Annotated in this window: 103 protein-coding genes, 1 tRNA gene and 1 riboswitch (2 of these 105 running past the window's edge); of the genes, 66 read left to right on the top strand and 38 right to left on the bottom strand. The window is 63.0% G+C overall.

The features are described 5' to 3' along the window. Positions 1–248, bottom strand: partial view of an HAD family hydrolase gene (locus VVR12_RS05395; protein ID WP_368550147.1) — the 5' end (the start) only. The gene continues 418 nt to the left of window position 1, outside the view; 248 of the gene's 666 nt are visible here — the first part of the coding sequence; its start codon is at positions 246–248; its stop codon lies off the left edge, out of view. 26 nt (positions 249–274) lie between these two features. On the opposite strand from VVR12_RS05395, the gene VVR12_RS05390 reads away from it, so the two are divergent. Together VVR12_RS05390 and clpB are read left to right on the top strand one after the other, a co-directional pair. After that, on the top strand, positions 275–829 hold the full coding sequence (locus tag VVR12_RS05390; RefSeq protein WP_368550146.1) for a hypothetical protein: 555 nt from the start codon (positions 275–277) through the stop codon (positions 827–829). Between the two features lie 162 nt (positions 830–991). Further along, on the top strand, positions 992–3,580 hold the full coding sequence (gene clpB / locus VVR12_RS05385; protein ID WP_368550145.1) for an ATP-dependent chaperone ClpB: 2,589 nt from the start codon (positions 992–994) through the stop codon (positions 3,578–3,580). 78 nt (positions 3,581–3,658) lie between these two features. On the opposite strand, the gene VVR12_RS05380 is transcribed toward clpB, so the two are convergent. Continuing rightward, positions 3,659–4,369 carry an SDR family oxidoreductase gene (locus tag VVR12_RS05380; RefSeq protein WP_368550144.1) on the bottom strand — a complete coding sequence of 237 codons (711 nt, stop codon included), beginning with the start codon at positions 4,367–4,369 and terminating at the stop codon, positions 3,659–3,661. Between VVR12_RS05380 and VVR12_RS05375 the strand changes: the two genes are divergently transcribed. Beyond that, positions 4,332–5,387 carry a Sir2 family NAD-dependent protein deacetylase gene (locus tag VVR12_RS05375; RefSeq protein WP_368550143.1) on the top strand — a complete coding sequence of 352 codons (1,056 nt, stop codon included), beginning with the start codon at positions 4,332–4,334 and terminating at the stop codon, positions 5,385–5,387. The two genes, VVR12_RS05380 and VVR12_RS05375, sit on opposite strands and share 38 nt — an antisense overlap. 183 nt (positions 5,388–5,570) lie before the next feature. Beyond that, on the top strand, positions 5,571–5,783 hold the full coding sequence (locus VVR12_RS05370) for a DUF3073 domain-containing protein (protein WP_368550142.1): 213 nt from the start codon (positions 5,571–5,573) through the stop codon (positions 5,781–5,783). An 82-nt stretch (positions 5,784–5,865) separates the two neighbouring features. On the opposite strand, the gene VVR12_RS05365 is transcribed toward VVR12_RS05370, so the two are convergent. From VVR12_RS05365 to VVR12_RS05340, 6 genes are all read right to left on the bottom strand, one after another. Beyond that, entirely contained in the window at positions 5,866–6,252 is a 387-nt protein-coding gene (locus tag VVR12_RS05365; RefSeq protein WP_368550141.1) for a hypothetical protein, read from the bottom strand. A 16-nt stretch (positions 6,253–6,268) separates the two neighbouring features. After that, positions 6,269–6,385: riboswitch (SAM riboswitch) on the bottom strand. 107 nt (positions 6,386–6,492) lie between these two features. After that, on the bottom strand, positions 6,493–7,638 hold the full coding sequence (purM, locus tag VVR12_RS05360; RefSeq protein ID WP_368550140.1) for a phosphoribosylformylglycinamidine cyclo-ligase: 1,146 nt from the start codon (positions 7,636–7,638) through the stop codon (positions 6,493–6,495). Further along, positions 7,635–9,416 carry an amidophosphoribosyltransferase gene (purF, locus tag VVR12_RS05355; RefSeq protein WP_368550139.1) on the bottom strand — a complete coding sequence of 594 codons (1,782 nt, stop codon included), beginning with the start codon at positions 9,414–9,416 and terminating at the stop codon, positions 7,635–7,637. The genes purM and purF overlap by 4 nt, the downstream gene beginning before the upstream one ends. A 94-nt stretch (positions 9,417–9,510) precedes the next feature. Next, positions 9,511–9,849, bottom strand: coding sequence for a hypothetical protein (locus VVR12_RS05350; RefSeq protein WP_368550138.1), 339 nt, complete (start codon positions 9,847–9,849; stop codon positions 9,511–9,513). A gap of 54 nt (positions 9,850–9,903) precedes the next feature. Then, the gene (locus VVR12_RS05345; RefSeq protein WP_368550137.1) at positions 9,904–10,335 is read right to left on the bottom strand and encodes a sterol carrier family protein; all 432 of its coding nucleotides are present in this window, start codon (positions 10,333–10,335) and stop codon (positions 9,904–9,906) included. A gap of 1 nt (position 10,336) precedes the next feature. Beyond that, the gene (locus VVR12_RS05340) at positions 10,337–11,383 is read right to left on the bottom strand and encodes an asparaginase (RefSeq protein WP_368550136.1); all 1,047 of its coding nucleotides are present in this window, start codon (positions 11,381–11,383) and stop codon (positions 10,337–10,339) included. Positions 11,384–11,499: 116 nt separating this feature from the next. On the opposite strand from VVR12_RS05340, the gene VVR12_RS05335 reads away from it, so the two are divergent. The 4 genes from VVR12_RS05335 (at position 11,500) to VVR12_RS05320 (ending at position 17,268) form a co-directional block, all read left to right on the top strand. Continuing rightward, a complete protein-coding gene (locus tag VVR12_RS05335; RefSeq protein ID WP_368550135.1) occupies positions 11,500–12,171 on the top strand; it encodes a TetR/AcrR family transcriptional regulator in 672 nt (223 codons plus the stop codon). 47 nt (positions 12,172–12,218) lie between these two features. After that, positions 12,219–14,861 carry an MMPL family transporter gene (locus VVR12_RS05330; protein WP_368550134.1) on the top strand — a complete coding sequence of 881 codons (2,643 nt, stop codon included), beginning with the start codon at positions 12,219–12,221 and terminating at the stop codon, positions 14,859–14,861. 94 nt (positions 14,862–14,955) lie between these two features. Beyond that, positions 14,956–16,239: a phosphoribosylamine--glycine ligase gene (gene purD / locus VVR12_RS05325; RefSeq protein WP_368550133.1), complete on the top strand. Its 1,284-nt coding sequence runs from the start codon at positions 14,956–14,958 to the stop codon at positions 16,237–16,239. Positions 16,240–16,335: 96 nt separating this feature from the next. Continuing rightward, a complete protein-coding gene (locus VVR12_RS05320; protein WP_368550132.1) occupies positions 16,336–17,268 on the top strand; it encodes a phosphoribosylaminoimidazolesuccinocarboxamide synthase in 933 nt (310 codons plus the stop codon). A 98-nt stretch (positions 17,269–17,366) separates the two neighbouring features. On the opposite strand, the gene VVR12_RS05315 is transcribed toward VVR12_RS05320, so the two are convergent. Together VVR12_RS05315 and VVR12_RS05310 are read right to left on the bottom strand one after the other, a co-directional pair. Beyond that, on the bottom strand, positions 17,367–18,068 hold the full coding sequence (locus VVR12_RS05315) for a FadR/GntR family transcriptional regulator (protein WP_368550131.1): 702 nt from the start codon (positions 18,066–18,068) through the stop codon (positions 17,367–17,369). Positions 18,069–18,169: 101 nt separating this feature from the next. Beyond that, complete coding sequence (locus VVR12_RS05310) at positions 18,170–19,852, bottom strand: L-lactate permease (protein WP_368550130.1); 1,683 nt, start codon at positions 19,850–19,852, stop codon at positions 18,170–18,172. Between the two features lie 477 nt (positions 19,853–20,329). Between VVR12_RS05310 and VVR12_RS05305 the strand changes: the two genes are divergently transcribed. The 3 genes from VVR12_RS05305 to VVR12_RS05295 are packed head-to-tail and all read left to right on the top strand — an operon-like array spanning position 20,330 to position 23,399. After that, positions 20,330–21,130 (top strand): (Fe-S)-binding protein, encoded by an 801-nt coding sequence (locus VVR12_RS05305; RefSeq protein WP_368550129.1) that lies wholly within the window; start codon positions 20,330–20,332, stop codon positions 21,128–21,130. A 2-nt stretch (positions 21,131–21,132) separates the two neighbouring features. Beyond that, positions 21,133–22,758, top strand: coding sequence for a LutB/LldF family L-lactate oxidation iron-sulfur protein (locus tag VVR12_RS05300; RefSeq protein ID WP_368550128.1), 1,626 nt, complete (start codon positions 21,133–21,135; stop codon positions 22,756–22,758). Beyond that, positions 22,758–23,399, top strand: coding sequence for a lactate utilization protein C (locus VVR12_RS05295; protein WP_368550127.1), 642 nt, complete (start codon positions 22,758–22,760; stop codon positions 23,397–23,399). Before VVR12_RS05300 ends, VVR12_RS05295 begins: the two co-directional genes overlap by 1 nt. A 180-nt stretch (positions 23,400–23,579) precedes the next feature. Here the strand turns inward: VVR12_RS05295 and VVR12_RS05290 are convergent, their stop codons facing one another. After that, on the bottom strand, positions 23,580–24,959 hold the full coding sequence (locus VVR12_RS05290; protein ID WP_368550126.1) for a cation:proton antiporter: 1,380 nt from the start codon (positions 24,957–24,959) through the stop codon (positions 23,580–23,582). A gap of 142 nt (positions 24,960–25,101) precedes the next feature. Here VVR12_RS05290 and VVR12_RS05285 point away from each other — a divergent pair, with 142 nt between their 5' ends. The 5 genes from VVR12_RS05285 (at position 25,102) to VVR12_RS05265 (ending at position 31,724) form a co-directional block, all read left to right on the top strand. After that, entirely contained in the window at positions 25,102–26,115 is a 1,014-nt protein-coding gene (locus tag VVR12_RS05285) for a hypothetical protein (protein WP_368550125.1), read from the top strand. 174 nt (positions 26,116–26,289) lie between these two features. Further along, positions 26,290–28,458 (top strand): MMPL family transporter, encoded by a 2,169-nt coding sequence (locus tag VVR12_RS05280; RefSeq protein WP_368550124.1) that lies wholly within the window; start codon positions 26,290–26,292, stop codon positions 28,456–28,458. A 102-nt stretch (positions 28,459–28,560) separates the two neighbouring features. Continuing rightward, positions 28,561–30,291 (top strand): hypothetical protein, encoded by a 1,731-nt coding sequence (locus VVR12_RS05275; protein ID WP_368550123.1) that lies wholly within the window; start codon positions 28,561–28,563, stop codon positions 30,289–30,291. A gap of 98 nt (positions 30,292–30,389) precedes the next feature. Next, positions 30,390–30,466 (top strand) — tRNA-Pro (locus tag VVR12_RS05270). 73 nt (positions 30,467–30,539) lie between these two features. Continuing rightward, positions 30,540–31,724 (top strand): class I SAM-dependent methyltransferase, encoded by a 1,185-nt coding sequence (locus VVR12_RS05265; RefSeq protein ID WP_368550122.1) that lies wholly within the window; start codon positions 30,540–30,542, stop codon positions 31,722–31,724. Between the two features lie 28 nt (positions 31,725–31,752). On the opposite strand, the gene VVR12_RS05260 is transcribed toward VVR12_RS05265, so the two are convergent. The 5 genes from VVR12_RS05260 to VVR12_RS05240 are packed head-to-tail and all read right to left on the bottom strand — an operon-like array spanning position 31,753 to position 41,511. Continuing rightward, positions 31,753–34,674, bottom strand: coding sequence for an FAD-binding and (Fe-S)-binding domain-containing protein (locus tag VVR12_RS05260; protein WP_368550121.1), 2,922 nt, complete (start codon positions 34,672–34,674; stop codon positions 31,753–31,755). Between the two features lie 41 nt (positions 34,675–34,715). After that, positions 34,716–36,542, bottom strand: a complete 1,827-nt coding sequence (locus tag VVR12_RS05255) for an ABC transporter ATP-binding protein (RefSeq protein WP_368550120.1) — start codon at positions 36,540–36,542, stop codon at positions 34,716–34,718. Beyond that, positions 36,539–38,395, bottom strand: a complete 1,857-nt coding sequence (locus tag VVR12_RS05250; protein ID WP_368550119.1) for an ABC transporter ATP-binding protein — start codon at positions 38,393–38,395, stop codon at positions 36,539–36,541. Before VVR12_RS05250 ends, VVR12_RS05255 begins: the two co-directional genes overlap by 4 nt. Positions 38,396–38,406: 11 nt before the next feature. Next, on the bottom strand, positions 38,407–39,357 hold the full coding sequence (locus tag VVR12_RS05245) for a metallophosphoesterase (protein ID WP_368550118.1): 951 nt from the start codon (positions 39,355–39,357) through the stop codon (positions 38,407–38,409). Positions 39,358–39,375: 18 nt separating this feature from the next. Next, a complete protein-coding gene (locus VVR12_RS05240; RefSeq protein ID WP_368550117.1) occupies positions 39,376–41,511 on the bottom strand; it encodes a transglycosylase domain-containing protein in 2,136 nt (711 codons plus the stop codon). Between the two features lie 100 nt (positions 41,512–41,611). Here VVR12_RS05240 and VVR12_RS05235 point away from each other — a divergent pair, with 100 nt between their 5' ends. Genes VVR12_RS05235 through VVR12_RS05225 form a run of 3 tightly spaced genes read left to right on the top strand, consistent with a single transcriptional unit; the run spans position 41,612 to position 43,305 of the window. Next, positions 41,612–41,812 (top strand): hypothetical protein, encoded by a 201-nt coding sequence (locus VVR12_RS05235; protein ID WP_368550116.1) that lies wholly within the window; start codon positions 41,612–41,614, stop codon positions 41,810–41,812. Positions 41,813–41,822: 10 nt separating this feature from the next. Further along, positions 41,823–42,311 carry a RidA family protein gene (locus VVR12_RS05230; RefSeq protein WP_368550115.1) on the top strand — a complete coding sequence of 163 codons (489 nt, stop codon included), beginning with the start codon at positions 41,823–41,825 and terminating at the stop codon, positions 42,309–42,311. 31 nt (positions 42,312–42,342) lie between these two features. Next, on the top strand, positions 42,343–43,305 hold the full coding sequence (locus tag VVR12_RS05225) for an NUDIX hydrolase (protein WP_368550114.1): 963 nt from the start codon (positions 42,343–42,345) through the stop codon (positions 43,303–43,305). Positions 43,306–43,436: 131 nt separating this feature from the next. Here VVR12_RS05225 and VVR12_RS05220 read toward each other — a convergent pair whose 3' ends face one another. Further along, on the bottom strand, positions 43,437–44,114 hold the full coding sequence (locus VVR12_RS05220; protein ID WP_368550113.1) for a Crp/Fnr family transcriptional regulator: 678 nt from the start codon (positions 44,112–44,114) through the stop codon (positions 43,437–43,439). Between the two features lie 319 nt (positions 44,115–44,433). Between VVR12_RS05220 and VVR12_RS05215 the strand changes: the two genes are divergently transcribed. Beyond that, a complete protein-coding gene (locus tag VVR12_RS05215; protein WP_368550112.1) occupies positions 44,434–45,597 on the top strand; it encodes a MarP family serine protease in 1,164 nt (387 codons plus the stop codon). A 10-nt stretch (positions 45,598–45,607) separates the two neighbouring features. On the opposite strand, the gene aroQ is transcribed toward VVR12_RS05215, so the two are convergent. Next, complete coding sequence (aroQ, locus tag VVR12_RS05210; protein ID WP_368550111.1) at positions 45,608–46,045, bottom strand: type II 3-dehydroquinate dehydratase; 438 nt, start codon at positions 46,043–46,045, stop codon at positions 45,608–45,610. A 236-nt stretch (positions 46,046–46,281) separates the two neighbouring features. After that, complete coding sequence (gene acs, locus VVR12_RS05205) at positions 46,282–48,216, bottom strand: acetate--CoA ligase (RefSeq protein ID WP_368550110.1); 1,935 nt, start codon at positions 48,214–48,216, stop codon at positions 46,282–46,284. Between the two features lie 166 nt (positions 48,217–48,382). On the opposite strand from acs, the gene nth reads away from it, so the two are divergent. Together nth and VVR12_RS05195 are read left to right on the top strand one after the other, a co-directional pair. Continuing rightward, positions 48,383–49,282, top strand: coding sequence for an endonuclease III (gene nth, locus VVR12_RS05200; protein ID WP_368550109.1), 900 nt, complete (start codon positions 48,383–48,385; stop codon positions 49,280–49,282). Next, positions 49,272–50,030 carry a CoA pyrophosphatase gene (locus tag VVR12_RS05195; protein WP_368550108.1) on the top strand — a complete coding sequence of 253 codons (759 nt, stop codon included), beginning with the start codon at positions 49,272–49,274 and terminating at the stop codon, positions 50,028–50,030. Before nth ends, VVR12_RS05195 begins: the two co-directional genes overlap by 11 nt. Positions 50,031–50,233: 203 nt before the next feature. Here VVR12_RS05195 and VVR12_RS05190 read toward each other — a convergent pair whose 3' ends face one another. Further along, positions 50,234–51,994: a bifunctional 3'-5' exonuclease/DNA polymerase gene (locus VVR12_RS05190; RefSeq protein ID WP_368550107.1), complete on the bottom strand. Its 1,761-nt coding sequence runs from the start codon at positions 51,992–51,994 to the stop codon at positions 50,234–50,236. Between the two features lie 228 nt (positions 51,995–52,222). Between VVR12_RS05190 and VVR12_RS05185 the strand changes: the two genes are divergently transcribed. The 6 genes from VVR12_RS05185 to VVR12_RS05160 are packed head-to-tail and all read left to right on the top strand — an operon-like array spanning position 52,223 to position 55,728. Next, entirely contained in the window at positions 52,223–53,536 is a 1,314-nt protein-coding gene (locus tag VVR12_RS05185; RefSeq protein ID WP_368550106.1) for a TadA family conjugal transfer-associated ATPase, read from the top strand. Next, positions 53,533–54,201, top strand: coding sequence for a type II secretion system F family protein (locus VVR12_RS05180; RefSeq protein ID WP_368550105.1), 669 nt, complete (start codon positions 53,533–53,535; stop codon positions 54,199–54,201). The genes VVR12_RS05185 and VVR12_RS05180 overlap by 4 nt, the downstream gene beginning before the upstream one ends. Next, on the top strand, positions 54,198–54,671 hold the full coding sequence (locus tag VVR12_RS05175; RefSeq protein ID WP_368550104.1) for a type II secretion system F family protein: 474 nt from the start codon (positions 54,198–54,200) through the stop codon (positions 54,669–54,671). Before VVR12_RS05180 ends, VVR12_RS05175 begins: the two co-directional genes overlap by 4 nt. A gap of 31 nt (positions 54,672–54,702) precedes the next feature. Next, positions 54,703–54,936 (top strand): DUF4244 domain-containing protein, encoded by a 234-nt coding sequence (locus VVR12_RS05170; protein ID WP_368550103.1) that lies wholly within the window; start codon positions 54,703–54,705, stop codon positions 54,934–54,936. Positions 54,937–54,940: 4 nt separating this feature from the next. Continuing rightward, the gene (locus VVR12_RS05165) at positions 54,941–55,345 is read left to right on the top strand and encodes a TadE family type IV pilus minor pilin (protein WP_368550102.1); all 405 of its coding nucleotides are present in this window, start codon (positions 54,941–54,943) and stop codon (positions 55,343–55,345) included. Then, positions 55,342–55,728 (top strand): Rv3654c family TadE-like protein, encoded by a 387-nt coding sequence (locus VVR12_RS05160; RefSeq protein ID WP_368550101.1) that lies wholly within the window; start codon positions 55,342–55,344, stop codon positions 55,726–55,728. The genes VVR12_RS05165 and VVR12_RS05160 overlap by 4 nt, the downstream gene beginning before the upstream one ends. Here VVR12_RS05160 and VVR12_RS05155 read toward each other — a convergent pair. Further along, on the bottom strand, positions 55,695–58,103 hold the full coding sequence (locus VVR12_RS05155) for a DEAD/DEAH box helicase (protein ID WP_368550479.1): 2,409 nt from the start codon (positions 58,101–58,103) through the stop codon (positions 55,695–55,697). The genes VVR12_RS05160 and VVR12_RS05155 overlap by 34 nt on opposite strands. A gap of 97 nt (positions 58,104–58,200) precedes the next feature. On the opposite strand from VVR12_RS05155, the gene VVR12_RS05150 reads away from it, so the two are divergent. Genes VVR12_RS05150 through VVR12_RS05135 form a run of 4 tightly spaced genes read left to right on the top strand, consistent with a single transcriptional unit; the run spans position 58,201 to position 61,205 of the window. After that, the gene (locus tag VVR12_RS05150) at positions 58,201–58,647 is read left to right on the top strand and encodes a pyridoxamine 5'-phosphate oxidase family protein (RefSeq protein WP_368550100.1); all 447 of its coding nucleotides are present in this window, start codon (positions 58,201–58,203) and stop codon (positions 58,645–58,647) included. A 51-nt stretch (positions 58,648–58,698) separates the two neighbouring features. Continuing rightward, positions 58,699–59,748, top strand: coding sequence for an NADP-dependent oxidoreductase (locus VVR12_RS05145; protein WP_368550099.1), 1,050 nt, complete (start codon positions 58,699–58,701; stop codon positions 59,746–59,748). A 47-nt stretch (positions 59,749–59,795) separates the two neighbouring features. Continuing rightward, positions 59,796–60,698: a rhodanese-related sulfurtransferase gene (locus VVR12_RS05140; protein WP_368550098.1), complete on the top strand. Its 903-nt coding sequence runs from the start codon at positions 59,796–59,798 to the stop codon at positions 60,696–60,698. Then, positions 60,699–61,205 (top strand): GyrI-like domain-containing protein, encoded by a 507-nt coding sequence (locus VVR12_RS05135; RefSeq protein ID WP_368550097.1) that lies wholly within the window; start codon positions 60,699–60,701, stop codon positions 61,203–61,205. Positions 61,206–61,718: 513 nt separating this feature from the next. Here VVR12_RS05135 and VVR12_RS05130 read toward each other — a convergent pair. Both VVR12_RS05130 and VVR12_RS05125 read right to left on the bottom strand, forming a co-directional pair. Continuing rightward, complete coding sequence (locus tag VVR12_RS05130; RefSeq protein WP_368550096.1) at positions 61,719–62,369, bottom strand: cation transporter; 651 nt, start codon at positions 62,367–62,369, stop codon at positions 61,719–61,721. After that, on the bottom strand, positions 62,366–62,800 hold the full coding sequence (locus VVR12_RS05125; protein WP_368550095.1) for a pyrimidine dimer DNA glycosylase/endonuclease V: 435 nt from the start codon (positions 62,798–62,800) through the stop codon (positions 62,366–62,368). The genes VVR12_RS05130 and VVR12_RS05125 overlap by 4 nt, the downstream gene beginning before the upstream one ends. 37 nt (positions 62,801–62,837) lie before the next feature. Here VVR12_RS05125 and VVR12_RS05120 point away from each other — a divergent pair, with 37 nt between their 5' ends. The 5 genes from VVR12_RS05120 (at position 62,838) to proC (ending at position 69,750) form a co-directional block, all read left to right on the top strand. After that, positions 62,838–64,520 carry a methyltransferase gene (locus tag VVR12_RS05120; RefSeq protein WP_368550094.1) on the top strand — a complete coding sequence of 561 codons (1,683 nt, stop codon included), beginning with the start codon at positions 62,838–62,840 and terminating at the stop codon, positions 64,518–64,520. After that, on the top strand, positions 64,521–64,952 hold the full coding sequence (locus VVR12_RS05115; protein ID WP_368550093.1) for a pyridoxamine 5'-phosphate oxidase family protein: 432 nt from the start codon (positions 64,521–64,523) through the stop codon (positions 64,950–64,952). It begins immediately after the preceding gene. A gap of 53 nt (positions 64,953–65,005) precedes the next feature. Next, entirely contained in the window at positions 65,006–67,798 is a 2,793-nt protein-coding gene (gene topA, locus VVR12_RS05110; RefSeq protein ID WP_368550092.1) for a type I DNA topoisomerase, read from the top strand. Positions 67,799–67,912: 114 nt separating this feature from the next. Continuing rightward, positions 67,913–68,704, top strand: coding sequence for a sugar phosphate isomerase/epimerase family protein (locus VVR12_RS05105; protein ID WP_368550091.1), 792 nt, complete (start codon positions 67,913–67,915; stop codon positions 68,702–68,704). 197 nt (positions 68,705–68,901) lie between these two features. Continuing rightward, on the top strand, positions 68,902–69,750 hold the full coding sequence (gene proC / locus VVR12_RS05100) for a pyrroline-5-carboxylate reductase (RefSeq protein WP_368550090.1): 849 nt from the start codon (positions 68,902–68,904) through the stop codon (positions 69,748–69,750). 465 nt (positions 69,751–70,215) lie between these two features. Here the strand turns inward: proC and VVR12_RS05095 are convergent, their stop codons facing one another. Together VVR12_RS05095 and VVR12_RS05090 are read right to left on the bottom strand one after the other, a co-directional pair. Next, positions 70,216–70,884, bottom strand: a complete 669-nt coding sequence (locus tag VVR12_RS05095; protein ID WP_368550089.1) for a TrkA family potassium uptake protein — start codon at positions 70,882–70,884, stop codon at positions 70,216–70,218. Continuing rightward, positions 70,877–72,271, bottom strand: coding sequence for a TrkH family potassium uptake protein (locus VVR12_RS05090; protein ID WP_368550088.1), 1,395 nt, complete (start codon positions 72,269–72,271; stop codon positions 70,877–70,879). Before VVR12_RS05090 ends, VVR12_RS05095 begins: the two co-directional genes overlap by 8 nt. Positions 72,272–72,427: 156 nt before the next feature. Between VVR12_RS05090 and VVR12_RS05085 the strand changes: the two genes are divergently transcribed. The 10 genes from VVR12_RS05085 (at position 72,428) to ccsB (ending at position 82,107) form a co-directional block, all read left to right on the top strand. Continuing rightward, entirely contained in the window at positions 72,428–73,636 is a 1,209-nt protein-coding gene (locus tag VVR12_RS05085; protein WP_368550087.1) for an acetoin utilization protein AcuC, read from the top strand. A gap of 137 nt (positions 73,637–73,773) precedes the next feature. After that, entirely contained in the window at positions 73,774–74,781 is a 1,008-nt protein-coding gene (locus VVR12_RS05080) for a metalloregulator ArsR/SmtB family transcription factor (protein ID WP_368550086.1), read from the top strand. Between the two features lie 45 nt (positions 74,782–74,826). Next, positions 74,827–76,530, top strand: a complete 1,704-nt coding sequence (locus VVR12_RS05075; protein WP_368550085.1) for an FCD domain-containing protein — start codon at positions 74,827–74,829, stop codon at positions 76,528–76,530. 229 nt (positions 76,531–76,759) lie between these two features. After that, positions 76,760–76,858, top strand: coding sequence for a 30S ribosomal protein bS22 (locus tag VVR12_RS05070; protein WP_005504750.1), 99 nt, complete (start codon positions 76,760–76,762; stop codon positions 76,856–76,858). A gap of 97 nt (positions 76,859–76,955) precedes the next feature. Further along, on the top strand, positions 76,956–77,210 hold the full coding sequence (locus tag VVR12_RS05065; protein WP_368550084.1) for a glutaredoxin family protein: 255 nt from the start codon (positions 76,956–76,958) through the stop codon (positions 77,208–77,210). A gap of 26 nt (positions 77,211–77,236) precedes the next feature. Further along, complete coding sequence (locus VVR12_RS05060; protein WP_368550083.1) at positions 77,237–77,920, top strand: histidine phosphatase family protein; 684 nt, start codon at positions 77,237–77,239, stop codon at positions 77,918–77,920. A 42-nt stretch (positions 77,921–77,962) separates the two neighbouring features. Further along, a complete protein-coding gene (locus VVR12_RS05055; RefSeq protein ID WP_368550082.1) occupies positions 77,963–78,586 on the top strand; it encodes a TlpA family protein disulfide reductase in 624 nt (207 codons plus the stop codon). A 28-nt stretch (positions 78,587–78,614) separates the two neighbouring features. Then, positions 78,615–79,325 (top strand): cytochrome c biogenesis CcdA family protein, encoded by a 711-nt coding sequence (locus VVR12_RS05050; RefSeq protein ID WP_368550478.1) that lies wholly within the window; start codon positions 78,615–78,617, stop codon positions 79,323–79,325. A gap of 13 nt (positions 79,326–79,338) precedes the next feature. Continuing rightward, positions 79,339–80,937 carry a cytochrome c biogenesis protein ResB gene (locus tag VVR12_RS05045; protein WP_368550081.1) on the top strand — a complete coding sequence of 533 codons (1,599 nt, stop codon included), beginning with the start codon at positions 79,339–79,341 and terminating at the stop codon, positions 80,935–80,937. 24 nt (positions 80,938–80,961) lie between these two features. Then, positions 80,962–82,107 carry a c-type cytochrome biogenesis protein CcsB gene (gene ccsB, locus VVR12_RS05040; RefSeq protein WP_368550080.1) on the top strand — a complete coding sequence of 382 codons (1,146 nt, stop codon included), beginning with the start codon at positions 80,962–80,964 and terminating at the stop codon, positions 82,105–82,107. A 104-nt stretch (positions 82,108–82,211) separates the two neighbouring features. On the opposite strand, the gene VVR12_RS05035 is transcribed toward ccsB, so the two are convergent. Continuing rightward, positions 82,212–82,577: a PLD nuclease N-terminal domain-containing protein gene (locus tag VVR12_RS05035; protein WP_368550079.1), complete on the bottom strand. Its 366-nt coding sequence runs from the start codon at positions 82,575–82,577 to the stop codon at positions 82,212–82,214. A gap of 56 nt (positions 82,578–82,633) precedes the next feature. On the opposite strand from VVR12_RS05035, the gene VVR12_RS05030 reads away from it, so the two are divergent. Next, the gene (locus VVR12_RS05030) at positions 82,634–82,924 is read left to right on the top strand and encodes a DUF4229 domain-containing protein (RefSeq protein ID WP_368550078.1); all 291 of its coding nucleotides are present in this window, start codon (positions 82,634–82,636) and stop codon (positions 82,922–82,924) included. On the opposite strand, the gene VVR12_RS05025 is transcribed toward VVR12_RS05030, so the two are convergent. From VVR12_RS05025 to gluQRS, 6 genes are all read right to left on the bottom strand, one after another. Then, on the bottom strand, positions 82,921–83,838 hold the full coding sequence (locus VVR12_RS05025; RefSeq protein WP_368550077.1) for a 1,4-dihydroxy-2-naphthoate polyprenyltransferase: 918 nt from the start codon (positions 83,836–83,838) through the stop codon (positions 82,921–82,923). The two genes, VVR12_RS05030 and VVR12_RS05025, sit on opposite strands and share 4 nt — an antisense overlap. Before the next feature lie 124 nt (positions 83,839–83,962). After that, entirely contained in the window at positions 83,963–85,180 is a 1,218-nt protein-coding gene (locus tag VVR12_RS05020; RefSeq protein WP_368550076.1) for an AMP-binding protein, read from the bottom strand. A 125-nt stretch (positions 85,181–85,305) separates the two neighbouring features. Continuing rightward, entirely contained in the window at positions 85,306–86,259 is a 954-nt protein-coding gene (locus VVR12_RS05015; protein WP_368550075.1) for a 1,4-dihydroxy-2-naphthoyl-CoA synthase, read from the bottom strand. A 50-nt stretch (positions 86,260–86,309) separates the two neighbouring features. After that, positions 86,310–87,794: a sodium/proline symporter PutP gene (putP, locus tag VVR12_RS05010; RefSeq protein ID WP_368550074.1), complete on the bottom strand. Its 1,485-nt coding sequence runs from the start codon at positions 87,792–87,794 to the stop codon at positions 86,310–86,312. Positions 87,795–87,906: 112 nt separating this feature from the next. Continuing rightward, positions 87,907–88,893: a DMT family transporter gene (locus VVR12_RS05005; RefSeq protein ID WP_368550073.1), complete on the bottom strand. Its 987-nt coding sequence runs from the start codon at positions 88,891–88,893 to the stop codon at positions 87,907–87,909. Beyond that, complete coding sequence (gene gluQRS, locus VVR12_RS05000; RefSeq protein ID WP_368550072.1) at positions 88,874–89,878, bottom strand: tRNA glutamyl-Q(34) synthetase GluQRS; 1,005 nt, start codon at positions 89,876–89,878, stop codon at positions 88,874–88,876. Before gluQRS ends, VVR12_RS05005 begins: the two co-directional genes overlap by 20 nt. Before the next feature lie 120 nt (positions 89,879–89,998). Here gluQRS and VVR12_RS04995 point away from each other — a divergent pair, with 120 nt between their 5' ends. Further along, positions 89,999–90,913, top strand: a complete 915-nt coding sequence (locus VVR12_RS04995; protein WP_368550071.1) for an MBL fold metallo-hydrolase — start codon at positions 89,999–90,001, stop codon at positions 90,911–90,913. A gap of 92 nt (positions 90,914–91,005) precedes the next feature. Here the strand turns inward: VVR12_RS04995 and VVR12_RS04990 are convergent, their stop codons facing one another. Further along, on the bottom strand, positions 91,006–92,043 hold the full coding sequence (locus VVR12_RS04990) for a phosphatase PAP2 family protein (protein ID WP_368550070.1): 1,038 nt from the start codon (positions 92,041–92,043) through the stop codon (positions 91,006–91,008). 155 nt (positions 92,044–92,198) lie between these two features. Here VVR12_RS04990 and VVR12_RS04985 point away from each other — a divergent pair, with 155 nt between their 5' ends. From VVR12_RS04985 to VVR12_RS04950, 8 genes are all read left to right on the top strand, one after another. Continuing rightward, positions 92,199–93,227: an o-succinylbenzoate synthase gene (locus tag VVR12_RS04985; protein WP_368550069.1), complete on the top strand. Its 1,029-nt coding sequence runs from the start codon at positions 92,199–92,201 to the stop codon at positions 93,225–93,227. 353 nt (positions 93,228–93,580) lie between these two features. Then, complete coding sequence (locus VVR12_RS04980; RefSeq protein WP_368550068.1) at positions 93,581–93,745, top strand: hypothetical protein; 165 nt, start codon at positions 93,581–93,583, stop codon at positions 93,743–93,745. A 74-nt stretch (positions 93,746–93,819) separates the two neighbouring features. Further along, the gene (menD, locus tag VVR12_RS04975; protein ID WP_368550067.1) at positions 93,820–95,496 is read left to right on the top strand and encodes a 2-succinyl-5-enolpyruvyl-6-hydroxy-3-cyclohexene-1-carboxylic-acid synthase; all 1,677 of its coding nucleotides are present in this window, start codon (positions 93,820–93,822) and stop codon (positions 95,494–95,496) included. Between the two features lie 37 nt (positions 95,497–95,533). Continuing rightward, positions 95,534–95,896, top strand: a complete 363-nt coding sequence (locus VVR12_RS04970; protein WP_368550066.1) for a cupin domain-containing protein — start codon at positions 95,534–95,536, stop codon at positions 95,894–95,896. A 49-nt stretch (positions 95,897–95,945) separates the two neighbouring features. Then, entirely contained in the window at positions 95,946–96,686 is a 741-nt protein-coding gene (locus VVR12_RS04965; RefSeq protein WP_368550065.1) for a demethylmenaquinone methyltransferase, read from the top strand. Between the two features lie 72 nt (positions 96,687–96,758). Further along, a complete protein-coding gene (locus VVR12_RS04960; RefSeq protein WP_368550477.1) occupies positions 96,759–97,793 on the top strand; it encodes a polyprenyl synthetase family protein in 1,035 nt (344 codons plus the stop codon). A gap of 147 nt (positions 97,794–97,940) precedes the next feature. Continuing rightward, positions 97,941–99,548: a sodium-dependent transporter gene (locus VVR12_RS04955; RefSeq protein WP_368550064.1), complete on the top strand. Its 1,608-nt coding sequence runs from the start codon at positions 97,941–97,943 to the stop codon at positions 99,546–99,548. A gap of 2 nt (positions 99,549–99,550) precedes the next feature. Beyond that, the gene (locus VVR12_RS04950) at positions 99,551–99,697 is read left to right on the top strand and encodes a methionine/alanine import family NSS transporter small subunit (RefSeq protein ID WP_368550063.1); all 147 of its coding nucleotides are present in this window, start codon (positions 99,551–99,553) and stop codon (positions 99,695–99,697) included. Positions 99,698–99,759: 62 nt separating this feature from the next. Here the strand turns inward: VVR12_RS04950 and VVR12_RS04945 are convergent, their stop codons facing one another. Further along, positions 99,760–100,518 (bottom strand): FadR/GntR family transcriptional regulator, encoded by a 759-nt coding sequence (locus VVR12_RS04945; RefSeq protein ID WP_368550062.1) that lies wholly within the window; start codon positions 100,516–100,518, stop codon positions 99,760–99,762. 210 nt (positions 100,519–100,728) lie between these two features. Between VVR12_RS04945 and VVR12_RS04940 the strand changes: the two genes are divergently transcribed. The 7 genes from VVR12_RS04940 to VVR12_RS04910 all read left to right on the top strand — a co-directional run bounded on the left by VVR12_RS04940 (position 100,729) and on the right by VVR12_RS04910 (position 109,163). Continuing rightward, positions 100,729–102,333 carry an ABC transporter substrate-binding protein gene (locus tag VVR12_RS04940; protein WP_368550061.1) on the top strand — a complete coding sequence of 535 codons (1,605 nt, stop codon included), beginning with the start codon at positions 100,729–100,731 and terminating at the stop codon, positions 102,331–102,333. Between the two features lie 210 nt (positions 102,334–102,543). Next, on the top strand, positions 102,544–103,497 hold the full coding sequence (locus VVR12_RS04935; protein ID WP_368550060.1) for an ABC transporter permease: 954 nt from the start codon (positions 102,544–102,546) through the stop codon (positions 103,495–103,497). 6 nt (positions 103,498–103,503) lie between these two features. After that, on the top strand, positions 103,504–105,612 hold the full coding sequence (locus VVR12_RS04930; RefSeq protein ID WP_368550476.1) for a dipeptide/oligopeptide/nickel ABC transporter permease/ATP-binding protein: 2,109 nt from the start codon (positions 103,504–103,506) through the stop codon (positions 105,610–105,612). Positions 105,613–105,662: 50 nt separating this feature from the next. Continuing rightward, positions 105,663–106,493 carry an ATP-binding cassette domain-containing protein gene (locus VVR12_RS04925; protein WP_368550475.1) on the top strand — a complete coding sequence of 277 codons (831 nt, stop codon included), beginning with the start codon at positions 105,663–105,665 and terminating at the stop codon, positions 106,491–106,493. A gap of 32 nt (positions 106,494–106,525) precedes the next feature. Then, positions 106,526–107,458, top strand: a complete 933-nt coding sequence (locus tag VVR12_RS04920) for a dihydrodipicolinate synthase family protein (protein WP_368550059.1) — start codon at positions 106,526–106,528, stop codon at positions 107,456–107,458. 76 nt (positions 107,459–107,534) lie between these two features. Next, a complete protein-coding gene (locus VVR12_RS04915) occupies positions 107,535–108,470 on the top strand; it encodes an ROK family protein (RefSeq protein ID WP_368550058.1) in 936 nt (311 codons plus the stop codon). Positions 108,471–108,476: 6 nt separating this feature from the next. Continuing rightward, positions 108,477–109,163 (top strand): N-acetylmannosamine-6-phosphate 2-epimerase, encoded by a 687-nt coding sequence (locus tag VVR12_RS04910; protein ID WP_368550057.1) that lies wholly within the window; start codon positions 108,477–108,479, stop codon positions 109,161–109,163. A 72-nt stretch (positions 109,164–109,235) separates the two neighbouring features. Here the strand turns inward: VVR12_RS04910 and VVR12_RS04905 are convergent, their stop codons facing one another. Continuing rightward, complete coding sequence (locus tag VVR12_RS04905; protein WP_368550056.1) at positions 109,236–110,258, bottom strand: alpha/beta hydrolase fold domain-containing protein; 1,023 nt, start codon at positions 110,256–110,258, stop codon at positions 109,236–109,238. A gap of 9 nt (positions 110,259–110,267) precedes the next feature. Beyond that, a complete protein-coding gene (gene nagB, locus VVR12_RS04900; RefSeq protein WP_368550055.1) occupies positions 110,268–111,068 on the bottom strand; it encodes a glucosamine-6-phosphate deaminase in 801 nt (266 codons plus the stop codon). A gap of 107 nt (positions 111,069–111,175) precedes the next feature. Between nagB and VVR12_RS04895 the strand changes: the two genes are divergently transcribed. After that, the gene (locus VVR12_RS04895) at positions 111,176–111,901 is read left to right on the top strand and encodes a GntR family transcriptional regulator (protein WP_368550054.1); all 726 of its coding nucleotides are present in this window, start codon (positions 111,176–111,178) and stop codon (positions 111,899–111,901) included. Then, complete coding sequence (gene nagA / locus VVR12_RS04890; RefSeq protein ID WP_368550053.1) at positions 111,891–113,015, top strand: N-acetylglucosamine-6-phosphate deacetylase; 1,125 nt, start codon at positions 111,891–111,893, stop codon at positions 113,013–113,015. Before VVR12_RS04895 ends, nagA begins: the two co-directional genes overlap by 11 nt. Here nagA and rarD read toward each other — a convergent pair. Beyond that, positions 113,012–113,980, bottom strand: a complete 969-nt coding sequence (gene rarD, locus VVR12_RS04885; protein ID WP_368550052.1) for an EamA family transporter RarD — start codon at positions 113,978–113,980, stop codon at positions 113,012–113,014. The genes nagA and rarD overlap by 4 nt on opposite strands. 179 nt (positions 113,981–114,159) lie before the next feature. Then, positions 114,160–115,343, bottom strand: the 3' portion of a protein-coding gene (locus VVR12_RS04880) for a DUF6882 domain-containing protein (protein ID WP_368550051.1). The gene runs 259 nt beyond the window's last position; only the last 1,184 of its 1,443 coding nucleotides appear in the window; its start codon lies beyond the right edge, outside the window; its stop codon occupies positions 114,160–114,162.

Genomic DNA, 115,343 nt, shown 5'->3' with positions numbered 1-115,343 from the left:
ATGTAGGTGATGAGGAGCTGCTCGATCTCCTCCAGCGGGCGATCCACACCTACCTCCTGCAGGCGTTCTAGGGTGGCCTGGATCGAGTAACCCAAGACTGCCTTGGTGTCCTCAGAGCTCCAGGTGGTGCCGTGTTCGGCGCAGATGCGTTGCTTGGCTTTCTCCCAGATCGGTTCGGTGTCAACGAGGGTGCCGTCATGGTCAAAAAGTACGGCCTGGGGCAAGGGTGAGGAGGTAGAAAAAGGCATGGTTTTAGCCTACTAGAATGAGGGGCATGAGCGCAGAAAACTCCGTCTTGCACCGCCCCTCCGGCCCGTGGCATCGCGCCGTACTCTGGGCCGCCGTTCCCGGCGCTATCGTGGCGGCCGCGTGGATCACCGCCGGTCGTGCGCTGTTTGGGGCCGGCGGTTGGCTCGTGCCGGTTTTCGCCGTCAGCTTCGGCCCCCTCCTGCTCGTGGTTTTGCTTGTTTCCGCCTGGTACGGCGTCAAGGACGCCCGCCGCCACTCACCCGGCACCGGTACCTCGACCGCGCTGGCGGTGTTGCACCCGGTTACCTGGTTGCTGGCCTTCATTTTCGGAATGCTCTGCCCCGACCGGATAGACGGCCGCACCGTCTCGGCGGCCTCGCAGTTGCTGGGGTACGAGTTCGTAGGGTTGTCGGCCGGTTTCGGCAACACCTTCGGCATTCTGACCTTCGTGGCCGCGTTTGCCACCCTCCTCGTGGCGATCTCGCAGGCGCGCCGCTCGGCGCGCCGTGCCGCCGGTATCACCGAGGCCGATGAAGAAGAGTTCGAGCGCTCGCAGAGTTCGTACGAGTTCTTGGACTAGCCGTTCTTCGTTGAGCCGTGCTGGGCCTAACCGTTGTGACCGCAGACCTTGGGTGCGGCGTCCACCCTGAGCTAAAAAGGTTTAAAACCTATTGCGCCCGCAGAGTTGAGCGAGGTACACTCAAGTTACTTGAAATATCCCAACTCAAACGAGAGGTAAAGAATGGACGCTAAATTTACGACGTCCTCGCAAGAGGTCATCAATAGCGCGAACATGAACGCGCAAACCGCAGGCAACCCCACCATCGAACCGGTACACCTGCTCAAAGCACTGCTGGACCGCCGCGAATCGGTGGCGGTAGCGGTACTCAAAGCCGCCGGTGTCGACGTCGATGCCGTCTCGACTGCGGCGTCCAACGAGATCGCCAAGCTGGTGAAGAACTCCGGTTCCAGCGTGAGTCAGGCCCAGTTCAGCCGCAACGCCCTGCGCGTGATCCAAACCGCCCAAACCAAGGCCCAAGAACTCGGTGACAGCTTCGTCTCGACCGAACTGCTGCTCTTCGGCATCGCCTCCGGTGAAGACCCCGCCGCCCAGGCACTGAAGAACGCCGGAGCTACCGCCGAGACCATCGCCCGGACCATCCCCACCGTGAGAGGAGACCGCACCGTGGATACCCCCGACCCCGAGGGCACCTTCCAGTCGCTGGAGAAGTACGGCACCGACCTGACCGCCATCGCCCGCGAAGGCAAACTCGACCCGGTCATCGGCCGCGACTCCGAGATCCGCCGCGTGGTGCAGGTGCTCTCGCGCCGCACCAAGAACAACCCGGTGCTCATCGGCGAACCCGGCGTCGGCAAGACCGCCGTGGTCGAGGGGCTGGCTCAGCGCATGGTCTCCGGGGACGTCCCCGAATCCCTGCGCGGCAAGACGCTGATCTCGCTGGACCTGGGCTCGATGGTTGCCGGGGCGAAGTACCGCGGTGAATTCGAGGAGCGCCTCAAAGCGGTTCTCGAGGAAATCCGCAAGTCTGAGGGCCAGATCGTGACCTTCATCGACGAGATCCACACCGTCGTGGGTGCGGGCGCCTCCGAGGGTTCGATGGACGCCGGCAACATGCTCAAGCCCATGCTGGCCCGTGGCGAACTGCGACTCATCGGCGCGACCACGCTCAACGAATACCGCGAGAACATCGAGAAGGACGCCGCGCTGGAGCGCCGTTTCCAGCAGGTGTACGTCGGTGAGCCCTCGGTGGACGACACCGTCGGCATCCTGCGCGGTTTGAAGGAGCGCTACGAGGCCCATCACAAGGTGGCCATCGCCGACTCGGCACTGGTGGCTGCAGCCAACCTGTCCAACCGTTACATCCCCTCGCGTCAGTTGCCCGACAAGGCGATCGACCTGATCGATGAGGCCGCCTCGCGACTGCGCATGGAGATCGACTCGGCACCCGAAGAGATCGACATGCTCCGCCGCGCCGTAGACCGGTTGACCATGGAAGAGCTGGCGCTGGCCAACGAGTCAGACCCGGCATCGGTCGAACGTTTGGAAGCGTTGCGCGCCGAGATGGCCGACAAGAAGGAAGAGCTGGATTCGCTTAACGCCCGTTGGGAAGCGGAGAAGGCCGGCCTGAACCGCGTGGGTGACATCAAGAACAAGATCGACGAATTACGCTCGGCGGCCGAAGTCGCACAGCGCGAGGGCAACCTGGCCGAGGCGTCCAAGTTGCTCTACGGTGAGATCCCTGCTCTGGAACGCGAACTGCACGACGCCCAGAAGGCGGAGGAATCCGCCGGTGGCGAGGCCATGGTCTCCGAAGAGGTCACCGCAGACGACATCGCCGAGGTCATCTCTGCCTGGACCGGCATCCCCGCCGGCAAGATGCTACAGGGCGAGACCGAGAAGCTGCTCAACATGGAGTCCGAACTGGGCAAGCGCCTGATCGGTCAGAAGAGCGCGGTGCAGGCCGTCTCCGACGCGGTGCGCCGCTCCCGCGCGGGCATCGCCGACCCCGACCGTCCGATCGGATCGTTCCTCTTTCTGGGCCCGACCGGTGTGGGCAAGACCGAGCTGGCCAAGGCCCTGGCTGAGTTCCAGTTCGACGACGAGCACGCTCTGGTGCGCATCGACATGAGCGAGTACTCGGAGAAGCACACCGTCTCGCGTTTGGTCGGCGCCCCTCCCGGATACGTGGGCTATGACCAGGGTGGTCAGCTGACCGAGGCCGTGCGGCGTCGCCCCTACTCGGTGGTGTTGTTGGACGAGGTCGAGAAGGCTCACCCCGACGTCTTCGACATCCTCCTGCAGGTGCTCGACGACGGACGACTCACCGACGGCCAGGGTCGCACCGTGGACTTCCGCAACGTGATCCTGATCCTCACCTCGAACCTCGGTTCGCAGTTCTTGGTCAACAGCGAGCTCGATGACGAGGAGAAGCGCAAGTCGGTCATGAACGTGGTTCACCAGGCCTTCAAGCCGGAGTTCCTCAACCGTCTGGACGACACGATTATGTTCGAACCGCTTACGGTTCAGGACCTCTCGCGGATTGTGGGCCTGCAGCTGGAGTCGATGGCGGCCCGCCTGGCCTCCCGCCGCATCACCCTGGACGTGACCGAGGCGGCCTCCGAGTGGCTGGGACTGACCGGTTACGACCCCGCCTTCGGCGCGCGTCCGCTGCGCCGCCTGGTGCAGACCGAGGTGGGCGACCGCCTGGCCAAGGGCATTCTGGCCGGCACCATCCGCGATGGTCAGACTGTGAAGGTGGACGTCAACCCCGACGTCGCCAGCGACGGCCTGGTGGTCACGGCCGAGTAAGATCCGCGACTTCCCGATTTTTGCCCGAGTTCCCTGTTCTGCGCAGGGATCTCGGGCATTTTTCGGTATTTCGCGGATCTAGAGGACGACGGCGTCGTCGGGGGCGTGCAGGCTACCGTCGGCCAGCGCGTCCAGTACTGCCGGCACTTCGACCACCTGCCGCGCGTCCCCCTCCTCCGCCAGGACGCGGCGGGTCAGCTCCGGCAGGCGCAACTGCTCAGGACCGGTGACGGTGACGATGCCCTGCCCCTGGTTGCCCAGCGCGGCGTCCACTAGGAAATCCGCGACCTTCGCCATGGGAACCGGCTGAACAGCCCAGTCTTGCACCTTCACCTCGGTCTCGGTCTGCTCGACCGCCGCGGGGTTCAGTGCGAACTCGTGCCACTGCGTCGAACGGACCACTACGGTGGGAACGTCGCAGGTGAGCAGAATGTTCTCCTGATCGTAGCGCGCCTGGTAGAAGGGGAATTCTTGCAACGATTGCTTCTGCACCCCGTTGATCGACAGCATCACCACGCGCTCTACCCCGGCCTTTTCGGCGGCGGTGACCACGTTGCGAGCGGCCTGCGAGATTTCTACCGAGGGATTGGCATGATCCAGCGTGGCTACCTGCGAAACGTCGATGAGGGCGCTGACCCCCTGCAGCGCCTCGCTCAGACCCTCGCCGGTGAGCAAGTCAACTCCGTCGGTGCGGGAGATCCGCACGACCTCGTGACCGGCCGCGTTCAAGCGATCGACGAGAAGGGAACCCATGGCGCCCGAAGCGCCTGCAACTGCAATCTTGTTCATGATTGCTCACTTTACCGTGGCCAAGAAACCCTGCCCGGGCAATAATGGGGGAGTGAACTTCGAATCTTCCTCACGCGCCTCCAGCTACGCCTCCGATGAACAGTCCCTAGCCAGACCAGACATCGCGATTGCCCACCGCTCGGCACTGCGCTCCATCCAGCGCGTGGTGGAGGAGACCGCGATGGCCACCGACCCGGAAGTCGCCCGCGACGGGATCGGGCAGATGCTGGACGCCGGTGGCGTGCTGGTGCTGACCGGGGCCGGGGTCTCCACCGGCTCGGGCATTCCCGACTACCGCGGCCCGCAGGGATCTTTGAAGAAACACCGGCCCATGACCTATCAGGAGTTCCGCTACGACGACGGCGCCCGCCAGCGCTACTGGGCGCGCTCCTACGTGGGCTGGCGCCGGATGCGCCGCGCCGAACCCAACGCGGCCCACTACTTGCTGGCCAAGTTCGAAGAGTGCGGCGCGCTGGCCGGTTTGGTGACCCAGAACGTGGACGGCCTGCATATGCGCGCCGGCTCTCAAAACGTGGTGGCCATCCACGGCGACCTCGATCGGGTGATCTGCCTGATGTGCGGTCATCTCGAGGCGCGCGGTCACATGGACCTGCGCATGGCCGAGGTGAACCCGGGGTACCTGGAGCGGTTGGAATCCGAGGAGCTGCAGGTCAACCCCGACGGCGATGTCGAACTCGACGACTCGTTCATTCGCGACTTCCAGATGGTCGGCTGCGAGGTGTGCGGTTCGACCCGGCTCAAACCCGACGTGGTCTACTTCGGTGAGTCCGTTCCCGCCGAGCGCAAGGCGGCGGTGGCGCAGATGGAGCGGGACGCGGCGTCCCTGTTGATCGTGGGTTCGTCGGTGGCGGTGATGAGCGGTTTCAAGCTGGCGCTCAACGCGCAGAAGGCGGGGAAGCCGATCGGCGTGATCAACGGCGGCCCCGGACGCGCCGACACCCGCGCCACCTACCTCTGGCGTACCGAGGTGGCGGCGGCGCTCGCGCAGCTCGTGTGAGGGTTGCGCTCGCGCAGTTGAGGTGATTTTTCCCGCGATTTATCACGACGTGGGATGCGAGTCTGCATAATACACAAAAAACCTGTACCCTTAAGAAACGAAACACTTGTAAGCATTCCAGGGGCTAACTGTGCTCTAGCACGCTGGCTTCGGGGACACGACGGATAAAGAGGGGGTCACGCCATGGGGCGCGGCCGTCAAAAGGCTAAAGCAACAAGGCAGGCTCGGGAGATGAAGTACTTCAGCCCCGAGACAGACTACAGCGCGCTCGAACGCGAGCTTAGTAGTACCCGTAAGAGTTCATCTCAGGCATCCTCTACTCCTCGTTACGAGCAAGAGGACGACTACTCGGAGTACATCGATAAATACGCCGACGACTACCGGGGCGACGACTAACCGGCACACCGCAACCGGAGCCGTCTGAACCATTGACAACAGAACAGCCCAGGCATCTCTGCCCGGGCTGTTTTGTTTTACCTTACTTGGATGATGCAGGACGCTGGTCGGCGGCGTGAGCCAGGTACAGCACCCGTCGATTCACCCCCGTTGAGAACGACAACAGGCGAAACTCCGGGCAGTACTCCACCGTGGTCTCCGAGTCTCGGGGGAGCGAGTTGAAGTGCTTCACCGCCTGAGATACATGCCCCGGGTGATGATGCCACATCTCTAACCGCTCTCCGCTTAACTGGAGCGTGATGAAGTTGCCGCGAGCCTCCATGTGAAACACCGGCGTCCAGCTATCGCTCTTGGCTGCCAGGCGGGCGTGAATGTGGTGTACCTCGTAACCGGGCCAATACACATCGCAGCCGCAGCTGAGAAGGCTACCGAAAACCTGGGGTTCGGGGGTGGACGGAAGATTGCTCATGATGAGCTCCTTGAAATTCGCAAACTTCCACCGGCACGGTTGCGCGGGTGGCCGATCTTCTCACAGGGGCACCGTGCGCGAAACGCGGTTGCCAGCCAACCAGCTGTGAGCCTTGAGGTTGGTCTTCTGGATCGTGGAAATTATCTTAACACAGCGAGTTCCCGATTTTTGTGCGAATTCCCGGCTGTGCGCAGGGAAAACGTGCAAAAATCGGGAACTCGCCGATCTGAAGAGGAGGGGTTAGCCGGCGTACTGGTTGAGCAGCACCGCCGCGCCGCCGTCCACGCCCTTGGCGCCCTGAACGTAATCGGGGCTCTGGGCATGGGTGCCGTCGTCCTCGGCTACGGTGCCCAGGATCCACGAGGTCAGTCCACGATCGTTCAGGCGCTTGACCGCGGCGTCCGCCACCGAGGGATCCACCACGGCGATCATACCCACGCCCAGGTTCAGCGTGCGCTCGAGGTCTGCCTGGGGCACCGAACCGAGCTCGCCGATCAGGCGGAAGATCGCCGGAACCTCCCAGGTCGAACGGTCCACCACGCCCACGGTGCCCACGGGCAGAACGCGGGCCAGGTTAGCCGCCAAGCCGCCACCGGTCACGTGCGAGAAGCCGCGGATGCCGGCGCCGGTCTTGCCGTCTTCGCCGTTGACCGGGAAGGCCTCGATGAGATCCAGGCAATCGGCGGTGTAGATGCGGGTCGGTTCGAGCAGTTCTTCGCCAAGGGTGCGGCCCAGCTCGTCCACCTGGCGGTCCAGGCCCCAACCGGCCACGTTGATGACCTTGCGTACCAGCGAGTAACCGTTGGAGTGAATGCCGGAGGAGGCCATGCCAATCAACACGTCGCCCGCGCGCACACGGTCGGGGCCGAGGAGCTCGTCCGCCTCGACGATGCCGGTTGCGGCGCCGGCGACGTCGTACTCGTTCTCGGCCAGCAGACCGGGGTGCTCGGCGGTCTCGCCGCCGACGAGGGCGGTGCCTGCCAGCGAGCAACCCTCGGCCACACCGCGCACGATGTCGGCGATGCGCTCGGGAACCACCTTGCCGGTGGCGATGTAATCGGTCATGAACAGAGGACGCGCGCCGGTGACCACGATGTCGTCAACGACCATGCCCACCAGGTCGTGGCCGATGGTGTCGTGCACGTCCAGCGACTGCGCGATGGCAACCTTGGTACCCACACCGTCGGTGGAGGTGGCCAGGTACGGTTTGCGGTAGTCCTTGAGCACTGAGAGATCGAACAGGCCGGCGAAACCGCCCACGCCACCGACCACGCCGGGACCGTGGGTGGCCTTGACTGCGCCCTTCATGAGCTCGACCGCGCGGTCGCCGGCCTCGACGTCCACGCCTGCGGATGCGTAGGTTACGGTTTTCTGGGTTTCGCTCATGAGTTGTCCTTCTCAGAATCGATGGTGTCAGCGTTCTCGGCGGGAACCTTGTCTTCGGGGAACACGAGTGATTCGAGGTCGGCGTCCGGGCTGGGCTCGCACGAACCCTCGGGGCCGTTCTCGGAGACCTGTTCGGCATCGGCCACCTCTGCTGGGGAGGGGGTGTGCTCGCCCAGCTTGTTCTCCAGCTTGTCCGAACCGGGGCGGGTCTCGATGGAAACGGCCTGAGCGCCCTCGGGCTTCTGAGCCACCGGACGCTCGGCGGTCACCTCACCGATCGACGACGACAGCGGGCCGCCGCCTCCGTTGTGTTCCTTGGTGTCGAAGATGGATTTACCGATCTTCTCGGGGATCGGGATGGGGTATTCACCCGTGAAGCAGGCGGTGCAGAGGTTTTCGCGCTGCTGGTGGGTCGCGGCGATCATGCCGTCTTCGGAGATGTAACCCAGCGAGTCGGCGCCCAGCGAGTTGCCGATCTCTTCGATGGTCAGGCCGTTGGCGATCAGCTCCGAGCGGGAGGCGAAGTCGATGCCGTAGAAACAGGGCCACTTCACCGGCGGGGAGGAGATGCGCACGTGCACCTCTTTAGCGCCGGCCTCACGTAACATGCGCACGAGCGCGCGCTGGGTGTTGCCGCGCACGATCGAATCGTCAATCACGATCAGGCGCTTGCCCTCGACCACCGATTTCAGCGGGTTGAGCTTCAACCGGATGCCCAGCTGACGGATGGTCTGCGATGGCTGAATGAAGGTGCGGCCCACGTAGGCGTTCTTGACCAGGCCGTTGCCATAGGGAATGCCCGACTCTTCGGCGTAACCGATCGCCGCGGGCACACCGGATTCGGGGGTGGGCATCACCAGGTCGGCCTCGACCTGGTGTTCGCGGGCGAGCTGGCGACCCATCTCTACGCGCGATTCGTAGACGGAGCGGGCGTTGATGGTGGTGTCGGGGCGAGCCAGGTAGACGTACTCGAACACGCAGCCGGCCGGCTTGGCCTGGGCGAAGCGCGTGGAGCGGAGGCCGCCGTCCTCGTCGATGATGATGAACTCGCCGGGCTCGACCTCGCGCACGTACGCAGCGCCAACGATGTCCAGCGCCGCGGTCTCGCTGGCCACGACCCAACCGCGGTCGAGTCGGCCGAGCACGAGCGGACGCACCCCTTGGGGGTCGCGGGCGGCGTAGAGCGTGTTTTCGTCCATGAACACGAGGCAGAATGCGCCCTGCAGAGTGGGCAGCAACTGCAACATGGCATCTTCGAGGGAATCGGCATCGTGTTCGGCCAGCAGTGCGGTGACCAGTGCGGTGTCGGTGGTGTTACCCTGCGCGATTTCACCGCGGCTGGGGGCCGCGCCGGAGTTTTTATCCAAAACCCGGTCGTAGAGCTCCGCCGAGTTGGTGATGTTGCCGTTGTGGGCGAGGGCGATGGTGCCGTGCGGGGTGCCACCGAGGGTGGGCTGTGCGTTGGCCCAGTGGCTGGCTCCGGTGGTGGAGTAGCGGCAGTGCCCGACTGCCATGTGGCCGGTCATCGCCGAGAGGGTGGACTCGTCGAAAACCTGCGAGACCAATCCCATGTCTTTGTAGACGTTGATCCGTTTGCCGTCGCTGGTAGCAATGCCCGCGGATTCTTGACCGCGGTGTTGCAACGCGTAGAGACCGTAGTAGGTCAGTTTCGCGACGTCTTCGCCAGGGGCCCAAACGCCGAATACACCGCATTCGTCTTTGGGGCCGTGGTCGATGGGGTCGAGGTCGTGCGTTAGTTTTCCGTCAGGACGAACCAATTGTTGCCATCTTTTCGAAAAGTAGGATGCAAGGGTTTCTGCGTTGACCGTTGCTTGCCGACGTTTTCCGCGTCACAACAGGCCAAGACCCTCCTTAGTCTATCCGATCGGCGGGGATCGCGCGGACTGTCTCGGCGTGCTTGGCCGAACGGCGATCCAGCAACAGGGCGATGGCCGTAGCCAGCGCCGCACCGGCAGCACCCAGGGTGACCGCAAGAATGCCGAAAACCGCTCCGCGAGAGTAGTTGTTCGCCAGGTGTTCCACGGGTGCGGGGCCGGTGAAGTTGAGCAGGCTGAGCACGCCGGCGAGAATAACGCCGAGCAGCCCACCGGTGATGGCGAAGGCTAACAGGGAGGGGGCGCGGCGGATGGTGACGAGCTGTTCTCCGTCGACGGACGCGGACGAGGGGGTCTGGTTAGGCTGAGTACTCATGATGTACCACCATACCGCGCACTGGACGGCGGAGGCAGGTGGCACAGACCCGCGTCAGAGGATCGGCATGTGTTCGGTGAGGTCCGAGCGCGATCCGGAGGCGGCGATGGAGGTCGCAGCGGCCGTCCACGTGAAGTAACCCAGGCCGACCAGTACCCAGGTCAGGCCGTCGGTTTCGACGACGTTCGGCGGGGTGCCTCGGGTGTGCCGCGGGCCGGCGATGCACTGGGTGACACCCAGGGGCGGCACGCGCACTTCCACCGAATTACCCGGGGCGAGGGTGGCCAGCTCCTCCAGCAGGAACCGCACCGCGGTGGCGCGGACGCCGCGGGGCAGGCCTTTAAAGGTGGCCTCGTGCTCCGCGTGGTAGGCGGTGAACGCCTCGGCGGAGTTGCTCTGGGCGGCGGGCACGGTGGGGAGGGCGCCGCTCACCTGGGCGATCGCAGCAGCCCCCTCGGTTTCCGAGATCTTGCGGCGGATGGCCATGTTAACCATCCGCCTGGTCGGCAGCGCCGGTCGCGGTTGCGCGGGCCGAAGTGATGGCCTCTTCAAGGTCGGTGCCGGGTTCGATCGAACCGACCGGTTCGCCGCCGCCGCGGATCGGCCGCAGGGTGGCGTCCAGGGCGGCCTGCGCGGTGGAGTCGTCGATGAATCCGCAGGCTTGGAGCAGGCGCACGGCGACCAGCGCGGTGGGACGGGTAGAGCCATCCAGGGTCTTGACGACCACCGAAGCCCCGTTGCGTAATCCGATGGCCAGCAGGCCCTCGGCACCGTTCTTGGCCACCGCGTCCAGGGTCTGCATGAGTGCGGTGGCGGGCCTGTCGTGGCCCTGCACGTATTCGGGGTAGTCGACCATGGCGGTGGCGACGGTGGCGACTCGCGCGTCGGCGCGGATGTTCTCGATCCCCGCGCCCAGGGTGGAGTAGGCGCGCGCTAAACCGAGCAGGGAGGTGGCCGGCATGGGGGCGCCGCAACCGTCGGTGCCGATCTGTCCGGCTTGCTCACCGGTCATCTCTTCGGTTGTTCTCACCACCAGTTGTTGCAGGGGGTGTTCGGGGGAGAGGTAGTTCTCCGTGGGCCACTGGCTCTTGACGCAGCCCCACAGGAAAGCGGCGTGCTTGCCGGAGCACTCCATCGCTAGTTTCTGCCGGTCGTGCCCGGCGCGTACCAGCGCGTGATAGCTGGGCTGATCGGCGGGCCAGGTCGCAGGCAGTTGTAGATCCTCCACGCTCAGCCCCGCCTCGACCAACACGGCCTGGGCCACCTTCATGTGCTCGAAGGAGCCCACGTGCGAGCCACAGGCCAGCGCGATCTGGGCGCCCTGGAGCTCGGCGCCGGCGTTCATCGAGGCGATCGTTTGGATCGGCTTGAGCAGGGAGCGGGGGAAGACGTGCACGCTGGGGTCGCCGATCGAGGCGGCCACGTGTCCCGCCGGGTCGAGGACGACGGCCGCACCCAGGTGCCGAGATTCGACGAATCCCTGCCGCACCACGGTGGCCAGCTCGCCCGATGTGGAGGCTGAAAGTGTCTGCATGCAAGTCAGTATCCCATAGCCACAGCGCGTGACGCGGAGCAAAAATTGAAATGAATTATCCCACAAGTGTGGAAAAGTCTTTGCAGTAACTGTAATGGTGCAGTTACTGTATAAACATGACTTTCTCCAAACCCCTCGCCTGCGATAAAAGGGTGGCCCGCAAAGCGGCCACCCACCGGGCTATCCTCGAGGCGGCAGAGCAGATCGCGATCGACGAAGGTCGCGCGGCGCTGACCACCAAGCGACTCGTCGAGGTCGCCGGGGTCTCCGAACGAACCGTGTTCAACCACTTCGCCAACCTCAACGCGGTACTCATCGCCGCGCTCGCCAGCCACCTGCAAGAGCTGATGAACAGTTCAGAATTTCCCACCGGTCTGCCGCTGGCGGAACTTCCTCAGGCCTGTGAGACCTACATCTGTGAAGGCCTCGACAAAGAAGACAGCCACGCCGCACTCAACCGTTTCATCACCTTGGCGGCCACCGGTTTCATCGAAGTCGCCGGGGAACAAGACGCCATCGGCAAAGAGGTACTGCAGACCCTCGGCCAACAGGGCTCCAGCCTCTACGAAAAGATCGCGGCGTGTTACCCGCAATTGGACCAATCCCAGCACTTTCAGCTCTACCTCTACGTCTGTAACTGCGTGATGGCCATCGGCTTCGGCATGGGGCAATACGTCACCGAGAACCCACAGACCCTCGAGAACCCGGCCCTGGCCTCAGGAGACGACCTGCGAGCCTGCATGATTACCGCCATCCGCCAGGTTGGCCAAGGCATGCCCCGGTTCTAAAACCACACCGCTTTAAACGAATTACCTACCAGAATCGAGAAGGGAAGATGTCTCAATTCCTCTATCGGGTCGGCTCCTTCGCCGCCCGCAAAGCCTGGGTCGTCATCACGATCTGGGTGCTCATCCTCGCCGGGCTTGCCGGCGCGTTCACCGCCTTCAAAGGCGAGTTGAGCGACACGATCACCATCCCCGGAACCCAGGCACAACAGCTGCAAGAGACCATCTCGCAGAAGTTCGACTCCAACCTCAGCGCCGCCACCGGCATGGTTGTTCTCGAAACCGCCGACGGCAAGCCCTTCACCGACCAGCAGAAGAAGGATGTCGCGTCCGTCGTGAAGCAGGTCGAGGGTATCGGCCAGGTGGAGCAGGTGCTCGACCCCTTCGCCACCGCCGATAAGATCTCCAGCGGCCGCGAAGAGCTGAAGAAGAACCAGGGAAAGATCGATGAGGGCTACAAGCAGCTCGAAGGCGGCCAGCAGAAGGTCGACGACGCCGCCAAGCAGATCGAACCCAACCAGAAGAAGCTAGACGAAACCCAGGCCGCCATCGACTCCGGTCAGATTCCCGAGGCCGGCCGCGCACGCGCCCAGGCTGAGGTGGACGCCGGACGCCAGCAGCTGGCCCCCGCCCTGCAGCAGCTGGAACAGGGCCGCAAAGACCTGGCCGAAAACCGCAAGAAGCTCGAAGACGGCCAGGCCGAAATCGACCGCAACACCAAGCTCTTGGACCTGAGCTCCGATGCGTCGATGATCTCTGCCGACGGTTCGGCCGCCGTGGTCACCGTGCGCTACAACTCGGATATCGGTTCCATCGAACAGGGCAACCTCGACTCCACCCGTGAAAAGTTCAACGCCCTCGACGGCAAGAACATGAAGGTGCTCACCGACAGGAACCTCGAAGGCATGGCCCCGCACATGGGCGTCACCGGCGAGACCATCGGCATTATCGTGGCGCTGATCGTGTTGTTCGTGATGATGGGAACCCTCATTGCCGCAGGCCTGCCGATCATCATGGCCATCGTTGGCCTGGGCGCGGCCATGCTGGGCACCTTCGCGCTGTCGAACGTGGTAGAGATGAACTCCACCACCCCGGCGCTGGGTTCCATGCTGGGCCTGGCCGTGGGCATCGACTACACGCTGTTCATCCTCAACCGCCACCGCAATAACCTGGCCACCGGTCTGGACATCAAGAAGTCCATCGCGCTGGCCACCGGCACCTCCGGCGGTGCCGTGGTATTCGCCGGTTCTACCGTTATCATCGCGTTGCTGGCGCTGAACGTGGTGGGCATCCCCTTCCTTGCGGTCATGGGTAACGTGGCGGCATTCGCGGTGCTGATGGCCGTGGCCGTCTCGGTAACCCTCTCGCCGGCCATCCTCTCCCTGGCCGGCCGCCGCGTGGTACCCAAGAAGCGCTGGGAGGCGATCCAGCGTCGTAACGCAGATCGCGCCGCTGCACACCGCCGCCAGCTGGCAGCCCAGGGTGGCCACGCGTCTCGCGCCGACGAAATCGAAGCCGAGATCGACCAGCAAATCACCGCCGACGCCCACCGCGCCGCACAGGAGCGCGAAGAAACCCCGCGCGGTTGGCTCAAGATGGTGCTGGCCAAGCCCGTGCTGACCATCCTGGCAGCCGTAGCCGTGCTCGGCCTCATCGCCTTCCCCATGACCCAGATGCGCCTGGGCCTGCCCACCGGAGCCAGCCAGCACGCAGACTCGGCGGCGTACCAGTCGTACATGGCGATCAAGGATAACTTCGGCGACGGCCAGAACGGCCCGGTGATCGTGGCCGCTAACCTGCCCGAGGGAACCACCGAAACTCAGGCTAAAGACCTGCAGGTCAGCGTGGGCCAGGAGCTGAAGAAGCAGGAGAACGTTGAGAAGGTCATCCCCGCGATGATCTCCAAAGACAACCAGATGCTGCTGTACCAGGTGATCCCCACCGAGGGCCCCTCGACGGTCTCCACCGAAAACCTGGTGCACAACGTGCGCTCGCTGAAAACCAACACCGCGCAGGGTGAAGTGACCTACGGCGTGACCGGCCAGACCGCGATGAACATCGACATCTCGGCCAACCTCGCTGAGGCGCTCCCGATCTACGTGGCCGTGGTGGTGGGTCTCTCGCTGATCGTGTTGATCCTGGTGTTCCGCTCGATCTGGGTTCCGCTGACCGCCACCATCGGCTTCCTCTTCTCCCTGGGTGCGGCGTTCGGTGCGACCATCGCGGTCTTCCAGTGGGGCTGGTTGGGATCGCTGTTCGGGGTGACCACTCCCGAACCGATCCTCTCCTTCCTGCCCGTGCTGGTGGTCGGCATCCTCTTCGGCTTGGCGATGGACTACCAGGTCTTCCTCGTCTCGGCGATGCGTGAGGCCTATGCCCACGGCCGCGACGGCAAGACCTCGGTGAAGGTCGGCTTCAACCATTCGGCCAAGGTCGTGGTTGCCGCAGCACTGATCATGATGGGTGTGTTCCTCGGCTTCGTCTTCTCGGGCGACCCGATGATCTCCTCGATCGGCTTCGCACTGGCCGCGGGCGTCTTCTTCGACGCCTTCCTGGTGCGCATGATGCTGATCCCGGCGCTCATGCACCTGCTCGGTGACCGCGCCTGGAAGCTGCCTCGCTGGTTGGACAAGCTGTTGCCCGACCTGGACATCGAGGGCACCCAGCTCGAACGAGAGGTCACCCACCAGTAAAGCGGGGGACAAGCGGTTGGTCTCACCGGGGGTACACGTACACTTTTACGACCCCGGTGAGACCAAATCGTGACCTTTCCGGTAGCCTTGAAGAATGAAGGTTTTGGTACTTGGCCCCGGCGGGCGCGAACACGCAATCATCCGAGCTCTTCTGGCTGATCCAGGCGTCACCGAGGTGCACAGCGCGCCCGGCAACGCGGGCATCGCTCAGGACGTTCCGACCCACTCGATCGACGCGAATAATCCGGTTGCCGCTACCACCCTGGCCCAAGACCTCGCGGTGGATCTCGTGGTCGTCGGCCCCGAGGCTCCTCTGGTGGCCGGCGTCGCCGACACCCTGCGCGCGGCGGGCTTTCCCGTCTTCGGCCCCGACAAGGCCGCAGCCGCCCTCGAAGGGTCTAAAGCTTTCGCCAAGGAGGTCATGGCCTCCGCAGACGTTCCCACCGCCATGGCTCGCGTGGCGACCAACGCCGCAGAAGCCGAGGAAGCGCTCGACGCGTTCGGCGCCCCCTACGTCGTTAAGGACGACGGGTTGGCCGCCGGTAAGGGCGTTGTAGTCACCGATGACCGCGAGGCCGCCCTGGCCCACGCGCAGAGCTGCTTCGACGCCGGCGGAACCGTGGTCATCGAGGAATACTTGGACGGGCCCGAGGTCTCCCTCTTCGTCATCTCCGACGGGAAGCACGTGGTCCCGCTTTCCCCGGCCCAAGACTTCAAGCGCATCTTTGACAACGACGAAGGCCCCAACACCGGCGGAATGGGTGCCTACACCCCGTTGCCCTGGTTGCCCGAGGGATTCGTCGACGGGGTTGTCACCCGCGTGGCCCAGCCGACCATCGACGAAATGGCCAAGCGCGGCACCCCGTTCGTGGGCGTGCTGTACTGCGGTCTGGCGGCCACCTCGCGCGGCATCCGCGTGATCGAATTTAACGCTCGTTTCGGCGACCCCGAAACTCAGGCCGTGCTGGCGCGTCTGCAGACCCCCTTTGGTGCGCTCCTGATGAGCGCCGCCCGCGGTGAACTCGACCCCGAGACCCGCCTGCAGTGGGATTCCCGCACCGCCGTAGATGTCGTCATGGCCGCCGCAAACTACCCCGATTCGCCCCGCAAGGGAGACGCGATCTCCGGCCTCGATCGGGCCAACGCCCTCGACTGCGTACACGTGGCGCATGCCGGCACCGCGGCCTCGGGTGAGCAGATCGTCACCGCCGGCGGACGCGTCCTGGCCGTCGTCGCCCTCGGCGAAGACCTCGCTGCCGCCCGCGACCTGGCCTACCGTGGTGTGGCCGAGATTTCGTGGGAGGGCGCGCAGTATCGCTCCGACATCGCGCAGGCTGCCGCCGAGGGGCGCATCAATATCCCGGGATCGACTTCCTAGAGCAGGAGAAAACGGTGACTATCGTGATAACGGTGGTCACCGTTTTTGGCGTTATTTATATACTTTTCACATTCATTGAAGAACGCAGGAGTTTCATTGAGCACACAATTCGAGCACCGCGACATTCCCGGCTGGACCCACGTCTACTCGGGCAAGGTTCGTGACCTCTACGTACCCACCGAAGACCGACTCGATGCAACCGGCGTGGCCATCCACGACGACGCCGAATTGCGTGCGGGATCGGTGATGGTCGTGGCCTCCGACCGCATTAGCGCCTTCGACCAGGTCATCCCGAACGAGATCCCCGACAAGGGCAAGATCCTTACCCAGATGTCGCTGTGGTGGTTCGAACAGCTCGACGGTGTGCCCAACCACGTGCTCTCCACCGACGTGCCAGACGAGGTGGCCGGCCGCGCCATGATCTGCCGCTCGCTAAACATGTTCCCCGTTGAATGCATCGCGCGCGGTTACCTGACCGGTTCGGGCCTGAAGGATTACCAGAAGACCGGCGGCATCAACCACCTGAAGCTCCCCGCCGGTTTGGTGGACGGTTCTAAGCTCGAAGAACCGCTGTTCACCCCCACCGGCAAAGCCGAGGTGGGCGAGCACGATGAACCCATCACCTACGAGGAACTCTACGAAGAAGTCGGCCAGCCCATCGGCGAACGACTGCAGGAGCTGACCCTCTACGTTTACTCCACCGCCGAGAAGATCGCCCGCGAGCGAGGCATCATCATCGCCGACACCAAGGTGGAGTTCGGCCTCGATTCTTACCGCGGTGAAATCACCCTGGGTGACGAGGTGCTTACACCCGATTCCTCCCGCTTCTGGGACGCCGAAAAGTACCAGCCCGGTCAGGCGCAGGCCAGCTTCGATAAGCAGTACATCCGCGACTGGCTCAAGTCGGAGCAGTCGGGGTGGGACGGCCACTCGGCCATTCCCGCCCTCCCCGAGGACGTCGTCGAGAAGACCCGCGCTCGTTACGTGGAGGCCTACGAACGGCTCACCGGCCAAACGTTCCAGGCGTAAGGTTTTCGCGCGGCAAGCCCGTGCATTCGAAAGCGTCCCCTCACACAGGGGGCGCTTTCTCTTATTAAACTCTCGATTCGCGGGCGCGGCGCGTCGAACTATCGAATGAGGTCATGGAACCAGGTGATGTGGGTGATGACCCGCTCTTGAGCGCGCTCCTGCTCGCCGGCCTTCACCGCCTCGAAGATGCCACGGTGTTGCTCCTGCAGGGTGCGGCGTACGCCTGCCCAATCGTCCAGACGGGGCACGGCCTCCTCCACATAGCTGACCGTCGCCAGGTGCAGGGAATCGATCACTGTCTCGAGGGCGAGGTTGCCCGAGAGCGAGGAAATCTCGTAGTGGAACTTGGCGTCGCAGAAGTGAAAGCGCGCGTCGGAGAGGGCGGGGTCGTCCATCTCCTGCAGATAAGCCTCGGCGCGTTCCAATGCCGCCGCCCGCTTCTCGGTATCGGTGCATCCGGCCGCCTCAAACGCCGCCTGACCTTCCAGGAGCACGCGAGTGCCCACGACGTCTGCCACGGGGAACGAGCGGGTGGCGATGTGCATCCGCAAGGCCCAGCTCAGCGCCTTCGACGGTTCAGAGGTGACGATCGCCCCGGCCTTCGGGCCCGAACCCACTCCCGAATTGAGCAGGCCAACGGCGTTGAGCACCTGCAAACCCTCGCGCACCGAGGCGCGTGAAATCCCGTACTTTTCGGCGAGTGTGCGCTCACCGGGTAAACGATCACCTACAGCCAGCTCACCGGAGCGTAACTTCTTCTCGATGGATTCGATGAGAACCGTGTACGTTCTATCTTTCATGGGCTCGCTAACAATAGGTCGATGACGTAGGCATACAGAAGGGGCGGCGTCGTCAACGACACCGCCCCTCCTATCTTACGGGGTTCTACAGGTTCTTCGGGTTAGAGGCCGGAGACCATGAAGTGCAGAATATTGGACTGCAGGAAGACCAACAGGCAGATTCCGAACAGCAACAACATGCTCCAGGGCAGGCAGGCCTTGAAGATATCGGACTCCTTGCCCTCCATATCCACGGAGGTGGCGGCGATCGCCAGGGACTGCGGGGAGATCATCTTGCCGACCACGCCACCGGTGGTGTTAGCAGCCAACAGCAACTCGGGGGTCACACCGTGTGCACCGTTGGAAGAGAGCTGCTCGGCCGCGGTGACCTGCAACTTCGAGAACAGGGCGTTGGCGGAGGTATCCGAACCGGTCACGGCGGTGCCGATCCAACCCAAAGCGGGGGCCAAGAAGGCGTATACCGGGCCGAGGCCTGCGATGAACTCGCCCATCGCCACGGTCTGACCGGAGTAGTTCATCACGTACGCCAGAGCCAGCACGCAGACGATGGTCAGGGCCGACCAGCGCATGCGGTAGGCGGTGGTACCGATCTCCTTGATCGCGCTGCCGTAGCTGAGCTTGTAGCGGCCGTTCTCGTTGAAGATCATGTAGATCAGAGCGACGATCAGGCCTGAGATCAACAGGAAGGTTCCGGGGTTGTTCAGCCACTGGAACTTGTAGTCGGAGTTGACCGGCTTGCCGGCGGCGGTGACCAGGCGCTCCTGCAACAGGGGCATATGCACCTTGAGGTTGGTGGAGTTCAACCACGCAACCAGCGAGGGAATCAGGTTCGCCAGACCGAAGACCACCACGACGATCGCGTAGGGGAGCAGTGCCATCCAGACGCGGCCAGCGGTCAGCTCGCTCTTAGCGTTGGGGTCCAGCGGTTCCAGGCCGTAGCGCTCGCGGACGCCGGCCACGCCGCGCGGCTTCCAGAAGCGCAGGAAGACAACGGCCACACCGAGCGAGACGATGCAGGCGATGACGTCGGTGAGCTGGTACGCGAAGTAGGTCGCGGTGGCCCACTGGGCAATGCCGAAGGACGCGCCGATGACGGCCGCGGGGACCCAAGCGTCTTTCAGGCCGCGGGCGCCGTCGAGGATGAAGAGGATGATGAAGGGCACGAAGAAGGCCAGGATCGGGGCCTGGTGACCGACGACGGCACCGATGTGCGCGGCGTCGCGGCCACCGATTTCACCGGCGGTGGTGATAGGGATAGCAACCGCGCCGAAGGCCACCGGCGCGGTGTTCGCGATCAGCACCGTCACGGCAGCCTTCAGCGGCTTCACACCCAGCGCCAGGATCATGGTCGCGGTGATAGCGACGGGAGCGCCGAAGCCCGCCAGTGCTTCCAGCAGGCCGCCGAAGCAGAAGGCGATGAGGATGGCCTGAATACGCAGGTCGCCGCCACCGATGGCGTCAAAGGTGCGGCGGAGATCCTCGAAGCGGCCCGAGAGCACGGTGACCTGGTAGAACCAGATCGCCATGAGGATCACGAAAACGATGGGGAATAGGCCGTAGAGGCCGCCGCGGACGGCCGACATCAGGGCCAGGTCAACCGGCATGGTGAAGCCGATGACGGCTACAAGAATGGATACTGCCAGCGCAACGATCGCCGAAACGTGGGCGCGGGCTTTGACACCGAGTAGCATGACGAAGAACGCGATCAGTGGCAATGTCGCCACGAGGGCCGAGAGTCCGAGGCTACCCCCTACCGCGTCGGTTTGCGCAAACCAGGTGTTCATGGTGCGACTCCTCAAAAAGAAAAACCCCGACGACTGCGCCGGAAGTTGAAGTGATGAAACAAATGTGTGTGGTCAGACCACCTAGATATGAGTCAGCTTACATGTGAAACGTGACCGGCCTCAAGTCAAAATGACCTTAAGGGTGGAACTTAAATTCCAACCGACCCGAAGTGCTGGGTCTGCTGGTAGGGTGAGTGTGCCCGGATTCTTGCGCGGTATGGTAGCTGACGAGGGCGTAAGGCTCAGGAATGGGCGGGGCTTCCGTCGCAGCGCAGTCCTGCGCACGCCACTGACGGCGGATTCCGCAACAAAAAATTGCCCTAATTTTAGGGCCTGAGGGCGGTCAAACTCGTGTTTAATGAACAAGAAAACCTACCGCTCACGCACACATATACCCCGCGCCACTAAGACGTGCACCGTTAGTTTGAAATTTCAACTAACCCGGGGTGTAAACGGTCAATCCCAAGGAGAAAGCTCATGCGAATAGCACTGTTTTCCACGTGCATCGTAGACGCCATGTATCCTCGCGTTGCCAAAGCAACCGTCGATATCTTGGAACGTCTAGGCCACGAAGTCGTCTATCCCCAGGGACAGACCTGTTGTTCTCAGATGCACGTCAATTCGGGATACTTCGATGACGCGTACACGATCGTGAAGAACCACGTGAACTCCTTCGACGCCTGGGACTTCGACGTTGCCGTCGCCCCCTCCGGCTCGTGCGTGGCGTCCTTAGGCCACCAGCAGCCGATGATCGCCCGCCGCAAAGGCGACGAAAAGCTGGCCGTGCGCGCCGAGACGCTGGCGGCCCGCACCTTCGAGCTCTCTCAACTGTTGATCGACGTGCTGGGTATTACCAACGCCGCCGAACAACTCGGTTCGTACTTCCCCGAACACGTCACCTACCACAACTCCTGCCACGGCATGCGCCTGCTGCACCTGGGAACCCGCCAGGCAGACCTGCTCAAGACCGTCGGCGGCATCGACTACACCGAAATCGAAGGCCTCGACCAGTGCTGCGGCTTCGGCGGCACCTTCTCGTTCAAGAACGCAGACACCTCCGGTGCAATGGTCGCCGATAAGGTAGCCAACATCGAGAAGACCGGCGCCTCCGTATGCACCGGTGGCGACGTCTCGTGCCTGATGAACATCGACGGCGCGCTCTCTCGTAAAGATTCGCCGGTGGCCACCGTTCACTTCGCCGAGATCCTGGCTTCGACCAAGGAGAACCCACTGAACGTAGACGGCCCCGTTACCCTCGCAACCTCAGGAGCTAAGTAGACATGACCGCAGTATCACTGGGAATGCCCAAGGTCCACGGCGTCGGCAATATCTTCGAAAAGGAACCTTTCCCGTCCTACGCCAAGCGAGAGCTGACCAACGAGCAGCTACGCGCCAACCTCGGCTTCGCCACCCACAAGATCCGCACCAAGCGCGCGAGCGTTATCAGCGAGCTGCCCGACTGGCAGGATCTACGTACCGCCGGGTCAATGATCAAGCAGCGCGTGATGGCCAATCTGCCTGAACTGCTTGAACAGTTCGAAGAGAAGTTCACCGCCGCCGGCGGCCAGGTGCACTGGGCCCGTAACGCCGACGAGGCAAACAAGATCGCGCTCGACCTCATCCGCGCCGAGGGCGTAGATGAGATCATCAAGATCAAGTCGATGGCCACCGCCGAGACCGGCCTGAACGAGTACCTCGAAGAAAACGGCGTCACCGCCATTGAGACCGACCTCGCCGAAGAAATCGTGCAGCTGGCAGACGACCGCCCCTCGCACATTCTGGTTCCCGCGATCCACTTCAACCGCACCCAGATCCGCGACCTGTTCCGTAAGAAGATCGAGGGCATCAACCCGCAGATCACCGACGACCCGGCCGAGCTGGCCGAGGCCTCCCGCGTGCGTCTGCGCAACAAGTTCCTCTCCACAAAGGTTGCCGTCTCCGGCTGCAACTTCGGCATCGCCGAGACTGGAACCATGACCATCGTCGAATCCGAAGGCAACGGGCGTATGTGCCTGACGTTGCCGGAAACCCTCATCACCTTCATGGGCATCGAGAAGCTACTGCCCACCGTCGAGGACTACGAGGTGTTCCTGCAGCTGTTGCCGCGTTCCTCCACCGGTGAGCGCATGAACCCCTACACCTCCACCTGGACGGGTGTGACCCCCGGCGATGGCCCGCAGAAGATGCACGTGATCCTCATCGATAACGGACGCACCGCCGTCCTCGACGACGAGGTTGGCCGCCAGGCCCTGCACTGTATTCGTTGCTCGGCCTGCATGAACGTCTGCCCCGTCTACGAACGCGCAGGCGGCCACGCCTACGGTTCGACCTACCCCGGCCCCATCGGCGCGATCCTCTCCCCGCAGCTGGGCGGCATCGAGAACGAGGCAAACTCGACCCTGCCGTTCGCATCGTCCCTGTGCGGCGCCTGCTACGATGCCTGCCCGGTCAAGATCAACATCCCCGAGGTGCTGGTGCACCTGCGCGGTAAGGCCGTGGACTTTGAAAAGGCCCAGGGTGAGTTCGCCGGCGGCAAGAAGCACCTGCACCCGCAGATGGACTCCATCATGTTCAGCGCCAAGCAGATGTTCCGCTCCGGTACGATGATGGCCCTGGCCGAGAAGGCCCTGCCCGCCTCGCACCTGGTCACCGGCAAGGAACACAAGATCACCTGGTTGCCCGGTCTGATCGGCGGATGGACGAAGTACCGCGACATCCCCGAGCCCCCGGCCGAGTCGTTCCGCAATTGGTGGAAGAAGGAGCGCGGCTCCGCGCCGAAGAAGAGCTCGAGCCCGCGCGTTGACATCGATGCGCTGATCGAGGTGAACCGTGCCAAGGTCGCCGAAGCACACCAGAATGCAGAGCAGGCACAGCAGGCCCGCGAATCCGCGAAGGAGAGCAAGTAATGAGCACCGCTAAAGAAGATATTCTGGCCCGTATTCGCTCTTCACTCTCGGACGCCCCGGCGCCGCCCGCCCCGGCTCGTGCCTACCGCCGCACCGGCACCCTGACCCACGAGCAGACGGTGGACATGCTCATCGACCGCCTCGAGGACTACAAGGCCCGCGTGTACCGCGACACGGAAGAAACCCTGCCGCAGCGCATCAATGAGCTACTGGGTAAGTCCTCCAGCTACGTTGTGCCCGCCGGTTTCAACGACGCCTGGTTGCCCGCCGACTCCTCCAAGCGCTCGCGCCTGGTCGACTCGGGCGATGCGACCCGCGCCGGCGCGCTCTCGCTCAAAGAACTGGACCGCGTGGACGCGGTGATCACCAACTCCACCGTCTCCTGCGCCGAGACCGGGACCGTGTTCCTGAACTCGAAGCCCGATGAAGGACGCCGCGCGATCTCGCTGATTCCCGACCACCACATCTGCGTGGTCAAGGAAGACACCATCGTGGAGCTCTTCCCCGAGGCCAACGCACGGGTGGACTACTCACGACCGGTCACCATGTTCTCCGGCCCGTCGGCCACCTCGGACATCGAGCTGATCCGCGTGGAGGGCGTGCACGGCCCGCGTGACCTGGACGTCATCATCGTCAAGTAAATTCTGAGCTCAAGGCTCGGGCAATGGGTTGTGGGGGAGTGCCCCCTCGCACTGAGGGTTCGGCCGTGGACGGCCTCGCCCTCGGCGCTTCGGACGGAGCCTCCACCACCCATGCCCGAGCCTTTGCTGTGCCTTGACATGAGGACGCAGGCGGTCAGCCGGGGAGGTGGGGCGAGAGGGCTAGCCGCGGCCGGCGTCCTGCCCGGAATCCTTCGGGGCGACCGTGGGCAAGACCCCGGTGTTCGTGTTCAGCTTGGCGGTCTTGGTACGCGCCGCCTTCTTCTCCTGGATCTTTTCCTTCTTTGGTTTTTCGGCCTCAGCGGGCACCGCCCTGTCGAAGATGCGGTCGATCGCCACCGCCTGCAACGGGAAGATCAGGATCGTCAGGGCGCCGGCGGCGACCAGCAACGAGGCGTTGTCTTCCGAGAGCAACTTCGACTTCACCGCGATCTCGGTGACCGCCACCAGAATGGGCAGGCCGGCCGCCGAATAGAGACCCAGCTGAATCTGCTCATTGGTATTGCGCAGCCCCGAATGGGTGGTGAAGAGCTTCTCGCACAGCACCACCGGCAGACCGCGAATCGTCAACAGCGCGAACACCACACCCAGCAACAACCACGGGTGGGTCGCCGCAACGGAAAGCTTGATGCCCATGCCCGAGGTGATGAAGAACAGCGGGATGAGAAAGCTGAACCCGAGCACGTCGAGACGCTTCGAGAACGGCTCGAAGGTGCCCTGCGGGGTGAGGGAGCGCAGGATGATGCCGGCCGCGAACGCGCCGAGCACAACGTCCAGATCGAAAACCGCCGCAATCATCATCAGCGTGGAGAGCAACACCATCGCCAAACGCAGCATGGTCTGGGTGGTGGCCGAAGCCCCCGAGGCCATGACGCGGCGCAACCCCGGCACGTGTTCGAACGCGCGGTGCGGGATGACGGCGGTGATCAGGGCGATTGCCATGAATCCGATGAGGAAGACCACCGACATGCCCGTCGAGTGGCTCGAGAGCAAGAGCGCCATCGCGCAGATCGGCATGACCTCGCCGATCGCTCCGTGAACCAAGATGGCGTCTCCCAGGCGGGTGCCGGTCTTGCCGTTGTTGCGCACCATGGGCAGGATCGTGCCCAGCGCGGTGGAACTCATGGCGATGGCCAAGACCGCGACCGTGGCGAAGTCTTTGGACCACCCGGTGATGATCCCACCGGCCACGATGCCCAGGCAGAAACAAACCAACCACGTACCGGCGGCGAACCCACCCTGCCGCGAACGTAGCGCGTTCGTATTGACCTCATACCCGGCAATGAGAAACAGGATGCCCAGGCCGAGCTCTTTGATGAGGGTGATGCCGTTCGAGGTATCGGCCAGGCCCCAGGCGTGGGGGCCGATCAGCGCACCCAAGAGAAGCAGAATCACCACGTCGGGTATCTTCTTCCGCAACAACGCTGAAAGCAGGGGAGAGAGCAGGGCGACCAGGGTGATCCAGAAAATGGAAATATAAGCCTGAGTGATGGTGGGGTCGGTGGTCGATGCGAGGAGCTGGTACTCGGTAGAGCTGAGCATCGGAATCCTTTCGCGGCGTGTGCACGTCGACCGGTATCTTCACCGTCTGCGCGCACCCGGGCGGGTAGGCTGGTGAAGCGACGGACGCATCACGGTTGAAGCGACGTCAACATACTCTATACCACCGGCAGGAGAGAAACAGATGCGGTATACGGCACCGGTTGAAGGGCGGCTGACCGGCGTGGATGTCGCCCGTGGGCTTGCGCTGATATCGATGTTCATCGCTCACGTGGCCCCCTCACCCGGCCCGGCGGGTGTATTAAATCTCAGTGAATTTCTTACCGCCGCCCTGTTCGCGCTCTTGATCGGCCTATCGGCCCAGCTTTCCGCCGAACGGATGGGATTCCCGGCGCTCTTCGCCAGCTCGGTGGTGCGCGCGATCGCGTTCATCGCGCTAGGACTCTGGATCAATACGTGGGGAGCACAGGTCGACATCATTCTGCCCTACCTCGGGGTACTTGCTATAGGGGTGGCGGTGCTGGCCTTCCTCCCGAGCTGGGCGCTGGGTCTCCTTGCGGTGGTCTGCTGGTGGTTCGCCCCGTCCGTCATCGGTGTGGTTACCCAGCAGCACGCGCAATTGCTGGCCTCGGGGTCGTATCTGCACTACCTCACCGGATGGCTGGCCGCGGGGGAGAACTACCGCGTGTTCACCATGCTCGTGTGGGCCTCGCTGGGCATCCTCGCGGCACGCCTGTTGATCGGACGCGCCACGGGGCTTCTCTTTCTTGCTGCGGTGATCTTCACGGCGGCCGCGGGAGCCACCTGGTGGCAGGCGCAACGGCTGATGGAGTTCTTTCCCTACACCGGCAACCGCTGGGAAGTCGGTTTCGACGCGTTGCTTGCGCTGGCCGCGCTCGCCTGGTCTTTGGCGGTGGCAGCAGTTCTTTCTTCCCGCTCTGAGGCACTGGAATTTCTGGCCGCTCCCGGGCGGATGACGCTCAGCCTCTACGTTGTGCAGGTCGGCATTTTGGCGCTCTATAGCAATCTCGCCCCGCGTTATGGGCTTCCCGCCGCGGACGACTCCTGGTGGATGTTGGCGCTGTTGATCGTGGTGTGCGTGGGGTGTGCACTGTTGTGGAAGCGCGTTTTCGCCGGAACCTTCGCGCGGCGTGGACCCCTGGAGACCGCTCTGGCGCTGGTGTCCGGGCGAGGTTAACTCGCTACAGCCAGGTTGCGACCGCGAAAGTGCCTTGGCGACCGGACGTTGCTGGTCGCTAGGGGATCTGGGCGCTCGTAACTGCCGCGCGGTGTCGCGGTGAGCGAACAGGGTAGTGCAAATCTTAACAATCGGTAGACTGAGATGATAAGCACGATAACTAAAAGGAAGCCCATGCCAGCCACCGATTTGCCCGCTCAGCATACCGATGACCGACACGACAAGAAGCCCGCGGGCTGGTTGAGGATATTAATCGCCTCCCTGCTGGTGGTGGCATGGCTGGGGGTCTCCGGCATCGGTGGCCCCTACTTCGGCAAGATCTCTGAGGTCTCGACCAATTCGGCCACCGACTTCCTCCCGGAGTCCGCGGATTCCACGAAGGTGTCCCAGCGCCAAACTGACTTCTACGACTCCGAGGCCGCCCCGGCCATCCTGATGTTCGCCTCCGAACAGAAACTGGGAGACCAAGACAAGGCCTACCTGAACTCGATCACCGACAAACTCAAGGCCGAGGGCGTGAGCTTCGATGCGGCATCCCCGGTGTTGTACTCGGAGGACGGCAAGGCCGCACAGATCGTCGTACCGCTGACCGACTCCGAAAAATCGCGTGACGACGTCAAAACTATTCGCGCCACTCTCGACGGCGCCCCCGGCAACCTCGACGCCTACGTCACCGGCCCCGCGGGCTTTGCCGCCGACCTCGTCACGGCCTTCGGCGGTATCGACGGCATTCTGCTGGTCGTGGCTCTGGCCGTGGTCTTCGTGATTCTGCTGATCGTCTATCGTTCCCCGATCCTGCCGATCATCGTGTTGCTCTCCTCGATGGTGGCCCTCTCGGGCGCGATCTTCGTGATCTGGCACATGGCCAACGCGGGCTGGGTGACCATCAATGGCCAGGTGCAGGGCATCCTGCTCATCCTGGTGGTCGGCGCCGCCACCGACTACGCCCTGTTGTACGTGGCCCGCTACCGCGAGGCTCTTACCCGCCACTCCAACCGCTTCGACGCCACCGCCGCGGCCTGGCGCGGGTCTATCGAACCGATCGCCGCCTCTGGAGGAACGGTCATCGCCGGTCTGCTCTGCCTGCTTTTCTCGCAGCTGGCCTCCAACAAGGCGCTGGGTCCGGTGGCCGCGACCGGCATCGTTCTCTCCATGCTGGCCTCGCTGACCTTCCTGCCCGCGGTACTCGCTCTGTTGGGCCGCGTGGCGTTCTGGCCGGCGCGTCCGAAGCTCGACGAGTCTCAGGACCACGAGCGGGACTCCAAGTTCTGGACGCGCATCGCCGATTTCGTGACCACCAAACCGCGCATCATCTGGATCTCCTGCGTGGCCCTGCTGGGCATCTTCGCTGCGCTGTCCCTGACCTTCAAAGCCGACGGCGTGCGCCAGTCGGACCTCGTGCTGGGCGGCTCGGAATCCGCCACCGGCCAACAGGTGCTGGCCGAGCACTTCCCGGGTGGTTCGGGCACGCCGGCTAATATCATCCTCCCTGCCAAAGACATGGACGCCGCCGTCACGGCCCTGCAGGGCGTTCCAGGAGTGGCCTCCCTGGCCGCGGTCTCCTCCGATTCGCCCTCGGGCACGCTACCGTTGGGTTCGGCCGCCGAGAAACTTCCCCCGATGTTCGCCCAGGCGAAACCCACCGAGGCGAACGGCGACGTCCTCGTGCAGGCGACGCTGGCCGACCCTGCCGACAGCCAGGAGGCGGAACAGACCGTTGAGCGCATGCGCGAAAAACTGGCGGATGTCTCGCCCGATGCGTTGGTCGGTGGTGAAACCGCCTCCGCCCTGGACACCATCACCTCCGCTCAGCACGACCGCGCCACCATCATCCCGATCGTGCTCGCGGTGATTACGGTGATTCTCATGCTGCTCTTGCGTTCGGTGGTGGCCCCGTTGATGCTCTTGGCGATCACCTTGCTCTCGTATCTCTCGGCATTGGGCGTGGCCGCGTTGCTGTTCAACCACGTATGGAATTTCCCCGGTGCTGACCCCACGGTTCCGCTGTACGGTTTCGTGTTCTTGGTGGCCCTGGGCATCGACTACACGATCTTCCTCATGACCCGCGTGCGCGAGGAGACCCTGCAGATCGGTACCCGCGCCGGCATGCGCAAGGGCTTGATCGTCACCGGCGGCGTGATCACCAGCGCCGGCATCGTGCTGGCGGCGACCTTCGCGGCCCTGGCCGTGATCCCGCTGATCTTCCTGGTTCAGTTGGCCTTCATCGTCGCCTTCGGTGTGTTACTGGACGCCACGTTGGTGCGTGCCTTCCTCGTGCCGGCCCTGGTCGAGGACGCCGGCGCGAAGGTCTGGTGGCCGTCGAAGCTGACGCGGCGGCCCTAGGGCTGACGTGCGGAATCGTCCTGAGGAATGATGACGCAGGGCACGACCGGGCGCTAGTGTGAAATGCACATCACATTCACACAAGAACGAAGGAACCCGGTCGTGCCCTCAACCTCGAACACCCCGGAACCCCGCAGGAACAAAGCGCTCGCCTCGCCGAACGAGAGCGTCACCCCACACGGCCCCGACAAGCCGAGTGCGGCGTCCGCCGAGAAAACCGTTCCCGACGGAAAAACCATAAAGAAACATGCCTCCTTGATCACCCGACGGGGGTGGATCACCCTCGGGCTGATCCTCCTGGCTCTGGCCGCCCTCCCGGTGATCTGGTTCAAGGGCCTCGGGGTGCTGGCGGTGGTAGAGACCCTGCTGCGATATTTTTTCTATCTGCTGGCATTGGTCGTTCTGCCTCTCTTGGTAGCGGTGGCATGTTGGGCCCGCGCCGAATTCTTGAAAGACGGCCTTCGCCCCTCCGAACGGCAGGCTCACCCCGTGGCCAAGAAGCTCACCAAGTGGGGCAGTATCGCCACCCTGGTCGCCCTGGTTGGCGGCGCCTATGCCTTCGCCGTGCACCCCTATGTAGTGGCCAAGTCATACACCGCAGACACCGCAACGGTGGACGAGCAAACGTCCTATGCTGACCGCGCCCCCTGGGTGGTCGCGAACAACTATGCCCAGCGCGACCAGGGCGACGTGATCGGCGACCGCGGTAGCGTTCACTATGTGCCCGCGCCGCAAGACGCTCAAGCGAAGGCAGGCGATGGCGCCGGTGAGGGAACCTCGCGCTACACGGTGCTCGTCAAAGAACGCGGCGTGCTGGGTACCGGTGGCTACGCGGCGGTGCAGACCTTGACGATGCCCACCACAGGTACTATTCCGGGTAACGCCTCCGATTTCTGCAAGATCCCCGAGGGGATGTCGAAACGATTGGAGACCGTCTGGCCTTGGCACGCCCTGTCGTGGTCTATCCATGCCAAGGCACCTTTTGCCCACTGGGACAACGACGATGCCTACGGTTACTGCGCAGACGGTAAACCTCAGGTCATCGTGCCCCTCTTCAAATATTCCGGGTTCTGGAACGTTACCAAGGCGCCCAACGGCGCGGCCATCTACGACGAATCCGGCGTGCGGGTGCTCTCCGCAGAGGAGCTGGCTCAGGCTCGAATCGAAGGGCCCACGTATCCGCGCACGATTGCCGCCGGGCAACGGTCATCGATCAATGCTGGTGGCACCCTCATTGAATGGTGGGGTTCCAAGTATGGCTATGATCTGACCGATGACGACGAAGAAGACGCCAATGGAGAGAACTCCTCGGAATTTACCCTCGTCAGCCCCGAGAACCACGAGCTGAGCTACGTGACCCCGTTGACCCCACGCGGTTCCTCCCAGTCGATCACCGCGATCTCCGCTGTGCCGGCGACGCAACAGGGGGCCGGACGCGCGAAGTTGGTCATCAACACTGTCACCGATCTGCCGGCGACCTCCACGTTGGTGACCGCCATCAAGGAATCCAGTGTGCACGGCGATAATGCCTGGACCACCCGCTGGTCGGCGGGCATGGGGGTCTACGAGATCCTACCCGCGCGAGACGGCCACTGGGCCGCGTCCATCGGACAGGGGCAGGCGGTTTCGTACCGTGCTGACATCGCACCCGATGGTAAGGTCACCGTGGTCAACGCCGAGACCGGTCAATCCTCCGACCGTGGGGACGCCTCGAAAGAGTCGGTGACTGTCGAATCAGGCAAACCGCTGAGCGAGATGTCGGAGAAAGAGCTTCTGGATCTCATTCAGCAGGCCACTGGAGAATTACAGAAGCGTCAAAGCGTGAATCAATAGGGCACGTGACATACACGATGCCGTGGCCAAGTTGGTAGCCTTCGCCCTTTTCCGCTATCATAGAACAGTTGCTTGCAGGAACACGGACAAGTCAACATCGGGATGTGGCGCAGCTTGGTAGCGCGCGTCGTTCGGGACGACGAGGCCGCAGGTTCAAATCCTGTCATCCCGACCAATAACCCCGGCACTTCTGGTGGCCGGGGTTTTGTCGTATCTGGGGGGGCCGCCGGCCGTGGAACAATGGTGGGGTGCATACCTCCACGATCCAACGCCTCGAAGAACTCGCCGAAACCCGCGCCGACGCTCTCGACCGGCTCATCCGCTCCGACGCGCTCGCCCACAGTGCTGACCGTGCCGCCGATCATGGCGCAACCGGCGACGTCCTGATTCTCGAAGACCACAACTTCGCGCAAACCTACTGGGCTCTGGCCGACGCACTGGGCGAAGAACCGGCCCCGCGCGTGCTGGTGCGGCAGCGCTCGTACGCGCAGGCCCGTGACCTGCACGCGTTGATCTCGAACGAGGCACCGGATGCGATACATCTGCTGAAGATCGCCGGCCTCACCGCAGAAGGCCAGCGAGACCACGCTACCCTCGCGGTCAGCGGGTTCCTGCGCACCCACGGTTTTGCCGGGGCGCTCGCGCTGGGGCGGCTCCCCAAGTCGCACGGGGCCCTCCACGACTGGGCCCACGACCTCACCCTGAGCGCGCCCGAGGCCACCCTGATTCTCGGCGGCAACACCAAACACATGAACCGCACCTTCAACGACACCCTCGAGCGTTCCTTCACCCAGGTGCGCGGGTTACGCGGCAAGGGCAAACACCGGTGCCTGCTGGCCAGCGGGGCACGGACCGCGGTAGAGGTCGGCACCGGTGAAGATCGGTGTGAGGCGGATACCCCGGGCCACTTGCGCGGCTTTGGCGGGGTGTTCTCCGGGGCCAAGGCAGACCGCGGCGGGCACTTGCTGGCCACGGCCGCGGTGGACTACCTCAGGCACGCCGACCACGGCCAGCGCGTGCTGGATCTCGGGTGCGGCAACGGCTCGGTCACCCGACAGGTACTCGATGAGGCCCCCGCCGGGGTAGTGCGCCGGGTGGTCGCCACCGACGTCGATGCCGACGCCGTCCGTAGCGCCGCCGCCAATCTGAGCGACCCGCGGGTCACCGTCACCTGGGACGCCGCCGCCGCCGACCTGCCCGATTCCTCGGTGGACCTCGTGCTGCTCAACCCGCCCTTCCACGAGGGCACCCGCATAGACCTCACCCTGGTGCGACCGCTCCTAGACGCCGCCCGCCGCGTGCTCGCACCCGGCGGCACCCTACTGCTCGTGCACAACTCGCATGCCCGCTACCGTACGCAGGTCCAGGAGCGTTTCGAGCACGTGGATCAGGTCACCCGCGACTCGACGTTCACAGTGCTCCGCGCCCGGTGAGTTCTTCCGCCCACCGGCGCGCGATGAGCTAACGCGTCGCGGCCTCGAGGAGCTGCAGGATGTTTTGGTAGGGGCGCCCGGTGGCCTCCGTCATGCCCTGTTCGCAAGTGCGGTTGCTCGAGGCGTAGGCCGTGTATTGCCGCGCGTTGACCTCCTCGGCCTCGGCGCGGGTGGCCGAACGGGTCAGCTCGGGGTGGAGCATGCCGCGGTCGCCGGCGTAACCACAACAACCCCACTGTTGCGGCACGGTCAGCTCGACGGCGATCGCCTTGCCCAGGGCCTCCAGGTGGGGTTGTACCCCCAGGTGCGTGACCGAACAGGTGGGGTGCACCACGAGAGAGGGCAGCCGTTCAGAGACCGTCAGTCGCGGCAAGAGTTCCTCAGCGGCGAACTGCAGCGCATCGATAAAGCGGATCTTCGAGAAGTCCGGTTCATCGACATCGCGACCCGCGCCCGCCTGGAATTCCACGGCCGCCGCGACCTTATCGCGCATCACGTTCAGCCCCTCGGTGCAGGAGGAAGCGTCGCAGACCACCGGCAACTCGCCGCCGCGAGTGGCCAACCACAGGTTCTGTAGAACCCGGTCGCTCATGATCTGGTAACCGGCGGTGTATCCCTTCGACTTCCACGGCGTGCCGCAGCACATGCCGGTGATCCCGGTGGGGATGTTGTACTCGATCCCGGCCCGCCGGCACAGGGTCTCAAAGGCGGCGGTGGCGTTGAGCGCCTCAGCCTGCCCGGAGCCGTCCACTCCGCCGAACATCGCGTTGACGCAGGCCGGGAAGAACACCACCTCCGCCAGCGGGTTAGCCTTCGGTTCGCGGCGTCGGCCGCCTGCCGGCAAGTGTTTGTTGTACTGCGGAACGAAGTCATCGCCCAGGGCCTTGCGGGCCAGGGAGGTGACGGCCTTCGGCAGAGACGCGGGCATCGCGGCAGCCGCGGTGAGCGCTGTGCCGGCGCCGGCGTCCACGGCAGACCAACCCTTCGCCGCGGCCTTCCACCCGGCAGCTGCCACCGAATTCTGATCCTCCGAACGGAGGCGGCGCACCAGATCGCCGGTATTGATCAACACGGGGCAGCGGGTCAGGCACATGCCGTCCACCGCACAGGTCTGCAAACCGTCGTACTCAAAATCGGTCTGCAGGGCCTCGGCCAGTTCGTGATCCCCGGCGCGACGGGCTGCGGCGGCCTCCCTCCGCACCACGATGCGCTGACGCGGGGTCAGGGTCAAATCTTTGGAGGGGCAGACGGGTTCGCAGTACCCGCATTCCACGCACCGATTGACCTCTTCTTCCACCGGCTCGGCGACTTTGAGGTTCTGGGTGAGCGCGGCGGGGTCTTCGTTGATCAACACCCCGGGATTCATCACGTGGTGCGGGTCGATCAGGTTCTTGATGCCCACCATTACCTCATAGAGCTCGTCACCCCATTGCCGCCGCACATACGGTGCCATGATGCGCCCGGTACCGTGTTCCGCCTTCAGCGACCCCGAGGCGCCGAGGATCAGCTGTACCATCTCTTCGGTAAACCGCTCGTAACGGGCGAGCTTGGCGGAATCGGTGAACTGCTCGTTGAGCATGAAGTGAATGTTGCCGTCTTTGGCGTGCCCAAAAATCACCGAGTCTACGTACTCGTGGGCCTCGAAGAGCTGGGTCAGCGTCTTACACGTCTCACCGAGTTCGGCCACGGGAACGACCACGTCTTCGAGCAGAGCGTTGGTACCCTGTGGGCGGTTGCCGGCGACCGTGGTGTACAGCCCGCGCCGCGCCGCCCAGAGCTTGTTGCGTTCGGCCAGTTCGTCGGTCATCTGTACCGGGGTGACGGTGGGCAGGCCGCGGAGCATGTCGGCACCGGCGTGGGCGAGTTCGTCGATCTCCGCCTGGCTCGAGCCCTGGAACTCCACCAGCAACGCGGCATGCTGTTCGACGTCGATGCGGGCCAACGAATCAGCCACCAATCCCGTGCGCTGGGCGACCCGAATCGAGGTGGCGTCGAGCAACTCGGTCGTCGCCATCCCTCCGGCTACCAGATCGGGTACCGAGTTCGCCGCGTCGATCAGGTTGTCGAAGACCAGCAATCCCGTGGACGCATGGGTCAAAATCGGCAGCGTACGGTAGGTGGCCGAGGCGATGAAGGCCAAAGTGCCCTCGGAGCCGATGAGCAGGTGCTCGAGAATCCTCACCGGTTCTTCGAAGTCCACCAGGGCGTTGATGCCGTACCCCATGGTGTTCTTCATCGAGAACTGCTGGCGGACCTTCGCCACCGACTCGGGGTTGCTCAGCACGCGCTCGCGCAGGCGGCGCAGGCCCGCGTGGATCTCAGGCTCTTGTTCATAGAGTTGCCGGTCGGCGTCGGGATCGGAGGTGTCGATCACCGTGCCGGAGGGCAAGACGAACACCAGGGACTCGAGGGTGTTGTAGGTGTTGAACTCGGTGCCGGAGCTCATACCCGATGAGTTGTTGGCGACCACACCACCGATGGTGCAGGCTGACCACGAGGCCGGGTCGGGCCCGAGCTTGTACCCGTAGGGGGCCAGAAAGTTGTTGACCATCATGACGGTCGCGCCCGGTTGAACGCGCACCCGCTTGCCGGCGTCCAGTACCTCGATGCCGCGGAAGTGGGTGCGCACGTCCACCATGACCCCGTCGGTGCTGGCCTGGCCCGAGAGCGAAGTTCCTCCGGAGCGTAGCGAGAGCGGTGCTCCGTTGCGGCGAGCGGCGGCGAAGATTTCGCCGACCTCACGGGCCGTTCGTGGGCGGAGGACGCCGGCGGGCACGAAGAGGTAGTGCGAGGCGTCGTGGCCCATCGCCAGGCGGTCGATCGGCCGTGCCGAAACGTCGTCGGGGGAGAGGATGCCCGCCAGCTCGGCGGCAATCGCATCGAAGTCGACGGTGGGGGTGCGGAGGGCTTCGGAGGTGTGCGCGACGGTGGGGTATGTGCTCAGAGTCATACTTTCTAGTGTATGCCTCAAGATGAGGTATGACACTTACCCTAAACCTCCATCGCCTCATCCCAGGCATGCACCATATCGGCGAACCGCCCGCCGGAAGCGATCAACTCCTCCGGGGCGCCGTCTTCGACGATGCGCCCGGCGTCCACAACCAACACGCGGTCGGAATCCAACACGGTCGACAGCCGATGGGCGATCACGAAGGAAGTACGCCCGGCCAACAACTTCTCGAGGCCGCGCTGCACCAGGCGCTCGGTGGGGATGTCCAGCGAGGCGGTGGCCTCGTCGAGGATCAACACCGTCGGGTCCACCAAGAAAGCACGGGCGAAAGAGATCAACTGGCGCTGCCCCGCCGAGACCCGTCCGCCGCGTTTGGCGAGGTTCGTCTGGTACCCCTCGGGCAGCTCCGAGATAAACTCGTGGGCCCCGACCTGTTGAGCGGCGCGCACCACCTCTTTGTCGCTGGCATCGGGCCTGGCCAGGCGAATGTTGTCGGCCACGGTGCCCTGGAAGAGGAACGCCTCCTGGGTCACCATGACGATCTCGCGCCGCAATTGCGTGTCGGTCAGGTCGCGCACGTCCACGCCATCGATGAGAAGCCGCCCCGAGGTCACGTCGTAGAAGCGGGAGATCAGCTTGGCGACCGTGGATTTGCCAGCGCCCGTCTTACCCACCAGCGCCACGTGCTGGCCCGCGGGCACGTCGAGGTCGAAGCGGTGCAGGGCCGGTCGGCCGGGCACGTACTCGAATTCGGCGGCCTCAAACCGGACGCCCCCGGCGGCTTCACCCGCACGGCGGGAACCGCGCTGCACGGGGTGAACCGGCTCCGGTACCGCAGGTTTCTCGGCCAAGAACCCCGAGACCTTCTCGAGCGCGGAGACCGCGGACTGAAACATGTTGTAGAAGTCGGAGAGTTGAAAGATCGGTTCGAACACGCGGTTGGCGTAGATCACCAGCGCCAACAGGGTGCCCACCTGCATGGCGCCGCCGAGCACCGAGTAACCGCCAATGATCAGCACGGCCCCCACAAACACGTTGCCGATCGCGATCAGGCTGGGCATATAGACGCCGTTGATCTTGATCGAATCCATGATCTTCACGCGGTAGTCTTCGGCCTTCTCGCCGTAGAGTTCGCGCGAGGGGGCCTCATACCGAAACGCCTTGACCGCCCGGATTCCGGTGAAAGTCTCCACGAACCGGCCGATCAATTGAGCGTTGGCCACGCGCTGAGCGCGGTAGGCCACGGTCGAGTGCTTGCGGAACCACGAGGTTAAGAACCAGACGGGGATCAGGGCGAAGAACAGCGCGACCCCGGCCCGCCAGTCCATGAGAAACAGCGCGCCGACGGTGAAAACGATGCTGAGCAAGGTCGCGGCCAACTGCGAGAGGCCCGAATCGAGGAACTGACGCAGGGTCTCTAGATCGGAGGTTAACCGCGAGACCACCCGCCCGGAGGTGTACGTCTCGTGAAAACCGATCGAGAGCTCTTGCGAGTGAGCGAACATCTTCTGGCGCAGGTCGTAGAGGGCGTCTTGGGAGATGCGCGTGGTCAGCACGACGTTGAAGTACATACATACCCCGGCGGCCACGGCGGCGGTCACGTAGGCGAGGGTAAGCCAGGTGGCGGGGCCGGCGTCCCCGGCCAGCAGGGGATCGATGGCGGTGTTGATCGCGTGAGAGAGCAGCCACGGCATCAGCGTGGTCAGCGCGACCGAGGTGATGACCAGCAGAATGGTGATCAGGAGTTTGCCGCGCACGGGCCGGAAGATATCGCGTAGCAACCCGATGGAACGGGCGCGCACGGTTCGTTGCTCCTCGCGATTGAGCTCCACCTTGTCTTCGAGGAGGGGTGCCGCCTGCGGTTTCACCGTTGTCCTCCCTCGGTGAGACTCATGAGCGACCGGTAATCAGAGCGGCCCAACAACTCGGCGTGCGTGCCCACCGCCGCGATGGTGCCGTGCGCACCCATGAGCACCACCCGGTCGGCCAGTGTCACTGTCGAAGGACGGTGCGCGGTGAGCACCACGGTGGTGTTCGCCAACTGCCGCTTGAGCATGTTCACCACGGTTTCTTCGGTGGTGACGTCCAGGGCCGAGAGCGGGTCGTCGAGGAGCAGCACGGCCGGTTCGGTGGCGATAGCGCGGGCCAGGGAGAGCCGTTGCCGCTGCCCACCGGAGAGACTCATGCCTTCTTCCCCGATGAGCGTGTCTTTGCCCTCGGGCAGGTCGGCCACGAACTCGGCTGAGGCAACTTCCAGCGCGGTGTCCAGAATCCGCTCGGCGGTCTCAAGGCCGAGCGCCTCGGTATCCACGCCCACTAACACGTTCTCGCGTACCGACGAGGAAAAGAGCACCGGCTCTTCGAAAGCGATCGAGACTTGCGTCCGTAGCTGCTGCAGGGAAAAGTCGCGCACGTCGGTACCGTCCACGCGAATGGTCCCGGCCCCGACGTCGTAGAGGCGCGGTATCAACTGCAACAGCGTGGACTTGCCGCACCCGGTGGGGCCGACCACCGCCACGATCTCACCGGGGTTCACGTGCAGATTGATGTCGCGCAGGGTGGGTGTTGCCCCCTCGCGGTAGGCGAAGGTCACGCCGTCGAAATCCACGGACGCTGGGTGTGGCGCTCCTGCCGAACCGAGCTGGCGGGGGAGTTCGCGGGAGCGGGCGGAGGCGACCTCGGAAGAGGAGATCGCCACCGGTTCTAGGCCGGGGGCCGTGATGATCTCGTTGTGGCGCTCGAGCGAGACCTTCGACGAGAGATACATCGAGATAAACATGCCGGTGCGCTCGACCTGCGGCTGAAGGATTGCCGCGGTGGCGAAGAAGGCGGTGAGCTCGCCGAGGGTCAACCGCCCCGCGGCGACCTGGTGCAACCCCACGATCAATGCGATGGCCAGGGTGATTCCGGCGATGACGCCGGTGACCGCGGCGACCCCACCCATTTTCTGGGCGCGGGAGACCTCGGTGGTGCGGAGCTCATCGGCCTGTACACCGAAGCGACCGAGCGCGTTACGGCCCTGGCCCAGAGCCTTGAGCACGCGAATACCCTGCACCGACTCTTCGACCGTGGTCGCCAGGTCTCCCGCTTGCTGCTGCGAGAGCCGGGTGAGCGCGCGGAAAGAGATCACAAACCGCCAGAGAAAGGCCACGGTGAAGGGGATGCTGGCCGCGTAAATGAGTGCCAACAGACCCGAACCGCGGGCTAGGAGTGCAATGCCGAAGACCATCATGACCGCGGTGGAGATGCTCATGACCAGACCAAAGGCGAGCCAACGGCGCACGATCGAGAGGTCGGTCGTGGTGCGGGTGAGTAGCTGACCCGAGGGCCACTCGTCGTGAAATGAGATCGGCATACGCAGAAGCTTGTCGAAGATCGACATGCGCATCTGGTTCTCGATCTGCGAGCTGGGGTCGATGAGCAGAATGCGGCGCAACAACATCAACCCCGCCTGCGCCAGGCCCAGCCCGACCACCAGCGCACCGCCGGCCCACAGCGCACCGGCCCCTCGCTCAGCCCCAACCAACCGATCGACGATCCATGCCAGCACCTGGGGGATAGACAACTGCACCAGGACGGTGATGATCGAGACGCCCAGGCCCATAAACCACCGCGCGCGAATCGGCCTCAGATACCCCCACAGCGAGCTGGCCGGTTGATCTAGTTCAGCGAATACAGCCGGCGGTGGGAGTTCGACGCGACGAGTGGTAATGAAGCCCATAGAATGTCAGGCTACCCCTTGGCGGTCAGTGTGACCAATATCGCTTCCGGTGGGCAGAAGAGTCGCACCGGAGCGAACCGTGAGGTGCCCAAGCCCGCCGAGATCTGCACGGGGACGTCCGACTGCAGGGAAACACCCTTCGCGCGCGCCGGGTCGAGGTCGCAGTTAGAGGTCAGCGCGTGCCCGCCGGGCAGGCACACCTGACCGCCGTGGGTGTGCCCGGCGAAGATCGCCTGGGCGCCGTCCGCCACGAACCGGTCGAGCGTTCTGATGTACGGCGCGTGGCACACACCCAAACGCACGGAGGGCGCGGGTTCGGCGTCGAAGGCGGTGGGGACGAAGCCGGGATGGTCGTCCAGCCCCAGGTGCGGGTCGTCCACGCCGGAGAACTCAAGCCGCAGACCGTTGATGGTCAGCGTATCGGCGCGGTTGATCAACCCCGTCCAGCCGCGGGCATCAAAAGCGTCGTGCATCTGCTGGGTGGGGAGCTCGGCGCGTTCGGGCTCGATGCCTTCGTCGGCCGTGGACTCCTTGAACAGGTAACGGGCGGGGTTCTTGAACACCGGCGCGTAGTAGCAATTCGAACCGGGCACGTAGACACCGGGAAAATCGAACAGCGGGCCCAGTGCCTCCAACAAGGCCGGCAGGGCACCCATATGGGAGAGGTTGTCTCCGGTGTTGATCACCAGATCGGGCTCGAGGCTCGCCAGCGAGTGCAAGAAACGGGTCTTAGCGCGCTGCCCGGGGATCATATGCATGTCAGAGATATGCAGAATCCGAAAGTCGGGCGTGCCCGCGGGCAACACCGGCAAGCTCTCGGTACGGAGCTTGAAGTTGTTCAGTTCGTAAAAGTGCGCGTATGCGACCGTGGCGGCCCCCGCAGCCACCGACGCGCCTGCTGCGGTCGCCAGACCGCGCAACGCCGGAGCCACGTGGGCCGCCACCGAAGAGGAATTCACCATGGACGGCTTTCTCCTAGTTTATTTTTGAGTTCCCTTAACCTTTTCAGAGGGCTCAGGGAACTTGTCGGTATTGAAATTCTTGGCCTGTGCCTTCATGAACTGCTGCCACTGTCCACCTGCATACAGCGCACCGTCCACGTACTCACGGCGCTCGCCGCCGATGTTCAGCTCGTTCAGCGAACGCGAACCCTTGGCCAAGTTACCTACCCACGACGCGGTGGACAGGCCACGGGTGTAACCTACGGTCCAGGTCTGGGTCGAGTTATCGGTGGTACCGGTCTTCGCTGCGGACGCGTCGGGCAGGTCGATGCCACGGCGCCATGCAGAACCGTCAACCAGCACCTGCTTGAGCACGGCGTTCACGCCGCGAGCGGTGTCCTTATCCAGGGCCTGGTCACACTTGGCCTCGAACTTGGTCACGGTGTTACCGCGGCGGTCCTTGACCTCCTGGATCGGGGAGGGCTCGCAGTACTTACCGTCAGCCGCGAAGGTAGCGAATGCGGTGGCCATGGTCAGCGGCGAGACAGGCTGGGTACCGATCAACGAAGCCAGCTGGGTCTTCTCGTAGGCCACACCAGAACCGTCTGCCTTGTGGATGCGCAAGTCCTTAGCGACGTCCTCAACACCGCAGAGGTCTACCTGCGAAGCCATGGAGTACAGGAAGGAGTTAATGGAGTTCTTGAGGCCGTAGGCCACGGTGTCCCACTTCTGGTAGCCGCCTTCGGCGTTCTGGAAGCTCCAGCCGTTGCCTTCATCGCCCTTGGAGCGGAATCCACCGCCTTCCATGCACTTGGCCTTCCACACATGGTCGGCGGGGTAGTGCAGCGACGTACCGTCGATCACGGCGTTAATGCCCTTACCCTCGCGGATCCATTCGGCCAGTACGACGGGCTTGAAGGTTGAACCGGGCTGGAATCCGGAGGTACCGCCGTCCTTGAGGTCAACGCTGTAGTTGAACATCGAGGCCGAGTGGTCGTTTTCATCCTTGGGCTCATCGAAGCGGGAGTTCTGCGCCATCGCGATGACCTTGCCGGTACCCGGCTCCACACTGACCATAGCGGTGTTGACGTCATCGGGGTTGTTGTCAGAGGGCTGGGTGTTCTCCACGGCCTTCTTGGCGTCGTTCTGAGCTCCGGCATTCATCGTGGAGACGATCTCGTAACCGGCGCGGTAGAGGTTCTTCTGACGCTCCTCGGGAGTGGCGCCGAAGTGCTCGTCTTGGTAGACACTGGCCAGCACGTAGTCACAGAAGTAGGCAGCGCCTTCGGCGGTAGAGCAACCATTCTGGGTGCGATGAATATCCAGGTTCATGTCTTCGGTGATTGCCGAATTGTACTGGTCTTCGGTGATCTTTCCGTCACGCAACATGGTGCCCAGCACCACGTTGCGGCGTTCCTTAGAGGTCTCGGGGTTCACATCGGGGCGGTAGTAGTTCGGGGACTGCACCATGCCGGCCAGAGTCGCTGCCTGAGCCACGGTGAGGTCTTTGGCGGACTTGCCCCAGTAGTACTGCGACGCGGCTTCGACGCCGTAGTTGGAACCACCTAAGTTCACGATGTTGAGGTAACCCTCGAGGATTTCGTCCTTCGACTTGTTCTGCTCCATGGAGATGGCAAGTTTCATCTCCTTGACCTTGTCGAGCATGCCCTTGTTGGCACCCAGGGTCGAGGCTTCCTTACCGTCGGCTACTGCCTGATCGATGAGGAGGTTATTGACGTACTGCTGGGTCAACGTCGAGGCGCCCTGGCGGTTGCCGGGGCGGAGCACGTTGTTGATGACTGCGCGGCCGATGCCGATGGGGGACACCGCACCGTGTTCATAGAAGGTGCGATCCTCCACCGCAATGATGGCGTTGCGCATATTGGGGGAGATCTGGTCGAGCTTAACCTCGGTGCGGTTCTGCGAGTAGAACGACGCCAGCTTGGTCTTTCCGTCGGACGCGTAAATCGTCGAGGGGCGCGAAAGCGGGCCGTCCTGCATATCTGCCGGTAGGTTCTTGAACCAGTTAATGGAGGACGTAGCCGCCACGCCCAGTCCGAGGGTGGGCGGGATCAAAATACCTGCGGTCAAAAATCCGGCGATGATACTCAGCGCAATGAACTGAATAAAATCGCCCGGAGTGCGTCTCTTGCGAACGTTCTTGGATGAAGCCATTGCTTCAGTTTACAAGCTGAACCTGAGAGATACACGAGATGGATTACAAGAACCCCGACAACATTTAACATCTCTAGGGATAAGGGCTAATCTGTGTCATATGGAGAAATGGGAATACGCCACCGTACCGCTGATGATTCACGCCACCAAGCAGATCCTCGACAACTGGGGTCAGGACGGCTGGGAGCTGGTCACAGTGCTACCCTCGACTGCCCCTGCCTCGCAGGCTCCGGAGGGCAACATGGTAGCCCCCACTGCGGGCAACCCGATTGCCTACTTCAAGCGTAAAAAGGCACAGTAAGCACATCACCATGACTGAGAACACCTCACGCATTGAACAGCGCATCGCCGAGCTCGGTTACCAGTTGCCGCAGGCGCCGGATCCCGTGGCGGCGTACGTGCCGGCAGTGACCGCCGAGAACTTCGTCTACACCTCGGGCCAGTTGCCCTTCGTCGATGGATCGCTGGAACATACCGGAAAAGTTTCGCGTACGGGCAAGACGGGCACGGTGGATCCCCAGACCGCCCAGCAACAGGCCGCTATCTGTGCGCTGAACGCTCTGGCCGCCGCCAAGCAGGTGATTGGCGACCTGGATCGCGTGACCAAGATCGTCAAGGTCGTGGGTTTTGTGTCTTCGGAGACCGACTTCACCGAGCAGCCCGCCGTCATCAATGGCGCATCCGAGTTGCTGGGTGAGATCTTCGGCGATGCCGGCGTCCACGCCCGTTCGGCTGTCGGCGTGCCGGTGCTTCCGATGGATTCTCCCGTCGAGGTCGAACTCATCCTGACGTATGCCTAATCAGCGGTTATACACCGGCGCACTGAAAATGGTGCGTACCGGCGATACTGCCGCGCCCAAGAAGGCGACGAACCGATCGTGCCCCGAAGCTACGGAACGTCTGTTCAAGATCGGGGAGCCCTTCAAGGCCGCCGCCCGCGCATGGCTCGAGAGCGGAACCCAGGTTCCTACCCAGTTGCGCACCGCCGCCGCGGTGGTGTTCGTGCGCGATGGCCAGGAAGGTCTCGAGACGATCCTCACCTATCGCCCCGACTTTTCACCGCTGGGTACCGTGGCTTTCCCCGGAGGCGTATGCAACGACTCCGACCGCGAGCAGATGCCCTGGAGCGGTCCCGGAGCCAAGGCGTGGGCTGAAACCTTCAAACAAGACGATCTAGTGGCCGCACACGCGGCAGTGGTCTGTGCCATCCGTGAATCATTTGAAGAGACCGGCATGCTACTGGCCGGTTCAGACGATCTGAGCACGGTGGAGGTCTCCGCCGAGGGGTACGACCAGATGGCTTTGCGCGAGTCGGTAGCCTGCGGAGACAAAGCCTTCGTCGACCTGCTCACGCGCCGGGGCCTAACGCTCCGCACCGATCTGTTGCGGGCGCTAGGACGTTGGCAGAGCCCGGACTACCGTCACAAACGCTACGACATCCACTACTTCGCCTCGGCTGTACCGATCGGGCAGTCACCCAAGTTGCTGAGTTCCAAGGGCGTATGGGGCGACTGGGTGAACGTGAAAGAGCTGCTCGACAGTCAAGACACCACCGAGTTTGGCGATCGCATCGGTCGCGAAGAAACGGTGGGGCGAACCCTGAAAGAGCTCATTACCCCGGGAACCCTGTGCCTGCTCGAATCGCTGGCCGGGGCGTCCACCGCGATTGCCTTTCTCGCGCAGAAGCGCACCGTGCAGGTGAAAAAGGCCGAGATCATCGAGCGCGACGGTGAGTACTTCTTGCGCTACACCGCGCCGAAGAAGGCCGGCACCTGGGAGAAGTGCTCGCTCTAAAACCTCGTTGCCAGCGGGAGCACCGGCCTGAGGGTCTCAAGTGCACCGACTCCTGAGGCATCGGTTCTCAGCGCAACAAAAAGCCCGGGTGGTTTCTGTAGGGAACCACCCGGGCTTTGGTGTGCTTGGGGTTAGCGCGAACGATTGCGCAGGCGCTGCAGATCGAGAATGACCACGGCGCGTGCCTCGAGACGAATCCAACCGCGGGAGACGAACTCGGCCAAAGCCTTGTTCACGGTCTCGCGGGATGCACCCACCAGCTGAGCCAGCTCTTCCTGAGTCAGCTCGTGTGCGACCAAGATGCCGTCGGTGGCGGGGCGTCCGAAGCGATCCGCCAGGTCCAACAGGGCCTTAGCCACGCGACCGGGGACGTCCGAGAAGACGAGGTCTGCCAGGTTCTCGTTGGTGCGGCGCAGACGGCGAGCCAGTGCCTGCAGAACCTGAGCCGAGATCTGCGGCGACTTCTCCATGGCCTTGCGCAGGGAGTCGTGTTTGACCCCGGCCAGGCGGGTTTCGGAAACCGCGGTGGCGCTGGTGGAGCGCGGCGAGGGGTCGAACAGTGCCATCTCGCCGAAGATCTCGCCCGGCCCCATCACGGCAACCAGGTTCTCACGGCCGTCCGAGGCGGTGCGGCCGAGCTTGATCTTGCCGGAGACGATGAAGTAGAGCTGGTCGCCAGGATCGCCCTCGTAGAACAGGGTGGCACCGCGGGAGAGGTCAACCTCGGTAATGTCTTCGGTCAGCGCCGCGAATGCTTCGTCGTCGAGGGAAGCAAACAACGGGGCCCGTCGCAGGACTTCAATATCCATGATTCTCCTTCAATAAAGTTTGATTTTATCAACTTTGATTTTATCAACGTCACAGTTCGTTGCTTGGCCCGAACCTTACGAATTGAAAGGGGACTTCGGGACGGGTCACGCGGAGGTGTGACATAATCAACTGATATCGAGACTACCGTAAATTGCGGTGATGTACACCCTCCCGGCCCCCTGACAGGCCCGTGCGGCGGCAACTTCTGAAGACCCCACCTTATTCTGTGAAGAGCATGAAATAAAAATGTTCACGAACAGTTCTATAATCCATTAATTTCTAGTCATTTACTTCGGCCGTGTGCAACGGAGAACCACCATGTTAGACATCATTTTGATCCTCCTGCTGATTGCCTACTTCGTTACAGGCTTACGGAAAGGGTTTTTCGTATCTCTGGGTGCCCTGGCAGGGTTTGTCGGGGGTGTCTTCGCGGCCTACCTGCTGACCCCCTGGGCGATCAATCAGGTCAGCGCCGCGTGGTACGTACCGGTAGCCATTCTCTCTATCTTGGGTTGCCTGGTGATCGGCCAGTGGCTGGGTTTTCTGCTGGGTTCTACGCTACGGCGTGTCTCCGATATGACGCCCCTGCGGTGGGTCGAGCGCTTACTCGGGGGTTTGCTCAGCCTCACCGTGTGTGCGGTGATGATGCTGGTGGCGGTCTTGGCGGTGCGTCCTGCGGGAATTCCCCCGGTCAACGCCGCCATCTCCGACTCGCGGGTGGTAGACGCAATGTTGCGAGCCACGCCCGCATCCGTGCAGGAACAGATCGATAAGTTCCGGGTGCATGTGTTGCACACCGCCGCCATCCCTCAGGTTTCTGACCTGTTGTTCCCTTCGCAACAGGCACCCACCCAGAACTCCTCGACCTCCGCGATGGAGCGGTCTAGCGAATCGGTGGTGCAGATCGTGGGCGCGGCACAACAGTGTAATTACATGTCTGAGGGAAGCGGTTTCGTGGTGGCCCCCGACTACGCCGTCACCAACGCACACGTGGTGGCCGGAGTCGAAGAGCCGATGGTGCAGAACCGAGGCGGGGGAGGCGTCAAAGCGCAGGTGGTCTACTTCGACCCCAAGCAAGACCTCGCGGTGCTCCACGCACCCGGCCTGGGACTCGAACCGTTGCGAGTCGATCAAGACGTCGCCGCAGGAACCCCGGTGGAGTTCATGGGCTACCCCCTCGGCGGCCCCTTCGAGACCCGCCCGGCCACCGTCCAAGGATTAGGACGCACCCAAACCGTCGACGTGCAAACCGGTGAACGCACCGAATCCCGTCTGGTCTACCAGCTTGCCGCCAAAGTCGACCAGGGCAATTCCGGTGGCCCCGTGATCGAATCCGATGGCGACGTAGTCGGCGTCATGTTCGCCAAAGCCACCCAGGGCGAGACCGGATACGCCATACCCGCCTCGGTACTCAATGAGGTCCTCGCGGGACTAGACACCTACACGCAACCGGTGAGTCATGGACGCTGCACCCAGCACTAAAACGCCCAGGTTAACCAAGATGCTGGTGTAGGAACTCGAGTGCCATGGTGTAGCCATAGGCCCCAGCACCGGCAATGATCGCCGTTGCCTGCGGCGAAACGAAAGAATGGTGGCGGAATTCCTCGCGCCGGTGAATGTTCGAGAGGTGTACCTCCACCACCGGCTTCTCGGCCGACTCAAGAGCGTCGTGCAGGGCAACCGAGGTGTGCGTGTAGGCCGCGGGATTAATGATGATCGCATCCGCCTCGGTGCGGGCCCGCTGAATCTCATCGACCAGGGTGCCCTCGTGATTTGACTGCAGGAATTCAATCTCCATGCCGAGCTGCTCGGCGCGGGCGCGCAACTGCGCCTCGATGTCGGCGAGCGTGGTGTGACCGTAGATCTCGGGTTTGCGGTGGCCGAGCAGGTTCAGGTTGGGGCCGTTGAGAACGAAGATGCGTGCAGTCATACTTTGCATTCTATGGGGTAGAGGGGATACCTCAGGTGAGGCAAGAGGGGATGCCGCTGTCGCCGACATCCCTTAAACGCCAGACCCGAGCCAGTCGGCTCAGCGGCATCCCCGCCTTGCCTCCCCTGACCACGCGCGCCTAACCGACAGCAGGACGCCGCCCAATCAACTGGTCGAGATAAATCGTAGCGGGTGCGCACCTTGGGTTGCGTCCTGCTGGAGGTGGGGTGAGTCGGTTACTGCTTGTACTGCTCCACGATCGCGTCCATCACGGTCGAGTCCGCCAGCGTCGTCACGTCGCCAATCGGGCGGTTCTCCGTGACGTCCTTGAGCAGGCGGCGCATAATCTTGCCGGAGCGGGTCTTCGGCAATTCGGGCACGATCAGCACTCGCTTGGGCTTGGCAATCGGGGAGATCTCCACGCCCACGTGAGCGCGAATGTCCTGCTCGAGTTCCTCCTTGGAGCGGTTTTCCTTCTGCGCCTCGTCGGAGAGGATGACGAAGGCCATCACGGCCTGGCCGGTGGTCTCGTCGGTCGCGCCAACCACGGCCGCCTCGGCCACGGCGGGGTGGGAGACCAGTGCCGACTCGATCTCGGGGGTGGAGAGGCGGTGGCCCGAGACGTTCATGACGTCGTCCACGCGTCCGAGTACCCAGAGGTCGCCGTCCTGATCCTTCTTGGCGCCGTCACCGGCGAAGTACTTGTCACCGAACTGTGCCCAGTAGGTGTCGATGAAGCGCTGATCGTCGCCATAGATGGTGCGCAACATCGAGGGCCAGGGCTCGGTGATGGAGAGCAAACCGGACTGATCGTTGTCGAGCTCCTTGCCCGAGTCGTCCACGATCTTCAGCGAGATGCCGGGGACGGGCTGCTGGGCGGAACCAGGCTTTGCCACGGTCACGCCGGGAAGCTGGGAGGCCATAATCGCGCCGGTCTCGGTCTGCCACCAGGTGTCGACGATGGGGCAGCGTCCGCCACCGATCACGCGGTGGAACCATACCCAAGCCTCGGGGTTGATCGCCTCGCCCACAGTGCCGAGCAAACGCAGCGAGGAGAGGTCGTACTCTGCGGGGATCTCCTCGCCCCACTTCATCATGGTGCGGATGGCGGTCGGCGAGGTGTAGAGGATGGTCACGCCGTACTTTTGCACGATTTCCCAGAAGCGACCGCGGTGCGGGGAGTCGGGGGTGCCTTCGTAGATGACCTGGGTGGAGCCGTTGACCAGCGGCGCGTAAGCGACGTAGCTGTGGCCGGTCACCCAACCGACGTCGGCGGTGCACCAGTAGACATCGGTTTCTGGCTTGATATCGAAAATGTACTTGTGGGTGAAGGCGCCCTGGGTCAGGTATCCGCCAGTGGTGTGCAGGATGCCCTTCGGCTTTCCGGTGGTGCCGGAGGTGTAAAGGATGAAGAGCGGGTCTTCGGCGTTCTGCACCGAGGGGGTGTGTTCGGTGGAGGCGGACTCGAGGGCGTCGTGCCACCACACGTCACGGCCCTCAACGAAGTTGATCTCTTCACCGTTGCGCTTGACCACCAAAACATGCTCGATGCTCTTGGCACCCTTCTCCAGGGCCTGGTCTACGGCGGGCTTGAGCATCGACGGCTTGCCGCGGCGGAAGGAACCGTCGGCGGTGATCACGAGCTTGGCCTCGCCGTCTTCGATGCGCGAACGTAGCGCGTCAGCGGAGAAACCGCCGAAGACGACCGAGTGGATCGCGCCGATGCGGGCGCAGGCCAGCATGGCGATGACGGCCTCGGCGATCATGGGCAGGTAGATTGCCACGCGGTCACCCTTGCCGACGCCCAGGGCCTCGATGGCGTTGGCCGCGCGGGAGACCTCGTCCTTGAGCTGGGCGTAGGTGTACTCGCGGGTGTCGCCGGGTTCACCTTCGAAGTAGATCGCGACGCGGTCGCCTCTACCCTCTTCGACGTGGCGATCGACGGCGTTGTAGCAGGCGTTGAGTTCGCCGTCTGCAAACCACTTGGCAAAAGGCGGGTTAGACCAGTCCAGGGTTTGGGTGAATTCTTTGTTCCAGGTCAGCAGTTCGCGGGCCTGTTCTGCCCAGAACTCGGCACCTTTTTCGCGAGCTTCCGTGTAGAGCTGTTCATTACCGTTGGCCTGAGCGGCAAACTCCGGTGAGGGTGCAAAGGTTTGCTGGGTGTTCGACATAAAAAGTTGTGCCCTTCACTCGTGCGGTCGGTCGGACGGTTGGTCGAAAATGTGACCGCGTTCATCTTTTCGCTGTCTCAACCTTAAGGGAAAATGTTGCGGCTGTCACACCCATAACCGGTGGGGAAGAAAAATATGGTGCCTCGGGCGGTAGGCTAGGGGCGTGATGAGCAGTCAAACACCCACTCCTTCAGAACAGCCTCTCAGTGACGACGAAAGAACCGCACTGGAAATCCGCACGGTGCCCGAGTTCCAAGCGCGGCGCGCGAACCAGCGGCGCGCGTCCGCGGGGGAGACACCGCTGGGCCGCAAACGCCGGGCGCGGAAGATCAACCGTATTCTGGCGGAGACCTATCCCTACGCGGTGGCCGAACTTGACTTCGAGACCCCCTTCGAACTGCTCATCGCCACCGTCTTATCGGCGCAAACCACCGACGTGCGCGTGAATTCGGTGACGCCCACCCTCTTCGCCGCCTACCCCGACGCCTTCGCCTTGGCCGCAGCCCACCTCGCCGATGTTGAGCAGATCGTGCAGCCGCTGGGGTTCTACCGGTCCAAGGCCTCGGCAATCGTCCGCCTGAGCCAACAGCTGGTCGAGACACACGAGGGTGAAGTTCCCGCTGGCCTGGACGAGCTCACCCAGCTACCCGGTGTGGGGCGCAAGACCGCCTTCGTGGTGCTCGGCAACGCTTTCGGTCGCCCCGGGATTACCGTGGATACCCACTTCGGACGCCTGGCGCGCCGACTGGGCTGGACAGACCAGGACGACCCCATCAAGGTCGAACGTGAGGTCGGCGAGCTCTTTGACCCCGCTGATTGGACCATGCTCTCGCACCGGTTGATCTACCACGGGCGGCGCATTTGCCACGCCCGCAAACCCGCCTGTGGGGCATGCCCCATCGCCGATCTATGCCCCAGTTACGGAGCGGGAGAGACCGACGAAACCAAGGCCGCGAAACTGCTGAAGTACGAGATGGCCCCGGGACGCGAACGCCTTCACCTGGGCTTCCTGCAGGGCCGCACACGGCGTGAACTGCGCGCGGAGGGGTGGAACCTTGGCGCCTGAACATCCCGCCCTCATCGCACTGCACAACCTGGCCGACCGCACAGACGTACGGATCGCCGACGAGCACAACTGGCGCATCGGGGAGATCGACCCGGCCACCGTGCGACGGGCGGCTGTGTTGGTTCTCTTCGGGGTGCTGGACGACGTGCCGGCGGCATCCGCCACGGCCGGCGGCCCTATCGGGGAGAACGTGGGTGACGACGTGGACGTGCTGATCGTGGTGCGCGCGGCCACCCTGCGCAAACACGCGGGACAACCGGCGTTCCCCGGCGGCAAGATCGACCCCGAAGACTACGTCGAGGCCCGCGAGCGCAATGTGCCGGTAGAACACGTGGCGGCCCTCCGTGAGGCCGTTGAAGAGACCGGTCTCGACCCCGCCGGTGTGCAGATCCTCGGGTCGCTGAACGAGAAGCCGTTGCCGATCAGCAACTTCATGGTGACCCCGGTGCTGGCCTGGTGGAATTCGACCTCAACGGTCGCTGCCCAAGACACTAACGAGTCTTCCCTGGTGCTACGAGTTCCGGTGCGCGACCTGCTCAACCCGGCCAACCGGCACATGGCGCAAGTGAGCAGGGGCAAGACCCGCCACAATTCGCCGGCCTTCACGGTCACCACCGAGGCCTCGCCGCAGGGCCATTTCGTGATCTGGGGTTTCACCGGCATCATCCTGGACCAACTCTTCAGAGAACTGGGATGGGCGGTGGACTGGGACAAGAGCGATAGACGTCCGGCGCCTGGTACTAGGTAGGGAGCAACGGATGGGCTCAGCGGGGTTCGGCTACGGAGTTCAGCGGTGGGTGGTGGCGTCAGCTGGCTGGGTCTGGCATGAATCGCGGCGAGCGCCTGCGCGAGCCGCGAGAAGGTTAGCTGACGCCACCACCCGTCCCTGAGCCGGCCACCACCCGCCCGTGAGCTTGTCCCTGAACCCTCATCACCGTATCTAAGCCCCGATTATTTGGCCTTCGCGTAATTGTCCGTCGAGACCACCGTCACCGGAAACTGCACCGGCACCGAGCCGAAGAGGAGCTCGGCGGCCTGTTGCGCCGTCCTGCGGACGATCTGGGTGCAGGCGGCGGCCTCGTGTTCGGGGCCGTAGATCATGATCTCGTCGTGCAAAAAGTAGACCAGACGTGATGACATCGGGCGGCCATCGACCAGTGTGCTGCGCAGCTGTTGGCGGATCAGCGACATCCAGCACAGCGCCCACTCGGCGGCCGTGCCCTGCACCACGAAGTTGCGCGTGAAACGGCCAAAGCTACGGCGGGCGGTGACGGCCGCGCGTTCTGCCGCCGCCGTGCCCTGATCGCGCTGGCGGGCGAACCACGCCTCGTCCGGAGCCGGGGACGTCCGCCCCAGGAACGTAGTGACCTGGCCCCCGCGCTCGCCCAGGGCCGCGGCGCGTTCGGTGAAGGCGATGGCGTCGGGGAAGAGCTTGCGCAGGTGCGGCATCAGTCTTCCCGATTCACCAGACGTGGCCCCGTACATCGCCCCCAGCAGCGCCACCTTCGCGTGGTCGCGTTGGGTCAGCGCCGAACCCATGCGCGCGCCGATCTCGGCGATACCCAGGTACAGGTCCCGGTCGCGTCCGGCGATGGCGAGCTTGGTGTCGCGGCTGACGGCGGCGAGGATGCGGGGTTCGAGCTGGCTGGCGTCGGCGACCGTTAGTAGCATGCCGGGTTCGGCTTGGACTGCCGAGCGGACGTCCTTGGGGATCTGCATGGCCCCACCGCCGTGGGCGCCCCAGCGGCCGGTGACCACTCCACCCACCTCGTAAGAGGGGTGAAAACGGTTCTCGTGCACCCAGGCGTCGAGCCAGTTCCACCCGTTGGCGGTGAAGAGGCGGGAGAGTTTCTTATACCGCAGGATCGGGTCGACGATCTCTCGGCGTTGAGGTTTCAGACGCGGGTTGTCATCGGCCCAGGCAGTCAATTCCCACTTGCGGGTTGATTCCACGCGCATGCCCGCCGCGTGCATGGCCTTGAGCATGTCTGCGGGGGAGTCGACGTTGAGCCGGGGGCTCTGCAACAGGCGCTGGATCTCTTCGGCCAGCTCCTGCATTTTCTCCGGTCGCTCATAACCGGTGGGGCGTTCCCCTAATTCTTGGCGGAGTAGCTCTTCGTGACGGGCACGGTTCCAGGGGATACCGTGGTACTTCATCTCTGCGGCGATCATCCCGCCGGTGGATTCGGCGGTGGCTAACAGACGTAACCGGGCGGGGTGGGGTGCGGCCTCGATCGCGGTGAGCTGCGCGGTGAGTTCGGTGGCTAGTTCCTGCGCACCGGGTGCCTGCGGGGTCTCGGACGCCGGTTGCAACGAGTCGTCGGCGAAGAGGGCGTCTTGCCCCGGCACGGTGGGGGCGGGCGGCATGGTGCCGGCGGGGGTCTCCACTTCGCTGAGCAGGTCGAGGGTGGGAACGTAATCGAGGTGGTTGTTGGCGCGGGTGGCCGCGGTGGCGAGGATGCGCTGTACGAGCCGCAGATCGTGGCAACGCTGTGGACTGACGCCCTGGGCGAGGAGCTCCGGCATGATCTGGCGGGCATCGGCCCACACCCAGCGCACTGGCGCGGATTGTTGGGCCTCGACGTCGGCGACGAAGGCACCCAGCCGGGCGCCGGGGATCGTGCGCAGGGAGCCGTCCGAGGTTTCATCCGGGCCGAGATAGGTCAGGGCTTCCCAGCCTGCGGTGGCGGTGGAACCCAGAACGATGTACATGGCTCCATTATCGCGCATGGGCAAAAATGACGGTCATTGGTGGGCTGAGGTGCGAGTCGTACACCGAAAAAATGTGGATAACTGAAACACCCGCAAGATTCCGCGGATTTTAAACGCCCCGCTGATGGAAGTTATCCACAGATTTCGATGCGGTGCCCCACGGCGGCCTCATGCGAGGTTCACTGGAAACCACCCCAGCACAGACCCGGCGGATAAGGAGCACTCACCGTGAGCGTATTACCCGAGAACCTGGCCCGGCGTATCAACTCATTCGAACCCGGGCCGGTCGAAGATCAATTGCCTCAGCTCTATCAACTGGCCCAGCGTTACCCGGCTTCATTTCAGAACGACGATGAACAGGTCTCGCTCGTGGTCACCAAGGCGCGCTCTCGGTTCTTCGAGCCGCAGGAGCCTGCGGTCGCAAGCGAACCGGCGGATCTCCCCGCCCTGATCGAAGAGTCGGCGTTGGCCTCGGAGATAGAACTCAGCGGGGAACAACGCCGGCGCGCCGAAGAACAACTCGATGCCGAATTACACGGCATCGGGGTCTTGCAACCGCTACTGGAGACGCCCGGGGTGACCGACATTTACGTCAACGGCCCCGCTCAGGTCTGGATGAAGGCCGGGGCCACGCTGACGAAAACGGCCGTAACCTTCCCCGATGAAGACGCCGTGCGCACCCTGGCGACCCGCATCATCTCCGCGGCCGGGGCCCGGCTGGACGAAGCGTGCCCGGCAGCGGACGTCCATACCACCACCGGGTTGCGCGTGCACGCGGTGTTGCCACCCCTGTCGCGGGCGGGAACGGTGCTGTCGATCCGTGTGCAACCGACGCACCGCATGAACCTGACGGCCTTAGCGAAGGCCGGGCTCTTCGACGCCGAAGTGCATGCCTGCCTGCGCTACCTCGTGGCCGCCCGCAAGAACTTCCTCATCAGCGGTGGCACCGGCACGGGCAAAACCACCCTCTTGAACGCGATGCTCTCGGAGACCCCGCATTCGGAACGGATCGTGACGATCGAGGATTCTCCGGAGCTGGAACCGGTTCACCCGCACGTGGTCTCGTTGCAGACTCGCCCTGCGAACGCGGAGGGGCACGGTGAGGTAACGCTGACCGATCTCATCCGTCAGGCGCTACGGATGCACCCGACGCGCCTGGTGCTGGGGGAGTGCCGTGGCGCCGAGGTCTTAGACATGCTCACCGCCATGAACACCGGGCACTCGGGTACGGGCGCGACGGTGCACGCCAATAGCGCCGACGCGGTACCCTCCCGCCTCTACGCGATGGGCGCGATGGCCGGATTGAGCCAGGAAGCCACGGCACTGCAGGCGGCGACCGCAGTGGACTACGTGATTCACATCGTCCACCGCGGCGGTACGCGACAGGTCGCCGAGATCTCACGGATCACCACGGTGGGCGGGCACCTGCTCACCGAACCGCTGTGCACCCTCGAGCAGGGTCGGCGCCGATCGATGATGAGCTGGACGAGCGAGGGCAAGCTCTTGCTGGAAACAGCTAGGGCGTCTGTGGGAGAGCCATGACGACACGCAATAGCGCCCCGTCCGCGGCGGAAATGGAACTGTGGCCAGAACTGATCTGGCAATTGGCCACCCTGGTGAAATCCGGTCTGCCCACGCGAGAGATTTTTGCGGCCGCGCGCGGATACCTGCACCGCCCCGTCCCTCCCGAGGACGCCCTCGAGAAGCTTCTGACCGCAACCGAGCGCCGTACGGTGAACACCGCCATCGACGACATCGAAATGCTACTTACCCGCTGCGCCCAGCACACCCGCTACGGATTATCGGCGGGGCAGGCCATTGGCAGTGCGATGGACGCCGGGCTCCTCTCCCACGAGCACTCGCGGCTACGAGCCGGTGAACTGGCCGCCTGCTGGAAGGTCAGCGAACGAACCGGGGCACCGATCGGCGATATGCTCGAACGGCTGGCAGAGTTTCTGGAGTCCGAGATCGATCTCCACCGGGCGCGGGAGTCGGCCATGTCTGCTCCGAAGGCCACCGGCCGGATCCTTTCGGGCCTGCCACTTTTAGGCCTCGGCCTGGGCATGCTCATGGGTGCCGAACCGCTGAGCGTTTTATTCGGCTCGGTTCCGGGAGTCGCCTCGGCCGTGATCGGAGTAGGGCTGGCGTGGGCGGGGCGTGTCTGGACTACCGCACTGGTCGCCAAAGCGGAGGTGGGGCAGTTATGAGATTTTTCAGAACCCGCACCCCGCCCCCGCAACCGCCGGTGCTCAGCTCTGCCCTGCTGCTGGAACTCACCGCGCAGATGCTGGGCGCAGGGTTGTCCGTGACTGGGTGCCTGCAGAACATTCGGCACCTGGACGAAGCACGCTTCGGCCCGGTGTGCGGATTGGTCGTGCAACGTCTGCATGCCGGGGCGACCTGGGAGCAGGCCTGGGATCTCGACGCGGTACCTGCGGAACTCCAGGAGGTCAGCCGGGCCCTAGCACTGATGAACTCCACCGGAGCACCCTCCGCCCATATCTTGCAGGTTCTCGCAGCCCGCCACCGTCGTCACGGTCTGCGGGCCACCGAGAAATCTGCGGTGACTCTCGGCGTCAAACTGGTCGTGCCGCTGGGACTGTGTTCACTGCCCGCGTTCGTCTGTCTGGGGGTGATACCGGTACTGATTTCCCTGGTTCCACATACCTTGATCTGACATTCCTCATCTATCACCGAAGGAGAAAATTATGCCTATCCAAAATCAACACTCAGTCACAGAAAACCCCGCCCCGGTGCTCGAACCGGAGGTGATCACCGACCTCGATCACCCCGAAGCCGGGGCCACCACCGCCGAATACGGAATCGTCATGCTGGCCGCCGTCGGCTTCGCCGGCCTGCTCGTAGTGATCCTGAAATCAGAGGAGGTGCGTCAGATGTTGCTGAACATCGTGCAGAACGCCCTCTCCACGGCGGGAGGATAATCCCATGAACCGACAACAACGGCGCGGGCGCCACTCCACCGCCGTTGACTCAGCAGAACGCGGCGCGGTCACCGCCGAATTCGCGGTGGCGCTACCGGCTGTGGTGCTCGTGCTGGCGTTGTTGTTGAGCTCGGCGGCCTGCGGCATCGTGCAGGTGCGCCTTGAGGAGTCGGCCCGGTTGGCAGCGCGCGCGATGGCCCGTGGGGACGACCCCGCCCGCGTCCAAGCGATAGCCCACGAGGTCTCACCCGAGGCCGTCGTGCAGACCGGTTCCCGCGCCGAGGCCACCGGGAACCTCGCCACGGTCACCTGTAGCCGCCCGGCGCCCGGGGTGATCGGCAAGGCCACCGGCTGGCGCCTGACCGCCACCGCTACCGCACCTGTCGAGAGTGTGGAGGCCGAGCAATGAGCCGGCTCCTCCGCGGAGAATCCGGGGACCATCCGGAGCGAGGCTCGGGCACCGTACTGGCGCTGGGCATCGTCGCCGCCCTGTGCATCTGCTGCGTGGTGGTGGCCGGGTTGATCGGCGTGGTCACCGCGAACCAGCGGGCGGTGTCCGCGGCGGACCTTGCGGCGCTCGCCGGCGCAGACAGCGCGCGAGGCCTCCGCTCAGGCGATCCCTGCCAGGCGGTCCACGAGGTCGCTGCGGTCAATGGGGCTAAAGTACTGGCCTGTTCGCTGCCACCCCAGCTTGAGGCGGTGGTGGACGTGCGGGTCAGCTACCCGGTTCGCGGCCCGGCCGCGTGGCTCGGCGAGGCTCAGGCGGTCTCGCGTGCGGGGCCGCCGGCGTGACCCAGCATCGCGGCTAACAGCTTCTCGGCACCGGACTTGTCCAGGGGCTCGTTGCGATTGCCGCACTTCGGCGACTGCACGCAGGAGGGGCATCCGGCCTCGCAGGTGCAGGCGCGAATGGTGTCTAGCGTGGCCTGAAGCCAGTGCCGGGCGGCGGCGAAACCACGTTCGGCGAAACCGGCGCCGCCCTGGTGGCCGTCGTAAACGAAGATCGTGGGAGACTCGGTATCCATGTGCAACGCCGTCGAGAGGCCACCGATATCCCAACGGTCGCAGGTGGCGATCAGCGGGAGCAGACCGATGGCGGCGTGTTCGGCGGCGTGCAGGGCGCCGGGGAACTCTGGTTCGGCTACCCCAGCTTTTGTCATGACGCGCGGGTCGATGGTGAACCAAACGGCGGTGGTCATGAGGTTTTGCGGCGGCAGGTCGAGGATCTCCTCACCCAGGGTCTCCTGCCCGATGATGGACTTGCGCTGATACGAGATCACCTGGGTGCGCACCCGCACGTGACCGTAGTGCAGTTTCACCGGGCCCCACTGCTCGGTCTTCTCTTCGGAGAGCACCGTGACCTCCGTGAGGTCCCGCGACTGCGTGTAGTAATCCGGGTGCACCCGGGAGACCATGATCACGCGGTTCTCAAGGTCAAGCTCCTCGACCAGATAGGTGGCCTGCTGGTGGGTGTAGATCGCCCCCACGTGCCCCTGGTGGTGAGCCTGTCCGGCGTCCATCGTGCCGATCACCGTGCCGGTCTCGGCCTCGATGATCTGCAGCGGTGAACCACCGCCCCCGCGCAGATCCACCAGATCTGTAGCGTTCTCCGGGTGGGTCCAGAACCACCCGGTCGCACGACGCCGCAGGTAGCCTTGCCGCTCCAACCGTTCGAGCAACGCCGGAGCGGTCTCGCCAAAGAGCGACACCTCCTCGGCGCGCAGCGGTAGCTCAGCCGCCGCCGCACAGAGGTGGGGCGAGAGGACGTAGGGGTTAGCGGGGTCGAACACCGTTGACTCGACGACTGTGAAGATGTCCTCGGGGTGGTGCACCAGGTAGGTGTCGAGCGGGTCGGCGCTGGCGATCAATACTGCCAACGCTTCTTGCCCGGCGCGTCCGGCGCGGCCGATCTGCTGGAAAAACGAGGCGCGGGTGCCCGGCCACCCGGCCACCAACACGGCGTCTAACCCGGCGATATCGATACCCAGCTCGAGAGCCGAGGTGGACGTCACGCCCAGGATTTCCCCCGAGCGCAGTTGTCTTTCTAGCTCGCGGCGTTCCTCGGGCAAGAACCCCGAACGGTACGCCTGCACCCGGTGCGCCAAGCCCACCTCAACTTCGTCAAGGTAGCGCTGCGTCGACTGGGCGATGGCCTCGGCGGCGCGCCGGGACTTGATGAAGGCGATGGTGCGGGTGCGATCCAACACCAAATCCGTGAGCATCTCGGCGCTCTGTTCGATAACCGACTTGCGCAACGGCGCATTTTTCTCCGTCTCCGAACGCGTATCGCCGCTGGCCGCCGACAGCTTGTCGGTGACCTGTTCACGAAACTCCGGTTCCCAGAGGATCGTGTGGGTGGCCCCGTGTGGGGCGGTATCTTCTGTCACCGCGGTGACCTGCTCCTGCGCTACTCCCAACAGCCGAGCGAAGGAGGCCACGGGTTCTGCCGAGGTCGCCGAGGCACCGAAGAAAACGGGGCGGCTACCGTAGTGGCGGCAGATCCGGCGTAGGCGACGCATCAAAACCGCCACGTGCGCGCCAAATACGCCGCGGTAGCTGTGCGCCTCGTCCACCACCACGTACTTCAACCGGCGCAAGAACCCCGACCAGGCGGAGTGGTTGGGCAAGATTCCGAAGTGCAACATATCGGGGTTGCACAACACCACGTTCGCGTGCTGACGGATCCACCGTCGTTCCGAAGCGGGTGTGTCTCCGTCGTAGGTTTCGGCGCGCACGGAGCCGATGTTGAGCGAACGAATGGAGTTCAGCTGGTCGGCCGCCAAGGCCTTAGTGGGGGAGAGGTACAGCACGGTGGCTCGCTCATCGCTGAGGCCGGCCCCCGGCGCGGTTTCGCCCTGGTGCACCGCGTGCAGGCTGGGCAAGAGATACGCCAAAGACTTTCCCGAGGCGGTGCCGGTTGCCAGGATCACGTGGCGCTTGCCCCCGGAGGTGGCCGAGGCATGCGTGGCTTCTGCGGCGGTGACCTGATGCTGATACGGCTCGGCGACTCCGAGGGATTCGAAGGCGTCGCGTAGCTGCGGATGCACCCACTGGGGCCAGGGTGCTGTGACGGCCGCACGGGCGGGATTCGAGCGGACGTGGGTGATCTGCTCCGGCGCGGGGCCGTAACCGAGCGAACCGATCAGCTCGCGTACATGCGCGGGCAGGCCGGTCAGATCAGCGGGGCGAGGATCGGATTCTGCAGACACCCTCCTATTGTGCCCGATGCGGGAAAACCGCGCCGGAAACTGGGATAATGTGAGCATGACTACACCGAAGATGAATATCCGTGCCACTGTACCCGCCCAGGATTCCAGCGATCCGGTCACCGTCTTGACGGAAGAGGAGTGTTGGGAGCTCGCCGAACAGGCTCCCTTCGCGCGTCTCGGCACGGTGGACGAGGGCCGCGTCTTCATCGCCCCGCTGAACATCGCGGTGCATGAGGGAAAGATCTATTTTCGCACCGCCGCCGGGTCCAAACTCACCCGTCTGCAGATCACTGAACAGGTCACGGTCGAGTTCGACAGAGTTGAAGGCGGTAAGGCCTTTTCGGTGAACATTCACGGCACCGCTCGATTGCTGACCGACACCGACGAGATCGACCGTGCGCGCAAGCTCAATATTCGTACCTGGTTACCCACCGAAAAGATCGAATTCGTGGAGATCACGCCCACTGAGCTCACCGGCCGGCGATTTAAGCTGGGGTCCTAACTTATTCGGTCGGGCGGGAATAAATAACCCCGCCTTTCCGTTGTGGCGTGCATGACTACTACGACGAATACGAAGAACCAGAACTCAGATTATTCGATCAGCACCCAGATTCAGCTGGTGGCGCGTCCCGAGGGTATGCCCACCGAAGACAACTTCACCACCGTGCAGGTGACCCTGCCGGAGCTAGAAGACGGTCAGGTGCGAGTCGCCAACGAATTCATTTCGGTGGACCCCTATATGCGCGGCCGTATGAACGACAGCGAATCATATATCGAGCCCTTCGCGCTCAACGAGACCATGGCCGGCTCCGCAGTGGGCCGCGTGGTGGCCTCCCGCTCGGAGAAATTCGCCGAAGGCGACCTGGTCACCCACTTCATGGGTTGGCGAGACGTGGCGCAGGGGTCGGCCGAGGAATTCACCGCCGTTCCGGAACTCGGTGACACCCCGGTCTCCGCATACTTGGGCGTGTTGGGACTGACGGGCATGACCGCCTACGCCGGCCTGATGAAGGTCGCTGAGATGAAAGAGGGAGACACCGTCTTTGTCTCCGGTGCGGCTGGCGCGGTGGGATCGATGGTGGGGCAGATCGCCCGTCACCAGGGAGCCAAAGCCGTGATCGGCTCGGCCGGTTCCGACGAGAAGACCCGTCTGTTGACCGAAGAATACGGTTTCGATCAGGCCCTGAACTACAAGCAAGCCCCCATCGGAGAACAGCTACCGAAGGCGGCGCCCGAAGGCATCGACGTCTACTTCGACAACGTCGGTGGCGATCACCTGGAAGCCGCGCTGGGCAGCCTGAACCGCTACGGACGCGCCGCGCTGTGTGGAGCGATCTCCGTCTATAACTCCACCGATCCCAACCAGGAACCCGGTCCGCAAAACATGACCAACATCGTCACCCGCTCGCTGCGGTTGCAGGGGTTCGTTCTGCAGGATTACCTGCAGTATGCCGAGGAATTCCGGGAAAAGATCGCGCCCTTGGTGGTCTCGGGTGAAATCAGCTACGACGAAACCGTGATCGACGGTCTGGATCACGCGGTGGACGCCTTCCTCGGCCTGTTCAACGGCCGGAACGTAGGCAAGATGGTGGTACGCATCTAACCGTGCGTGTGCGGCCGCAGGCCCCCGCAGACGAGTAGGATTAACCCGTGGCTCAAGAACGAATTATTCTCTATTACTGCTTTGCACCGATCACCGACCCCACCGCCGTCATGCTGTGGCAGCGTGCGCTGTGCGAGAAGTGGGGCCTGACCGGCCGCATCATCATCTCTAAGCACGGCATCAACGGCACCCTCGGTGGAGACGTGCACGCACTGAAACAGTACGGCAAGACCACCCGTCAGTACCCCGGTTTCGAGAAGCTCGAACTCAAGTGGTCCGACGGTGGTTCGGCCGACTTCCCGCGGCTTTCCGTGAAGGCGCGCGACGAGATCGTCGCCTTCGGCGCCCCGGACGAACTGCAGGTCGACGAAAACGGCGTGGTGGGTGGCGGCGTCCACCTGAAGCCGGCCGAGGTCAACAAGCTGGTGGAAGAACGCGGCGACGAGGTCGTCTTCTTCGACGGACGCAACGCCTACGAGGCGAAGATCGGCAAGTTCAAGAACGCGATTGTGCCCGACGTCAACACCACCCACGATTTCATCAAGGAAATCGAGTCTGGCAAGTACGACGATCTCAAAGACAAGCCGGTGGTCACCTACTGCACCGGTGGTATTCGTTGCGAGATTCTCTCGGCGCTGATGAAGAACCGCGGTTTCAAGGAGATCTACCAGATCGACGGCGGCATCGTGCGGTACGGCGAAAAGTATGGAGATTCGGGGCTCTGGGAAGGGTCGCTGTACATCTTCGACAAGCGCCGGCACATGGAGTTCTCGCCCGATACGGTGCAGATCGGCAAGTGCGAGCACTGCGGAGCACCCTCGAATCGTTTCGAAAACATCGAGGTGCCCGGTGGCGCGCGCGAGTTGAAACTGCTGTGCCCCGAATGCACCGAGCGCGCGCTGGAACTCAACCGCGCCGGTCAGCCGGCCACCGCGGAGGTGCCCGCCTAGATGTCGCAGGCCGACAACGTACAGCAGGCAGATTCGCAACGAGAAACAGCGCTCATCGAGTACGGGGATTTTCTCGTGGCCGGAGTGACGATCAACGCTACCGAAGACAGCGATTTTGCTGCAGTGTGGGGTGACCTGTTCGATGGTCTCAGCGCAGAGCAGGCTGAGGCCATCGGCAAGTTGCAGCGCGTGGGTGTGATGATGCCGGACGCCGCCGATACGGGATTCACCTACACGGCGGGTTTTATCGTGCAGAACATCGCACAGGTGGCTGCCCTGGGGCTGACCGGCGTGGTCGTGCCCGGAGCGATGTATGCCACCGTGCTGGTACACGGCCCGGTGTCGACTTCGGTGCGAGAGGGCTTCGCCTATCTGCATGAGCGGTTCATCCCTCGCAAGGGTCTCACGCCTACCGGAGTAAACCTTGAGGTCTACGGTCCGGGGGAGCCCGGCAACCAGGACTACCGGATGTACTGCTGGTCTGCGGTAACCGGCGTGCCGCAGTAAGAATCCTGCCGGTTTTTAATCAAAAAGTGACCGTGCTAGCGATCCCCTAATTTCGCTAGCACGGTCACTCTTGTGAGGTGCCACAGTGATTATGCTGGGCAATGATGTGTCGAAGCGGTGAACCCGCGGTGGTTAGGAATCTAACGCCGCGAGGCCTGCCTCGAGTTTGGCAATGATGTCTTTGACGACGTCCTCGGAGAAGGGCGCCGCGCCAGCATCGAGTTTTGCCTGCCAATCAGCGATTGACTTTTTTAATCATTTCTTTCTCAGCATCTGCCATATTCGCTAGTTTATCTGCATCGTTGAACAAAAGACATATCTTGAAAATTATGACGAGACCCGGTGGCCCGCGGAATATCAGGCTGACGTGCAATTTTTGCTCAAAATAATTTGAGGTGTCCCCAGAATGTCTGACACTTATTTCACGATGTAAGAAGCGACGCCTGTTGGTTTAGACAATAAAAAGCACCCATATGTCGCGCATCTCAATCACAATAAATGAGTGAGGTATTCCTAATCAATATCTTCACCGGCCAAGGCTTTAGCCGCCAGCGACTCCTCACCGGCGACCTCCCACACCTCTTTGGCGGCCGAGAGATTCACGATCAAAATGACGGCGGCCAACACAATATCTGGCCACCCAGAACCGGTGAACGCCGTCAGCACACCCATCGCGATAATCGCCACGTTGACCAGCACATCATTGCGCGCCGAAAGAAAGGCCGCCCGCGAAAGCGAACCCCCGTGAGTTCGCCACCTGGTCAGTATTAAGGCGCAGATCCCGTTGACCACGGCCGCACCGCCGGCAGTGAAAACCAGCGAGAGGATCTCCGGCGCGTGGGGGTCCTGCACCTTCGCCACGATCTGCCACGCCGCTGCCACCGCGGGAAGGCAGATGATGCCCGCCATCGCCCGGCCGGCGCGGGCGCGTGCGGCCAGAGTCCACCTCAGGGCCAAAAATATGAGCAGGTTGACCGAGACGTCCTCGAGGAAATCCACTGAGTCGGCCAAGAGCGACGCCGAACCGATAGCCCAGGCCACCGAAGCCTCCACGAAGAAATAGGCGAGGTTCAATCCCGCCACGATCAACACCACGCGTCGCAGGCTGTCCCGCTGCGCGAGATCCCCGTCATGATCAGCGTGATGAATTGAAGGGTCGCTCACTTGATCTTCTCCCATGGTTCGATATCACCCGGCACCACCGTAAACAGCGGGTGGGCCGCCGGAGACGCCCCGCGTAACTTCTGTTCCCACCACGCCTCGTCGCGAGCGGAAACCTTCGCGCAGAGAAAATCGAACTCGTACTGCAACTGCCCCTCGGTGACCGGCAACGGAGCCAGCTCGCGGGAAGGCGCCACGATGCGGGAACGGTCGAAGTGATAACCGCGCGCGTCCGCCTCATCTGCGATCCGGTGCAGGTATGTGCAGATATAGGCCAGCGGATCGTCCGTCGCCTTGAACCGATCAAGCTGAGGATGGTTGGTGTACCCCTTCGTCAGTCCCCGCAACACCTTCTGGGCGAGCAAGGTTTCTCGCCAACAGGCAACCAGGCCGCGGGCGTCTACAAGGCTAGGGTGCACAGACCAAATACGCATGCCCCCTAGTCTATCCAGCGGCGGATAGAATATATCTGTGAACGAGTCAGAAATCTCCCGCCGCGAAGACGCCCCGGTCAGCCACGATCTGCACGCCCTGAAACAACTGGCGCAGGCGCTGACCAGCGTGAACTATACCTACGAGGCCATCGCGTCTCTGCTGGGCGAGGGTGCGTTTGCCGCCATGGCGCGCGACGTCGTGATCCCCGGTCGTCACCGGGTACGCACCATCCGCGCCAGCGCAACCGCCACCGAGGCCGAGCGCAACCTGGCCCTCGCCATCGCGTTTTTCATGCTGGGCGAGACCTTCACCGCCGAAGAACTGAACGATGCCCTGGGTAACGATACCTGCCAGTTGCTCGTTGACCTGCACCTCGCGGTATCGGCGACCCCTGAAGAAACCAGCGGTATCTTCCGCGCCGCCGTGGACGTCCGCCCCCACTCCGCCGACGACGGCACCGAGCTGTGGGTTGCCTCCGACCTCGGCGCCCACCAACGCCCGGGTGTGCTACGCAAAGACCACGTCTTGGGAGTCGGGCAAGCCTCCCTCTCGCTGGCGCAGTTCACCGTACGCACCCCGGTGGCTCAAGCCCTGGACCTCGGCACCGGCTGCGGCATCCAGACGTTCCACCTGCTCGCCCACGCCGACCACGTGACCGCCACCGATATTTCGCCCCGAGCGCTCGCGTTCGCCCGTTTCAACCTCTTGCTCAACGCGCCAGCTCTGAACATCGACCCCGATAACCTTGAAGAACGCGTCAGCCTGAGACTGGGTTCGCTCACCGAACCCGTGGCCGGTCAGCGCTTCGACATTATCGTCTCCAACCCGCCGTTCGTGATTACCCCGCGTCACGAGAACGAAACGGCCGAGGAACAATTCACCTACCGCGACGGCGGCTTGGCCGGTGACGGCATCGTCTCCACGCTGGTGCGTGAGCTACCCGGGTTGCTTACCCCGGGTGGTTATGCGCAAATGCTAGGTAACTGGGAGATCCCCGTGGCAGCCGAGGGGCAAGAGACCGACTGGAGCGCCCGCCCGCGCGAGTGGGTCGGTGAGAACGCCGAGGCCTGGTTCATCCAGCGCGAAGAACTCTCCCCCGAGCAGTACGCCGAAACCTGGCTGCGCGACGCCAGCGAGAACCGCGACCCTGCCACCTACGAACGGGCTTACCTGGACTACCTCGAGGATTTCTCGGCCCGCGGTGTGAACTCCATCGGCTTCGGGATGATCTGGCTACGCGCCCCGCAGCCGCAGACCGCACGTGAACAGATGCTGCAACGCTTCGAAGAGATCACCTACCCGATTCAACAACCAATCGCCTCCTTCTTCGCCGAGGCCGTGGCCCACTATGACGCGGTGGCCCCGCTCAGCGACGACCACCTCGATGCCCTGCACCTGGTCGTCGCCTCCGATGTCACCGAGGAGCGCCACGGCGCCCCCGGTGCCGAACACCCCGGGGTGATCCTGCTACGCCAGGGAGCGGGCCTGCGCCGCACCGTATTGATGACCAGCGAAACCACCGGCTTCGTCTCCGCCTGCGACGGAGAACTGACCGTCGGGCAGATCAGCGGCGCGCTGGCGGCACTGCTGGACTGGGACGACGACGCCCCACGCACCCGGTTGCGCGGGCACGTGCGCGACCTCATCGATCAGGGATTCCTGCTCATCGATCGTGAGAACACCCCCGAGCCAACCACTCAGCCGAAAGTAGAGAACTAGATGACCACTGCGCCCACGACGAACCCGCTGACCGAGCTCGACCACGCCACCTGCCAGCGTCTCTTGAACTCCCACAGCATCGGTCGCCTGGCTATATCGAACGGACACAACATCGACCTGTTCGCGGTGCGTTATGTGATTGAAAACGGCAACATCTACTTTCAAACAAAGGCCGGAGACAACTTCACATCGATCGTGGTCACCCGTAAGGTTGCTTTCGAGATCGACGAAGCACGCACCCCATCGGTCCGGCAGGTCACCGTCTACGGAACCGCCAAGTGGTTCCCCGACGACGTAGATATCGCCCCCGAACTCAAAGATGAAGCCCGCGTGGCCTCCAACGAACACATGCATTGGGTCGAGCTGATCCCCGAAAAAATCTCGGGTCGAGAGCTGAAACTGCCCCTGAGCGGTGGGTTGCCGGTACAGTAGCGTGCGCTATTGTTGTCGAAGAATCATCACAACCCGTACATCCTAGGAGCGAAGTGCCGACCAAGGCCAAGAGCACAACGGAACATGGCAAGTCTCTGCTGATCGTGGAGTCGCCTTCGAAGGTGAAAACCATCAGCGGTTACCTCGGCGATGCCTTTGAGGTGGAATCGTCCATGGGGCACATTCGAGACCTGCCCCAGCCCTCCGAACTCCCTGAGGAACTCAAGAAGACCCCGGTCGGTAAGTTCGCGGTAGACCTCGAAAACAACTTCGAGCCCTACTACGTGGTGAATCCCGACAAAAAGAAGAAGGTCACCGAACTCAAGCGTAAGCTCAAAGAATCCGACGCCCTCTACCTTGCGACCGATGGTGACCGCGAGGGTGAGGCCATCGCCTGGCATCTGCTCCAGGTGCTCAAGCCCAAGGTGCCGGTCTACCGCCTGACCTTCCCCGAAATCACCCGCGAGGCCGTCGAGCGTGCCTTTGGCGAACTGCGAGAGATCGACAGCGACCTCGTGGACGCCCAGGAGACCCGCCGCGTACTGGACCGTCTCTACGGTTACGAGATTTCCCCGGTGCTCTGGCGTAAGGTTTCCCGCGGCCTTTCCGCCGGTCGCGTGCAGTCGGTGGCAACCCGCCTGGTGGTCGAGCGGGAACGCGCCCGCATGGCCTTCCGCTCGGCGAATTACTGGGACCTCACCGGCACCTTCACCACCGAGAAGAGCGAATCTTTCACCGCCAAGCTCACGGCGGTGGACGGCGCTCGTGTGGCCACCGGTAAAGACTTCGGTGAGGACGGCGCCCTGAAGCCGGCCGCGGCGTCCAAGACCGTACACCTGGACGAGCAGACGGCTACCGCGTTGGCCGCCGCCCTGGCCGAGGCGTCCTTCACCGTTCGCTCGGTCGAGACCAAGCCCTACACCCGCCGTCCGGCGGCACCGTTCACGACCTCGACCCTGCAGCAGGAGGCTGCGCGTAAGCTGCGTTTCTCCTCGCGCTCGACGATGCAGGTGGCTCAGCGCCTGTACGAGAACGGTTACATCACCTATATGCGTACCGACTCGGTGGCGCTGTCGACGCAGGCCATCAACGCCGCCCGCAAGCAGGCTAACGAGCTCTACGGTGCCGATTACGTGCCGGACAAGCCGCGCGTCTACGCCTCGAAGTCGAAGAACGCGCAGGAGGCGCACGAGGCGATCCGCCCCGCCGGTGACTCCTTCCGTACCCCGTCTCAGGTGAAGTCTGAGCTGAGCTCCGACGAGTTCCGTCTCTACGAACTGATCTGGAAGCGCACCGTGGCCTCGCAGATGGCGGACGCCAAGGGACAGACCGCCTCCATCAAACTGGGCGCGGTCTCCAGCGACTCGCGAGACGCCGAATTCTCCGCATCGGGCACCGTCATCACCTTCCGCGGTTTCTTGGCCGCCTATGAAGAAGGTACCGACGTGGTGGCCAACGAAGAGAAGGACGCCAAGGGGGAGAAGCGCCTGCCACAGCTGGCAGAGGGCAACCCGCTGAGCGCCTCCGACATCGCCGCCGCCGGTCACGACACCACCCCGCCCGCCCGCTACACCGAAGCCTCTCTGGTCAAGGTGATGGACGAGCTGGGGATCGGTCGCCCCTCGACCTACGCCGCTGTCATCTCCACGATTCAGGACCGCGGATACGTGAACGTCCGCGGTGGAGCTTTGGTGCCCTCGTGGACCGCGTTCTCGGTGGTTCGTCTGCTGGAGGAACACTTCGACAAGTACGTGGACTACGAGTTCACCGCAGCGATGGAGGAAGACCTCGACCGCATCGCCCGTGGCGAAGAAAAGCGGGCGGACTGGTTGCAGGGCTTCTACTTCGGCGGCGGACCGCGCCGCGGTTTGAAGCCCATCGTCGACAATCTGGGCGATATCGACGCCCGCGCCATCAACTCGATCGAGATCGCCGACGGCATCAACCTGCGGGTGGGTAAGTTCGGTCCGTATCTCGAACAGGGCGGAGAACTGGACACCGAAACCGGGGAGATCAAGGATCCGGTGCGCGCCAACGTGCCCGCCGACCTCGCCCCCGATGAGTTGACCGCGGAGAAAGCCGCCGAGCTGATCGAACAGGGTAAGCAGGACGGCCGTGAATTGGGTACCGATCCGGAGACCGGCCGCACGATCGTGGCGCGAGACGGTCGTTTTGGCCCCTACGTCACCGAGGTCATCCCCGAGATGACCGAGGAAGAGATCCAGGCGTATCTGGACGCTCAGCCGACCGAGTACTACAAGAACGGCAACCCGAAGCCCAAGAAGAAGCCGAAGAAGGAAAAGCCGCGCACCGCGTCCCTGTTCAAGTCGATGGACCTGGCCACGGTCACCCTCGAGGACGCCCTGAAGCTGATGAGCCTGCCGCGAGTACTGGGCACCGACTCCGAAGGCACCGAGATCACGGTTCAGAATGGTCGCTTCGGCCCCTACCTGAAGAAGGGTTCCGACTCGCGTTCGCTGAATAGCGAAGAGGAGATCTTTACGATCACCCTCGAGCAGGCCCTAGAGATCTATTCGCAGCCCAAGCAGCGCGGCCGCGGTGCGGCTAAACCTCCGCTGGCCGAGTTCGGCGACGACCCGGTCTCTGAGAAGAAGATTGTGGTCAAGGACGGCCGTTTCGGCCCGTACATCACCGACGGGGTCACGAACATTACGGTGCCGCGCAGCGAAACCCTCGAGTCGTTGACCCGCGAACGCGCCATCGAGCTGTTGGCCGAGAAGCGGGCCAAGGGGCCGGCCAAGCGTAAGACCCCGGCGAAGAAGACGGCGGCGAAAAAGACCACCGCCAAGAAACCGGCGGCCAAGAAGACTACCTCTCAAAAATAACAGGGTAGTTAATGAATTCGAGAGTTACGCACCCTCGCCGCTGGGCGAGGGTGCGTAGACTTTTAAACAACACCTACTATAGACCGTGTGGTGGGAGCGCTGAGAGGGGAAGAAATGACTGTAGAAAAGAAACCGATCGAGGTCGCGCTGTCTTCGTCATGTCTGTTTCCGCCCTCCCTGCCCGAGACGTTCTCTACGGCAGTAGACCTCGGGTATGACAGCGTGGAGGTGATGATCACCGGAAACGCGATTTCGCAGGAACCGCACGACCTCAAGGAGCTGGTGCAGAGGTACCAGATTCCGATCTCGGCGATCCACGCCCCCACATTGTTGCTCACGCAGCAGGTGTGGGGTCGCGCCTGGAACAAGATGCAGATGGCGGCGAAACTGACTCAGGACGTCGGGGCGCAGGTGATCGTTGCCCACCCGCCGTTTCGGTGGCAGAAGACCTATGCGAAGAATTTCGTGGCCGGCGTGCGTGAGATTTCTGAGGGGGAGGGCGTGAAGATCGCGGTCGAGAATATGTACCCCTGGGAGTTCGCCGGCCGAAGCATGGAGATGTACGCCCCGCACTGGGATCCCACCCGTTTTGACTATGACTGGATCACCTGGGACTTCTCCCACGCGGCTGCCGCAGGCGTGGATTCCCTGGAATATCTGCAGAAGATTGGGCCTCGGTTAGGGCATGTGCATTTGACCGACGGTATGGGCGACAAGGTGATGGATGAGCATCTGATGCCCGGGTACGGTCGTCAGCCCGTGGCGGAGTCTTTGGAATATCTGGCGGATACCGGTTTCGACGGCGTGGTCTGCGCCGAGATTTCGACTAAAGGAAAGAATGCCGGTGAGCGAGATGAAATGCTATTAGAAACACTCCACTTCGCTCACCGGCATCTCCGAAGGTAGGCGCCCAAGCCCACCTTCTATCATCAATCACTCGCACCTTATGAGGATTTACTCCCATGAGGTGTTTCCATCATACATTTTGTTTAGGAGGTTTACCACCTGGTGAACCTGAACGAAGCCTGTCAATTTTTACCCGACCGCCGGACGGGTTGATAGCCTGGATTCATCAGCTTTCAATGTAGAAAACGAGGATGATCATGGCAGAGAACATAGTTGCGTTCCTAGGCACCGGTTCCATGAACGGTTCCATTGCCGCGGGGTTGATTGCCAGCGGTTTCGATCCGGCCCGCGTTCGCGCCACGGTGCGCAGTGAAGACAGCGCCGGTTCGTTGCGAAAGAAGCTTTCGGACACCGAAGAGAAGGTGCAGATCTTCACCGCCGAATCCGAAGACCGAGCAAACACCCGCGCGGTAGACGGCGCCGACGTCGTACTCCTGGGCGTGAAGCCCTACGATGTGCTTGATCTCGCCCGCGAGATCGCACCGGCGCTGGCGGACGACACCCTGGTGATTTCGGTGGCTGCCGGTGTTCCGCTGGATGCGCTACAGAAAGCTCTGGGGGAGAAGCAGCCGGCCGTGCGTTGTATGCCGAACACCCCGTCGCGCGTGGGCCACGGCGTCATGGCGATCTCGGCGGGGCAGACCGTCAGTGAGGACCAGCTGAAGCTGGCGCACGAGATTCTCGGTGCAGTGGGTGAGGTCTTCGAGGTCGCAGAAGACCAGATGGACGCGGTCACCGCCGTCTCCGGGTCTGGCCCGGCATATGCGTTTTTGCTGGCCGAGACCATGTCTAAGGCCGGTCAGAAACTCGGGCTGGACGCCGACCTCGCCGCGAAGCTCGCGGCGGCCACGGTGGGTGGCGCCGGCGCTCTCCTGGAGGAAGACCCGAATCCCGAGGACTTGCGTAAGGCCGTGACCAGCCCCGGTGGCACTACCGAGCAGGCGATCCTTTCCTATCAAGACTCCGGCCTGGAAGAGATCACATACAAGGCGATGAAGGCGTGCGCGGATAAGTCTCAAGAGATGAGCCGCGAATACACGGCCTAACCTGAGGGTGTTGCAAGGGTGCTCGCGGTCTCGACGGATGCTTTGGCAGTGAAAACGTCGAGACCGCGAGCACCCTGGGCCCAGGAATCAACAGTCTAAACTCGGCGGGTAGGGGAGGGTGCTGCTCTCGGTCCGCTTAAGTTAAATAAAAAAGAAGCTCCGACTGTAGGGAATCAGTCGGAGCTTCTGTGACGATGTTGAATTATCAATCTCGTCTACAGCCAAGCTTTTGCAGCGACCGGATTAGGGGATACCGGCTCAGAATGCTGAAAAACTAAACTGTTTTGAACGGGTTCGCAATCCGTTCAGTAATCACTCGCACCTTTAGAGGTGATAATAGTTTAGGCACACGCCGGTCGCTTTGGCAACTCGTTGAGGGTCTTGTGCCGCGTAAAATCACGTCAAATTGGCCCACAAATCGCCAATTTTTGTCCCCTAAAAGCCGCTGACTAGGTGTGATGATTTTTATGGCCGCGCGGCAAATCTTTCAATTAAATCTACCTGACCCGAAACGATCAGAAGGTCGCGAGAGGTGACCTTAGTATCGGGGGTTGCGTAGGTGAAATCTTCACCGGGGGACTTCACCCCCACAATGGTCACGCCGTACTTGCCGCGGACGTCCGACTCGGCCAGCGTGAAACCGTGCGTCTCCTTGGGCGGATACATCTTGACGATCGCGAAATCGTCGTCGAACTCGATGTAATCCAGCAGCCGGCCGGAGACCAAGTGCGCCGCGCGGCGTCCGGCGTCCGCCTCGGGGAACACCACCTTGTGGGCCCCGATGCGCGAGAGGATCTTGCCGTGCGCCGGGGTGATCGCCTTGGCCCAGATGCGCTCGATCCCCAGGTCTACCAAGTTTGCGGTGATGAGCACCGACGCCTCGACCGAGGTACCCACGCCCACCACGGCGGCGGTGAAGTCGGAGGCGCCGAGCTGGCGCAGCGCGTCGATGTCGGTGGCGTCGGCCTCGACCACGTGGGTGAGCAGACCCGACCACTTCTGAACCAGCGTGGGATCCTTCTCGATCGCCAGCACCTCTTTGTTTTGCCGCTTCAGTTGCGCGGCCGTGGATGCACCGAAGCGCCCCAGGCCGATAACCAAGACGGGAGAGTTGTGGGAAATACGATCAGCCAATGATGGGCCTTTCCTCGGGGAACTTGTACAGGCGACGACGGGAGCGCAGAGCCAGGCCGGTGGCCACGGTGATGATTCCGATTCGGCCCACGAACATCAACACGCTCAAAACATAGATACAGGACGGCGGTAACACGGGGGAGAGCCCCACCGACAGGCCACAGGTGGCGTAGGCGGAAATGACCTCGAACAGAACACGGTCGAGGGTTTCACCGCTGAGAAAAACGATCATGGCGGTGCCGATGAACACGATGATCGCGCTCATCATGATCACCGAGATCGCGATGCGGAGCACCGAGTCAGGAATAGTGCGGTTGAACGCCACCACGAAGGTGTCACCACGCGCCTCGGCGATCACCGCCAAGATCACTACGGTGATGGTGGTGATCTTGATGCCGCCGGCGGTAGAAGCCGAACCGCCACCGATAAACATCAGCACGTCGGTGATCAACAAGGTGATGGGGTTGGCGTCGTTCATATCCACCAGGTTGAAACCGCCCGAACGCGTCATGATCGAGGCGAATAGGGCGTTGAGGATCTTGTCGAAAAAGTTGAGGTCTCCGATGGTTTTCGGATTGGACCACTCGAACAGGCCCCACAGTGCCATGCCGATAAACATCAACGCTACCGTGCCGATGATGGTCAGCTTGGTGGTGAGGTTCCAGCGGCTGAAGGAGAGCGGGTTTTGTTGAATCACCAGGATGACCGGGAAGCCCAGCGAACCGATGAACACGCCCACGCAGATGGGGATCAGAATCCACAGGTCATGCCCGTAGGGAACGATGCCGTCGGAGTGGGGCGTGAACCCGGCGTTGTTGAAGGCCGAGACCGCGTAGAAGATGCCGTGCCAGATACTCTCGCCAAAACTTTCGCCCAGTAGCAGAAAGCGGGGAATGAGGATGAGCGCGATCGTCGCCTCGAAACCGATCGAGGTGGTGGCCACCGTCCGCAATACTGAACCTAGCTCGCCCAGCTTGCCGATGTTCATGGCCTCTTGCGCGATGAGTCGGGAGCGCAACCCGAGCTTGCGGCCCACGGCCATGGCCAGCAGGGACGTCATCGTGAGCGTGCCCAGGCCACCGATTTGAAAGGCGATGAGAATCATCAGTTGACCGAAAAACGACCACTGCGTGGCCGTTGAGACGGTGGTCAAACCCGTAACCGTCACCGCCGAGGTCGCCGTGAAGATCGCGTGGTGCAACGCCACACTTTGTCCATCGGCCGAAGAAATCGGCAAGAGCAACATGACCGAGAAGAAGACGATCACCAGGGAGAACGCGAAGATTGCCATGCGCGACGGTGAGGCGGCCACGGTGCGGTCGAGCACGTCGCGGATCCTCTCGAGAGTGGAGACGACGCCGACGGCTTTGGTATCGGTCTCGGTCATGCGGTTCCCCTCGTGAATCAACGGTCGGTGCGACGATGTACCCGCGCGTACGTCTACCCTAGTATCTCGTATTTCATCAACCACCCCGTCGCTACCTGTGGCCACGGCGTTTCTAGTATAAGATGTGATGAAAATTACTGTCGAAGGCGGTGGTGTATGAGCTTTACCGAGAACCTCTCCCGGGTTCCCACGACCGTGCTTTGGGCGCCCTCGCTGTCCGACTACTTCTTCGGCGACTACCACCCCATGCACCCCAGCCGATTAGATGCCACCGCTGCCCTCGCTCGCGAGCTTGGCCTCTTCGATCTGCCCCAGGTGAGCCTCGAGGCTCCCGAGGTTGCCACGGACGAGCAGCTGCGGCTCGCCCACGACGCCGCCTATATCCAACAGGTTCACGCCATCAGCGAAGACCCCACCCAGAGCATTCCCGAGTGCGGCTTGGGGACCGAAGATACCCCCGGTTATCAGGGGATCCACGAGGCCTCAGCGCGTCTGGCCGGAGGTTCCCTGCAGGCAGCGCAGGCCATCCTCGATGAACGGGCCGTGCATGCGGTGAACTTCAGCGGCGGAATGCACCACGCCGCCCGCTCTCGCGCCAGCGGTTTTTGCGTATACAACGACTGCGCGGTCGCCATTCAACACCTGTTGGAACACGGGGTAACCCGGGTGGCCTACATCGATGTGGACGCCCACCACGGGGACGGCACCCAGAACATCTTCTGGGACAACCCGGCGGTCATGACCATCTCCATGCACGAATCGGGCATGACACTCTTTCCCGGCACCGGGTTCTCCAACGAGTCGGGACCCTGTGGTGAGGCCGCGGGTACCAGCGTGAATATCGCGTTACCAGGAGATACCAGCGACGGCGCCTGGATCCGCGCCTTTGACGCGGTGGTTCCACCCTTGTTGCGGGAATTTCAGCCCGAGGTGATCGTCAGCCAGCACGGCTGCGATTCCCATTTCGCCGACGAGATGTCTCACCTGAGCATCTCGGTGGACGCGCAGCGGGAACTGGCGGCGTATATCGGCAGGCTCGCCGACGAGCTCTGCGAGGGCCGTTGGATCGCCACCGGCGGCGGCGGATACTCGGTGCACAACGCGGTCCCGCGCAGTTGGGCCCATCTCATCGCGATCGCCGCGGGCGACCCCTTGGACATTCGACGCCCTACCCCGCAAGCCTGGCAAAAATACATGAAGGAGAAATACGGGGACGACGCCCCGGGCTTTCTCGGGGACGCTTCGGATATCTGGTGGCGGTCCTGGGAGGTTGGGTACGACCCGGCTGACGAGGTCGACCGCACCGTCATGGCCACCCGCAAGGAAATCTTTCCGCTGTGGGGTCTGGATCCCTGGTTCGACTGAGTTGCCCGGCGGCATATAAGCCGATCGGTATATGTGCTGATGGATTTGGGTTTGCGGCGTATATTATCCGCCGGTTAAAGGGTAATTTTCCCGGTGTCTGCGCATGCGACGTGGGTAATATATGTCATCATTGACACATGATTGATGACGTATTTTCCGTGATCGCGGATCCCACCCGCCGACAGATTCTTCGAGCGTTGTCTTCGGGGAAGCACTCGGTGGGCGAGCTCGTCGGTGAATTGGGCGTCAGCCAGCCCACCGTCTCAAAGCATTTGAAGGTCTTGCGCTTGGCAGGACTTGTAGAGACCGAGGCCGCCGGGCAGAAGCGCTACTACTCGTTGACCCCCGCGCCCCTGCACAAGGTCACCCTCTGGATCGAGGCGTTGAGCCACGCACACGCCACGAGCCAGTCGGAGAGCGAGACCTCCGAAGACCGGCAAGACGCGCCGTCCACAGCCGCCGAAGAAGCCGCCAACGCGGCTGTTGTTGAAGCGGACGCCGCCGCCGATATCGATCCGATCCTTGAAGTTGGCGAGAAAGCCGCTACCGAGGACGAGCCGGAGCCGGTGAAGACGGAAGATGCAGAGCCTGCGGTAGCGGACGAGCCTGCAGACTCTTCCGCAGACGAATCGGTCGCTGAAGAGTCTCAGGCGGAAGAACCTGAAGCTGAAGAGTCCCAGGCTGAAGAGTCCGAGGAACCCGAGGCTACGTATCGGGCGCGCCACTCCAGCTCCGCCATCAGCTACACCCCGCTCATGCCGTTTACCCCCGGCGGGGCGCAGCAGAAGGTAGAGGAGGAAGAGGAACAGGCGGAGGAGGCCCCTGTCGACGAGACACCCGCCGTCGAAACCCTCGCCGTAGAGACCCTGGCCGATCACGCCCCGGTCGAGCAGAGCCCTTCCACTGACGAGAACCCCGAGAACGCCGCTGATTCCGCGGAATCCCAGGTAGAGGAATCCCCGGTTGAAGAACCCCAGGAGGTAACGGCAGCAGAGCGCGACCCCGAACCGACCCCGGACGTGCAGACCGACCCTGCCGCCGACGCCCCGCCGGAGTTGCCCTCGGCCGAAAACCACTACGACACCCACGAGTCGCGCGGTCTGATCGCTTCGCTGACGCGTTGGGGCCGCCGTCGTTCACGTTAATTCCGCTCTTTACTCATTCCCCGTGGAAAGACCATAGACCCCCCAATGTCAGTAGATTCCAAAATTCTGAACTGGATCGAGTCGCAGCTCTTCGAAGGAGCCGTGAATCTCGGTGAAGATCTCCCCGATGATCGCGAACTCGCGAACATCATTAAGGCCGGAAACAACAGCACCCGCGAGGCGCTCAAGCGCCTCGAAATCTTAGGCGTGTTGCGTCTTTACGAGGGCAAGCGTAAGGCCATCATTCCGCACCTGGTCTCCGCCCCCGCAGAGTCGATGACTCCCGCGCTACGCCTGCACATGGCCAGCGCACGCCACCCCATGCGAGACATGATCCAGGCTCGCATCATGATCGAGTCCTGGGCCCTGGCGCATGCTCGACGAGACCACCCGGCCATGCGGGAACTGCGCGAGTTGCTGGACGCGATGCAGGAAGAAGTGATTCTTCCCAACGACTTCCACCGCCTCGAAGTAGACTTTCACATCGCGCTCACCAAGCTCGCCGGGAACCATCTGGTCACCGGGCTCATGGCCACGATGAGCGAGACAATCTATGACTTTTTGCTCTCGCTCATGGGTAAAGTTCCGCTCTGGAGCTCAACGGCCACCCGTTTGCGCGCCGAGTACAAGGCGATCTATGACGCCCTTGAATCGGGTGACAACGAACTGGCAGTTCAGCTGGTGAAGGCCAACATTGAGAACCAGTATGCCGACGCCGGCATAGACCTAGACGAGGCCACCCTCTCTCCCAACGAGATGCCCGGTGCCACCGCCGCCATGCACCCCATCGAGGTCGAGGGCGACGACCTCGTGCCCAGCGAATGGGACGAGCCGGTCTCCGAAGACATCATCAGCGCACTGGAAAATATCGGCACGACCGCCCCGGTGCGTGAACCCGCCACCGAGCGGCCCGTTGCACCCGAGGCTCCCGCGGCCGAAACGCCCGCCCAGCCGCAGGCGACGCGCTCGGACGTCGTGACCGCGTCCGGAGTTTCCCCGGGGACGAGCACCCGCCGCCGTCGGGGCACCGTGAGCGCTCCGGTGCACGCCACCGTCATCAAGCCGATCGTGCGCTCGGCCGGGGAGAACAAGGTGATGGTCGCCGCACAGAAGTCGCAGAAACCTCTGCCCGCGGAGGAACCCGTTGTGCCCGAGACGGCAGGCGAACCGATGGTCGACCGCGCGGACGAGCCGGTCGCGCCCAGCCAGGAACAGGGGCCTACCAGCAAGAAGCACCGGCCCAAACTCTCCGAGCTGAAGCACCTGAATTTGGCGCAGATCGGTGCGTATTTCGGTAAGCACCCCAAACACACCGCGCCACAACCTGCAGAACAGGAGCCGGAGGAACACCCGCAACCTCCTGTAGCTCCGGAGGAGTGCGAACCGCAGGACGCCCACACCCCCGACGATGTGGAACTGCAAGAATTGGCCCGTCAGCAGCGCCTCGCCGCTTTGACGGCCGAAGACCTGCAAGAATCGAATGATCGTGGGCAGACCCCTCGTGAAGAGGACGCCGCACCCCGGCCGACCGCGAAATCCGAGCACGGCACCGAACAGCGTTCGCGGGCGGATAACGATCGGCTCCCCGAGGGGTATGAACCCGCCGATCGCGACCCGAGGGAACCGGAGATCATCGACGAGACTCCGCACCATCGCGAGTCCCGTCCACGTAGCCAGCGCGGTTCGAAAATCGCCCCGGGGCAGCGCAACTTGATCTCGAAAAAGGGCAAGAAGAAAAAGAAACGCTAACCCCGCCGGGAACGAGAAAAAGCTCTCATTTCATCCGGCGATTGGGGAAAATTCGCCAATTGCTTGTACTCTATACAGAGAGCGTTCATAACCTGTGGGGCACGTGCGTGCCCGATTTCGGTTATGCCTAGCGTTTATACCGGTATAAACCGTGCACCCGGCATAGCTAACGCGCCCTTCAGATCGAACGGTGTGGCCGGGTACCAAATTGTTAAGTGAGGTGAATCCCATGGGTTCCGTTATCAAGAAGCGCCGCAAGCGTATGTCCAAGAAGAAGCACCGCAAGCTTCTGCGTAAGACTCGTCACCAGCGCCGCAACAAGAAGTAAATTCTTGTCAGCATGTACGAGCCCCGTTGCCTTGACTTCCAAGGTTGCGGGGCTCGTAGTTTTTTTACGCCCTCGAAAGGGCCGATAGGATAGATCCATGGATTCCCAGCCAGAAGTCACCCTGCTCACCCGTGTCGGTTGCCACCTCTGCGAGGCCGCCCAGACCACGGTGGCTGAGGTCACCGAAGAACTCGGGTTGTCTTATCGAGAGATCAACATCGACGAGCACCCCGACTTAAAGGCCCGCCACGACACCGAGGTTCCCGTGGTGATGGTCAACGGCGAGGTCAAAGACTTTTGGCAGATCAACGGCCGTCGCCTGCTTAAGATCCTGCGCGCACAGATGCCATAGCGGCAACTATCTGAGAGACTGGTTCAATGAGCTCCATACCTCTTGCAACGGTTCACGTCATGCGCCACGGCGAGGTCGATAACCCAGACCGCATCGTCTATGGCCGCCTGCCCAACTACCACCTCACCGAGAAGGGCCGCGCGATGACTCGCGCCTCGGCGGAGCACTTCGCCCGCCTGGCGCGCGAGGGCCACAACATCGTTTATCTGACGTGTTCCCCGTTGACCCGCACCCGGGAGTCAGCCGAGCCGATCACAGAGCTACTGGGCCTTGAGGCTCACCCAGACTCTCGCCTCATCGAGGGTGGCAACCACTTCGAGGGCCTGCACGTGAACAAAGACGAGTTGCTCCGCAACCCCCGGCACTGGCCGAAGCTACTAAACCCCACGCGTCCGTCCTGGGGGGAGCCGTACGGCGAACAGGCCGCCCGCATGGCCGCCGCTATTCGGGATGCCGCTGCCAAGGCCGTCGAACTCGGCGGAGAAGGCGCCGAGGCGATCGTGGTCTCGCACCAGTTGCCCATCTGGATGGCCCGCCGCAGTGCCGAGGGCAAGTTCCTCCCGCACGATCCGAGAACCCGGCAGTGCAATTTGGCCTCGGTGACCTCGTTTCACTTCGACGATCTGCAGGGTAATTCACGCCCGACCATCTCTTACTGTGAACCCGCCGCCGACCTGTACTCAGGTGTCATTCAGTTACCTGGTTCATAATAAAACTGACCCCCTACACCCTCAATGACTCGAAAGAAGCATATGCCCGCCCACGAAGCTCTGCCGACACCGCACCGGATGAACCGTAAGCAGTTCCTTTCGCTGGCAAGTATCGCCGGCGCGTTCGCACTGGCCGGATGCTCTTCGCAGAACGATTCATTAGCCGCGCAGGCCAATGCCGGTAGCGATAAGGGGTATATCGCCGGTGACGGCTCCGTCACGGAATACGCCGAGCAGGACCGTAGCGAGCCGGTGCAGTTCACCGGAGTGAAGTACGACGGCACCGAGGTGACCTCAGAGTCGTTGCGCGGCAAGCCCGTGCTCCTGAATTTCTGGTACGCGGGGTGCGCCCCCTGCCGCGAAGAGGCACCGCACCTGAACAAACTCCACGCCAAGTTCGGGGATAAGGTGACGTTCTGGGGCGCCAACGTGCGCGATGAAGAGGGCACCGCCGCCGCTTTCGAGCGCAAGTTCAAGGTCGAATACCCGAGCTTCAACGACACCAGCGGCAAGGTGCTCTACGGTCTGTCGAAGTACGTGCCGGCACAGGCCGTGCCCACCACGCTCATCTTGGACGCACAAGGACGCGTGGCCGCCCGAGTGCTGGGCACTATCGACGAGTCCATTGTCAATACTCTGTTGGAAGAACATACCGCACGTGTCTAGCTTCGGGCAGATCATCACCGAAGGTTCCATGGCTGTGGCGATCCCCCTGGCGATGCTCGCCGGGTTCGTCTCCTTCGCCTCACCCTGTGTGCTCCCACTCGTACCCGGTTACCTCGGGTACGTGACCGGGCTGTCTGGAACCGAGACCAAGCACCGCACCCGGCGCACCTTCGCCGGCATCCTGTTGTTCATCCTCGGGTTCTCTTTCATCTTTGTGTTGATGTCTGTGGTCTTCGCACAGCTCGGCGCAGCGCCTTGGCTCAAGGGACAGAGCTGGGTGAACGTGGTGCTGGGTCTGATCGTGATCCTCATGGGGCTTGTGTTCATGGGGAACATCTCCTGGTTCCAGCGTGATCGCAAGATCGAGAAGAAACCGCCTGCCGGTTTGTGGGGCGCGCCGTTTCTGGGTATCACCTTCGGTTTGGGCTGGGCGCCCTGCATCGGGCCTACCTTCGCCGCCGTGCAGGCGCTGGTCTACCTCGACGGGTCCAACCTCACCAAGGCCATCGTCCTGACGACCTGTTATTGCCTTGGATTGGGCATCCCCTTCTTGCTCGTCGCCCTCGGTGTGAGCCGCGGCGTCAACACCTTCGGCTGGGCGCGCCGTCATCAGCGGGCGCTGCAGCGGTTCGGGGGAGTGGTGCTGGTTATCATCGGCGTGTTAATGGCCACCGGCCTCTGGACCGCGATGCTCTCGTGGTTCCAGGCATCCCTGCCCACCTACGAACTTCCCGTCTAAAGGAGCCGCGAGTATGGCAAAGGTAGCAAAGGACGCCCCCGCGCTTGGCCCGATCGAGATGTTGCGGTGGGCCTGGACCCAGCTGACGAAGATGAACACCGCGTTGTTCTTGTTGCTGATGTTGGCCGTGGCCGCGGTGCCGGGTTCTATCTTCCCGCAGCGTATCCAAGACCCGGCCAAGGTCACCGACTACATCAAGGCCCATCCGAACTGGGGCCCGATCGCAGACAAACTGCAGCTCTTCAACGTCTTCGGGTCGTTCTGGTTCGCCGCGATCTACCTGCTGTTGTTCATCTCCCTCATCGGGTGCGTCCTGCCCCGAGCCAAGCAACACTTCGAGGCGATGCGTCGGCCCCCGGCCCGCACCCCGCAGAACCTGTCGCGTTTGCCCGTGCACCGCACGCTTTCCTTCCCCAGCACCGACGCTGCCCCCGACCGTCGTCATGCCATCGAAGACGCCGCCGCGATCCTCAAGAAACGCGGTTACCGGGTAGAGGTGCGCGAGGAGGGCAACGATCTTTCGGTCGGCGCCGAACGCGGATATCTGCGCGAGGTGGGCAACATCCTCTTTCACGTGGCGATGATCGGCGTGCTTATCGGCGTGGCCATCGGAGCCCTCTTCGGGTACAAGGGCCAGAAGATCCTCGCCGAGGGCGACACCTTCGTGAACTCGCTCATCAGCTTCGACTCCTTCACCCCGGGTACCAACTACAACCCCGACTGGCTCAAGCCGTACACCGTGAAACTCGACGGTTTCGACGTCAAGTACGACCGTCAGGCCAACTCGGCCTCCTTCGGCGATGATCTCGATTACACCGCAGACCTGAGCTTCACCGACCCTGACGGCGAGAAGAAGTCGGAGAAGTTGAAGGTCAACGAACCGGTGAACGTGGGTGGTGCGAACCTGTACCTCTCGGGTAACGGTTACGCCCCCATCATCAAGGTGCAAAACCCCGACGGTTCGGTGGCCTACGAGGGCCCGGTGATCGGTCTTGCCGTGGACGGCAAGTACACCTCGTCGGTTGTACTCAAGGTGCCGGACGCCGAACCCGACCAGCTCGGCTTCGTCGGTATGTTCTTGCCCACCAGCGACTACGCGCAAACCGGCGCCCCGGTGTCTATCGACTCGGCACCCTACAACCCGATGCTAGTCATGCAGGCCTACTCGGGGGACCTGGGGTTGGATGACGGTGTGCCGCAGAACGTCTACGTGTTGGATACGTCAAAACTCAATCCGCTCAACACGATGCAACAGGGCAACGGCGTGATACTTTCGGAAGACAACCCCACGATGAAACTCGCCAAGGGGCACGGCACGGTCACCTACGAGGGATACAAGCGCTACGTCGGTCTTGACGTGGTGTACGACCCCGGCAAGAAGCTCGTGTTGGTATCGTCAATCCTTGCGTTCCTCGGCCTGATCGTCTCCGTCTGGGTGCCGCGCCGCCGCGTCTGGGTGCGCGCCACCGAACAGGAGGAGGCCGGCCAGCGGATGCTCACTATCGAATACGGCCTGCTAGCGCGCGGTGAAGACCCGCGCATCTCCGACGAGGCCGAAAAACTCACCGATATCTTCGCAGAACGGTGGGGACTGGAAGTTCAAGAAGCCTAGCAACGCGGGCAGTAAAGGAATCAAATGATTAGCGAGACTCTAGCGCAGTTCAGCGACTGGTTCATGTACCTGGCCGCTGTCATCTACACGGTCGCGTTCATCGCGTTCACCTGGGATATGGCGTCGAACTCCCGTACCGCTCGTGGGGACCGCTCCGCCAGCGTTCAGCAGGACGCCGCGTCCGAGTCCTCTGCCGCAACCGAGCGGCAGCTCGTCGGTGCCGGGGTGGGGGCGTCCTCGGCGAAGTCAAAGACCAAGGCCGCCGGCCGGGGCGGTTCCTCGGTTGCCTCTGCCCGAGTGACCGCCACCGAGCAGGGTACCGGCGCCCGCGGCATGGGGTACAAGCGCTCGGCGGAGAAGAAGATCGCAGGCCACGTGGCCGATTCGTCGATGCGCTGGGGTTCCTCTCCCGCCCGCAAGGTCGCTCGCATCGCGGTGGCCGTGACGGCGGTTGGCACCCTCGTGCACGCGGCGGGTGTGATTATGCGCGGCCTGGCAGCACAGCGTGTGCCGTGGGGCAATATGTACGAGTTCTGCACCACCGGCGCGCTCTGCGTGACCGCCGTGTACCTGATCGCTCTGATCTTCCGCGACCTGCGCTTCGTGGGCACGCTGGTCACCGGCCTGGCCGTGATCATGATGTGCGCCGCCACCATCGGCTTCCCCACCCCGGTGGGCCACCTCAAGCCGGCCCTGCAGTCGTACTGGCTCGTGATTCACGTGTCGATCGCTGTGTTGGCTTCCAGTATCTTCACCATTACCTTCGCGATGGCCGTGCTGCAGCTGATGCAGACCAAGCGTGAGCGTCGCATCCTCGAGGGTGAAGACCCGAAGATGGGCTTTTTGCGCATGGTCCCTTCCTCGCAGACTCTGGAGAACTTCGCGTTCCGTCTGAACACCGTGGGATTCGTGATGTGGACCTTCACCCTGGCCGCCGGCGCGATCTGGGCCGAGAAGGCCTGGGGCCGCTACTGGGGCTGGGACCCGAAGGAAGTCTGGACCTTCATCATCTGGGTGGTCTACGCCGCCTACCTGCACGCGCGCGCGACCCGCAGCTGGACCGGCCCGCGTTCGGCCTGGCTGTCCATCGCCGGTTACGCCTGCATCATCTTCAACTTCGCCGTGGTGAACGTCTTCTTCCAGGGCTTGCACAGCTACTCGGGCCTCTAAGCCCGGCGGCAAGCCCGCCCGTTCCTGGGCATCATTGCAACAATGCGGTGGCTCCTTCACCGGAGCCACCGCATTGTTTTATTCTCAGCTGGTCGGTGTGCAGGTTAGGCGCGCGTACTGCCGCCCTCCGGGGCGTCGCCGTCGTTCTTGCGGCGGCGCTCCTCCCGTTCACGGGATTCTCGCTCGCGGCGGGCCTTCTGCTCGAGAAAGCGCAGATAGTCTTCGTCGTCATCGGGGGAGGAGGGTGCGCGCTGCGCGGTGGACACGTCGGTCGCCGCCGCCCGCGTCTTACCCAGTACCAACCACAGCACTGCCCCGATGAGCGGGAATAACACGATGGCCGCGGCCCACAGCGGTTTCGGTAAACCGCGTACCCGCTGGTGTTCGGTGCGGATGCAGTCGATGAGGGCGTAGATGATGACCCCCACCAGAAACGCTATTCCGCCGATGATTAAGATTGCTCTACCCATACCGGTTATTTTCCCACGAATCGTCAGGCCTACAACGATGCGAGTAGACTGGACGGGTGAATTTCTTGAAGTATTCTCTGCTCCGTATCGGCATGATGGTTCTCGTCTTCGTGGTGTGCCTCTACCTGAACGTCGGGCTGATTTTCAGCGGCTTGTTCGCGATTCTGATCGCATTCGCCGTGGCCTACTTGGCTTTCCCACGCCTCCACAGCGCGGCCTCAGCAGACGTGGACGGCTGGCTCCACCGCCGTCGTGCCACGAAGAAACCCAAGAAGAGCGTTGAGGCCGAGAACCGCTCGGTAGAAGACGAGTACGTCGACGAGAGATCTGCCCGCGAAGGTTTTTAGTACCCGGTGAAGTGAATGACCTCTTCGGCGAAGAGGTCGAACTGCCCCAGATACGCGGCGATCGCCACGAGGATCGAGTAGGCCAGGGCAACGATACCAGCCTGCTTGAGCACGGGGATGAGCGCGGGGCCGGTCTGGTTCGAGAGCACCACGGTGGAGGAATGCACCACGGGGCCGATCAACACGAAGACCAGCAGGTACCACGGGTTATGGGGTAGCAACAGGATCGTGAGCAGAAGCGCTACCGCCATCTCGGCGGCGTAGACCCGGCGGGAGAGCGTGTTGCCCAAGCGTACCGCCAGCGTCATCTTGCCGACCTCCCGGTCGGTGGGAATATCGCGCACGTTATTGGCCATCAGCAGCGCGCACGAGATCAGCCCCATCGCGATGGCGAAGACCCAACCGGTCAGGGTGAGCTTGGCGGCCTGCGTGTAGAGAGTTCCGAGGGTGGCGACGAGGCCAAAGTAGATAAACACGAAAAGGTCACCGAGGCCCATGTAACCGTAGGGACGTTTGCCCCCGGTGTAACCCCAGGCGGCGAACACCGCGGAGGCCCCGATCGCCAAGAACCACCACTGGTGGGCGATGGCTACCAGCACCAGGCCGGCGAGCATTGCCAGGCCGAAGCAGATGAAGGCGGCCATTTTGACGTGCTGGGGCTTCGCTACCCCCGAGCCGACCAAGCGGAGGGGGCCCACGCGTACCTCGTCGGTGCCCTTGATGCCGTCCGAATAGTCGTTGGCGTAGTTGACGCCCACCTGAAGAAAGAACGCAACGAGAAAGGCCAGGAAGGCCCGGCCGGGGTGAAAGCGGTCGAGCTCGAAGGCCGCTGCGGATCCGGCGATGATGGGAGCGATTGCCAGGGGCAGCGTGCGTAGGCGTGCGCCCTCGATCCACTGTGCCGGTGTTGCCACGGAACGACCTCTTTCTCTCTGGTTTCAGCGTGCCTCGCGGGCGGGCCGCCGGGAAGCACGCTTCATTGTCTCACAGGCCGCGCGGGCTGTTCAGGGCTTGCCGATGTGAGATGCGAGCTAGGAATTAGTTGATGGTTGAAGATTTCTGGGTGAGTAACCGGTGAATGCCGAGCCTGTCCGGTTTGCCGGTGGACAGCGCGGGTAGCTCGTCGACGGTTTCGATGATTTTCGGTGCGGCGGGTTTGCCGAGTGTTTCTGCGACGAATCGGGATAATTCCTGCGGGGAGGGTTCCGCCGGGCCCCGCTTGATGGAGACCATGGCAGCGACGGCCTGCCCCCACCGAGGGTGGGGTACGCCGGCCACGACGGCCTCTTTGACGCCGGGGTGCTCGGTGAGGCGTTCGACGATGCGCCGGGCCGAGACCTTGATGCCGCCGGTGATGAGCACGTCGTCGGCGCGTCCTTCGATGGTGAGGGTGCCATCGGTGAAGCTGCCGCGGTCGTCGGTGCGGTACCAGCGGGTACCGTGTTCGTCGATGAAGAAGCTGGCGGCGGTTCGTATGGGGTCGTTGAGGTAGCCTTCGGCGAGCGGTTTGCCGCCGAGCCAGACCCGCCCGATACCGTGGTCGTCGGGATCTTGGATGGCGACCTGAACCGTGGGTAGCGGCCGCGAGTTATAGACGCACCCGCCGGAGGTCTCGGCGGATCCGTAGGTTGTTACCACGTTGATGCAGTGATCCCGGCAGACGTTCAGCAAAGATGCACTGGCGGGCGCGCCGCCGAGCAGGATCGCGTTGAAGCTACGCAACGCCTCGATGATCTCGGACGCCGTGGTCGAGGATTTCTCCGCTTCCTCCAGGAGCCGGTGGAGCTGGGTCGGCACCAGCGACGTCATGCGGTGGCGGGCGGACAACCGTTCGGAGGCCGCGAGAAAGTCAGCTGCGCTGAAGGGGCTCCCGTGGGTGACGGAATCGGTGATCATCGGGGAGGTGCCGGCCAGGGCGGAGCGTGCGATGACCTGAGCGCCGGCCACGTAGTGTACGGGCAGGGCGAGCAACCACTGGGCGCCGGGGGAGTCGGTGGCCTCGGCGGTTGCCTCACCGGAGGCCTGCAGGGCGGCCGCGCTCAAGACGGTTTGCTTGGGCTTGCCGGTGGAGCCGGAGGTGGTGACGATCAGTGCCGGCTCGTGGTTCTGGACGCCGGCCACCGCGAGGTTCTCAAAGGAGCGGGTGAAGTCCGCCAACATGCGGGCGGGGTCGGCGGGCAGTTTTTCGCCGACCACCACAGTGTGCTGGCCAGTATGGGTAGGTGCGGACGCGGGGGTGAGGGCTGAGAAATCCATGGCGGTGCTCAGTTTACTCCCGCCCGGCCGGCACCCGAACCTCACCGAACAAACAACAGACCCGCAACTTACCGGGTAACCGGTCCGTTGCGGGTCTGTTCAACGCTCACCAAGTGAGCTTTGCGTTAGAAGTAGTAGGGGTATTCTTCCCAGTTCGGGTCGCGCTTCTGCAAGAAGGCGTCACGTCCTTCCACCGCCTCATCGGTCATGTATGCCATGCGGGTGGCTTCACCGGCGAAGACCTGCTGGCCGACCATGCCGTCATCGGGCAGGTTGAACGCGAACTTCAGCATGCGGATAGCCTGCGGTGACTGCCGCGCGATGTGGGCCGCGTACTCGAGCCCCTTCTTCTCCAGCTCGGCGTGGGGCACCACGTCGTTGACCGCACCCATCTCATACATGCGCTGGGCGTCGTATTCCTTGGCGAGGAAGAAGATCTCGCGTGCGAACTTCTGGCCCACCTGGCGAGCCAGCAAGGCCGAACCGTAACCGGCATCGAACGAGCCCACGGTGGCGTCGGTCTGCTTGAACTTGCCGTACTCCTCGGAGGCGATGGTCAAATCTGCCACCACGTGCAACGAGTGACCGCCGCCAGCGGCCCAACCCGAGACCAGGGCCACGACCACCTTAGGCATGGTACGGATCAAACGCTGCACCTCGAGGATGTGCAGGCGTCCGGCGCGCGCCGGGTCGATCGTCTCGGCGGTCTCACCGTCGGCGTAGTGGTAACCGTCGCGGCCGCGAATACGCTGATCGCCACCCGAGCAGAAGGCCCAACCGCCGTCTTTGGGGGAGGGGCCGTTGCCGGTGAGCAACACGGTGCCCACGTTCGAGGTCATCCGCGCATGGTCCAGGGCACGGTAGAGCTCGTCCACCGTGCCCGGACGGAACGCGTTGCGCACCTCGGGACGGTCAAAGGCGATGCGCACGGTCGGCAGATCGCGCACGATCGCGCCGGCCTCATCGCGCTCGACCTGGCGGTGGTAGGTGATGTCTTGGAAATCCTCAAACCCCTCGACCACACGCCACGCGTTGGGATCAAAGATGTCGGAGACTTTTTCGGGAAGTTCAATGCTCATAGTTCCCGATGTTACCCGAGCCACCACCGGCCCCTCCTCTCACGTGCGGGCTAGGCCTTCAGGGCAGCCAGTGTCTCGTCGAACTCGGCCTCGATCTCGGGGTTGCGGCGGTAGGTCGCCAACGAAACACCCACGGCCAAGATCAGGTTGACAATGAAGCCGGGAACGATCTCGTACATGGTCTCCGCCAGCGGGCTGTTACCCCAGACGAAGACGGTGATGGTCGCACCGATAATACCGACGATCGCACCCCAGTTGGTCAGCTTGCGCCAGAACAGCGAGAGCAGAACGATCGGGCCGAATGCGGCACCGAAGCCGGCCCACGCGAAGGCGACCAACTGCAACACCGAGCTGTCGGGGTTCCAGGCCAGCAGCGCGGCGATCACCGAGATGACGAGCACACCGGCGCGTCCAATCCACAGGCCACGCGAACCGATCAGCTTCTTGTTAGTGACTGCACCGTAGATGTCTTCGGCCAGCGCCGAGGAGCAGACCACCAGCTGCGAGGAGAGGGTAGACATGATTGCCGCGAGCACGGCCGAGAGAATGAATCCGGCGACGAAGGGGTGCAAGAGCAGCTGCGACAGGTCGAGGAATACGGACTCCGCGGCATCTTTATCGGTCAAGGTAGCCTCGGGGTGGCGGGCAAAGTAGGCCACGCCGATGAGACCGGCGGACGCCGCACCCACCACGGTCAGCACCATCCAGCCGATGCCGATGCGGCGGGCCGTTCCGGCGTCCCGGTGTGAACGAAGAGCCATGAAGCGGGTGATGATGTGCGGCTGACCGAAGTATCCCAGGCCCCAGGCGGCGGTGGAGATGATGCCTAGCGCGGTGGTGCCGGCAAACAGCGACATAGCGTTGGGGTTGACCTCAACCACGGTGTGGTAAGCCTCGACCGGACCGCCCACGTAGAACAGGGCCATAACAGGCAGGATCAACAGCGCAGCCAACATGATGAGACCCTGCACCATGTCGGTGTAGGAGGCTCCGAGGAATCCACCGAAGAGGGTGTAGAGCACGGTCACGCCGGCCACCAACAGCATGCCGGTGTGGAAGTCCAGGCCGAAGGAGGACTGGAAGAACTTGCCGCCGGCCACCATGCCCGAAGATGCGTAGAAGGTGAAGAAGATCAGAGTGATCACCGAGGTCAGCACACGCAGGATGCGGGTGTTGTCGCGCAGGCGATTATGGAAGAACACCGGCACGGTCACCGAGTTCTTGGAGACCTCGGTGTAGATGCGCAGGCGCGGGGCAACGATCTTCCAGTTCACCCAGGCACCGATGGTCAGACCGATGGCCAGCCAACCCTGAGCCAGACCGGCCATGTACAGAGCACCGGGCAGACCCATGAGCAACCAGCCCGACATGTCCGATGCGCCGGCGGAGAGCGCGGCGGTGGTGGGTGAGAGGCGACGGCCGCCGAGAACGTAGTCTTCGAGGTCAGTGTTTTGTTTCTTGGCCCAGAGGCCGATCGCGATCATGGCTAAGAAGTAGATCGCCAGGGCAATAATCTGCCAGGTGGTTGCGCTCATTGAACGATCCTTATGCGTGTATGAATTACCGGGATACCCGATGGGAATCGCTTTATCTTACATCGCGCAGATCAGTTAATGTGCATTGAACCACAACTAGGTGTGATCTTAGTTAACGATCCTCGGGCCGGATGATCGGCAATTGACCCGTCTTGGCCTCCACGATGGCGTCGAGGATGGCGGTATTGGGGTGGTGCGCCGAAATCGCGATCGCAGACCGGTTGGTCTTCCACACCAGCAGCGCGCCCGAGGCGGCGATCAACAGGATGCCCAGGTAGGCGGGAAGGGGCAGCACCTGACCCATGACGACGGTGCCGATCAGTGCTCCCACCACCGGGTCGAGGCTGAGGAGCACGCCGATGACGGCGGCCGAGGTCAGGCGGGCCGCGACGGCGTCCGAAGAGTAGGCCAGCGCGATACCCATCGAACCGGCCAGCGCCACCCGCAACCAGCCGTCCCAGCCGATCTCACCCATGACCGGAACCGACAGCGGGCTCAGTAGAAGCGCCGAGATGCAGATCGAGATCGCCAGACCCTTCAACCCCTCAACCGCGGGAGAGCCGTGGCCCATGCGTGCCGAGAGCAGGGTGTAACCGGCCATGCACAGCGCGCTCATGGCGGCCCAGAGGTATCCGACGATCTGGGTGGACTCGAAGGAGGGGCCGGCGATGAGAATCACGCCGGCCAGCGCGCCCAGCGAAATCAATCCGTCGCGAGCACGTTGCACGCCCAACAACGAGACGCCGAAGGCGCCCAGGAATTCGATGGTCACGGCGATGCCCAGCGGGATGTACTTAATGGCGCTGAAGTAACCGATGTTCAAGAAGGTGACCACCACGCCGTAGAGGATGACCTGGGGCCAGTCGCTTTTCTTCAGTTTGGAGACTCTCGGGCGCACCAGAATGAGCAAGACGATCGCCGCACAAAAGCTACGGAGACCGGCCAGGGAGAGCGGTGATATGCGGTCTAGCAGAGGTGCGGCCACGGCGGTGGAGATCTGGATGCCGAGGCACGCGAGGATGACCAGAAGCAACGCGGCGGTGCCGCGGTGGTGTGCGGGTACGCGCTGGGCGAGAGAGTTAACCGAGAGTCTCTTCAAATGGGGTGGTCCCTTCCTTCAGCGGATCGGTCACCACCCAGGGCTCGGTGGAGATCGTATCCGGATCGAATACTTCTAACATTTCGGCGGCCGTGTGCGGCATGCGGGTGCCGCCGGCATGTGACAGTGGGCGCCCGGGGATGGACGCGGCGATCAGCTCCATCACGCGGGCGTCGCTGACACCGTGCTCACGGAGTTGCGGCAGGGTGACGGCGCCGTCGCGTTTGGCCAGGCGTTGACCCTGCGCGTTGAGCGCGAGTGGAACGTGGGCGTAGCGGGGCGCTGCAAACCCGAGAAGATTGGCCAGGTACGCCTGGCGCGGGGCCGAGGGGAGGAGGTCGTCGCCTCGGACTATCTGCGTGATGCCTTGGTGGTGATCGTCGACCACGGAGGCGAGGTTGTAGGCGGCTGTGCCATCATTTCGCACTAAGACGAAGTCGTCAACGTCTGAGGTGTATTCCCCGGTGTAATAATCGTCAACCGTGTAGCGGCTCGTGGTGGTCTTCAGGCGTATCGCTCCCGGACGCTGGGCGCGGCGGGCCTCGCGCTGGGCCGGGGTGAGGTCGCGGCAGGTGCCGGGGTAGGCGCCCGGTGCGGCGTGAGGTGCTGAGGGTGCCGCCTGAATTTCTTTACGGGTGCAGAAGCATTCGTAGGTGAGGCCGGCGTTGGTGAGGCTGCGCACCTCGCTGAGGTAGGCGTCCACTCGCTGTGATTGATAGAGCACCTCGCCGTCCCAGTCGATCCCCAATTCGGCAAGGTGTTCTAGTTGTCGCTGAGCGGCGCCTTCTTGCACGCGATCGAGGTCTTCTACTCGCATCACAAAGCGTCCGCCGGCATGGCGGGCCATGAGCCAGGCCAAGAGCGCGGTGCGCAGGTTGCCCAAGTGTAGGTCTCCCGAGGGGGAGGGGGCGAAGCGTCCGACGACGGGCGCATCGGCCGAAACGGTGCGGGCGAATTGGTCTCTGTTAACTTCCACATCTGCCATGCTATCGCGGTCTTTGGCGCGGGCGGATGGCGGCGATTGCGCATGTGAGACGTGCCTCACTGTTGTCTAGGATGACAACAGAAGATGCTGTTCTGGGGTAAGTTCGAGTATTTTTGAACTATGGCACGTACACATGAAATCTCAGACGGTGTCTACCTCATTAATACAGATAACTACCGTCTGAACTCCGGCCTGATCGTGGGCGCCGATAAAGCGATGGTGGTAGAAACCGGCGCTGGCCCGCGTCAAGGCGCCGAAATCCTCCGTGCGGTACGACGGATCACCGAGCTCCCGCTGGTCGTGGTCAACACCCACGCTCACTTCGACCGTTTTATGGGCAACGCGGTGTTTGAAGCAGACGGGGTCACCGAGTTCTGGTCGCACCCGCGAGCCGCCCGCGCCATGGAACAGTACGGAGACCAGCAGCGCGCATACGTTGAAGTGCTGGAACCCGAGATGGCTCATCAGCAGGGTGCCAACACCCACCTGGTCGTGCCTAACCGTTTTCTTCCCGGGGACGGGACGCGCGCGTCCTTCACCAAGGTTGAGCTCGGCGAACGTGCGGTCACGCTGTTTTACCTGGGCCTCGCTCACACCGATTCCGACGTGTTGGTGGGCGTGGATGACGTCCTGTTTACCGGCGACATCCTCGAGCAGGGCAACGACCCGGCTTTCGACGATTCCTACCCTGAGCTGTGGGTCTCGACCCTGCACGACGTCGCGGCGCTGGATCGTTATCGCGTGTTCATTCCCGGTCACGGCGAAGCGGTAGAGCAGGCCTTCATCACCCGCATGGCCGAGACCATGGAACAGGCGATCGAGAAGATTCGCGCCTCGGCTCTTTCACAGGAAGAAAACCCCACCACCGCGGCGATGTATCACCTGCCGTATTCCGGTGGCACCACTCGCATCCTGCTCAACCGTTTGCAGTGGTTGGAGAACCAGGAACGCGAGGGCAAGGGCGTCTCGCACACCCGTTTTACAGAAAGCGACACCACCGGCCTCACCGGACCGATCACCCTGGGCAAAGCCTAGAAATACAAGCTCAAGAACCACAGCAGAAAGCCGACGGAACGATTTTCCGTCGGCTTTCTTGATGCGTTGTTGCAGAGATGCGTTGGTGTGCCCTAGTACGTCCACACCTTGGTGTAGGCCGAACGAACCTTGTTCTTCGTGCGAAGTAGAGCTATCTGGAGCGCGGTCGAGAAAGCGATCACCGCCACGATCATGCAGGTGGCCGCCATCAACGCGCAACCGGGGATCGGGTCGTAATAGGTCACCATATACATGGCCACGGCGCAGAAGCTCACGAAGAAACCGATGATGCTCAAGAGGGGAACCAGGATCAACCCGGTGTACTTGGTATCGGAGAGGTCCATCTCTTCGGAGCGAAGGAACCGGAGGATCGCCATGCCGATGACCGTCCAGATGGTCGTCAGGAGCACGGCTGAGACCACGTCTACCGGGCGGTGCCAGGCATTGACCACCGTCGAGAAACCCGCCGCCAAGGTGAAAAACGCGCCGATCATCGCCACGACGGGGCGAAACTTCTTGGGGGAGGCGAGAAACAGGGCCGCGCCGGCAGAGGCGGCGAAAGTGGTGTGGCCGGAGGGCGCGGAATTCATGACCGCCTCTTGCATCCCAAAGTCGGGCTTGGTGACGATGAAGTTCTTCAAGATCTGGGTAGAAGCATTGGCCGCCAGCGCCACGCCCAGGCCGACGAGGGCCGGCACGAAACGATGCTTCCACACGATCACGAAAATAATGCAGACCAGGGCGAGGACGCCGGCTGCGGCGGGGATGAGGTCGAGCATGCTCGAGGTTTGCGTCTGAAAGCGCATGAACCGATACGAGAATTCATGCAGGGCCCGTTCGTCGAGGTCTTGACCTACCGCGGTGCGGATGAAGAACCAGAGCGAGAGCGCAAAGAGAGTTCCGAGTATCACCAGGGCACCGATGTGTTGCACGATCGACCACAGGGAGGGGCGGGTGCGGCGCACTGCGTTCCACCGCGCATGATGCGCCTGGTGCGGCGTCCGGAGAGTGCCAGGGCCGGTGTCGTCTGTCTTAGCCGGAACGGCACGCACTGAAGCATCGGGGGTCACCCGACGCTCGACGGGGGCCTCCGGGGAGAGAGGGTACTGTGCGTTGTTTCGTCTGACCAAAACGTGTGTGAACCGCCTTTCACGGACAGGATTGCCGGTTGTCACCACTAGAACTGAAGTTTATTGTGCCAAATTCTCTTGAGGGTTTCCTGGGAGAATCCATGAGACCTCCTCCCGGTTTCAACGCCGGGGCGGCGCCGCTGTAGATTAAGGGCGTGCACACTTCAAACCTGCCTCCCTTCTTTGACGGTCGTCCACTGCCCCCGTTGCAGGACATCCTTGCCGGGGTTCATGTGGTTGAGATCCCCATGCGCGTCAAGTTCCGCGGGGTCACCAGCCGACAGTCGGCCCTGATCCACGGTCCTGCAGGGTGGGCCGAATTTGCGGCGTTTATGGAATACGGCGCTGAAGAGGCAAGCGCCTGGTTGGCGGCCGCGGTCGAGGCTGCCTGGTTGGGGTACCCGGAACCGCGGCGCACCGAGGTTCCGGTCAACGCCACGATGCCGGCGGTGGCGGCGCACGAGGTGCCCGGGGTGCTGGCGAACTATGAGGGTGAAATCCACGAAATCAAGATTAAAGTCGCTGAGTCTGGGCAGGGTGTTGACGAAGACATTGCTCGCGTTGCCGCAGTGCGAGCCGCGCTCCCGCAGGCCCGGCTCAAGGTAGACGCCAATATGGGGTGGAACCACGATCAGGCCGTGGACGCCCTGGTTCGCATGGCTGAGTTCGATCTGGTCTACGCCGAGCAGCCGGTGTCTACCGCGGAGGGGCTCGCGCGGGTGCGCGAGGAATTGCGTCGACGCGGGGTGGGCACCCTGATCGCCGCCGATGAATCGGTGCGCAAGGCCGCCGATCCGTTGCGGGTGGCGCAACTGGGTGCGGCCGATGTCCTGGTGGTGAAAGCGGCCCCTTTGGGTGGGGTGCGCCGGGCCCGCGAAGTGGTGCGAGCCGCCGGTTTACCGGCCGTGGTTTCCTCCGCACTGGAGACATCGGTGGGTATTCGTGCCGGAGTGGCGCTCGCGGCGAGCCTCGACGAGTTGCCGTTCGGTTGCGGTTTAGACACGGTCTCCCTGATGGCGGCAGATACCGCCGCACCTTCCCTACGATCCCGTGATGGGGTGATCCAGGTGCGGGACGTTGCCGCCGACGAAGATTTGTTGGGCACCTGGGCCGCCTCCCCGCAGGTCACGGCCTGGTGGCGCCGGCGCATCGAGGAGTGTTATCGCGTTCTGAGCGACGCCTGAGGGTTATTAGGCAGGTTTCCCCCGCGGTGTCGTGCAACGCCTCAAGTACAAAAATTCGTTCTCTGGGTGACACTTGGATGAGCTTTAAGTTACCGGTGAGTAAAGTGCTTAGTAGGGGGCATAATTGCTCTGTTTATGGGGACAAGAACCCTGGGGTTTCGTCGGATAATACCTACAAATTCTTAGATTTGTCCCCCAAATGCCCTCAGCCTGTGTTATGCTCATATCAGTCATCGCAATTACTTTCTTTGTGAAACAAAAGCGGCCTGGTCGCACAGGGTAGATCCGCTCTTCGCAAGAGGTCCACTAGGGAATTTTTAAGACTGCGCAACGATACGCAGAAAGAGGCAATCATGTTCTTCCTTCAGTCCGCACCGAAGGCATCCTCCGTTCAGAACCTCGGCTCCAAAGCCGTTGAGAACTTCAAGCAGATCTTCCTCACCCCCACCCTGACTGAGGAAGAGCGCTGGGATCTCTACTACGACTACTCCGCGGTGACCGAAAAGGTCTCCCACTAAACTCAGCTTTCGCGCCATAGCGCCCCGCCCGTCACTGCTTCGGTGACGGGCGCTTGTCGTTAAGATGGAAATCGATGAATACTACCCCGCTTCCTCCCTCGCTGATGTCGGCAGTCTCGGTGCTGGATTCCCTGGTCCGAGCAGGCATGCGCCATATTCTGGTGAGCCCAGGCTCTCGGAGCGCACCCCTGGCCTATGCCGTGGCCGCCCTTGATGCCGCGGGAGTGGTGACCTCGCACGTCCGGATCGACGAGCGCTCGGCCGCCTTCACCGCGCTGGGCCTGGCCAAAGCCACGGGCGCTCCGGTGGGTGTGGTGACTACGAGCGGCACTGCGGTGGGGGAGCTGGTTCCGGCGGTGATGGAGGCGTATCACTCGGGGCTTCCGCTGGCCATACTCAGCGCCGACCGGCCACCGCGGCTCCGAGGCACCGGCGCTAACCAGACCACGCAGCAGCCCGGCATGTTGACCAACTTCGTGCGGGCCGAGGTAGACCTGACGGATTACCCCGAACGGGAACCGGGAAAGCAGACCGAGGCGTTCTCGCAGGCGCTGGCCACGCTCTGCGGCCGCGATGCGCAGCGTTGGGAGGCCGCCTCGTCTCTACCGGTGGGGCCCGTCCACCTCAACCTCGCCTTCGACACCCCGTTGACCCCGGCCCCGGCCCACGCCGAACTGTTGCAACGCTGGGCGCGGCGATTGGCCGAGGCTCCCGAGGCGGCACCGCTGGCGCAACCAACCGAGGATCTGGCCGACTGGCTGGGAGTGAACACCGCACAGTTACCGGAGGTGAAAACCGTGGTCGTGGCCGGAGACGGTGCCGGTGAGGTGGCCCAGCGATTCGCCGCCAAGCACCACCTGCCGCTGCTCGCCGAACCGAGCTCTGGGGCACGGTTTTCGAACGTGGCAATTGAGGCCTATCGGCAGGTGTTGGCGGGGGAGCTGGGGGAGCAGATTGAGAAGGTCGTGCTCTTCGGCCACCCCACGCTGTCTCGCCCGGTCACCGCGCTCTTGGACGCCGCCGATAAAGAACAGCTCTACTATGCCGAGCGGCCGGCCCCGTGGTTCACTCCGGGCCGCCTCAAGCGACGCGCCGTGAACTCGCTGACGGAACTGGCAGAGTTGGCCGGTCGGGGAAGCGCGCAGTGGCTGGATGCCTGGCAACAGGCCGGGCGGCAGGCTCGCGCCGAACATCTGGCCGCAGTCCGCGACTATCGCGAAACCGGGGTCGCCACCGGTCGCGCCGCGGGGCTTTCGCTGGCGCTGCAGGCATGGGAAACCGCCCAGGTTCGGGGCGAGACGCTACTGTGCGGATCGTCCAACCTGATTCGCGATCTTGACCTCATCGCGCCTTCCTCCCAGCGCGCCCCCGTTGTGTTGGCCTCGCGGGGGTTGGCGGGTATTGATGGGACGCTGGCCGTGGCGTCCGGTGTCTCGCTGGCGAGCGCGACGCGAGACGGTGGGCAAGCTACCCCGGTGCGCGTCTTGTGTGGAGACCTGACCTTCCTACACGATGTCTCTTCGCTCAATATCGGCCCCCTGGAACTCAAGCCGCGGGTGGTGGTCGATGTGCTCGATGATCGCGGTGGCGGGATTTTTGGCACTCTCGAGCACGGAAAACTGGGGCAAGACCCTGGTTTCGCGGAGGCCGTCCATCGCTATTTCACCACTCCGCACGCGGTGGAGATCGAGCGGTTGGTGGAGGGATTCTCTGCCGAGAATGGCTTCACCGTGAACGTGACGCGGGCGTAGAATTAGGTATACAAGATACCGATTTGAGGAGGCTGTCATGCCCGGCACTCACGAGGGGCACGTGATCGACCTGCCCGACCTAACCTGCGCGTTGCAACCGTTCGAGACCAAACCGCACGCGAAGAAAATTGTCGAGGCGGACGGGGCCAACCTCGTGCTACTCGAATTTTCCGCCGGCCAGGTCTTCAAGGAGCACCACAGCGTGCATCCGATCGTGGTACAGACCCTCAAGGGGGTCGTGGATTTCACTGTCCAGGGCTCCACCATCCGCTTGCATCCCGGCAAGCCGATCCACCTCACCGCGCACCTGTTACACGAGTTGAAGGCGGTCGAAGATAGCACCGTGCTGGTCACCATGCTCACCGGTGAACACCACGAAACCGCCACGGTCAACCTCTAGCGCGCCCTCCTGCCTAGAGCTCGGGGTGCATTCGTGACACAATGGCAAGGTGAATCGTGCAGACCTGAATAAAAACACCGCAGACATCGCCTCCATGTTCGACCAGGTGGCAGAGCGCTACGACCTGATGAACGGCATTCTCTCGGGCGGGCAGCACCTGTACTGGCGCAAGCAAACCGTCGCCGCGGTCAACGCGCAGCCCGGTGAGCGCGTGCTCGATATCGCCGCAGGTACCGGCACCTCCTCCGAACCGTTCGCGGATCTCGGGGCGGACGTCGTTGCCGCCGATCTCTCGGAGGGTATGTTGGCGGTCGGTCGAAGCCGTCGTCCTGACATCACCTTCGTGCAGGCAGATGTGACCGACCTTCCTTTCGGGGACAACGAGTTCGACGCGGTGACGATGTCGTACGGTCTGCGTAACGTCGCCGAGTACCCCCGGGCGCTGCGGGAACTGCACCGCGTGACCAAACCCGGCGGCCGCATCGTGGTCTTGGAGTTCTCCAAGCCCACTTTTGCCCCCTTCGCCGCGGTGTATAAGAATTACATTATGCGTGCCATCCCGCCGATCGCGCGCGCGGTGTCTTCCAACCCCGAGTCGTACGTTTACCTCGCCGAGTCGATCATCGACTGGCCAGATCAAGACGCTCTGGCTCACGAATTCACCCGCGCCGGCTGGACGGATGTGAAGTACCGGAACCTCACCGGAGGCATCGTCGCCATCCACCGCGGTTTTAAGGCCCCCGCCTCAGACATCGCAGGGGCGGCGCAGACCCAGCAGGCACGCGTCTAGTCAACGGCGCATCGAGATAGAGAAGAAACTTCAGACGTGAGCGACACCGAGAACACCACCACTTCGGGATCCATGGCAGACCTCTTCGCCAATGCGGATTTCTCCCTGCCCGCCGGCTTTGACATCATCGCCTCCGACGAAAAATTGGGGCCGCAGATCCTCAGCGCGCTCGCTGAGATCGAGGAGCGCCTCTCGCGGGCGGTTACGCAGACCTCGAAGATTGCCGATGTGGCCTCTCGCCACCTGCTCAACGCGGGAGGCAAGCGGGTGCGTCCTCTGCTGACCCTCTTGGCTGCCGCCGCGGACGGCGAGATCAACGACGCGGTGATCGATGCCGCCGTCGTGGTTGAGCTGACCCACCTGGCCACCCTCTATCACGACGACGTGATGGATGACGCCCCCAAGCGCCGCGGTGTCGACACCGCCCAGAATATTTGGGGCAACTCGGTCGCTATCTTGACCGGCGATCTCATCTTCTCCCGCGCGTCCCTCATCGTCTCTGAGCTGGGGCAGCGCCCGATGGCAGTGCAGGCGCAGACCTTCGAGCGTTTGGTGCTGGGGCAGCTTTTCGAGACTACCGGTCCGCAGGAGGGCGAGGACATCCTCACCCACTACATCAAGGTGGTCGAGGGTAAGACCGGGTCACTGATCGCGGCGGCCGGTTCTTACGGCACGATCCTCTCCGGTGCTTCGGAGTCGGTGGTGCAGATGCTGGCTCGTTACGGTGAACTGGTGGGTGTGGCCTTCCAGCTGGCCGACGACGTAATCGACGTGACCGGGCAGTCGAAGAAGTCGGGCAAGGTGCCCGGCACCGACCTGCGCGAGGGAGTTCCCACGTTGCCGACCATCCTGTTGGAGCAGCAGGCGCAGTCGGGCGATCCGGAGGCGCAGCGGGTGCTCGAGCTGGTGCGTGCAGACCTCACGGACGACTCGGCCCTGGCGACCGCCGTGGCCGAGCTTGCCGCCCACCCGGTGACCCGCCGGGCGTGGGAGATCGCCTACCAGTGGGCCGATGACGCGATTGCTGCCATTGAGCCGTTGCCCGAGTCGACCGCGAAGTCGGCGCTGAAATCCTTCGCGCATGCAGTGGTGCGTCGCGAGGCCTAATTGAGCCCCACCCTCCATGTCTTGAATAATGAGACATTGGTGTAGAAATTGGGGATGCAGGTCACACTACCAGTAGATTAAGTGCACACTAGCGGGCCGCCCGGGCCCGCCTTCAACGCACTCCTTTCTACTCACAGAGGTAGCTATATGGCCTCGTCGCTCAAGGCACCCAAGAAACGCGAAAGTTTCTCAAGCCGCAAAGTATTCATTTTCGCCGCCATCGGTTCCGCGGTGGGACTGGGAAACATCTGGCGTTTTCCCTATGTCGCTTTCGATAACGGTGGCGGCGCCTTCATGATCCCCTATCTGGTGGCACTGTTGACCGCAGGTCTGCCGTTTCTCTTCTTCGATTACGCCATCGGCCACCGCGGCCGGGCGTCCTCGCCGCTATCCTTCCGCCGACTGAACCGCAAGACCGAGTTCATCGGCTGGTGGCACATGGGCATCAATGCGATCATCGCGATTTACTACGCCGCGATTCTCGCCTGGTCGCTACGCTACATGCTCTTCTCCTTCAACCATGCCTGGGGCGACGACCCGGCCACGTTCTTCATGAAGGACTTCTTGCACGCGGGGGAGACCAGCCTCTCCTTCAACTTCGTGCCCGGCGTGCTGATCCCCGTGATCCTGGTCTGGGTCTTGCTGCTCGTCATCATGAGCCTGGGCGTGCAGAAGGGTATCGGCGCCGCCAACGTCATCTTCATTCCGTTGCTCGTGGTGATGTTCGTGGTGCTGGTGGGATACTCGCTGACCCTGCCGGGAGCCTCGGACGGTTTGAACGCGTTGTTCACTCCGCAGTGGTCCTCCTTGGCTGACCCCAAGGTGTGGGTCGCCGCCTACGGCCAAATCTTCTTCTCCCTGTCCATCGGCTTCGGCATCATGATCACCTATTCCTCCTACCTCAAGACCAAGACCGACCTGACCGGTTCGGGTGCGGTCGTAGGTTTCTCTAACTCGGGTTTTGAGTTGCTGGCAGGTATCGGCGTGTTCTCGGCGCTGGGTTTCATGGCCCAGGCCGCCGGCACGTCCGTCTCTGAAGTGGCCACCTCGGGTATCGGCCTGGCCTTCATCGCTTTCCCGACCATTATCTCGCAGGCGCCGGCCGGCGCGCTGATCGGCCTGCTGTTCTTTGGGTCGTTGCTGTTCGCCGGTTTCACCTCCATCATCTCCATCGTCGAGGTGATCGTGGCCGGTATTCAGGACAAGTTCGATATGGCCCGAGTGCCCGCCACCCTCTTTGTGGGGGTGCCGCTGGCTGTACTCTCCATTGTGTTCATGTCCACCGAATCCGGTCTCTACGTGCTGGACATCCTGGATAACTTCGTCAACCAGTTCGGTATCTTGGCCGCCGGTTTGGTCTCCATCATCACCGTCGCCTACCTGGTACGCGGCTTGCCCTTCCTGCGCGATCATCTGAACCGCTTCGGTTCGGTGCGCACCGGGGGATTGTGGATGGTGCTCCTGGCCCTGGTGACCCCGCTGGTCCTGGGATACAGCCTGATCTCGACCTTCATCGGTCTGCTCCAGGAACCCTATGAGGGATACCCCGCCCAGATGCTGAATATCTTCGGCTGGGGCATGGTGATCATGCTCTTGGTGATCGCAGTGGTGGTCTCCTTCTTGCCGTGGTCCAAGACCTCGCGCGCGGCGCTGAAGCCTCCCGCCCCGCCCATTTCCCGCGGCAAACTGCTAACCGATCACGTTGATCCTTCCCGTCACCGGATGAAGGCCCACAGTGAAAGTGAGGTGGCGTAACCATGACAAGCGCAGCGATTCTGATGCTGATCGTGGCCATCGTAACCATCTGGGGTGGCATGGTGTTGGCGATCGTCAACCTGGCCCGCCACCCCGAGCAGCCGGAGGAACCCGGCGCGGTGGATGAATATAATCTGCACGCCGACTAACCTCTGATCTGCAAAAGTCCCGTACCGCTATGATTCTGAGGGGTACGGGACTTTTTGCGTGCCTACTTTTCGTCGTGGTCGGAAGCGAGCTGTGCCGCCCACTTCTCCAACCTCATCCGAATTCCATCGAAGTGGGCGGTCATCAGTTCAACGGCCTTGGCGGGATCTCGGTCGCTGACGGCCTGGTACAAATCGGTATGGGCTTTCGAGAGGCTTTCTAAGTCTTCAGGCTGTAGCGGCGCCACTCCGTCGAGCGACATCGAAATGTTGTGGTAAACCTGCCAGAAGACGTCCAGAAGCCCGGAGAGCAACTCGTTGCCCAGGGGTGCGAAAAGGGCGGCGTGGAACCTTTGATCCCAATAGGCGATAGAGTTGCCCTCTTTGCTGGCGGCCTCGATCCCCAGGGCGGCTTCCTCCACCCTTTTCAGTTCAGACTCTTCGATCGACATCGCCACGAAGGGGATCAGCCCGGTCTCCAGGGCCTGGCGCACGTCGATGAGCTCCAGGGCCTCTTTGCCGTGGCGGAAGAGAGACAACCTTCCGCGAAACGTGAGGGCACGCACCATCGGAGTTAGAGCGTCGTTGCTGACGAAGGTTCCTCGGCCGTGTCTGATCTCAACGATGCCGATGGCGTCGAGAACTTTCATGGCTTCACGTAGCGAGTTCCTGCCCGCACCGAGTTCCTCCGAAAGCTCTGTCTCGGTGGGCATGGGCGCTCCTGCGGGAAGTTGCTTCTCGAGGATCAAGTCGATGATGTGGTTCTGAAGAAGTTCCTGACGATCTCGGGCGGTGGTTCTGTGTTTTGAGCTTGGCTGTGTCATTGAGTAACTCCTTGAAGCGAATACTCATATTCTCTGAGACCTTGTGCGTATTCGACGGCGAAGGCCCACGTGTCGTGTCTGAGAAACATCTGAGTTAGTACTTGCACTTTGTGGTACTTATCACTATCTTAAGGTACAAGAGGTAGGACGTCCTACTTCTGGTCACCTGGTCTTCATCTATTTCATATAAGTCACAAAGGAGCGACTTCCATGAAAGAGGCTCTCAGCTCACCCCTCGGCCGCCGAGGGTTCTTCAAGCTCGCCGGTTCTGCCGGAGCAGCTCTTGCCTTCACCGCCAGCCTCGCCGCATGCGGTAACAACAATTCCTCTGCAGGAGGTTCCTCGGAAGCCGCCTCGGAGTCGGTGAACAAAGACGGCACCATCAACGCCGGTATCGCCTACGACGTCTCGACCTCCTTCGATCCCTCCGTTGCCTCCGGCGCCGCGCCGATGGCAGCGAACCTGCACATCTTCGAGGGCCTCACCGCCCTGGATCCGGCAACCCGCGAACGTTACAACGCTCTGGCCGCCAAGGACCCCGAACAGGTCAACGACACCACCTATCGCGTCACGTTGCGTGAGGGCGCAAAGTTCCACAACGGCGATCCCGTCACCGCCGAGGATGTCGTCTGGTCGTTCGACCGCTACACCGCCGAAGAGTCGCTGTTCGCTCAGTTCCTCTACTTCATCGACTCCACCCAGGCAGTCGACGACAAGACCGTAGAGTTCAAGCTCAATCAGCCCTTCCCGCTCTTTGCCGACCGCATCTCGCTGGTTTTCATCATGCCCAAGAGCGCAGAGAAGAACCTCGACGGTTTCGGATCGTCCCCCGTGGGTTCGGGCCCCTACAAGTTTGTCTCGGCTACCAAGGGCGACCACATCAAGTTCGAACGCTTCGACGATTACAACGGACCGCGCCCGGCTCTGGCCAAGACCATGAACTGGTCCATCTTGGCAGACCCCGCCGCACGTGTGACCGCAATGCAGTCCAAGCGTGTGCAGACCATCGAATCCGTGCCCTACGACAACATCAAGGTGCTCGAGAACTCGAACCTCAACGTCGAATCGGTGCAGTCCTTCGGTCTGCTCTTCATGATGTTCAACTGCCAGAAGGCTCCGTTCGATAAGAAGGAAGTGCGCCAGGCACTCTTCTACGCCATCGACATGGACAAGGTCATCAACAACGCTCTGCTGGGCAACGCTTCGGCGGCAACCTCCTTCCTCCACAAGGAGCACAAAGACTACGTTGAGGCCTCCACCGTCTACACCTACGACAAGGCCAAGGCACAGAAGTTGCTGAAGGACGCCGGTGTCGAGAACCTCAAGTTCACCATTCACACCACCGATCACGACTGGGTCAAGCAGTGCTCGCAGCACATCCAGGAATCCCTCAAGGACGCCGGAATGGACGTCGCCATCTCGGATCAGGCGTCTGCGTCCCTGTACTCCGACTACGTCGACACCGGTGATTTCGAGGTGGTCCTGGCACCCGGTGACCCCTCGGTCTTCGGTAACGACGCAGACCTCTTGCTCTCCTGGTGGTACCGCGGTGCAACCTGGCCCGAAAAGCGCTTCCGCTGGTCGAAGACCGAAGAGTACAAGCAGGTACAGAAACTCATGGACTCGGCCGTGACCGCCGAGAACCCGAAGCAGGACTGGAAGAAGGCCATCGACATCATTGCCGACAACGCTCCGTTGTACCCGCTCTTCCACCGTCGACTGCCCACCGCGTGGGACGCTTCGACCCTCAACGGTTACAAGCCGCTGCCGACCACCGGCGTCTCGTTCTTGAACGTTGGTTCCACCCAGGCATAATGCCGTAGCTACTTTCAAAAAGCGGGTGAAGCGCCCACTACAGCAATTCCACACCACCGTGCGGCGCTTTGCTTTTTGAATGCGAGGCTACGACGGCATTCACAGCGGTGCGGTTGCCGTCGTAGCCTCCCCTCCTCGACTTTCTATCACCACACCACAAAATCCGGGATCTCTGCACGCCGAAACCCCGGTGAGAAAGCGTAGTTTGTTGTGTCTAATTTATTGCGACTACTAGGGCGGCGACTCTTAGCCTTGCCGGTCATGCTCCTGGGCGTGACCATCCTGGTTTTCATCATTCTTCAATTCACCCCCGGCGACCCAGCGACCATTGCACTCGGTGAAGGCGCGTCCGAAGAAGCCAAAGCCGCTTACAACCGGGAAATGGGTTACGACCAACCCTTGCCCGTGCAGTACCTCGCCTTTCTCGGTCGTCTGATCCGATTCGACCTCGGCATGACGACGCCCCCGGCTCAGCCCGTGATCGATCAGATCAAGGTCGCCTTCCCCATCACCTTGCAACTGACCTTCCTGGGTGTGTTGATCGCCGCCGTAGCTTCCTTGGTGTTGGGTGTGACCGCGGCTCTCTACCGCGACCGCTGGCAAGACCAGGTGATCCGCGTGATCTCCATGGCCTCGATCGCAACCCCCTCCTTCTGGTTGGGTATCCTGCTCATCCAGTACCTCTCCCTGAACCTCGGCTGGTTCCCCTCGGGCGGTAACGCGCCGAAGGGCAGCGGCTTTGGTACCTGGTTGCAGTACATGTTCCTTCCGGCCCTGGCGCTCGCGGTGCCGGTCAGCGCGTCCCTCATCCGCACCGTGCGTACCTCGATGGTGGAAGAACTGGATAAGGATTACGTGCGCACCGCCATCGGTAACGGTGTGCCCCGCCGCGAGGTCATCACCAAGAACGTGCTCAAGAACGCGCTCATCACCCCGGTGACCGTGTTGGGCCTGCGCATCGGTTACCTCATGGGTGGCGCAGTCGTGATCGAGATGATCTTCTCCCTCAACGGAATGGGCAACCTGATCTTCACCGGAATCACCGGTAACGACATCAACCTCGTTCAGGGCGTGGTCATCACTATCGCCGTCGCCTTTGTGCTGGTGAACATCATCGTTGACCTGTTGTACATGCTCATCAATCCTCGTATTAGGACGGTATAACTCATGATGCGAAAAGGACTAGCTGACCGTCTTTCTCAGCCTGGTATTCGCTTCAAGGCCCTGCCCCTGGGATCCAAAATTGCTCTGGGATTCCTCTTTCTCATTATTCTCATGGCGTTGCTGGCCCCCGTCCTCGCTCCGCACGATCCGCTGGCCTCGACGGGTATACCGATTTCGGCTCCCGACGGTGAGTACCTGTTCGGCACCGACCGCCAGGGCCGCGATATTCTCTCCCGCCTAATGTACGGTGCTCGAGCCTCCCTGCAGGTTGGCCTGGGTGCGGTAGCGCTGGCCCTGTTGCTCGGCGGCATTCTTGGCTCACTGGCCGCCACCAGCTCCAAGGTCGTCTCTGAGATTGTGATGCGCCTGATGGACATCCTGATGGCCTTCCCCGGTATCGCACTCGCCGCGGTTCTGCTGGCTTCGCTGGGTAACTCGGTGGGCACCATCATCCTGGCGATCGCCATCGTCTACACCCCGCAGCTGGCCCGCGTCGTCCGAGCTCAGGTGCTCGCTAGCTGGGACGAAGACTACGTGCGTGCCGAGCGTGTCATGGGCGCACCGCGTCCCTACATCCTGCTCAAGCACGTCGTGCGTAACACCATCGCTCCCGTGCTGGTGTTCGCCACCGTGATGGTGGCAGACGCGATCATCCTCGAAGCGTCGCTGTCGTTCCTCTCGGCTGGCGTGCGTCCGCCGAACCCCTCCTGGGGTAACGTGATCGCCGACGGCCGCGCCCTGGTGCTCGCCGGTGGCTGGTGGGCAACGACCTTTGCCGGCTTGATCATTCTGCTGACCGTGCTCGCCTTGAACGTGCTCTCCGAGGGCATGACGGACGCCATGGTCAACCCCAAGCTGCGCCGCAAAGTAAAAATCGACGAAGAGAACAACACCGACGGCCTGACCTCGGGTGTGCTGACCTCGGCCCCTGCCGTCACCGACGACAAGTCTTACGCGGAAGCGGAGGATATCCCGCAGGCGATGAGCGAGGAGACCCGCAAGATCACCGCTGAAGAAGTCAGCGCCGGTGCGCTCGCCGGTGAACGCGACTATCAGAATCGTCTGGCCACCCAGAACCTCGAGGGCGTGCTGAACGAGTTAAAGGACGCCGAGACTCGCCGCACCGACCGTCTGGTGGCCAACCCCAACGCGCGCGTCATCCTCGAGGTCAAAGATCTCTCGATCTTCTTCCCCGAGCGCTTCGGCGAGACCCCCGTGGTCGACCGCGTGTCCTTCACCGTAACCGAGGGTCAAACTATGGGCCTCGTGGGCGAGTCGGGTTCGGGTAAGTCCATCACCTCCCTGGCCATCATCGGTTTGCTCGACAAGAAGGCCAAGATCACCGGTTCGGTGAAGTTCGAAGGCCAAGAATTGGTGGGGGCCTCGGAAGAGGTCTTCGAGAAGTTGCGTGGCTCGGTCATTTCGATGGTGTACCAGGATGCCCTGAGCTCGCTGAACCCGTCGATGCTCATCAAGGATCAGATGCTGCAGCTGACCAAGCGAGGAGGCCGAAAGACTCCCGAGGAGCTACTGACTCTCGTGAAGTTGGACGCAAAGCGGACCCTCAACTCGTACCCGCATGAGCTCTCCGGTGGCCAGCGTCAGCGCGTGCTGATCGCGATGGCGCTCTCCCGCTCGCCCAAGCTGGTGATCGCCGATGAGCCCACCACCGCGCTGGACGTCACCGTGCAGAAAGAAGTCATTAGCTTGCTGAACGAGCTGCGTGAGCAGCTGGGCTTTGCGATGATCTTCGTCTCACACGACTTGGCTCTGGTGGCGCAGGTGGCACACCGCATCTCGGTGATGTACGCCGGCCAGGTGGTCGAGACGGGCTTCACTAGCCAGCTGTTGAAGAACCCGATGCACGAGTACACCCGAGGCCTCTTGGGCTCGGTGCTCTCCATCGAATCGGGTTCAGAGCGCCTCTACCAAATCCCCGGTACCGTGCCCTCGCCCGGCGACTTCGCCACAGGCGACCGTTTTGCGCCGCGTTCTCTGCGTGCGGACGCCGACCCCAACCAGCGGTTGAAGTTTGTGGCCGTGGAGGGCGAAGAAGGCCACTGGTGGGCCTCACACCGTGAAAATCTAGCAACCGAAGGGAGCGTGCGATCGTGAGCGAATCTATCCATGGCTCGGTAGCGGCTAACACCGAAGGCGACCGGAACATTCTCGACACTCAGGGACGGCAAGCCGTCACACGCGTCAGTGAGCCCATCATCGAGCTCAAAGATATCCAGGTTCACTACCGTTCCAGAACCGGAGGTATCTTCAAGCCCCAGATCGTCAAAGCGGTGGACGGCGTCTCGCTGTCGATTCGCCGTGGTGAAACGATCGGCATCGTAGGGGAGTCTGGCTGCGGTAAATCCACCCTGGCATCGGTCATCGTGGGTCTACAGAAACCGACCGGGGGTCAGATGACCTTTAAAAACCGGGACGCCCTCAAGCGCAATGCCGCCTTCCGCAAGGAATTCGGTTCGGATATCTCGATCGTTTTCCAGGACCCGGCCACCGCACTGAACCCGAGAATGACGGTGCAAGATATTTTGCGCGATCCGCTGGACGTGCACGGCATCGGCAACAAGGCCGGGCGCGACCGACGGGTACGCGAACTTCTAGGCCTCGTGGGTCTGCCCCAGTCGGCGGCGGAGGCGCTGCCCTCGCAGATCTCCGGTGGTCAGCGTCAGCGCGTGGCCATCGCCCGCGCCCTGGCGTTGGAACCGAAAATTATCGTGGCCGACGAGCCGACCAGTGCGTTGGACGTCTCGGTGCGCGCGCAGGTGTTGAACCTGTTGAGCGACCTGAAACAGGAGCTGTTCTTGGGCATGGTGTTTATCTCCCACGACATCCAGACGGTTCGCTACGTCTCTGACCGCATCTGCGTGATGAACGGGGGCAAGATCGTCGAAGAGGGCAACGCCGAACAGGTCTTTGATCGCCCCTCGCAGGATTACACCCGCAAGTTGCTCGGTGCCGCCCCGACGCTCTTGCACGTTTAGAATTTCGCATCTTTTCACGAAGGAGTTTATGGATGACCTCACCTCAGTTTTCCGGCGTTATCCCTCCCTTGCTCACACCCCGCACCACCGAGGGCGAGCTGGATCTCGCTTCTCTAACGCAACTCATCGAGCACCTCATCGAGGGTGGAAGCAACGGCATCTTCGTTCTGGGATCTTCCGGTGAAGTTCCCTATCTAACGAACGGGGAACGGGAGAAGGTGCTTGCCGCGACCATCGAAACGGTGGGCGGTCGGGTGCCGGTTTTGGTGGGAACGAACGAACAGACCACGGCACGAGTCATCGACGAGGCTCGGCGTCTACTGGCCATTGGCGGCGATGCCATCGTGGTGACCAGCCAGTACTATGCGCTGGACAACGCCTTGGAAGAAGAGCGCCACTTCCGGGAGATCGCTGCGGCAGTGGACGTTCCCGTCTTCGCCTATGACGTACCCGTGCGCACCAAGCAGAAGCTCAACGTGCCGCTGTTGACGAAGCTGGCGCGAGAAGGCGTGATCGTCGGTGTGAAGGATTCCTCGGGAGACGATATCTCCTTCCGTTTGCTGGCCCAGGCTACGCGCGATATTGAAGGGTTCTCGCTCTTTACCGGTCACGAAGTCGTCTGCGACGGTGCGATGCTCTCCGGCGCCCACGGCATCGTACCGGGCCTGGGCAACGTGGACCCCGCCGGTTATAAGCGGCTCTATGACGCCGCGGTGGCTGGGGATTGGAACGCGGCGCGCGCCGAACAGGACCGCCTCACCGAGCTGTTCAATATCGTCTTCGTCGAGTCCCCCTCGGTCTCCAGCGGAGCCGCTGGCCTGGGCGGTTTCAAGACGGCCCTGGAACTCATGGGCGTGATCGGCTCCAACACCATGTCTAAGCCCATGGAATCCTTAGGGGAGGGCGAGCGCGAACGTATTCGCGCCATCGTGGCCAAGGCGCAGCTACTGGAGCCGCAACCCTAATGCGTGCGTCGGCGTGCCTGTACCGTTGAGCACGCCGACACACGGTGTCACCACTGCGGAGGGGATGAAAAACGCTATGGCGCTGGTAAAAATTGCACTCGGTATCGATCTCGGCGGCACGAAAACCGCCTTCGGGTTGGTGGACGCGGCGGGGCAGGTGATAGACCGCCACGAAATCCCCACTCAGGCCTCGGCCGGTGGTGAGAAACTTGCCCGTCACACGGCGGCCGGTGCCGCCGTCCTGATCGAACGAGCCCGCTCACGCAACCTTCAGGTCGTGGGAATCGGTATCGGTTCGGCCGGGGTGATCGGGGCCCAGGGGCAGGTCATTACGGCGGCCAACGTGATTAAAGGGTGGTCCGGTGTGCCGCTGGCCGGCATCGTTCGCGAAGAAACCGGTTTGCCTACCTTTGCCATGAACGACGTTCACGCGCACGCACTCGGTGAGGATTGGCTCGGCGCCGGCGCAGGCGCGGAAACCAGTTTGATGGTGGCCTTCGGGACCGGCGTGGGTGGGGGAATGATCATCGGTGGGCAGGTGATGAAGGGCGCCCATTACCTCGCCGGGCATGTGGGGCACTTCTCGTCGCCCTACGCTCAAGGGGTCCCGTGCACCTGTGGCGGCGAGGGACACCTCGAGGCCGTGGCGGCAGGGCCGGCCATCTATCAGCGCTATCTGAAGCTGGGAGGGGAGCAGTCCAGCCCCGATACCAAGGACGTCGCCCTCCGCGCCCGCAACGGTGACCGGTTAGCGATAGAAGCGATCGAATATGCCGCGCGAGCTGCAGGTCTGGCGCTGGGCGATTTGGCCAACATCCTCGACCCCCACGTGCTGGTGGTCTCCGGCGGGGTGGCTAACCTCGGGGATCTGTGGTGGCCGATCGTGGAGGCGGAGTTTAAGAAGGCGGCCCTCGGGCACGCCAAAGAGACAGTGATCCGGCGGGCGCAGCTCGGTGCCGACGCGCCGCTGTTGGGCGCGGTGACAGTGATCCCCGATTTTGTACGAAAGTAGAGACGGATGTTTACCCACGATGAACTCATAGACTCCCTGCGCGGCCAGCTCATTGTCTCGTGCCAGGCGTATCCGGGGGAACCCATGCGAGACCCGCGGACCACCGGTCAGGTGGCGGCCTCGGCGGTGCTGGGAGGTGCTGCGGCGGTGCGTGTTCAAGGGCTCGCCGACGTCCAGTTCACGCGCACTGCTGTGGAGGTGCCGGTGATCGGGCTGTGGAAAGACGGCCACGACGGCGTCTTTATTACCCCGACGCTGCACCATGCTCTGGCGGTAGCCCAAGCGGGTGCGCACGTGGTGGCGCTGGACGGCACTACGCGGCAGCGCCCGGACGGGTTGAGCCTGGCCGAGGTGGTGCGCGCGGTGCACGAAGAATCTAACGCTTTAGTTATGGCCGATTGCGATAGCTTGGAGGCCGCCCACGCCGCGGCCGAGGCCGGCGCCGACTTCATCGGCACCACCCTTGCCGGATACACCGACGCCCGACCCAAGACCGAGGGGCCGGACCTAGAATTGCTTTCGGCCGTCGCCGCGGCCGAGCTGGGGATCCCTCTCATCGCCGAGGGACGCGTCCATACCCCCGCGCAGGCAAAGCAGGCGTTGGACGCCGGTGCGCACGCGGTGGTTGTGGGCACGGCTATCACCCACCCCATCTCTATTACGGGCTGGTTCAAAAACGCCCTGATGAGTTAGACAGCGGGCAGGCTGTCTGTGCCCCGGTGGGCGTTTGCTCACCGGGGCACTTTTTAACCAGGACGCTGTTGTTCACCGGGGCGCGGTTTCTGCGTGAAGATGAAGACCCCGGCGGATCGCCCGCACCATGGAGTTCCACATGTCCTGCGAGGCGCGTGCGGTGGGCAACATCCCATCCGCGCCGTGGTACATGCCTTCGACCCAGTGAGTTTCCACCTCGACTCCCGCGCGGACCAAACGTTCGGCGTAGGCACGGTTCTCCGGATAGAACAGGTCGAGGGTGCCGCACCCGATCCAGGTGGCGGGTAGCCCCGCTAGGGACACACGCCGGGCGGGAGCGGTGTCTTCGGGGAGGTCGGCGGCACCGGCTCGCCCGTTCAGGTAGCGGTTCCACGCCCGAACATTGGAGCGAGCGGACCAGATGAAAGCGCCGCGGTGCTCGGCGTCGTCGAGAAAGCCGGTGCGGTCGTCCAACATGGGGTAGACCAGCGCCTGGAAGGCCACCGGCAGGTGGGCGTCGTGCGCGCGTTGGGCCACCGAGGCGGCAATACCGGCACCTGCACTGGCGCCGGCCACGGCTATGTTGTCGGGGGATACACCGAGGGATTCGGCCCGCTGCAGTAGCCACCGCAAGGCCTGAACACCGTCGTCGATATCTGACGGATACGGGTGCTGACCGGCCAAGCGGTACTCCACGTTGAGAACCGGCACCCCCAGCTCCTGTGCTAGGCGGGCGCAGTACAGCTGGTCGGCAGCGGCCGAGCCGGCCAGGTGCCCACCGCCGTGAAACCATAGGAGCGCGCCCATACCGCGGCGGTGCCGGGGCACCGTGAGCAGAGAGACCAGCTCTTCACCGGCCGAGTGGGCACCCAGACGAACCTCCTCGACGCGCAGGGTGTTACCCCACTTCTCCCGGGGAAAGTGCTTTTTCCACTGCTGGTTCTGCACGTAGAACGAGAGCTTATTGTGCAGGGGAAGCCACAGGATGGGGTGGCGTAGGGAGACCGTCACCCGCCGCACCTCCGGCGTCCTGCGCAGAGCGTAGAGCGCAAGTGCCGCGCTCGCTAGTTGTGCGGCGGTCGACAACACTGACACCCGTATCACCTACTCCGCGGTGTGTACGTCGGGACGTTGCCAGGTGGGCATGTTGTCTCGAGCGTAGTTGTAGTATTCGATGTTTCTCAGCTCTGCCGCGGCTTCTTGGTCGACGATCACCGAGACGTTGGGGTGCATCTGCAGGATCGAAGCGGGGCAGAAGGTTCCGATGGGGCCTTCGACGAGACCGGCCACCGCCTGAGCCTTGTTGCGACCGATAGCGACCAACACGATCTTGCGGGCCTCCATGATCGTGCCGATGCCCTGGGTGAGGCAATGTATCGGTACTTGTGACTGGTCACCGTCGAAGAACCGAGCATTGTCTTTGACGGTATGGGGTGCCAAGGTCTTGATGCGGGTACGGGAGACCAATGAAGATCCCGGTTCGTTGAACCCGATATGCCCGTTCGCGCCGATGCCGAGCAGCTGAATATCGATACCGCCGCTGGACGCGATGTGCGCCTCGAAGTCGGCGCACTCGGCCACGACGTCCTGCGCCGTGCCATCGAGCACGCGCACGTTCTCGGGGGCAAGACCCACCTGCTGCACAACCTCGCGGTTAATCACGCTGTGATATGACTGCTGGTGATCCAACTCGATGCCCACATATTCATCCAGCGCGAAGGCCTTGACGCGCGAGACATCGAGCCCGTTTTCCACCCGCGACGCCAGGTGACGGTAGGTGCTTTCGGGGGAGGAGCCGGTGGCTACCCCGATGACCGCCTGGGAGTTTTCGCTGATTTCTTCGGCGAAGAGAGCCGCGGCGTACTCTCCAACTTCGTAATCTGAGCTTTTGATGATGATCTCCATACCTTCAGTATAGAGTTTTGAGCGTACCAAAGACATACCAAAAGAATGATTCGATGTGGTATTAGTAGGTACATGCATACCAAAACGCGCGTAAGGCAGACCGCATGATGAAGGGGCAAACCGCGCAACCGCTTTTTCGGAAGATTGCCGATCACATCTGCGCAGATTTCGTCTCGCACGGTACCGAGCACAGCGCCATCCCGACGGAACGCGAACTCACTCAGCGCTACGGAGTCAGCCGCGATACCATCCGCCGGGCACTCACCTTTCTCAACGAGAGAGGTCTCATTTACACCCGCCCAGGCGCGGGCAGTTTCATCGCCACGCGCCGGAGTGTCCATAAGAAACCACAGATCACCTCGTTCACCCAAGACATGGCCGAGCGGGGATACCGGGCGACCTCCGAGGTCATCGAATCGCGCCGGGTTCCGACTCCCCAGCAAATCGCCGCGCACCTGGGGGTGCAACCGGGAGAACCGGTCTTCGAGATTGTGCGCCTGCGCCGCGCGGACTCAAGCCCGATGGCCTTCGAGCGGGCCTACCTGATCACCGCGGCCTTCAACGGTGAACCGGACCCCACCGGATCACTCGATGAGCAGTTGACCAAGGCCGGGTATCGCATCACCACCGCCACCGAGAACATCTCGGCAGTGGCCCTCAATGAACAGGTAGCGATGGCGCTACGTCAACCGCTCAGCGCCCCCGGATTGCGCGTTTTTCGGGTGGGGTTCACCGCCGCCGGTCGCGCGGTAGAGGCCACAGAAACGATCTATAGAGCCGATCGATACGACTTTGAATTGGAAATTCGTAGGGAGGAACGCGATGGGAACTGACCAGATATACACCGGTTTGAAATCGCTCTCATTGAGCCAAAGCCTGGCTGAAACCGACATCTGGGTTCACGTGCGTGACGAAGAGGTTCTCGAGGTGGGCACCGGGCCGATTCCGGTGCTTGCGGAAGCGGACCAGATCGATGGTGCAGGGCTCTATCTAACGCCGGCTTTCACCGATATCCACTGCCACGGCGGAGCCGGCGCCTCCTTCGAAGACACCGACCGCGTCCAGACCATCGTGAGCGCTCACCGTGCCGTCGGAACCGGCCAGATGTTGGCTTCCCTCGTGACCAACCCGCTCGAGGAGCTCAAACACACGGTCGCGCAACTAGCCGACGCCATCGAAGCCCAACCCGTCAATGAACGCAATGTAGCGGGCATCCACCTCGAGGGGCCTTACCTTTCCCCCTCTCACCGCGGTGCCCACAACTCCGCGTTCCTTACTTCGCCTACCCCGCGGCAGGCGGAGGAACTCATCGAGGCCGCGGGCGGGTACCTGAAGCAGATCACACTCGCCCCCGAAACCGACCGGGATCTCGCGGCGCTGAAAACCTTCGTGAGCGCCGGGGTGCGCGTGGCTGTTGGCCACACCGACGCCGATTACGCGACCGCCGCAGCGGCCTTCGACGCCGGTGCGTCCCTCCTCACGCACACCTACAATGCGATGCGCCCGATGCTACATCGCGCGCCCGGGCCCATTGCCGCGGCCCTCGACCGCACCCACGTGACGCTCGAGCTGATCTGCGACGAGGTGCATGTGCACGCCCCCACCATGCGCGGGCTGTGGGCGATGGCTCCGGGGCGGGTAGCGCTCATCACCGACGCGATGGCGGCCGCCTGCTGCCACGACGGCCACTACAAGCTCGGCTCGCTCGACGTCGAGGTGAAAGACGCCGTGGCCCGACTGACCGAGGGCGGTGCAATCGCCGGCAGCACCCTGACGATGGCGCGCGCCGTCGAGACCGCCGTGGCCTGCGGGCTACCCCTCGCCGAGGCAGTCGCCGCAGCCACCGTCATCCCGGCGCGCACGATCGGCCTGGACGCTCCGCACGGGTATAACCTGTTGGATCACCGGGGCCGGTCGGTGCACGTCTGGCGGCACACACATTTCTAGGAACGCGAGCGAATCGACAGCGCCGCGCGACGTTGCAGGCGGGCGGCGCGGTAGGTGTCAAAAGCAAAGATGAGGCAGGCCACCCAGATCAGCACGAAGCCGATCCACCGCTCGGGGGTTAGCGTCTCACCGAGCATGAAAATGGCGATCATGAACTGAATGGTGGGCGTCATGTACTGGATCATACCGATGAGTGAGAGCGGCAGACGCGCCGCCGCGGCGCCGAAGGTCAGCAGGGGCACCGCAGTGATCACGCCGGAAGCCGCCAGAAGCCAAAAATACCCGGTGCCCTGGGTGAGGAGCGTCGCTTTATCGGTGGCCGTCATCAACCACACCTCAAAAACCAGCGCGAAGGGAGCCAGCACAATGGTCTCCAGCGTCAACGAGATCACCGGTTTCATACCGGCGGCCACCTTCGACTTCACCAAGCCGTAGAACCCGAAGGAGAACGCCAGCCCGAGACCCAGCCACGGTACTCTGCCGTAGAGCACGCTCATCATGAGCACCGCCAGCCCCGCCACGGCGATGGCAACCCATTGCAGGCGACGCAGACGCTCCCCGAGAAAGATCACACCCAACCCCACAGCCACCAGCGGGTTGATGAAGTAGCCGAACGAGGCGTCCAGCGTGTGCCCGGTGGTCGTTGCAATTACGTAGAGCAACCAGTTCACCGCGATCAGACCTGCCGCGATGCCGACCATTCCCAGCGTTTTCGGCTTACGAAGGAACCCCAGCAGGTTGCGCCATTGCCTGGTGAGGCTGACCAGCAGCAGACAAAACACCAACGAGAACAGCACACGGCCGGCCACAATCTCGAAGGGGGAGGAGCGAGTAAGTAGTCCGAAGTACAGCGGCAGGCCGCCCCACATGAGATACGTGGCGACCACGTAGAACAGACCGGAACGACGTTCGGAGGCGGCGGGCACCGAACCGGTCGCGGGGGAGGCGATGCCAGGTGAGGACATGGGCGGCGGGTACTTTCTGCAGTTCTGTAAGTCAAGTAGGACACACCTAACATACAACCGTTACGGTCGCCGTGAACACCTGGAACAAAAAATTAAGCCGCGCGGCGCCCCACCTGTCAAAGGTGGGGCGCCGCGCGGTGCAGGTATCTCGTTGTCGGCGGATAACCGGTTGAGAAGACCTAGAGGCCGAAGAAGCGGGAGAAGAAGCCCTTCTTTTCCTTTTCCTTGGCCGGTGCCTGCTGGGCCTCCTGACGCTCGGCGTCGAGATCCGGGGCGTCGCCCGCGTTGCGGAAGGCCGAGGGGCGGCGCTTCTCGCGTGCCTCGCGGAACTGCTCACCTTCGGTGCGCTCGATGCGCTCTGCTCGCTCGGTCTCGCGAACCTCGTCTTGCTCGGCACTAACGGCCACCGAGGACGCCCGCTGCGAACCGGTCGCGCGGGTCTCCTCGCGCTCAACGCGGCGTTCGGTACCGGCCTGCCGCTCTGAGTCGTCGGAGAGGACATCCTCGTCGGAGAGTGCGGAGGTGGTGACGCGTCCGGGCTGGGCATCGCGCTGCGGATCCTGGTCGTAGGGCGCCTCGGCGTTGGGGTAAACGCGGTCGGTCGGCACCACGCCGGCGACCTCGTCCACGTGCTCTTCGTCGGCGCGCTTCTCGTCCAGGTTCTGCGGAACCTCTTCCTCGCGCATTTGTGCGGCCTTCTCTTCACGCTCAGCCTGGGCGCGCTCGGCGCGCTCCTGCTCCTTGCGCTGGGCTGCGGCCTCGCGTTCGGCGCGTTCGGTGCGCTCGCGCTCTTCGCGTTGACGAGCCTCTGCGGCTGCTTCTTCCTCGCGGGCAGCGATCTGCTCTCGAGCTTCGCGTGCGGCCAGTTGCTCGATCTCCTTGCGCTCAGCGGCCAACTGCTCGCGCAGGGACTTCGCCTGTTGCGCACAACGGGCCAACTCTGCGGAGTCCACCTCGGGTTCTGCGGCCTCGATGCCGGAGATCTTGCCTTCGTCGAACCACAGACGCAGGGCGCCGTCGCTGGCGGTGATCACGGCGGTTGCCTCGGTATCCCAGGCGATGTGGGCGCCACGCATGCGGGCGTAGGTATCTACGGCCTTCTGCTGGTTCACGATGGTATTGGATTTCAGCGACTCAGCCATCACACGGCCCATCCGGTTCACGGTGGGGGCTTCGAGCTCGAGCTCCTTGCCCTCGAGCAAGATCCACGCACGCACTCCGGCGCCGGCGGCCACGGGGTAGTGAGCGTAGATGCCGGTCAGGGCCTTGGTGGCCAGGGTCAGGCGGCGGGCCACGTTCTCCGACAGCACCAACTCATCGGTGGTCAGCTCGGAGATGTTGTGGCGGTCGCCGGATTCACGAG

Source organism: Rothia sp. LK2588 (assembly GCF_040946465.1).
In the GTDB taxonomy this organism is placed as follows: Bacteria; Actinomycetota; Actinomycetes; order Actinomycetales; family Micrococcaceae; genus Rothia.
The sequence above is the reverse complement of the archived record's forward strand: the minus strand, read 5'-3'. Positions and strand labels throughout refer to the sequence as shown.

Excerpts from the sequence above, each read along its gene's own strand:
- ccsB (WP_368550080.1), top strand. The coding sequence starts at position 80,962 with ATGATTAGCGAGACTCTAGCGCAGTTCAGCGACTGGTTCATGTACCTG.
- VVR12_RS05240 (WP_368550117.1), bottom strand. The coding sequence starts at position 41,511 with ATGGCTTCATCCAAGAACGTTCGCAAGAGACGCACTCCGGGCGATTTT.
- VVR12_RS05080 (WP_368550086.1), top strand. The coding sequence starts at position 73,774 with ATGATTGATGACGTATTTTCCGTGATCGCGGATCCCACCCGCCGACAG.
- VVR12_RS05235 (WP_368550116.1), top strand. The coding sequence starts at position 41,612 with ATGGAGAAATGGGAATACGCCACCGTACCGCTGATGATTCACGCCACC.
- VVR12_RS05180 (WP_368550105.1), top strand. The coding sequence starts at position 53,533 with ATGACGACACGCAATAGCGCCCCGTCCGCGGCGGAAATGGAACTGTGG.
- VVR12_RS05220 (WP_368550113.1), bottom strand. The coding sequence starts at position 44,114 with ATGGATATTGAAGTCCTGCGACGGGCCCCGTTGTTTGCTTCCCTCGAC.
- VVR12_RS05015 (WP_368550075.1), bottom strand. The coding sequence starts at position 86,259 with ATGAGCATTGAACTTCCCGAAAAAGTCTCCGACATCTTTGATCCCAAC.
- menD (WP_368550067.1), top strand. The coding sequence starts at position 93,820 with ATGAATACTACCCCGCTTCCTCCCTCGCTGATGTCGGCAGTCTCGGTG.
- VVR12_RS05020 (WP_368550076.1), bottom strand. The coding sequence starts at position 85,180 with ATGGATTTCTCAGCCCTCACCCCCGCGTCCGCACCTACCCATACTGGC.
- VVR12_RS05135 (WP_368550097.1), top strand. The coding sequence starts at position 60,699 with ATGTCGCAGGCCGACAACGTACAGCAGGCAGATTCGCAACGAGAAACA.
- clpB (WP_368550145.1), top strand. The coding sequence starts at position 992 with ATGGACGCTAAATTTACGACGTCCTCGCAAGAGGTCATCAATAGCGCG.
- VVR12_RS05375 (WP_368550143.1), top strand. The coding sequence starts at position 4,332 with ATGGCGCCCGAAGCGCCTGCAACTGCAATCTTGTTCATGATTGCTCAC.
- VVR12_RS05350 (WP_368550138.1), bottom strand. The coding sequence starts at position 9,849 with ATGAGTACTCAGCCTAACCAGACCCCCTCGTCCGCGTCCGTCGACGGA.
- VVR12_RS05300 (WP_368550128.1), top strand. The coding sequence starts at position 21,133 with ATGACCGCAGTATCACTGGGAATGCCCAAGGTCCACGGCGTCGGCAAT.
- VVR12_RS05060 (WP_368550083.1), top strand. The coding sequence starts at position 77,237 with ATGAGCTCCATACCTCTTGCAACGGTTCACGTCATGCGCCACGGCGAG.
- VVR12_RS05315 (WP_368550131.1), bottom strand. The coding sequence starts at position 18,068 with ATGAAAGATAGAACGTACACGGTTCTCATCGAATCCATCGAGAAGAAG.
- VVR12_RS05075 (WP_368550085.1), top strand. The coding sequence starts at position 74,827 with ATGTCAGTAGATTCCAAAATTCTGAACTGGATCGAGTCGCAGCTCTTC.
- VVR12_RS05055 (WP_368550082.1), top strand. The coding sequence starts at position 77,963 with ATGCCCGCCCACGAAGCTCTGCCGACACCGCACCGGATGAACCGTAAG.
- VVR12_RS05380 (WP_368550144.1), bottom strand. The coding sequence starts at position 4,369 with ATGAACAAGATTGCAGTTGCAGGCGCTTCGGGCGCCATGGGTTCCCTT.
- VVR12_RS05370 (WP_368550142.1), top strand. The coding sequence starts at position 5,571 with ATGGGGCGCGGCCGTCAAAAGGCTAAAGCAACAAGGCAGGCTCGGGAG.
- VVR12_RS05165 (WP_368550102.1), top strand. The coding sequence starts at position 54,941 with ATGAACCGACAACAACGGCGCGGGCGCCACTCCACCGCCGTTGACTCA.
- VVR12_RS05050 (WP_368550478.1), top strand. The coding sequence starts at position 78,615 with ATGGCTGTGGCGATCCCCCTGGCGATGCTCGCCGGGTTCGTCTCCTTC.
- putP (WP_368550074.1), bottom strand. The coding sequence starts at position 87,794 with ATGAGCGCAACCACCTGGCAGATTATTGCCCTGGCGATCTACTTCTTA.
- VVR12_RS05045 (WP_368550081.1), top strand. The coding sequence starts at position 79,339 with ATGGCAAAGGTAGCAAAGGACGCCCCCGCGCTTGGCCCGATCGAGATG.
- VVR12_RS04940 (WP_368550061.1), top strand. The coding sequence starts at position 100,729 with ATGAAAGAGGCTCTCAGCTCACCCCTCGGCCGCCGAGGGTTCTTCAAG.
- VVR12_RS05115 (WP_368550093.1), top strand. The coding sequence starts at position 64,521 with ATGACCACTGCGCCCACGACGAACCCGCTGACCGAGCTCGACCACGCC.
- VVR12_RS05340 (WP_368550136.1), bottom strand. The coding sequence starts at position 11,383 with ATGCAGACACTTTCAGCCTCCACATCGGGCGAGCTGGCCACCGTGGTG.
- rarD (WP_368550052.1), bottom strand. The coding sequence starts at position 113,980 with ATGTCCTCACCTGGCATCGCCTCCCCCGCGACCGGTTCGGTGCCCGCC.
- VVR12_RS05170 (WP_368550103.1), top strand. The coding sequence starts at position 54,703 with ATGCCTATCCAAAATCAACACTCAGTCACAGAAAACCCCGCCCCGGTG.
- purM (WP_368550140.1), bottom strand. The coding sequence starts at position 7,638 with ATGAGCGAAACCCAGAAAACCGTAACCTACGCATCCGCAGGCGTGGAC.
- VVR12_RS05295 (WP_368550127.1), top strand. The coding sequence starts at position 22,758 with ATGAGCACCGCTAAAGAAGATATTCTGGCCCGTATTCGCTCTTCACTC.
- VVR12_RS05150 (WP_368550100.1), top strand. The coding sequence starts at position 58,201 with ATGACTACACCGAAGATGAATATCCGTGCCACTGTACCCGCCCAGGAT.
- VVR12_RS05215 (WP_368550112.1), top strand. The coding sequence starts at position 44,434 with ATGTTAGACATCATTTTGATCCTCCTGCTGATTGCCTACTTCGTTACA.
- VVR12_RS04895 (WP_368550054.1), top strand. The coding sequence starts at position 111,176 with ATGAAGGGGCAAACCGCGCAACCGCTTTTTCGGAAGATTGCCGATCAC.
- VVR12_RS05290 (WP_368550126.1), bottom strand. The coding sequence starts at position 24,959 with ATGCTCAGCTCTACCGAGTACCAGCTCCTCGCATCGACCACCGACCCC.
- VVR12_RS05230 (WP_368550115.1), top strand. The coding sequence starts at position 41,823 with ATGACTGAGAACACCTCACGCATTGAACAGCGCATCGCCGAGCTCGGT.
- VVR12_RS04945 (WP_368550062.1), bottom strand. The coding sequence starts at position 100,518 with ATGACACAGCCAAGCTCAAAACACAGAACCACCGCCCGAGATCGTCAG.
- VVR12_RS04955 (WP_368550064.1), top strand. The coding sequence starts at position 97,941 with ATGGCCTCGTCGCTCAAGGCACCCAAGAAACGCGAAAGTTTCTCAAGC.
- VVR12_RS05105 (WP_368550091.1), top strand. The coding sequence starts at position 67,913 with ATGACTGTAGAAAAGAAACCGATCGAGGTCGCGCTGTCTTCGTCATGT.
- VVR12_RS05250 (WP_368550119.1), bottom strand. The coding sequence starts at position 38,395 with ATGGGCTTCATTACCACTCGTCGCGTCGAACTCCCACCGCCGGCTGTA.
- acs (WP_368550110.1), bottom strand. The coding sequence starts at position 48,216 with ATGTCGAACACCCAGCAAACCTTTGCACCCTCACCGGAGTTTGCCGCT.
- VVR12_RS05125 (WP_368550095.1), bottom strand. The coding sequence starts at position 62,800 with ATGCGTATTTGGTCTGTGCACCCTAGCCTTGTAGACGCCCGCGGCCTG.
- VVR12_RS05085 (WP_368550087.1), top strand. The coding sequence starts at position 72,428 with ATGAGCTTTACCGAGAACCTCTCCCGGGTTCCCACGACCGTGCTTTGG.
- VVR12_RS04960 (WP_368550477.1), top strand. The coding sequence starts at position 96,759 with ATGGCAGACCTCTTCGCCAATGCGGATTTCTCCCTGCCCGCCGGCTTT.
- VVR12_RS04970 (WP_368550066.1), top strand. The coding sequence starts at position 95,534 with ATGCCCGGCACTCACGAGGGGCACGTGATCGACCTGCCCGACCTAACC.
- VVR12_RS05245 (WP_368550118.1), bottom strand. The coding sequence starts at position 39,357 with ATGGTGAATTCCTCTTCGGTGGCGGCCCACGTGGCTCCGGCGTTGCGC.
- proC (WP_368550090.1), top strand. The coding sequence starts at position 68,902 with ATGGCAGAGAACATAGTTGCGTTCCTAGGCACCGGTTCCATGAACGGT.
- VVR12_RS04950 (WP_368550063.1), top strand. The coding sequence starts at position 99,551 with ATGACAAGCGCAGCGATTCTGATGCTGATCGTGGCCATCGTAACCATC.
- VVR12_RS04930 (WP_368550476.1), top strand. The coding sequence starts at position 103,504 with ATGCGAAAAGGACTAGCTGACCGTCTTTCTCAGCCTGGTATTCGCTTC.
- gluQRS (WP_368550072.1), bottom strand. The coding sequence starts at position 89,878 with ATGGCAGATGTGGAAGTTAACAGAGACCAATTCGCCCGCACCGTTTCG.
- VVR12_RS05070 (WP_005504750.1), top strand. The coding sequence starts at position 76,760 with ATGGGTTCCGTTATCAAGAAGCGCCGCAAGCGTATGTCCAAGAAGAAG.
- VVR12_RS05175 (WP_368550104.1), top strand. The coding sequence starts at position 54,198 with ATGAGATTTTTCAGAACCCGCACCCCGCCCCCGCAACCGCCGGTGCTC.
- VVR12_RS05280 (WP_368550124.1), top strand. The coding sequence starts at position 26,290 with ATGCCAGCCACCGATTTGCCCGCTCAGCATACCGATGACCGACACGAC.
- VVR12_RS05190 (WP_368550107.1), bottom strand. The coding sequence starts at position 51,994 with ATGTACATCGTTCTGGGTTCCACCGCCACCGCAGGCTGGGAAGCCCTG.
- purD (WP_368550133.1), top strand. The coding sequence starts at position 14,956 with ATGAAGGTTTTGGTACTTGGCCCCGGCGGGCGCGAACACGCAATCATC.
- VVR12_RS05145 (WP_368550099.1), top strand. The coding sequence starts at position 58,699 with ATGACTACTACGACGAATACGAAGAACCAGAACTCAGATTATTCGATC.
- VVR12_RS05090 (WP_368550088.1), bottom strand. The coding sequence starts at position 72,271 with ATGACCGAGACCGATACCAAAGCCGTCGGCGTCGTCTCCACTCTCGAG.
- VVR12_RS04910 (WP_368550057.1), top strand. The coding sequence starts at position 108,477 with ATGTTTACCCACGATGAACTCATAGACTCCCTGCGCGGCCAGCTCATT.
- VVR12_RS04980 (WP_368550068.1), top strand. The coding sequence starts at position 93,581 with ATGTTCTTCCTTCAGTCCGCACCGAAGGCATCCTCCGTTCAGAACCTC.
- nagB (WP_368550055.1), bottom strand. The coding sequence starts at position 111,068 with ATGGAGATCATCATCAAAAGCTCAGATTACGAAGTTGGAGAGTACGCC.
- VVR12_RS05335 (WP_368550135.1), top strand. The coding sequence starts at position 11,500 with ATGACTTTCTCCAAACCCCTCGCCTGCGATAAAAGGGTGGCCCGCAAA.
- VVR12_RS05065 (WP_368550084.1), top strand. The coding sequence starts at position 76,956 with ATGGATTCCCAGCCAGAAGTCACCCTGCTCACCCGTGTCGGTTGCCAC.
- VVR12_RS05285 (WP_368550125.1), top strand. The coding sequence starts at position 25,102 with ATGCGGTATACGGCACCGGTTGAAGGGCGGCTGACCGGCGTGGATGTC.
- VVR12_RS04920 (WP_368550059.1), top strand. The coding sequence starts at position 106,526 with ATGACCTCACCTCAGTTTTCCGGCGTTATCCCTCCCTTGCTCACACCC.
- aroQ (WP_368550111.1), bottom strand. The coding sequence starts at position 46,045 with ATGACTGCACGCATCTTCGTTCTCAACGGCCCCAACCTGAACCTGCTC.
- VVR12_RS05310 (WP_368550130.1), bottom strand. The coding sequence starts at position 19,852 with ATGAACACCTGGTTTGCGCAAACCGACGCGGTAGGGGGTAGCCTCGGA.
- VVR12_RS05305 (WP_368550129.1), top strand. The coding sequence starts at position 20,330 with ATGCGAATAGCACTGTTTTCCACGTGCATCGTAGACGCCATGTATCCT.
- VVR12_RS05365 (WP_368550141.1), bottom strand. The coding sequence starts at position 6,252 with ATGAGCAATCTTCCGTCCACCCCCGAACCCCAGGTTTTCGGTAGCCTT.
- VVR12_RS04995 (WP_368550071.1), top strand. The coding sequence starts at position 89,999 with ATGGCACGTACACATGAAATCTCAGACGGTGTCTACCTCATTAATACA.
- nth (WP_368550109.1), top strand. The coding sequence starts at position 48,383 with ATGAGCAGTCAAACACCCACTCCTTCAGAACAGCCTCTCAGTGACGAC.
- VVR12_RS05330 (WP_368550134.1), top strand. The coding sequence starts at position 12,219 with ATGTCTCAATTCCTCTATCGGGTCGGCTCCTTCGCCGCCCGCAAAGCC.
- VVR12_RS05035 (WP_368550079.1), bottom strand. The coding sequence starts at position 82,577 with ATGGGTAGAGCAATCTTAATCATCGGCGGAATAGCGTTTCTGGTGGGG.
- VVR12_RS05390 (WP_368550146.1), top strand. The coding sequence starts at position 275 with ATGAGCGCAGAAAACTCCGTCTTGCACCGCCCCTCCGGCCCGTGGCAT.
- VVR12_RS05345 (WP_368550137.1), bottom strand. The coding sequence starts at position 10,335 with ATGGCCATCCGCCGCAAGATCTCGGAAACCGAGGGGGCTGCTGCGATC.
- VVR12_RS04915 (WP_368550058.1), top strand. The coding sequence starts at position 107,535 with ATGGCGCTGGTAAAAATTGCACTCGGTATCGATCTCGGCGGCACGAAA.
- VVR12_RS05260 (WP_368550121.1), bottom strand. The coding sequence starts at position 34,674 with ATGACTCTGAGCACATACCCCACCGTCGCGCACACCTCCGAAGCCCTC.
- VVR12_RS05160 (WP_368550101.1), top strand. The coding sequence starts at position 55,342 with ATGAGCCGGCTCCTCCGCGGAGAATCCGGGGACCATCCGGAGCGAGGC.
- nagA (WP_368550053.1), top strand. The coding sequence starts at position 111,891 with ATGGGAACTGACCAGATATACACCGGTTTGAAATCGCTCTCATTGAGC.